The sequence below is a fragment of the Burkholderia sp. 4M9327F10 genome (assembly GCF_005503145.1).
In the GTDB taxonomy this organism is placed as follows: Bacteria; Pseudomonadota; Gammaproteobacteria; order Burkholderiales; family Burkholderiaceae; genus Paraburkholderia.
This window is the reverse complement of sequence record NZ_SCNV01000033.1, coordinates 1-82,094: the sequence shown is the minus strand read 5'-3', so window position 1 is coordinate 82,094 and position 82,094 is coordinate 1. Positions and strand designations below refer to the sequence as shown.

Sequence of the window (82,094 nt, the reverse complement as noted above, 5' to 3'; positions counted from 1 at the left end):
CTCCTTCACAACGGGGCTGGGAGGGCCGCTGCGGGCCTGCGGATCGTCGGGACTGGTCCCGGGGTCAGCGAGCTGTCGCGATGGCGCGTGCGAGCGCCCGTCCAAACTCTTTGCGGAAGTTGCGATCAACGATCTGTTGACCACGCTTCATGTAATCGAGATGCTGCGTCACTGGCAACGCATCGCCAAAACGGATCAGCAGTTTGAGCGCGCCGAGATGTTTGTCGTGCAGACTGCCGCGTCCAGCACGCCGCTTACGCTGCGCACCGGCACGTGAGATATCGAGACGCTGCCACACACCGTTGACCGGACCTTTGGCAGTGTTGACGACGCCTATATAGATGTCCTTGCGTCCGCGCATGCGAGCCATGATGCCGCGCGGCAACTGGCCATAAGCGTTGAGATCGATGTCCTTCGGGTTGAACAGCGCGGGTCCGGGCAGTTGGTGCACACCGCCGTATTCGTAGGGCAGCAGATATTGCTCTGCCTTGTCCTGCACGAATACGGTCGCCTCTGGCGCTCCCTTGCGGGCGGCCGTCATCCGGATCGATCGCAACGTGAATGGCGACGGATTCCGCAAAGTGCTGCGAAGGTTTTCGACCTCGGCCGACTGCACCTGCTTCGCGAGCGCGTTGATCGCGCTCGAAGTTGCGAACGGGATCTGGTCGCGAACGAACGTGTTCAGGCTGCGCTCGAACTGGTCGACGTTCGACTTGACCGAGATTGTTACGGTGCCGGCCATACTGCCGACTTCACCGACTCATCTGGCTCGGTGAGGAAATACGGGATCGCAGGGATCTGCAGCGGATCGCGGCCGACCGGAAACGCCTGCACCACGACATCTTCCGTTTCGTCGCCATATGTGCCTATAAGAATGCCGGCGGTCGGCCTGTGAAAGAACGGCGAGCGCACGATGACGCTTTTGCCGATCGTCGGCCGCTCCGCTGCGACTGGTGCGGGCTTCGACTTCGGTTTGTTCATCAGCTCACCTGCGAAATGGTTGCGGGGCAGGAATCGAACCTGCTGCTATCGGGTTATGAGCCCGTTGGTCTACCGGTGGCGTACACCCGCAACAGAAGTCAGTTCGGCGCTTCGGTGATATCGAAGTAGTACTGTTTGCCGAGTTCAAACTGCTCGAGCGCAGCAGGATTGTCGACGGTCATCTCGAACGAGCCGCTCGGCGTCGCCTTGGCAAAGCGCTGATCTTCAGGGATGCTCGGATCATACGAGGCGTAGAACTTGAGGGTCTTACTCGGGCCCCAGTGATTAGCCGTCACCTGCTGTAGCTGAAACTTAGCGCGTACCGTCATGGCAAACCTCGCAGCACAAATGAAAAAGCCCCGAGTCGCGATCGACTCGAGGCTTTGGGGACACTTATTCACAGTGTCAGATTGATGCGTATATTAACGTCGATTTTACGGAAGTCAACTGTTTGTCTTTCACGACCGCACGCAGTCGAGCGCGCTGAGCAGTTCATCGGCGTGCTTCCGAGCCTTTGATTCGATGCCATCGACGGCGGTGGCCACCTCGGTGACCAGTTCGGATTCGCCCGGTATGTCCGCGGCGCCGCCGCCAGCCGCGACTCTCCTACGCCTGGCTTCCTTCGATTTCTTCGGTTTCGCGGTCCCGAGAAACCAGTGCTTGATCACTTCCCAGTGCGCGTATGCGGTCCGCTCGGCGACGCCGCACTTAATTGCGAGGGCTTTGATCTCGATCTTGATGCCCGTCGCCTTCTCGACAAGTCCGCGCCGCAGTTGATAGTGCACCAGCGTTCCCGACGGAAGTATGGCCATCGCTGCCTGTTCAAGCGTGCGAATCGCGTCTGCATACTCCGGATTTGGGATGTGCCCGCAGCAGCATGCACGCCCGCATGCGCACGGCGACGAACGCGGAGCGAAGCGTGCGACAAGCACCGCCCGCTCGATATCCGTCAGTTGCTCAAGCTCGCGGCGGATCATGCCCGCCTGCGCCGCGCCGTCGTTACCGCTGAGCCCTTTGCCCGTGCGTGGTGATGGGGCAGCCATTCTATCCATTGCCGAGCGATCGCGCGTCTGTGTCGAATAGTTGAAGGCGAAGACAAGCGCATCCTGCGGCGTGCGGAAGAGCTTCTGTTCGGTATCGGTCATGTGGTTTCCTTGTATTTCGCGCATCGCGTTCCGTATCTCTTGCCTTTCCTGCAAACCATCTTTGGCAGTCCCTTGTCGTCGACGCGCTTCACGGCGTGCATGCAATCGGCGCATCGCTCGCCCCGTATCTTCTCGAGCACGGTGGCTGGGTCGTCGAACTGCCAGTCTTCAAGTTCCGCTGTCATCATTCGGAGTCGCCGGCCCGAAAAGCGCCACCGCGGCGGGATCACGGCGCACCCAAGTCCCTTTCTTCGTCTCATAGCGGCGGTGCGCACGCGCCGAGCATTTGGCTCTAAAAAACGGATCACGGCGCATGCGCCGGTAATACGCCAGCGCGCAATCTTTGGGGGCTTTCGGCGGCGGCCGCTGCGCATCCTCGCCCGGCCCCCACGTCCAGACAGCAGCCGCGTAACCGTTCTCACCGCGCGGGCGGAATTTCAAGATATGGATGTCCGCACGCTGTGTCTGGATAAATCGGCGCACGGTGGCTTTCGACACATGAGCGCGGGCAGCGAGCTCGTCCATCGTGCCGGGCTTCGCCTCGAGCAGTTGCTGGAGCCGGGCGAACGTGGTCGCCGCACCGCGCTCGGTGTTCGCGAACATGCGGCGGTCCGGCAGCTTCAGAACGGTCGCGCGGGCGCCGAGGCCGGCTTCGGTGCGCCCGGGGAATTTGTCGAGCTGCGTCTTGATGGGCGCAGGGTCCTTCCAGATCTCCGTCAGGAGAGCATCGTCTTCGGGGAGCCAACGAGCGCGCGGCATTAGATGTTCTCCCCGACTTTCCGCTCGTGTTCGCCGCTCGCGATGAACTGCGTCAGCGTCTTGCGGTTGTCCTGGATGTAGACGAGGCACCAGCGATATTCGTCGTCGATCCACTTCGAGCGCGGCCCCAGAATGCTTTTCCGGCACCGCTCCGGAATGAACGCCAAGGCCTCGATCGCGACCTCGTCCCGCACGCCATCAATTACGATCCGGCGAAGCGCGCGGACCGATGTGTGAAGCGGCACCAGATCCTCGACGGCCGAGATGCGGTTTTTGTACTTCCCGTAGAAAACGGTCACTTCCTGCGGGACCTGAACCTCCAGAACTATTTTCAAGCTGCCTCCCCGATTCCCATCTTCCGTGCGCGGATGGGCTCCCAGCGTGCAAACCCGCAGTCGAATACTGCAAATTTCTCCTCACGGCATGCAGGTCCCTGATCAAGCCATCGATGGCAGAGCATGCAGCCGGGGAGCGTGCGGTCGTTCCTTGCCTTCAGCCCCATCCCCTTGCCCGAGCCGAGACGGTTGTCGTGGCATGGCACGACGGTCGGATCAGCCCAATCGCTGCGCGCGCAAAGGACGTTCAGGTAGCAGGGTTCGCCGCGGCAGGCCGCCAAGTACTTCGAGCCCTCGGCGACCGTCGGCTTCTTCACGCGGCGCTTAGCCAGAGCCCGGTATCGCGTTGTCGTGGCGTTGGCCAAGCTGCTGAACGGCGATTTCGGCTTGCGCGAGAAGCCGGTGCGCGCCAGCGGCGTGCGACGCTCGATGGGCTTCGTGCGCTTCAGCATGCTTCGCTCCGGATCGTTTCCCCGGCGTACGGCCGCACGCGATCGACGCCAACGGGAAATTGGGGAAACGGGATGCGCCGGTTGAAACGCATCGGCACGGTGAGCTCAACCTCGCCGGTCTCGAGGCGCGGCCAACTATCCGGGGGGGTGATCCAACCGGGCAAACGAACGTAAGCGGTATAGGACGTCCGCGCCGGACGCAATCCGCGCAGCGTGACTCGGGTCTCCATGGAGTGCCAGCGAACCAGCTCGACCACCTCGCACCTGATATAGCAGCGGCGCCGCTCACTCTGCGGCACGCCGTAGACCGTGAACGCGCCGGGAATGATGAAGGTCAGCTTCACCTCGAACCCCGCTAGATGCGAGCGCTGCGCGTCAGAAACCGAACGGCGCGCCCGGCGTCACTTATCCGCTTCACTAGATGCTCGAGTTTCTTGATCGCCGGCGCGATCGAATCGTCTGAGTCCATCGCATCCTCGCTGACGACTCCAACGGCATCCATCACTGGCGACAGGCATTCGCGCAACGTTTCCAGATCGTCCTCGAGAGATGTCGCCGCTTCGTGTGCCGCGACAAGCAGCGACGTAATGTCGGCTCGGTCTTCTTCCCTTCCCTCGTTGCGTGCAGCGTCGTCCCGGTTGTCTTCGCCGCGATATCGACTGATGCGCGCTTCAGCAGTGCGCACAGCGGCGCGAATTTCTGCATTAGATTTGGCCATGTCTCTTTTCTCCGAGTGAAATGAGGGGCTCACCAGCTGCGACTGGTGAGATCTTCAGAACGCCAGCCGTGTCGGCCGACGCGGTAAATTGCGAAAAATCGAAACGGGTATTGCGCCGCGGCGACTTTCGTCTTCGCACGCGCGTCGTCAGTCCATCGCCCCTTGACCTCGCGGAACTCGAGCTCGCCGGCGGCGGTGATGACGGGGAAATCAACGGTCAGAAAGGTGTTGTCGGCGAGGCGAAGCTTGATCGCCTCGAAGCGGTACCAGAGAATCAAGCCGGCACGCAGCTCCGGGTCGAGAACCTCGGCGACGTAGGCCTGTTCCGTCTTGTTCATGTTTCCGCGGCCAAGGCGCCCCAGCGCCTGCATGCGCTCAAGCGGCGAGGCCGAGCGGGAATAATCAGCAGCATGGAGGTCGGCCATCACCTTCTCGGGCGTCTGCCCCGTCTGCGCGGCGACTGCGCGCGCAATCGGCAAAGCATCGGTGAAGCTCACCAGCTTCTTGATCGCGCCCCTCAGCGGCGACATATCCGCCGTGGCAAGCTCGTGCGCGGCGCGAGCGATCTCCTCGCGGATCCGCGCGGTACCGACGAAGCCGTCGGCGATCGCGCTCTCAGGGAACCTGACGGTGTTCTTGCTCACGGCGCTATGCCCGCAGCGTACCCGGGGACGCGAACGTCATACCCCGACAGGTCGACCATGACGGCGTGACCCGTGCTGCGCACGTTGTACCAATCGGTCTTGAGGTTCTCACCGCTCCACCGACTGAGCGCATAAGCCTCGAGGTCCGATTCCGGTCTAACGATGAGCATCCCGTCGGCGCGAATGGTCGCCTTCATGCTGGGACCTCGTCGCCGAATTTCGAAGCCACGAAGCAGCGCATCGCGGCAATAAGCGCGGTCTGACCTGTCATCGCAGGACCGTCGGTCGAGACTACGCCGGTCGGCCAGCTATCCGGACGCCACAGGGCGACCCACTCATCGCCATCAGGAATAACGGCGATGCGCTCGCGGGCGATGATCAAGCCGCCAGTACGCCAGTCGCGCGACGGCCAATACGGGAGATCGTGACCGAGCTTCGCCTTGACAGCAGCCATGACCCCGGAGTCGAGACGCGCGCCTGTAAACTCCTCGAGCTCGGCACGGCATACCCAGATATCGAGCGGGTCGCAGATCAGTTCACGGACCTTCACGTCGGTACCTCGTCGGGCACTTCCTCGCCAAACTTCGAACCGACAAAGGCACGCATTGCTGCGACCAGTGGTGTCGGCCCCGCGTAGGATTCAGACCCGCGGATCTCGGCTGTCCACACCAGCGTTGCATCCGGCTTCGGGTGAGCGTAGTAATTGAGTATGTAGATGCCTTGGCTCTCGATGAAATGGCCGCCGACTGCCCAATCGGATGAAGGTGCGTATATCCGGCTGCCCGTCCAGCCGCTTTCGCCACGGACCCCATCCGGCACAACACAATGTCTCTTCCCGTCCGTATATTCCGCAATGCGCCCGATGAATCCTTTGCCATTGTTCGCGCAGCCGACCCAGTAATCGAGCAGCGCGCCACTCAGTTCGCTTACCTTCATGCGCCTCCCTTCTTTGCGGCCCGGCGCCGCTCGTAAATCGCCTTGTTGATCTGCGTACCGCCGAAGCCATCCTTCGGACCGATGCCTTCGCCGCAGTGCGGGCATGCCGGCACCATGGTCCTCGAGCGCCACGCGCGTTCGACGCGCCGGGCAGCGATCAGGTGAACGCCCTGCTCCTGCGCCTGGTTCAATGCGTTCTGCGCGTGTGTCAGCTTCGCAATGGCGCGCCGGTAGTACTCAACGAAATGGCCGATCGCCCAGTAAGCGGAAAGCTGGACGCCGCAGTCATCGCATTTCACGATGTCGCCGTTGTCGTCGAGCGTAATGTGCATGTGGCGGCATTCGCCGACCGGCTGCACGTGGCGGTTTTTGCGGGCGACGCGCAGGGCATCGATGTCGATGACGTTGCTCATTTGTCAGTGCCGGCGTCGAATGTCACGTCAATCGAAAAATAAGAGAGCGGTCGTTGAGGGTGCCAAACAGATACCGAAGGACCCGGTGCCGCGCGATGGCTGAAAAGGCCAGCGACGGACTGTTGCAGGTAGTCGATCATTTCGGCCAGCGCCAGATCAACGCAGCTACAAGCATCGCCACTGGTGTCACGGCGATACGCCGAGGCGGCGACGCGCACCCACGAATCGCGCTCGAGCAGTGCTGTGAGTTCGATCGGCAGATCGTCGAAGGTGAGCGCGCTCATGATGCGTAGTCGTCCACGGGCATCAGTGCGTCGCCAAACGTCTTGCGTGCGAGCTGGTAGAGATCGACCTGGTTGAAGCGCTGCGCGTCGCTGAGCACGAACTCGATCGCCCGCGGCTCGCGCGAGGCCTTCGCCACCAGCACGCGGTAATAGCGCCAGTCTTCGTCAGGTCTGCGTGGACGCTGCTCCAACTCGGCACCACGCGCATCCACGCCCTCGGGCTCGCGATACCAGTCGCCATCGGTGCCGGCAGCGGTCGCGCTGGTCGACGGCGCCAGCGTCTGGTCGATGAATGTCGTCACGAAACCGGCATACGTCGGTCTGCTGTCTGTGTCGCGATCGCGGGCCGCAACCGCTGCAGCGTGTGCAGCGCGCAGCTGCTCGGCCGTCACGCCCTTGCCGATCCACGTCAGCACGTGGACGCGATCGCGGGTTCGGTCGATCGTCAGGGATTTGCCTCGCTGCCGTTCGAGATCGATCAGCAGGTCCGTGAGCTCGCCCTCGGTGTTTTCGGGTTTGCCTATTTTTTGAGCAGCAGCGGCAGCAGGATTTTCATCGGCTTCACGCGTTGCTGTTGCTGCAGTGTTAACTGCAGGGTTTACTGCAGTATTAGACTGAACGTGGTTCAGTGCCTTTGTGTCGTCAGGTTCAGTGCCTTCTGGAACGACGTTCAGTGCCTTTTCCGAAGGTACTGAACCTCCTTCAGTGCCTTCTGCACCTGAGTTATCCACAAGCTGCTGAACGTCCTTCAGTGCCTTTGACTTTCGCCCCGTTTTTGAAGGCACTGAACCAGCTTCAGTGCCTCGCGTATCCCGATCCGGCAACTCGAAACCGTCCGGCACGCGTGGGTAGTACTGGTTGCGTGCCCACTTCTGGCCACCGTAACCGTGCTTCTGCACGATCAGCCATCCGAGGCCGGCAGCGCTCTGCAGGTGCGTGACGACCGCGCGCTCGGACAGGCCTGTCTCGGCCGCGAGCAGCGCCGTCGACGGGTACGCGGGCTCGCCAGCATCGTTGACGTGGCAGGACAGCGTGAGGAGAACGTGCCGCGTGGTAGACGGCAGCGGCGAGTTAATAATGGCGTGGCGCCACGTCCATGGCTTCATGCTGCGACACCCTCGCGAACGTGCCGCGCGATACGCCGTTCGGCATGGATGCGTTGGTCCCAATAGCAGTAGTAGAAGTTTTTCATCCACTTCGCCACCACCGCCGGCGGGACTTTCTCGCGGCCCAGGAGCTTCGGCGCACGCGCCAGCACGATCTCGTATCCGTCGGTTCCACGGCGTTCCTCGTCGGAGTACTTGTCGAGCGTGACGACGCGCGGCACCACGTGCCACACGCCAGCGAGTTCCGGCACAAAGTCGGGAATGCCGAGATCCTCGGGCACCACGTAGATGAAGCGCGTCACCCAGTCGGGCATATCGCGCCACTTCGGCTTCGACAGATCTGCCCGCCAGTCGGCGCGCGAGACCTTCACCTCGAGCTCGGTACCGTAGCCGGCGGCCGTGATCATCAAGAAGTCCGCGCGGTACTCGCCGTAACGTCCGATGCGGATCGGCGCCTCGGGAATTAGCGTGTTCGCGCGGTGGTCGACGTGGCGGCGGATCGCGGCCTCAACGAGGCCGGCGTTCATTGGCAGCCGCTTCTTGGTTGCTTCAGTCATTGCGCGGCGCCACGTTGATGCGGAATGACGTGCGGCGCCCTTCCTTGAGTTGCATGACGAAGCCCATCGCCTCGAGTACCTTCAGTTGTCGGCGCACACCGCTGTCGGAGATCCGGCATTTGACCGCGAGCTCGGGCACCGTCACCCAGCATTCGCCGGTGCTCTGCACGCTCAGATGCGCGAGACGCAGCAGCACCAGCAGGCCGTGCGAATGGATATCGATGGCCGCGCCGTCGATATCCCAGGTGAGATTCGTTAAGTGGTGAGACATCAGCTCCCCTTGTGCTTGCGTACATCGATCATTGAGACCACCGAGATCGTGATGGCGAGAGCGTTAAGCGCCCAGTACTGCCAGCGGTCCGTGCCGAAGCCCATACGGTCGAGGATCGCGTCGAATGCGCCGTAAAGGATCGTGATCTGCAGCAGGTACATCAGTGACTCCAGAGCAGCGCGATCCCGAGCGAAACGGCGAAGCCAACGCTCAGTTGGCGAACGAAGCGCTGGCGCACGGGAAAGAATGCGCAGATCAGGAGCGCGCCCACGGCAGCTCGCATCACTGCGTCGATCAGGTAGTGCAAGTTCATGACCGCCCCGTCAGTGGAAAATTTTCTGTGATCCCCGCAGCCGGGCAATGCCCACCACGACGAACGCTTCCTGCAGTCGCACGTCGTTACGCATCATCCGAAATAGCTCGGACTCGGTAGCCGACTCACTGTCTCCTGCCCGGGCGTGCGCCGTGCGCAACGCCTCTTTGGTAAGCCGATCGGCCTCGGCCTCTGTCACCGCACGCTCTCCGCTGCGAAGAATTCCTCGACGAGCCGCACCGCCATGTCGCGCGCCAGCCATTGGCCGATCGCACAATTGCCGAGCTGCTCCTGCACTGCGCCCACCTTGTCGGCCGGCAACTGGCGACGCTTGCGTCCCTTCTCGTCACGCTCGTCGACCTGGAAGTACTCGGACACGTGCTGCTGCGTCAGATCACACACTGCGGCCAGGTACGTCTCGGTCATGCCTGGGTGTGTGCGGCTCTTCCACGCCAGCACGCACGCATCGCGGAAAGTTGCGCAGGCTTCGACCTGCTCGCGGGGCAGGAAACGAAGCCGCGGCATGTGCGGCGCGTCGGCCGAAGCCGGCGGATGGATAGGCCTGCCGCGCGGTCGGGCAGTGGCGCTGTGATAGTCAAATGTCATCGATACACCTCTTGCTACACCGGTCGGCGGGCAGCGAAAATTTTTTGCATGAACCTCATGCAAACCTTCGAAAACTCAGGCGCCGCCCGGCGCACAGATCCGCGCTCCGCGACAGAAATGGCGAGGGTTCACTCCCCGTTTAGAATCGGTAGTTCTCACACACACCGTTTCAAAACGAAGGGGAACCCTCATGGACGAAAACGAACAGGCACCGGCGAAACCGACGCTCGAAGAGCGAGTAGACCGCCTCGAGAAAGAACTTGCGTTAGCGGAGGGCCAGGTATTGGCAGCGCATGCTGCGCTCCGAGCGCTCATCGTTGCTTCCTCCGATCCCAGTGCCACAGCAGTCGCAGTGGCGAAAAGCGTCGAAAAAATGCTCGCACTATCGTTGAATACGACGCTCTCGGACGAGCTGCAGGATGGAATTCTTCGAGGGAAGAAGGCGATACTGCCGACTTCAAAAGATCGGGGCGCGTAGCCCGAATCTCGTCCTCGCGTTGCCTCAGCAAATCCGCCCAGTCAGCGCCAACTGTGCGAATTACCTCGCCTTCGTTCAATGCGGGGACGCGGACGCCAGGTCGCAAGTGTCGGGGCGATAGTCCGAACTCGCGAAACCCATCGATTTCTTTCTTTCGCTGCGCCAGCAACTCGCTCCAATCGGAGCCAGTTTCAGTGCGCAACGTTTCGATGCCAGCGTCGCGAGCGAGGCGCGAAGCCATCCGTTCACGAAACAGACCGATGTCTTCGCCGGGCCAAGCAAGCCAAGGCGCCCACTCCCGTAGCAGTGACGCATCACCAAGCATCGGCCTGATACGAGAGGTGCTCACAATTGACGCGGCGATACACGTCCGCTTTCTGAGACGGCCCCGAACGCGAATAAACATCGACTGGAAGCGGCGCATGTCAGGCGCCCTCCTTCGACTCGGCAGTGGGCTTCTCGGCGCCGTTGAGAATCAGGTAGACGAGCACCACGCCGACCAGGTAGATGCCCGCCAACACCGGACGACCGATTGCCGCCAGTCCGAGAACGCGCGCGGCGATAGCGGTGGGATAGAAGTAGCGAACCAGGCGCGGCGACCTGCTCTTCGGCGGCAGCTTGAATTTCGGGTGCCCGATCAGCCCGGCAACCAGCACAAAGAGAATCGCGCAAACCCACAGGTAAAAGATGAGCGCCCGGCCTGCGGTTTCGTATCCGAGCGCCAGCCAGAGGTATGCGAGCGTGCCTTCAGCCAGGACCGTGAGAAAGGTGAAAAGAGATTTCATCTACGCGCCCGCCTCGTGCGGCGCTCGAGCATCGCTCTGCGCCGCAGCGGATTCATCGGGCAACTCCGCCAACATCGCCTCGAGGCCCTTGACCAGCGAATACGCCGGCCGCTTCTTGCCGATCTTTCCGGATGCGATATCCGAAACCGTCGGCTGGCTGCAGCCGATGCGATCGGCGATGGCGCGCTGCGTGCGTCCGGCACCGAGCAGTCGGAGCACCATGCTTTGGAGGTCGGGTTCCATGTTCATGGCCAGAAATATAGCCACACCTATAACTCGCGTCAATCGGAAAAGCTATGGCGCTTTGTATAAGAATTCCGATATGACACTCGGCGAACGACTTAAGGCGGCGCGCAAGCACGCCAAACTCACTCAGGAAGCGCTCGCGAAGCGTGTTGGCATGAGTCAGCCGACGCTCTCTGACCTGGAAAACGGAAACAGCCTTGGGACCTCGTTCGTGGTCGCCCTCGCGCGGGCGACCGGCGTTCAAGCGGCATGGCTCGCAGAAGAACGCGGTCCAATGTTCGATCCGGATGACGCCCAACCGACAGCCGACCTTGACCCTTTGCACTTACCGGAGTGGATTGAGCTCGCACGGTTCTCCCCTCAGATACCATCGAATGCATCGCTTCGCGCCACGATGGAGTTTTTGTTCCACATTGACCAAGCCCACCGAGGCCGGATCCTCAGTGATACGACGCACAAGCTTGCCGTCGCCGCTCTGCAAGCCCAAGTGGCCGGCCTCTCCGAGCAGGAGCTGGCGCCGATACTCCAAATTCTCCAAAACACAATCGAAGCAAAGCGGCCAAAAAGCACCGTTAATCCCGCGATCGTCTCTGAAGCGCCCACTCCAGAATCAGAATTAGACCGGAAGGCTCGAGAGGCAATTGCGCTCGCCGTACCCGGCAACAGCGAGAGCAAACATGCCACAGCCGCACGGGGCGAAGGACAGCGGAAACGTCGTTGATCTATCGACCTTCCGCCGGCGCAAGGGCCGCGCCGAAAGCCGAAGTGAAACGCAGCCCCCATCAGGTCCAGGTTCGTCACTTCACATTGAGATATCGCCGCACGGCGATATCAGCTTTCCGCCGATCGTCGTCCAGCGACCGCACGCGCTCGCGCTGTTGAGGATGGTGCTGGCCGTCTCAGATCACCTACTCAACGTCCACGTCGGACACGCTCGCTAAACATAGGCTCACCTATGTTTGCCGCCTTCGGGCGGCTTTTTTACGCCCATATTTGAAAATATAGTTTTCCCTATTGACAGGCATTTATCGGCTAGCCTATATTTCGGTCAACGCAGCGCCACTCAATGGAGCGAACGATGTCCGACCAACAGTCAGCAACACCCACCGGCAGCACCCGGCGCGGCGCGCGCGCTGTGAAGTCGGCCTTCCGGATCATCCGTAACACGCTCGCCATCCTCGGGCTGCTGTTCGTCTATCTGCTTGTGACCGGCTATATGCAGTATCAGGACCGCGTCGCCGCCGGCGATACGTCGTGTTCGCTCACTCATTGCGTGTGATCGCCATGCGACCGGTTCCCGTCCATCTCCCCGACGAAGCGCTCGAGCCTGTGTGCCGCGCGATGGGTCTCCCATCGCCGTGCGACCTGCCTCCCGCCGTGCGCGCCGCCGTCAATGCGCAGGCCCACGCCCAGCGCGAGCCGAACCCCCGCGTGCGCCGCTCGCCGCGCGTACCCGCGCGCCCCGTCCATCAGGCATCGCTCGGTTTCGACGATCAGTGCGTCGATATCAAGCGCCGCGCCGCCAACGACCTCGACTAGGAGCGAATCGTGGCCTCTATCGAAAACATTACCGATTGGGATAGCGCGAACGCCGGAATCGCCGAAATGGACGGCCCGACGCTCATCGCCCAGCACCTCGTCCAACGCGGTGCGATTCATGCCGTCGAGCGAGCGCTCGAACTCGGGCTGTCCGAGAGCAATCTGCGCGAAATGCTCGCGAATCTCAAGACCTTCAAGGGAATCGTCGAGCTCACCGCCGCGGCTAAGGGCGTGAAGCTGATCTCGGAAGAAGAGGCCCGGTCATGAGCGTCCGCGATCTCATCCTCCTCGCGTTATTCACGCTCGGCGCTGCAGCCTATGCGGCCGTGCGCGTCGGCGCAATGTTCGACGCCGAATTCGATTCTTCCTCCCCCGCGAACGATGTACGGGATCAAACGGGGGCGCGGTCGCGGCGCGCCTCCCGTTGGGGAAAGTGACATGCGTTATTACCACGGTGGCGTTGGCCACCTGCAGAAAGGACAGTTCCTGCTGCCGCCCGTCGTTACGCTGCTGACCAAGTCGTGCAGCGAGTTCGGCGCCGCGAGCATTCACCGTCGCGATCGCGTCTATGTGACAACCGATGCGCACGCCGCCTTTATCTTTGCCGCAGGCGCGCCGGCGCGCACCGCGGCCGTCTACGAGGTCGAGCCCGAAGATCTGGCGCACGATCCGGACTGCAGCGTGATCGGCACGTCGTTCGAGTGCCTTCGCGCGAGGATCGTCCGCGTCGTTCAGGTGCTGACTCCGGACGAGCGCGAGCGCGTGATGTTCGGCCTCGCATTGGCGATCGAGGCCTGACCGTGAAGAACGTCGCCCATCCCCATATGTTTCCCGGCGTCAGTTCCGGCGCCGCGGTCGACATCGAGCCGCCCGAGGCAGTCGCCAAGGAAGCGGTGGCTACTGATGCCGATGTCGGCGGCATCGCCGCAACGCCGGCTCTGGCCACGGCATGGGCGAACAATTTTCTTCCGAAGAAGCTCACCGAGATCGAAGAGACCCGGCACGCGACTCGCGCCGATGAGGTGATCGCATACCTGCGTGCTAACGGTCCTTCGCCGGCTGCGGATCTCTGTAGAGCGCTCGGCATCACGTCCAAAGCCGGCATCACGCCTTTCATCAATCGTGCATTGAAGGAAGGCCGCATTGTGCGCGTCGACGGCAAATATACCGTCGGTGGCGAAGTGGGCACCAAGCCTGCCACCGAGCCGACGCCGGTTCCCAAAGCCATCTCCCATTTCGAGAAGGCGACAGCGATCGTCGCAATGCGCAAGCAAAGCAGGACGAAAGAAGCGGCAGCTGCCAAGCCGCCCGCCGCACCTTCGCCAGCACCAGCAGCGACGCCCGCGCCCGCGCCGGAGCCGACGCCTGTACCCGCGCCGGCGCCAGCACCAGCACCAGCTGATGTAGTCGCCACGCCCGCAAAACCCGGTCGAAAGCCGTTGCTCGTCGTGTCGATCGGCCAGCTGCAGCTACTCGCTTGGGCTGGCGGTGGCATCACGATCCAGACCGAAGACGCCTCAATCGAACTCGAGGCGATTCAGACGCGCGCGTTGTTGGTGCTCGCGGAGCTGCACAACTGATTTTGCGGTGGTCTCTCGCCGGCTGTGACCCCTGTCCGGCGAGTTTTTTTGGTGGGCGGCTTGCATAGCGCCCGTTTTTTGAGGATCCGCATGCACCGCCGCCCGCGCCCGCGCCCGCCGACCCTCTGGCAATTGCTGGTCGACCTGCAGGCAAACAGCATCTCGCTTCGGGATGCGTATCGACTCACCCGCGCGCATGTGCGCGCCGCCCAGCGTCGGCGCGTGACGCACAAAACGAAGGGATCAACGCCATGAAGAAGATTTTCCTTTTCAACGACTCGCGGCCCAGCGACCACCTCCAGTCCGTCGTGGCACTCGGCGAAGACGGTCAGCGTGTCGGCTGCATTAAGTTCGATAACTACACGATGCCGCACTTCCTGTTCGCGCTCGGTGTCGATCACGAGATGCGCGTCGAGGATCCTGACATTGTCGAGCCGCTCAACGCGACGCGAGCGAACAACCTTCGCCGTTACGACAGTGTCTATGGTCCGGGCAACTGGACACTCGTTTGGCTCGTCGCGCCCAAATCGAATGAGGAATGGCGGCACGCGCTCGACCTGTTCCGCCGACGTCAGACGCCGGCAGAGCGCTCCGGTGTCGCATTCAGCAACGAAGCACTGGCCAGCCTGCTTGGCGCGATCTTCGCGCCGGCGGTCGCTCCGCACACCACGCATTGAGCCGACGACATGAAGACGCAAACCGCCGCCCTCCCTAGCCGCCTTCCTATCGGCGTGATCAAACGATCGCCGACGAACCCGCGCAAGCGTTTTCCGGAAGCCGAGCACCTCGAGCTGACCGCCAGTGTAGAGAAGCACGATGTGCTTCAGCCATTGCTCGTTCGACCGTGGCCTAACGTTCCCGGCGATTACGAGCTCGTCGCCGGCGAGCGTCGGCACCGCGCGGCCGAGGCCGCAGGCAAAGCCGATGTGCCGGTGCTGATCAAGGATCTCACTGACGACGAAGTGCTGCATATCCAGATCATCGAGAACCTGCAGCGCAAAGACGTTCACCCCCTCGAGGAAGCCGACGGCTACAAGGCGCTTGTCGACCGCGGCCACACTGTCGAACAGATCGCTAATGAAGTCAGCCAAACGCGCACCTACGTCGCGCAGCGCCTGAAGCTCACGGCGCTGATCGAGCCGGCACGCAAGCTCTTCTTCGACGGCAAGCTGAACGCCGGCACCGCGCTCATCGTCGCCCGGCTCCCCGAGGATCTGCAGCAGAAAGCCGCGAAAGAGATCACTGCGGAGGACTGGACCGGCACGGCGATGTCCGCGAAGCGTGCTTCGGAGCACGTTCAGAAGATCTACATGCTCCGGCTGGATCAGGCGCCGTTCAAGCCGTCAGATGCCGAGCTTGTTCCCGCGGCCGGCGCGTGCGGCCCGTGCCCGAAACGCACCGGTAATCAAACCGACCTCTTCGACGACGTGAAGAGCAAGGAGATCTGCACTGACCCCGGCTGCTTCGAGAAGAAGCGTGCAGCGGCGGTCGCGCTGAAGCGCGCCGAAGCCGAAGCAACGGGCCGCACGGTTATCGCTGGGAAGGAAGCAAAGCAGGTCAAGCCCAACCAGTATGGCCAGATGACTGGCGGCTGGGTCAATCTGGACGACCATTGCTCCGACGATCCGAAGTACCGCACCTATCGCCAAATCATCGGCGCCAAGGCAGTGAAGGAAGCCGCGCTCTTCGAGGATCCACACAACAACAAGCTCGTCGATGTGATGCAGCGATCAGACCTGAAAAAGGTTCTGGCCGATAAGGGCGTCCAGGCGCGCAGCACCAGCTCGTCGAATGGCGGCGAGGCGGCTGCGAACGCAAAGAAGAAGGCTGCTGACGCTTACCGCGGCGAGCTATTCCGTCAGGTGCGCGCCAAGCAAGGTATCAAGGGGTTAAGCGACTTCGAAATGAAAATGGTCGCCCTCACGTTCTACCGGCGGCTCTGGAGTGAAAACCAGAAGCGCATCACGAAGCTGTACGAGTGGGGCGTAAAGGGGCTCACCGAAGCGGAGTTCGCTAAGAAGCTCGACGAGATCGAGAGAAACGACCCAGAGGTGCTTGCGCAGCTCGTGATGGATATCGCGCTTATCGATGAGTCGGTATCTGCGACCTACTCATCACGTGGTCCGGATTTGCTTGAGGCGACAGCCCGCGCGCGGGGTATCGATCCGGCTGCAATCAAAAAGCAGCTCGACGCGGCCGCGAAGGAAAAAGCGAAACCGAAGCCGAAGGCCGCGCCGGCGAAGAAGGCGCAGGTCAAGATCCCGGCCGAGAAGATCCCGGCTGTGAAGAAGCCGCCAGTCGCGAAGCCTGTCGCGCCCGCACCGGTAAAGGGAGTGCCGGCAAAGAAGGTCGCGGCCAAGAAGGTACCGCGCAAGTCCGCGGCGAAGCCTAAAACATCCCCGGCGCGCCTTGAACTATCGCCAGCCGCCGCGTGGCCCTTTCCCACCACCGTGGGACCCTGATCATGACTGACATCCTCGAAACGGCTCGCGCAGCCGGCCTCATGGTGCTGCTCAACGGCCGCATCGGACGTGAGGGCTACCAAAGCGTGTCCGGATCCGTCGCGGCGCTCGAGCGCTTCGTCGACGCGCTCTATCCGCCGGCCGGTACCGACGCCAATCTGATCGAACGCCTGCGCAATCGCGCAGCCCTGCAGATCGACGACAACGATGCTTTCATCATGCGCGAAGCGGCACGTGCGCTCGCGCGGCAGCACTACGTGAACCTTGCCAACGAGGCAAAGCTAGCGGCGATCACGCTTTCGAATTGAGTGGGACGGCGCGCTTTTCCTCGGGGCGCGACGTGTGTCTTGCCCGGGCTTCGGCCCGGGCCTTTTTCGAAATTCGACATCAGACATTGGAGAACGAAGTGAACGCATTTTCCGAATTGAACACGGTCATCGGCACGCTGCCCGCCATCGGCGAGCGCTTTGACGGCGGCTTCCTGAACGGCCTTTATGTGCACGGAGGTTTTCTGAAGGCGCAGATCTCCGCGCCGAAGGCCGAAGGCGGCCACCACGCTCCGACCGTCTGGCACGACAGCTATGAGCTCCTCGCGGATGCATGCGACTTCGTCGACGGCGCCGCTGGCACCAAAGCCATGGCGGCCGCCGGCAGCAAGCTCGCGCAATGGGCGATCGATCTGCGCATAGATGGCCGCGACGACTGGCATCTGCCTGCGCTCCAACAGCTCGAGCGCATTTACCGGATGGCGAAGCCGACCGACGAAAAGAACTGGCAGGGCAACTGCGGCGCAAACCCGAGCAGCTGGCCGCCCACCAACGTCTATACCGCAGACTTGCCCCCGCGCACGTCACTCGCCCTATTCCTGCCGGGTGCCTCCGAGGCATTTGAGCCTGTAGTGATGTGGTCGGCTACGCAGCACCCGGACTACCCGAGCATCGCGTACGTCCAGGACTTCGACGATGGCAGCCAGGACTGGAACCGCAAGGGCAACGAGTTCGGCGCTGTCGCCGTCCGCAGCTCAATTATTTGTCCCTTCGATTATTTCGCTGGCTAACCCGTTTCACTTTCTCACCAAGGAGCTTCATGAACACCACCATTATCAAGGCACCTCGCGTGGGTGCCTATTGGGAAGGCGAAGGCGGCCTCAACAGCGGAATTTTCACGCCGCGCGATGGCTCCGAGCCTCGGATCCTGATCGTCGATCTCGTTCAAATGCTCCAGCGCAAACGCTGGGGGAAAACGGGCAATGTCGCCGGTGCGACGAACTTGTTTGACGGCGCCGCGAACACTCGCGCCATTCTCGAAGCCGATCCGGATAACGAAATCGCGAAACACGCGACATCACTTGATATCGACGGCCATCGAGACTTTTTCTGGCCATCGATCTTCGAGCTCACCCATCTGTTCGTAACGGTGGGCGACAAGATCCTTGAGGCCCTGGACGGCTACGGTGCATGGTCGGCTACGCAGCACCCGGACCACCCGAGCAACGCGTGCGTCCAGGGCTTCGACGATGGCGGCCAGGTCTGGGGCCACAAGGACTACGAGTTCGGCGCTGTCGCCGTCCGCAGTAAATCATTGAATCATTAAGTCATTTCGCAGCATGGCCCTCCATACCACCCTGAAAATTTACAAGACGGCGCGGGAGCTCACAACGCTCACCAGTCGGCTTGTAGCCCGCATGGACCGCAACTATCGATCCGTCGATGGCGCGCGGCTCGTGGGGCACTCGCGAACGATCCTGAAGCACATCCGGCATGCGAATCAGGCAAGCGGCAACGATAAGGTTCCCCATCTCGACCTGCTTCTCGACGACCTCACGGACGTTGAGGTCGACCTGGGTGTCTGCGTTGATCTGCGCCTGATATCGACGCTGGCTTATGCCGATGCAGTCGGTCTCGCGAGTGATCTTGGAAAACAGGCTATGGGATGGAGAAACTATTCCGCACAGCAGCCCGTTTCACGGCCGTCAAGGCGACCGTGACAGAGCATCTATCTGGTCGTGCCGCTGGGCCACAAGCCCACCGACAAGCGCATAACGGAAACCACCAGCGGTGTCTGGAACGGTCCGGCGCAGTTTCCCGGCTGATCGGCGCGAGCCTTCGCCCGGGCGACGTGGATAGCACGAATGGGCGCAGCACCCGGACAACCCGAGCAACGCGTACGTCCAGAACTTCGACAATGGCAACCAGAACTGGAACCACAAGGACAACGAGTTCGGCGCTGTCGCCGTCCGCAGATCGATTCGCGGGACGATTCGATGGCCATGCTGACTTTTCTTTTCGCGAGCTCGTGCACGCCTATTTTGACTGCAGGCGGCACAAGCTCAATACCTACTCGGCACTCCTCTTCGAACATGAACGAGAGCCGAATCTCGTCGAGCTGTTTGATGAGCTCGTCAGCGGCGCATGGCGTCCGGGCCCGTCGATCTGCTTTTGCGTCGAGCGCCCGAAGATCCGAGAAGTCTGGGCCGCCAGCTTCCGCGACCGGATCGTGCATCACCTGCTTTACAACCGGATCCACGCACGATTCGAGAACGCATTCATCGCCGACTCGTGCGCCTGCATCAAGGGGCGCGGCACTCTATACGCCGCGCGCCGCCTCGAGGCGAAGATCCGTTCGGTCACCCGGAACTGGGCGTGTCCCGCCTATTACCTGAAGTGTGATCTTGCCAACTTCTTCGTCAGTATCGACAAACGGATCGTGCTCGAACTGTTGCTCGAGAGGATCCGCGAGCCATTCTGGCGCGTGTTGACGGAGCTCGTGTTGATGCATGACCCGCGCGCTGACTTTGAGTTTCGTGGCGATCGGCGGTTGATGGAACGCGTGCCGCCGCACAAGCGCCTGATGGAACAGCCCGTGGATTTCGGGCTGCCAATCGGCAACCTGCCGAGCCAGTTCGGGGCGAACGTGCTGCTCGATGTGTTCGACCAGCACGTGAAACACCAGCTCCGCGTGCGTCATTACATCCGCTACGTCGACGACTTCATTTTTCTGGACGAGTCGGCCGAGCGCCTCAACGAGATCCTCGCGGATGTGACGTCCTTCCTGCCGATGCGGCTCGGCGTGCAGCTCAATCCGAGCAAGACAATACTGCAGCCTGTCGAGCGCGGTGTGGACTTCGTCGGTCAGGTCATCAAGCCGTGGCGTCGTTCAACGCGCAAACGCACTCGTAATGAAGCGTTGCATCGCGTTGCGACTGCGCCGGCCGGCGATCTCGTCAAGCGCGCCAACTCCTATTTCGGATTGTTCGACCAGGCGACCGCCAGCCGTCGCGATCGCGCGGCACTCGCAAATGTCGTACGCGGCTGTGGGCATGCCGTAAATGCCGCCTTCACTCAAACCTACCCCCGTTCATTGGAGACCTGATCCATGAGCTTCGACTACATCAAATCGTATTACGGCGTCGACCCGAAGCGCGGCCAGCGCGTCACCGCGTTTGGCAAGCCGGGTGTCATCACGGGAGCTGATGGTCAGTACGTGAACATCCGCCTGGACGGCCAGAAGCATTCGAACCCCTACCACCCCACCGACGGCATCGACTACGCGCCGGAAGCCAAGTAACGATCATGCCCTGCACGCCCTTTCGTCTGCCCAGCGGCATCTCCGGCATCGTCTGCACCCGCGGGAGGAAGCGCGTGCATCGCTGCTCGGTTGCCGGCTGCGGCGCGCCAAGCGGCTTCCAGTGCGACCATGTAACGAAGCCGGGAAAGACATGTGATCGGCATCTCTGCGCGAAGCATGCGCACGAGATCAGCGCGGACTTTCACTGCTGCCCCGAGCATCGTCAGCCAGTGCAGACCGAACTGTTTTGATACCCAAGGTGCAGAAATGAACAACCCCATTTTGATCGGCCAAGCAGAAGAGATCGACCTCGTGCAGCCGAAGGTGCGTGCGATGCTTGAGAACGAAGGCGTTTATATCGGCGGCGATTCGAGACAGCCGAACCTCCTCGTGGTGCTCGTCTCCCAGGACGGCAAGATCTGGGACACGCGGCTCGACAACGAGCTCGCGCCCGAGCGCTTCCTCGACACACTGACGCTGCACGGCCCGTATGTTCCCCAGCCGCCCGCGTCCGCGCATGGCCTCTCTGAATCGGAGATTGCAAGCATCGCCGGCGGCTGCATGGAAACCGGCCGCTACGACCTGTTCATGACGTTGATTCAAGACGCGCTGCGGAGCAAACAGTGAAAGCCCGCGTCGTCACAGCCGACCAGGTGCTCACGCAGATTCGCGGCGGCTCGATGACGCTGGCCGAGCTCGCGAGTACCTTCTGGGTCGACGAAGGCACGGTCAAGCCCGTCATCGCCGAGTTGCTCTCGAAGAGCCGCATCGAGGTCAGCAACAACGCGAAAAAGGAAGTGCGCTACAAGGTCGCCGGTGCGAAGAAGGGGCCGAAGGAACGACTAAACACATCGGTAGCGGCCGCGCCAACGCCTCCCCCTCTGAAAGGCGAGATCAAGGGCTATACGGATGAAATGCGCCAGCGCGTTGAGCTGGCGATGCTTGGGAGAGGACGGGGATGAGCTACGAAGTATGGGGGAGCCCGACGACGGGCCTGAGCTGCCGGAGGGTTGGCTCGACGAGGACGGTGCTCAGGACCTGCGCGACGAGATCGCGCGTCTCAACGCCATCATCCACACACCGCACTCCGACGACTTCTGGAAGGCGGTCAGCATCGAGGCCGAGTTCCAGCATCAGACGCGCGGCGCCGATGACGGCGACAAGACGCCGGCCGCGTGGTTCTGGCTCGTCGGCTATCTGGCTGGCAAAGCCCTGCACGCGCACGCCGCCGGCAACACCGAGAAGGCTGAGCACCACATCATCACCACTGCGGCCGCGCTCGCCAACTGGCATCGGGCGATGTTCGGCAAGACCAACATGCGTCCGGGTATTGAGGAGCAAAAGGCATGAGCGATAACGGAAAAGGCGAATCGACCTTCCACTTATCAGGTCGACTAGCCATCGATATGACGATCGATTGCCTGCCGGATGCGCTGAAACGATGCATTAAACGCACCTTCGAGATCAGCGAATCGGCCTGCTGCAACGCCGTCAATAGGTACGTTCATCCGCGACCCCTGTGTCGTCAAGCGCATCCATTGCAGCCCCACATAAAAGCCGTCGGGCTTTCCGTCGACGCCGGACGTCATCTCGAATCCGCGATAAATGTGATTGCGTTCGTCGACCATGGTTTCCCCCTATCGGTTCTGGAGAAATCGTAGCATGAAAGCACTTTCCGTCCGCCAGCCATGGGCGTGGCTGATCGTCAACGGCCACAAGGACATCGAAAACCGCACCTGGCCGACTCGCTTTCGGGGCCGCGTGCTGATCCATGCCGGCAAGACGATGACCCGCGACGAATACGATGACGGCCTCGCGACGGCTATGCACGTCGGCTACCGCTCGTTCTTTCCCCCGCGCGAGCAGCTCGAGCGCGGGGGCATCGTCGGCGTGGCCACGATTGTCGACTGCCTTCCCCCGGGTGCCGACGCGTCGCAGTGGCACGCGCACGAACAGTTCGGTTTCCGGATGGCAGATCCGAAGCCCATCCCGTTTGTCGAGTGCAAAGGCGCCCTCGGATTCTTTGACGTGCCGGCGGCCGTAGCCGAGCAACTGCGCCAGATGCACGAACTCGGAGCAATCACATGATCGAAACCAGGTCCCTCGCCGACGCGCTGCCGGACGAAATCGGGCGCGTAACCAAGATCCTCGGCCACTACGTCGAGATTGGCCCCGCCGGCGCGCCGGGTGCACTGATGATCCGGACGTCGCTCGACCTCGCGACGCGCGCTCTCGCGCGAGGCGACGTTATCGCGATGATTCTGGCATACGAGGATCTGAAGGAATACACGGCATGACGACCGCTTACCCACTCAGTTGGCCAGCATCGATGCCGCGCGCCAGCCGTCGCGAAAAAGGGGCATTCAAGACCACGCTCGCCGGTGCTCTGAAGAACGTGCAGGATTCACTGCGCCTCTTCGGTCGTGACAGTGGCAAGCCCGTCAGCGGTGTCGTGCTGTCGTCCAACGTCACCCTGGGCGCCGACCGGCCCGCGGATCCCGGCGTGGCCGTCTGGTTCACGTGGGAAGGCGCGCAGTACTGCATCCCGGTCGACCGCTACGAGACGCCGGCAGCGAACCTGCAGGCGATTCATCACGTGCTCGAGGCGCGCCGCGTCGAGCTGCGGCACGGTACGCTCGCGCTCGTGCGCGCGACGTTCGCTGGTTTCCGGTCGCTGCCGGCGCCAGCGGCCGCTCGCAACTGGCGAGAAGTGATCGGCGTGGGGCCCGAAGTCCGCGATATGCCGGCCGTACGCATTGCCTTTAAAAAGGCCGCCAGCAAGGCCCATCCAGACAAGGGCGGCAGCGATGCAGCGATGAGCGAGCTCAACGCCGCGCTTGCGGCCGCTGAGAAGGAGTTGAACAGATGAGCGACTATCTTTCCGCCCAGGAGCTTGCAGACCTTATCGGCTGCAAACCAAACCAGCGCACCGCAATGTCCCACTGGCTCACGGACAATCATTGGCGTTTCGTCGTCGATAAAAACGGGCTGCCGAAGGTCGCTCGCGAGTATCGCGACAGGAAACTAGGTATTTCGACGGATTCAAACTCTTCTAAGTTCGATGCCACTCCGAATCTCCAAGCCTTCGCATGACGCGCAGCCGGCGACCAATGAGTCGACCGGAATCGATCGCCTATACAAGCGCTTTGGCGTCCGCAAGGTCTCGTATTGGTACAAGCATCCAGACGGTCGAAGTGAGACGCTAGGCGCTGCGCCCCGAGGCGACCGGACTGCCATATCGGCCGCGGAGCGCAGCGCTAAGCGTAAAGCGCTCGACATTCAAGCTGGAAAGATACTCGCTGGATCTGTCGCCGATATGATCGACCGCTTCCGGGAGGATATCGACACTGAGCATTTCCGCGACCAATCGAAGGACGGTTTAGCCGTCCGCAAAGGCGCGTACGATCGGCTGACGAAGTTTTTCGGGCGTATGGCGCCGATGAAGCTGGAAACCTATAACGGTTATCAGTATCTGGAAGCGAGAGCTAAGGCGGGAGCGCCTATCGGCGCCAACAAGGACATGGCCCTGATGCAGACGGTCTGCAACTACGCCATTCGTTGGGGGGTGATGAAGGCCAATCCGTTCGTTGGAATGATGCTGAACAAGGCCGATAAAGACGTCCGGACGGTCGAGCGCAGCCAGGTGGTGCGCTTCTACCTATGGTCGCTGCGGCAAGAGCAGGCGTATCGAACGATGGGTCTGGCAGCGATGTTCTGCTACCTGACCGGCTTTCGCGCCGCCGAGATCCGGCCGTTCCATATGTCCGGCATCACTGACGCCGGCGTGAAGGTAGCCAACGCCAAACGGAAGCGCGGGCAAGAAGAGACGGTGAAGTTGCGCCACTGGTCGACACGGCTGCGCGTCGTGGTCGAGCGCGCGAAACGCGACCGCAAGGTCGACAGCCTGTTCCTGTTTCCGAACCGCCGCGGCCAGCCGTATTCGAAGAGCGGGTGGGGATCTGTCTGGCAGGACGCGATGTACCACTATGTCGGCCAGTTCGACAAGGGAATCGCCCGGGAGTATGAGGCGAAGAAGATGCACGAGGCAGCGCAGCGCATTGCGAACCGCGTGAACAGCCCGATCCGCGGCGGGATGGACCTGCAGCTCACCAAACACCCTGCGTACTTCTCGATGCTCGATATCCGGCCGACGGCGATTACCGCGAAGCTCGAGCAAGGTGACGACGACGCGTACGACTTCGCCGCCCACTCCAACCCCGCCACTACTCATCGCCATTACGACCGTCGGAAAGTGAAGGCGGCTCGCGCCACCGAATAGAGCTTAGGATGAGACCGCCTCGGGCTCCGAGGCGGTCCTTCTCCCATTGCAGCCTCTCGATCTGCGATTTCAGGGTCTTGAGCGCCTCGTCGTCCTTCTTGTCCCACAACGCATACATCACGTTCAACGCATCTGCATGCGCATCGCTCATCACGAGACGCGCACGGTGCACCTCGAGTATCAGTCGCCTGACGTCCGGATCTCGGAATTCACCCCAGATCCGGCGCAACTCGTTATTCGACACCGTTTCGAAATCATCTGGAAGGAGCGCCATGGCGAAGGCCAAAATACTGTATATGCATACAGTGTATCACCGTCGCGACGCGCTCCTATTTTTCGGAACGGGTCTCTGGAGAACCGCATAAAACCGTGGGGTGAATTGGCACTTTTATTCCGAAAGCCGATTGGCGAAAGCCCGAGGCGACAATGCTTGCACGGAAATTGACGGCTGGATTGTGATTCCTGTCGTCGTGGGTTCGAGTCCCATCAGCCACCCCACTGTTTCCTTCCGCAGCAATTCCCTAAGCGCAGTGCCTCGCAGTTCCTGTTTCTTGGCTCCTTTAGCTGGAACGGGAAAGCGTATTTCTGAATTGAATTCAGACTGATCCGCTGATTTTCAGTCACTCGCCAATCCTTGTCTTCTGCTCCGTTTAACGGGCAATTGCGCCGCGTGACATGCGGGCGGTTGCAATCACGCAGTCGACGTCAGGACGCTCCATCGACATGGAGACATCCGTCCGGCTGCCTCCGTGCACAGATCCTCACCCTAGTTGTGCTGTTCATGATCGTCGTGTCCGCCACCGCCTCCGCCGTGCTCTGGCTGAGGAGCAGCGTGACCGGCCGGCGGGCCGCCATGTGGCTGCGGCGCTGCGCCATGCTCCATGGGCGGCGCCCCATGCTGTTCCTGTGGAGAACCGCCATGTACGGGCTGTGGGCCACCTTGCGCCTGCGGCGGGCCTGCATGCATCGGCTGCTGGGCAGCATGCGCCGGCGGCGGATTGCCCGGTCCCGGAGGTGGCGCGCCATGTTGTGGGGGCGGTGCGCCGCGAACCACCCGCGGTGTGCCGCCTCGCCCGGGCGGTGGTCCAGGCGGCGGTGGCGCATGATGAGCCCAGCGTGCTTCGTCGTTATACCAAGGGCGCCCGCGGTAATAGTTGCCCCAATAAGCGCCGATTGAGAAGGTCACCACCGGCAGGCCTATCACCGTTCCGTAGGTCAGGATGGGCACATTGCTACCCTGATACGGGTAGCTGAGATTACCTGCATAGACCCACCCCCGCAGATCCGGCAATACCACGTCACACCAGGTGTAGCCGCTCACGCACCCCATCACCGTGACCGGCGCACCGGCGGGCAACTGTGACACCGCAGGGTAATCGTCCGCTGGGCCGGCATACAGATTCACAGGGCTGTTGGTATAGGCCTGTGCCTGGGCGAACGCCAGACCAGGCAATGCCAACAGCCCTGTGGCGCCCACGATCAATCCACTGACAAGTCTTTTTCGCATCGTTCCTCCCGCGCGGTCAGGTTATTTTCACGTCCGGCATGCTGCGAACGCTCGCTTGAATGAGCCCTGACCAAGGGGGCAGCAAATTGTGTTCCTGATCCAAACACAATAAACTTGCACAGGACCAATCGGGTAATTTACTTAGGATTGCAATATATAAAATCCAGATCTCATCGTTATCCAGCCGACCCTACCCGAAAAAGCCGATGCGGCCTTCGATCATCCAGACCATCATCGCGCACACCATCCACGCCAAGCGGCGACACCCCCTGCCACCGCGTTAGAAACCGTAAGGCACGTAACCGCCTCTGAAACCCAATTCACACAAAGACGCCCTACACTGCCCTCTCCTCTTCCCTGAGAGGATTTTGTCTCTCACACTCTTGCGGCCCACTTCCCCTGGTGGGCCTTTTTTTATCGTACCCGCGGCAAACCTGCCGCCTGACCTACAATAGCCGGCTAAAACGTTAGGGCATGAGGATGCAACAATGCAGTCAAGAATTCGCACACTCGCGCTGAGCTTGCTCACAGCATGTTTCGCGCTCAACGCAAACGCCGAGATGACGGCCGAGCAATACAAGCAATGGGCGCACGCCGACAACAATTCGGTGTACGCCGCCTACATCACGGGCGCGCTGAACGAACTGGGTTGGGCCAACGGCGATCTGATCTCGAAGAAACGCCCACCGCTCTTCTGCCCGCCCGAAAACCTGCCGATCGGCCCCCAGACGGTCTACCCGATGCTCGACGAATTTTTCACGAATCACCCGGGGCTTTCCGATGACTTCCCGGTGGGTCTCGCCATCCTGCGCTCGCTGCAAGCGGCGTTTCCGTGTCCGAAGGGGCGTTAAGCCGCAGTTGGCCTGAATGCCCCGAAGCGGCGCGGGCAGCGCGGGCGCTTCTCGTCCGCGGCTCTTCCAGGCGGCAAGAGCCGCTCACAAGATTTTCAAGGCACAGCGAATTTTCCGATCGGATCGAGGTCTACGGAGGAACAGACCGCCTGGCGGCGCGGGCAGTGGCGGGCAGTGGCGGGCCGTCAGGCGCGAAGCACGGCCACGGGGGAGGATGGGATGAGACAGCGGAAACCTGTATCGCTCGCAGCAGCTTGCTTACTCGGTACGTTCGCAACCGCAGCCGCGCTCGCTCAGACTCCGCCCAAGGAGAACGGCGCCTCGATGGTGAAACCGCCTGACGTAGCCGGCGCCGCCAATCCGGCCAACCCGGATCATATGCCGGTCAAGCGGCCGCCCAAGTCGGTTCAGGACAAGATGATGCATGCGCCGCCGGCCAGCGCGGCCGCCGCAAAATAGCCGGGCCACGAACAGGACAGCGGCAACCCTGTCGGCATGCCGCCACGCACGCGCTGCACGGCTTCACAGGCGAGCGATCGACACCTCCGTCGACTTCACCAGCGCCACCACTTCCGAGCCGACCTTCAGGTCGAGTTCGTCGACCGAACGGGTTGTAATCACCGAAGTCACGATGCCAAACGGCGTCTCGACATCGACTTCGGACACCACCGAGCCGCGGATGATTTCCTTTACCTTGCCTTTGAACTGATTGCGTACATTGATTGCGGAAATGCTCATATCGAGTGACTCCAGTAGATCGATAAAAAACGGTCAAGCAAGGAAGGTTAGACAGCCCAACGGACTTCAGTCGGCCGGACGATACGGCTGTCGTGAGCGGAATCCACGTCGCGAGGCGCGAGTACGCCATCATCCGGCGCGGTTTTCAGCACACGCTGCAGCACATGTTCTTCGAGCGCGGCAAAACCCGCCGAAGCCCGCGCCCGAGGCCGCTCGAGCGGCACGGGCTGATCGAGCGCAATGCGCCCTTCTTCGATCAGCAAAATCCGGTCGCCCAGCGCGACTGCCTCATGCACGTCGTGCGTGACAAGCAGAGCAGTAAAGCGATGCTCGCGCCACAGGCGTTCGATTAGTGCATGCATCTCGATGCGGGTGAGCGCGTCGAGCGCCCCGAGCGGCTCGTCGAGCAGCAGCAACTGCGGCCGATGCACGAGCGCACGCGCGAGCGCCACCCGTTGACGCTGTCCGCCGGACAACTGGGCCGGCCAGTCGTTGGCCCGCTCCAGCAGCCCCACTTCGGCGAGCACCGCACGCGCATCCTCACGCGCGCCGCGAGACAGGCCGAGCATCACGTTCTGCAGCACGCTCTTCCACGGCAACAGCCGGGCATCCTGAAACATGATGCGAGTGTCGAGCGGCTGGCCTTGCGCAGTGCGTTTCTCGAGCACGCCCGAGCTCGGAGTCTCGAGCCCGGCTACAAGCCTCAGCAAGGTGGACTTGCCGCAGCCGCTGCGGCCGACGATCGCGACAAAGCTGCCGCGCTCGATCGACAGATTGAAATCGTTCAGCACCGTACGCTTGCCGTACTGCTTGGCGACACCGCGCAGTTCCACCGCGTGGTCCCCACTGCGCGGCGCCTGCCGCGCCAGCGCTCCCGAGGCATGCGCCGGCCACCCCTCAGCGGCTTCTTCCGCGTCACGGTCGAGCGTGCGGGCCTGCGCCAGTTCCGCCTCGAGATCGGCGCCTGCAACGCCACCGAAGCTCGTCGAAAATGTCGAGGCCGTCATGCTTTCGCTCCCCGTTGATAGGCCGGATGCCAGCGCAGCGTGACGCGTTCGAGCGTCTTCGCCAGCAGGTCGGCCAGTTTGCCGAGCGCGGCGTACAGCAGGATGCCGACGACCACCACGTCGGTTTGCAGGAACTCGCGGGCATTCATCGTCATATAGCCGATACCGGATTGCGCGGAGATCGTTTCCGCGACGATCAGCGTGACCCACATCAGGCCGAACGCAAAGCGCACGCCAACCAGAATCGACGGCAGCGCGCCCGGCAGGATCACATCCCAGTACAGGCGCACACCCTTTACGCCATAGCTGCGCGCCATTTCGATCAGGTTTGCATCCACCGAGCGGATGCCGTGAAAGGTATTCACATAGATCGGAAAGAAGACGCCGAGCGCGACGAGGAACACCTTCGCCTCTTCTTCAATGCCGAACCACAGGATCACGAGCGGGATCATCGCCAGTGCCGGGATATTACGGACCATCTGCACGGTCGAGTCGAGCGCCACTTCGATCGGTCTGAAGAGGCCCGTCGCGAGACCGAGCGCAAGACCGATGCTGCCGCCCACTGCAAAGCCCGAGACCGCACGCCACGTGCTGACCTTCACATCGGCCCACATCTCGCCCGACTGGATCAGCGACCATGCCGCCTTCACCACCGCGAGGGGTTCGGGCAGCACCCGCGTCGAGAGCAGGCCGCTGCGAGCCGCAAACTCCCACGCGAGCAGGATCGCGAGCGGCGCGATCCACGGCGCAAGATGTGCGCCGAGCCGCCGCCACCTGCCTTCAGTTAGATTGGATTGAGCCATGATCGCTTACTCCACTTCGTGTCCAGACATAGGGGGCCGGCACCCGGCGCATGCGGCGAGAGATGCGCTTCGCTGCACCCGCCCATGCGCGCACCGGCACGCCCGTGCCGCCATCAGCTTGCGCTGACCTTCGGCAAGTAGTTGTTGCCGACGATCTCGCCAAACGGCCCCGAGAGCGGTCCGCTCGCGCTCGTGCGCTTGCGGTTCGGCAAGAGCGGAAACACCAGTTCGGCAAAGCGGTACGACTCTTCCAGGTGCGGATAGCCGGACAAGATGAAGGTTTCGATGCCCAGCTCCGCGTACTCTTTCATGCGCTCCGCCACCTGCTCAGGACTGCCGACCAGTGCCGTTCCGGCTCCGCCACGCACGAGCCCCACCCCAGCCCAGACGTTCGGATAGACCTCGAGGTCCTGACGGCCACCGCGCTTGCCGCCATGCAACGCGGCCATGCGGCGCTGCCCTTCGGAATCCATCTTGGCAAACGACGCCTGCGCGCGAGCGATGGTCTCGTCGTCGAGCTTGCTGATCAGCTTGTCGGCGGCGGCCCATGCTTCCTCCTCGGTCTCGCGCACGATGACGTGAAAGCGGATCCCGAACTTGATCTTGCGGCCACGCGCCTCGGCGCGGGCGCGAATGTCGGCGATTTTCTTCGCAACCGCTTCAGGCGGTTCGCCCCAGGTCAGATAGGTGTCGATATGCTCGCCCGCCATCTCGTGCGCGGCCGGCGACGAACCGCCGAACCACAGCGGCGGATGCGGCTCCTGCACGGGCGGATACAGCAGCTTGCCGCCCTTCGAGCTCAGATGCTTGCCCTCGAAGTCGATCGTATCGTTGGTGTGCGCCGCGGTGAGCGTCTTGCGCCAGATGTGCAGGAATTCGTCGGTGATCTCGTAGCGGGTGTCGTGACTGACGAACACGCCGTCGCCTTCTAGTTCCGCTGCATCGCCACCCGTCACAACGTTGATCAGCAGACGCCCGCCCGAGAGCCGGTCGAAGGTCGAAGCCATGCGCGCCGCGAGTCCCGGCGAGGTGATGCCCGGGCGAATCGCGACGAGGAACTTCAGGCGCCGCGTCGCCGCAATCAGGCTCGAGGCGACCACCCAGGCATCTTCACATGAGCGGCCGGTGGGCAGCAGCACGCCCTCGTAGCCGAGCGTATCGGCGGCGACGGCGATCTGCTGAAAATAGTCGTAATCGGCTGCGCGTGCGCCTTGGGACGTACCGAGATAGCGGCTATCGCCGTGAGTCGGGATGAACCAGAACACATTCATTGACTGCTCCTGCTTGTTCGAGACTGGATAGATTGACGGGGCGAACGGCTCGGCGCGCCCACAGGGCAAACTTCACCGCACCGTGAGGCAAGGCGCCGCACGGCAAACCGGGACAGCAAGCCGTGCGGACCGCAAGCCGCGCGAATGGCGGGCGGAAAGCGGCCTAGCAGCAAAGCCGGCCGCGCACAAACGCTCCGGCGGGGAGGATGGCGTTCGGCTTCAGACAGGACATCGCAACGGCTTCCCTTGACGAAACACGCGCCTCGCCGGCGCGCGGTAAGTGGGCGACGGCGCCCGTGCCGTCTACATGAGGAAGCAGTCTATGGACCGGCCCCAGCCTTTTGAACGATTTTTTTTAGCTTAGGTTTTCCACTTTCGTGATTAGCCCGACGCTGCAGCATACGGCAGCCCACCTCGAATCAGACAGACCGTCTATATAATGACGCGTCTTTCGATAATCCGGCCCGGGTTGCATTGCGCATCATTTCGTACCTTTTTCGTACCCATTGCGCCGCCCGAGCCCTTGGTGCTGCACCGCATGCAAAAAATCATCCTGCCGTTCGTGTCCGGTTTTCTGGCCTCACTGTTCTTTCACGAATCGACACTCGCGCTGCTGCACGCCGCCGGGCTGATCGACCCGGCAGGCTTCTCGACCGCGCCGTTCCAGCCGCTCGGGCTGCCTGAATTCATTGCGAATGCGATCTGGAGCGCCGTGTGGGCGGTGTTGATGGCGTGGTTGCTGCGCGTGGCGCCCGAGCGCCGCGCACCGTGGATTCAGGCGTTCGTGTTCGGCGGCATCGCGCTCACCGCGGCGAGCGTGTTCGTGGTCGACCCGCTGCGCGGCATCTGGCCGAGCGGCAACATGCTGCCGCGGCTCGCCATGGCTTTCGCCGCCAATGCCATGTGGGGATGGGGTGCGCTCGTCTTCATGCGCGCGTTCATGGCGCCTGAAGACGAGGCTTGAGGGAACCCGGGCGGTTCCCTTCGGGGTTCTGCGCTTTAGCCCTGCAGATCGGCTAGCGGATGCTCCGCCGCCGACCAGGGGCTTTCGAACATCTTCGCGACATCGTCGACGCTGACGTCCTCAATACGCGCGAAGCGCCAGCGCGGGGCGTTGTCCTTGTCGATGATGCGGGCGCGAATGCCTTCGACCACGTCGCCGTGCGCAAAGCTCGTGCGCGTCAGATCCAGATCGCGGCGCAGACAATCCGCCATGGCGCCCTCTGCGCGCGTCACAACCTCCAGCGACACCGCCATCGACAGCGGCGAGCGCTCACGCAGCACGCCGATCGTCTGCTCCGCCCATTCGGCGGCCTCGCAGCCGGCTTTTTCCGCTTCCAGCGAAGCCAGAATCTGCCCCATATCCGGCAGCGCAAAATGCCCGTCGATAAACGAGCGCGTGCTCGCCAGCATCGAGGTATCAGGGGTCGGCGCGACCCTGTACGCCGCCGTTTCACGCTCCACACATGCCACCACATCGGCGCCGCGCTCGAACACCTCGCTGCGCAGCGTGTCGACGAGCGCGGGCAGCGCTTCGTCGTCGATATAGGCGTCGGCCAGCCCCGCATATAGCGCGTCAGCCGGGCCGATCGTCTCTCCGGTTACGGCCAGATAGCGGCCGAGGGCGCCCGGCGTGCGCGCGAGAAACCAGCCCGCGCCAACGTCGGGAAAGAGCCCGATACGCGTCTCCGGCATCGCCATGCGGGTCGAGCCGGTCACCACGCGCAGGCCGCCCGTGCGATGCGCGCCTTGCGAGATCCCCATGCCGCCGCCCATCACGACGCCGTTCGTCAAGGCAATGTAGGGCTTCGGATAAGTAAAGATGACGTGATTAAGGCGGTATTCCTCGATAAAGAAGGTATCGCGCGCCGCGTCGTCGCCGCGCTGAACCGTCTCGTACAGGAAGCGGACGTCGCCGCCCGCGCAGAACGCGCGCGGATGCGCGGTGCGCACCACCACTGCAAGTACGCCGGGATCTTCGCGCCAGGCTTCGAGCGCGGTGTGAATCGCCCGGATCATGCCGGTCGACAGTGCGTTCAATGCCTTCGGGCGCTCCAGTTCGATAAAACCGATGCGATTGGCAACGTAGGTGGTGACTTCGCCACTGACGGCGGATGCTTCGGAAGTAGACATGGCGTAGCGGTTGAAAAGGCTAGGTCGGTTGGAGGGAAGAACGTTATCACGCGCCGACGGCTTTCGGTTTCGCAGCCGGGCGGCGCGCACGCGTGGGACGGGAAGGCGCGGCGGGGCCGGTAGACGCCTCTGCAACCGGGGACGCCGGTGCGGCCTGTGCCATCGGCTCGCGCGCGCCGAACCACGCTTCCAGCGCGGCGTCGATGACGGTCTCGAGCGGTGCTGTCGGAAACACGGGACAGGTCAGATTGAGCGCGACGATACCGTGCATCGTCGCCCACAAGGCTTGCGCCCAGACCGCGCCATCCATCGACGCAGGCAGGCGCCCCGCCGCCCTCAGCTCTTCGAGCGAGCCCACCATCAGGCGCATTGCGGCGTCGCTGGACTCGTCGCCCGCCGCAGGGTTGATGAGCCGCGCGCCCTCGTTGGCGTCATCCTTCGTGGCCTGTTGCCCGTGCTGACCGGACGGGTCGTCCAGCTTCCCGCCGGCCTGCCCTTCAGCGGCGCCTGCAGCCCCGCTATCGGGCTGCTTGCCAGAACCTTTGTCCCCGTGCCCTCCGCTATAGAGCGCCGCGCTCATATAGGTCGGATCTTCCATGAAGATCAGCCGGTAGGTCTGCGGATGCGCAACGCCAAAAGCGATATAGGCACGGGCCAGCGCCTTGAGGCGTTCGGCCGGATCGGCAATCTGCGCGAGCGGCTCGAAGCTGGCGAGCAACTGCTCGTAGCCCTCCGCACAAAGCGCGCGCGCGATCTCGTCGCGGCTCTCGAAGTGCAGGTACAGCGTGGCCGGTGAATATTCGATGGCGTCGGCGATCTTGCGCATCGACAGCGCAGCAAAGCCTTCACGAATCACGATACGCCGCGCCGCATCGAGGATGCGTTCACGCAGCGCCTGCTTCTGGCGAGTCTTACGTTCGGTTATTCCCATGTGACGCATTTTCCGGTTGACAAACTGAAAAGTCAAATTAAACTGAACACCGTTTACTGAACGACGTTCATAAAGTTTCCAAAGGTCATTTACGACCGGCACCTCGCGACCGGTCACTTTTTCAAGGAGTCGTCATGGATAACGCAGGAAAAATCGGTCTGTTCGGCGCGGCCGGGGCCATCGGACAAAGCATTGCGGTCGCACTCGCGGCCGCCGGCCGCCACTATCGGGTCATCGGCCGCTCGCGCAGCGCGCTGCAAGCCGCCTTCGGGCGGGATCCGCACGCGGAAATCGCAACCTGGAATCCCGAGGAGCCGGCCTCGATCGCTGCGGCGGCGCGAGGCTTGCAGACCGCCGTGTATCTGGTCGGCGTGCCCTACGACCAGTTCGAAAAGCATCCGCCCCTGATGGAAAAAACGCTTGCGGGCTTGCGCGCGGCGGGTGTCGAACGACTGATCCTGATCGGCACCGTCTATCCCTACGGCCGCGCGCAAAGCAATCCGGTTACGGAAGCGCATCCGCGTGAGCCGCATACCTTCAAGGGCCGCATGCGGCTCGCCCAGGAAAATCTGGTGCTCGATGCGCATGGCCGCGATGGACTCTCCACGCTCGTGTTGCGCCTACCGGACTTCTACGGCCCGCGCATCGAACGCAGCTTTCTGAATGGCGTATTCGAGGGTGCGGCGCGCGGCACACGCGCCCAGATGATCGGCCCGATCGACGTGCCGCATGAATTTGTGTTCGTGCCGGATGTCGGCCCGGTGGTCGAAACGCTGACTCGCACGCCGCAGGCTTACGGCCGCTGGCTGCATCTTGCGGGCGCCGGGACGATTACCCAGCGCGAAGTAGCCACCAAAGCGTATGCGTTAGCGGGACGCGAACCCAAGCTGATGGTGGCCGGCAAGCCGATGCTGCGCGTGCTCGGACTGTTCAATCCAATCATCCGGGAAACGGTCGAGATGAATTACCTCGTGAGCGAGCCGCTCATACTCGAAGACAGCGCCCTGCAAGGTTTGATCGGGCCCATCAGGAAGACTTCCTATGAGCAAGGCATTCGCCTCGCCTTCGAGGCGGCTAGAGATGCGCTGAAGGTGGCCGCCTGAAGGTCCGATACGGCGGCAGGCTGTGCGAGTAGTTGCCTTGGTGGAGTGGCGCTTTGCTGGATACAGCCCCACCGCTTACATGCCTGCTGCGTTGCCCGGCGGAAAGTGTCCGCTCTTCAGCAACACGGGCGTGCCGTTGCTGATCTGCAAATGCTCGCGCGCCACCGCCTCAATGCGGCCGCGCCCCGCGTCGAAAGCACGCATCCAGCCTTCCCGGTCTTCGGAGCATGCGCCGAAATGGTCCTCGAGCGCTTCGACCGAGATCGCGCATGGCACGGCCTCGCCATCGACCAGCGCCGGAAATACGACAGTCAGATTGGAATCGCGGTAAGCGGGTGCGTCCGCGGGAAACCGAATTTCCATGGTCGCCTCATCAGAAGAATCCGTCGGAAAATCAGGCGCCGGCCAAAGCGGCGGCGCGGTTCGGATCTGGCGGTTATGGTACTCGCCCGAGCGGACCGCGGTCCACCTTTGAGGTCCACCTTTGACGCCGCACGTACCGCAGGTGTCCCACTTACCGCAGATGCCGCAGGCGCCCCATGTCAGACCGCGCGATGCGCCCGTAACGCGACAGGCACGTTCCGTGCGTGGGGGGCTAAACGGAACCGGCTGGGATCAGAATGCCCTGAACACGCCTGAGCGGCGCGTCCCAGCCCCTACGCCCTTGACCGCTGGAAGCAGCGACGACGGCTCACTTGCGTTGCTGTCCCGATTCGTCTAACAAGGACACACCATGAAGCAATTTGCCCAGCGCCTTCACCCGCTTGGCCACCTCCGCGCCGGCATGACAGCGTCCGCCGTTGTGCGCGGGTTCGTGCGCATCGGCGCGCTGCCCGCTGCGGCGGCCGCGTTGCTCGTGGGCGGCTTGAGCGGGTGTGCGTCGTCGAACACAACCTCGCTGATCCATCTGCCGAACGGCGAAACCGGTTTCGCGGTGAACTGCAGCGGGGCGGACGCCAGTTCGAGCTGGGCATCGTGCTACGTCCAGGCAGGCCAGGCTTGTGGCCCCACCGGTTACGACATCATCTCGAAAGACAACGACCAGGGCGGTGCAGCCGGCGGCAGCGTAACCAACGTGGTTTCAGCGAACGTGAAGAATCGCTCGATGGTCATCCGCTGCAAATAAGGCGCACAGCGTATCAGTGCGCCTGCATCTTCGAAAACAGGTTCAGCACGACCACGCCGGAAATGATGAGGCCCAGTCCAACGATGGCAGGCCAATCGGGCACCTGGCGATACAGCACGAGCGCAACGAGCGTAATCAGCACAATGCCGGCGCCGGACCAGACCGCATAGACGATGCCGACCGGAATGCTCTTGAGCGTGAGAGAAAGACAATAAAACGCTACGCCATATCCGAGCACCACAATCACGCTAGGCAACACGCGGGAGAAACCCTCGGCCGCGCGTAGCGCCGAGGTAGCAACAACTTCAGCGACGATGGCGATCGCAAGCAGCGCATAAGGAGGCACGCGCATTGGTTCAGGCCTTTGCAAGCGCGAGCTTGCTGTAGTCGTGACCGAGATGCGCGCACAGTGCTTCGACAACCAGTTCATGATCGGCTCGTTGCGGCAAGCCGGACACCGTGATCGAACCGATCACGCCCGCACCGGCGACCGTCAACGGAAAAGCACCGCCGTGCGAGGCATATTCATTGAGCGGCAAGCCGTGCTTTTCAGCGAGCGTGCTGCCTGCCTGCTGCATGCGCAAACCGATCGCATAAGAACTGCGCCGGAAATGCGCGACCACGTTCCCCTTGCGACGCGCCCAATCGGCGTTGTCAGGCGTGGCGCCAGCGAGCAGGCTGAAGAAGAGCGGCTGACCGAAGGTGCGCACGTCGATAGCAAGCGCGAGTCCGCGCGCCTTGCCGAGCTCGTGCAGATAGGCGCCGACCTGCCACGCACGGTCGGCGTCGAAATGGGGGAACACCAGCGTGTTTTCCTGAGCAAGAACCGACTGCAGATCGTGAGCGATGTCCATGGGCCGAAGAAGAACAGGAGAAGGATGCGCCTGCGCAACTCGCGGGGCATCAATGCCTATCCCTTGAGTAGCGACGCAGATGGAAAGCGGATTCTAGCGCAGCGTCGACGCGAAGCAGTTGCGATCTTGCGGCCGGATCTGTTGCGCTGCTGTTGCAACGCGTGCACGGACCATGCAGGGACACGCATATCACCAAGGGCATCAATACCGGGAACGAACAGTGCGACAGACCGTGCGACACACAGCGATCGAATACGCCCTCACCCGCATGTTGAAGTCTGTTCTTAAAAAGGTATTGCACGGGCCAGCCGTTTGGCCTATAATCTTTTCTTCGACGGACGCGGGGTGGAGCAGTCTGGCAGCTCGTCGGGCTCATAACCCGAAGGTCGTAGGTTCAAATCCTACCCCCGCAACCAAGCAGCGAATCAAAGTAGCTCACGTCGAAAATCATCAAGGGCTTGCCGGATAGGCAGGCTTTTTTGTTTGCTGCTCCTGTTCACGTCAGTCGTCTCGCAGGCCCTCTTTGAGTACCGCTTGCTAATCACTGGCACCGCGCATTAGCACCGCGCACTAGCACCCCACACTAGCGCCGCGCTCATCCGTACCCCTGATACTGCATGGCGCGCTAAAAATCCTCTACCATCGCAAACAACGCCGTCACGCCCGCCGTACTTAAAATCAGCCGGTTCCGCGAAAGCAGCGCCTCCAGCAACTGGTCCGAGAACACCGACGTTCCGAGCCCGCACAATGGAAAAATGCAGATGCCGCTCGAAAAATCCGCGGCGGTGGCTTTGCAGAAAAAGGCTCGCACAGGATGCACTCCTCTTGCTGAACCCCGCACCGGCATACGCAGGCGTTTGACATAGCGGGCCCACGACCAAGCCACCGCAATCACGTAGGAAAATCCATCAATCTGTAGTCCGAATGGAAACATGCAAATAAAAAGTCACGCTCAAACGATGTTAAATACCTTGAGCGACGCTGCGCCCGCGCCGATCACGGCGCCCACCGTATGCAGGTCAACCGAGCGATCAATCCAGCCGAAGAAAATACTGGCAGTGAGTGCTCCAACCGCAGCGCAGTTAGTGATAATCCGAAGCCGATAGAAGATGTTTTTCTTTCGCATGACGCCTTGCTCCTACTGTGTTTTCAATGCTTCAAACCGACGCGATTCAATAGCGTAGCAATCCTAACGCAAATTTCATCACGTTGCTAAGCGCTTCCGTCGAATTAGCCATTCGGCCGGGCGTGCATCCCGGCTCCGCGTCCCTCTCTGTGCCACGGCCCCGATCCGTCGCACAGGCGCCCATCTTGAAAGCTCGCCCTGGTGATAAACTCCTACCACCATTCTTCGTCCCCTTCCTATGAAATTCTGTTCTGTCTGCGGTCACCCGGTCAGCCTGAGCATCCCGCCGGGCGACAATCGCGAGCGCTTTGTCTGCGCCAGTTGCGGTACCGTGCACTATCAGAATCCGCGCAATGTGGTCGGCACAATCCCGGTCTGGGACGACAAGGTGCTCCTGTGCCGCCGCGCGATCGAACCGCGCTACGGCTACTGGACCCTGCCCGCCGGTTTCATGGAAATGGGCGAGACCACCTCCGAAGGGGCTTCCCGCGAAACCCTGGAGGAAGCCGGCGCGCGCGTCGAGGTGCAGAACCTGTTCTCGCTGCTCAACGTGCCGCACGTGCACCAGGTGCATCTGTTTTACCTCGCGCGGCTGCTCGATCTCGACCTCGACGCCGGCGAGGAAAGCCTCGAAGTGAAGCTGTTCGAGGAGCACGAGATTCCGTGGGACGACATCGCGTTTCCGACGGTCGGGCAAACCCTGCGCTTTTTCTTCGCTGACCGCCGCGCGGGCAGCTACGGTCTGCATACCGGCGACATCTTCCGCTCGCTGCGCGAAGGCTGAGCGGCACGCGCATGGTTCCCTGGCTCGGACCCGACGATCCGTTCCCTGCCGTCGAGCGCGCGCTCGGCGCGGCAAGCGGTGCGCCGGGCCTGCTCGCCGCCAGCGCCGACCTGCTGCCCTCGCGCCTGATCGACGCCTACCGGCGCGGCATCTTCCCCTGGTATTCGGACGGCCAGCCGGTGCTCTGGTGGAGTCCCGATCCACGCATGATCCTGCGCCCGGCGGAATTCAAGGTTTCCCCCTCGCTGCGCAAGACCTTGAAGAAAGTGCTGCGCGAGGACGCGTGGGAAATCCGCGTCGACCACGATTTCGCGGCCGTGATGCGCGCCTGCGCTCTGGCGCCCCGCCGCGTACAGCGCGGCACGTGGATCACCGCCGACGTCGTCGAAGCCTATTCGTCCCTGCACCGCACGGGCGATGCACACAGCATCGAAACCTGGTTCGAGGGCGAGCGTGTGGGTGGCCTGTACGGCGTGTCGTTCGGGCGGATGTTCTTCGGCGAATCGATGTTTGCCGAGGTCACCGACGCGTCGAAAATCGCGCTCGCAGCGCTGGTCGGACACTTGCGGCGCCACGGGATAGAGCTGATCGACTGCCAGCAGAATACGTCGCATCTGGCCTCGCTCGGTGGCCACGAGATCCCGCGCAAGATGTTCATTGCGCACGTCCGCTCGACCGTCGACGCCGAGCCGATCCCCTGGCGCTTCGGCAAGACGGTGCTGGAGGAACTGCTGTCGAAACCCGCGGTGGCCGGTTCGTGATACAGCGGGTCTCGCGGCGAATGGCGGCCGCTATTAGGGTTCTTTCCTTTAGAGGGGGCAGAACACAGCCTCCACTCATCCCCCACGCCCCCAATATGCCCCTTATCACCACGCCGCAGTGAACCCCAAAGCTTTTTGTGCCATCAGGCTTCACCCGAAGAAACAAATCGTGGCGCTCCGCAATATACTTGTCATTAATGCCGGGTCCGGCACGCATGACCGAAACGCCCCAGCGGGGCGCGCCGCCATTGAAACGAGTTTGAAAGACCCAAAGACGCTTCGAGAGCTGCCAACGTGACGCACCCCAACGAGCTGCCGCTTTCACCGCTTTCCGCGCTGCAATTTTATGCAACGGCGCCGTACCCCTGCAGTTATCTGGAGGGGCGCGTGGCGCGCTCGCAGGTCGCCACACCGAGCCACCTGATCAACTCCGACGTCTACACCGACCTCGTCAAGGCCGGCTTCCGGCGCTCGGGCGTGTTCACCTACCGCCCGTATTGCGACGGCTGCCGCGCCTGCGTGCCGGTGCGCGTGCCGGTCGACCAGTTTCTGCCAAACCGCACGCAACGCAAGGTATGGAAAAAGCATGGCGGCCTCGTCGCCACGGTCGCCCCGCTGCACTACGACGAAGAACACTACGCGCTCTATATGCGCTACCAGTCGGCGCGGCACGCCGGCGGCGGCATGGATCGCGACAGCCGCGACCAGTACGAACAGTTTCTGCTGCAAAGCCGGATAAACTCGCGCCTCGTCGAATTCCGCGAGCCGCTGGCGGAACACCCAGATGCCCCCGGCCTGCTGCGCATGATCAGCATGATCGACATCCTCGGCGACGGGCTTTCCTCGGTCTATACCTTCTTCGAGCCGGATCTGCCGCACAGCAGCTTCGGCACCTACAACATCTACTGGCAGATCGAACAGGCGCGCAGCCTGCGATTGCCTTACGTCTACCTCGGCTACTGGATCCGCGAGAGCCAGAAAATGGCCTATAAGGCCAATTTCCGGCCGCTGGAAGGCCTGATTGACAGCACCTGGAGAACGCTCGATCCGCACAACCTCGAGTTGCCGCCGGTCGACGCCGCCATCCAGGGCCGGCGCGGCCCGGTCCGGCTGCAGCCGCGCTGAGAACACAGGGCAAACAGTGAGGCGAACCCAAAGCGCATCGCCCGCGCCTTGACCTTGCATCCCGCCGCGCTCCCTGCCGCCTCGTTAAAGCCGGTAAAATGCCGGGTTCCCATTTTCAAGCCGACGGCTTTCGTCCCGTGTTCAGTTCCCTCTACCCGCTCGTACGCGCCCAACTCTTTCGCATGGACGCGGAAGACGCTCACCACCTGACGTTGCGCCTGCTCGGCGCAGCCGGCCGCACCGGCATCGCGGGCACGCTTGCGCCGCATGTGCCCGACGCGCCGCGCACGGTGATGGGGCTGACTTTCCGTAACCCGGTGGGACTCGCTGCCGGGCTCGACAAGGACGGCGCGTGCATCGACGGGCTGGCTGCGCTCGGCTTCGGTTTCATCGAGGTCGGCACGGTCACGCCGCGCGCCCAGCCGGGCAATCCGCGGCCGCGCATGTTCCGGCTGCCACAGGCAAACGCCGTGATCAACCGTATGGGCTTCAATAATGCCGGGGTCGACCAGTTCGTCAAGAACGTCCAGGCCGCGCGCTATCGCGGCACGCTCGGCCTGAATATCGGCAAGAACGCCGACACACCGATCGAGCGCGCCGCCGAGGATTATCTGTATTGTCTCGAACGCGTCTATCCGTTCGCAAGCTACGTGACGGTCAACATTTCCTCGCCGAACACCAAGAACCTGCGCCAGTTGCAGGGCGCGGGCGAACTCGACGCCCTGCTTGCCGCACTCAAGGACAAGCAGCAGCGCCTCGCCGACCTGCACGGCAAGCTCGTGCCGCTCGCGCTGAAGATCGCGCCGGATCTCGACGACGAGCAGATCAAGTCGATTGCCGATACCCTGCTGCGCCATCGCTTCGAAGGCGTGATCGCCACCAATACGACGCTCTCGCGCACCGCCGTCACGGGACTGCCGCACGCCGAGGAGACCGGCGGACTGTCGGGCAAGCCGGTGTTCGACGCATCCAATGAAGTGATCCGCAAGCTGCGCGCCGAAGTCGGCGAGACGGTGCCGATCATCGGCGTCGGCGGCATCTTCTCCGGTGAAGACGCGCGCGCCAAGCTCGCCGCGGGTGCGTCGCTGGTGCAGCTCTATACCGGCTTCATCTACCGTGGACCGGCGCTGGTGGCCGAGTGCGCACGGGCACTGGCGTAGACTGCGGGCGTGCCCGCCCGGCCAGGTTCAAGTCGGGACCGAGCCAGGTTATATAGGCATAAACAAACAGTATTTAAGTGCCGATAGTCTGTTTTGTTATCCTTTCCGCTGTTAAAACTGCCCTCCCCGGGCGATAAACACGAATAAAGGAAGGAACCGATGAAATTTGGCTTGCTGAAAAAAATCCTGCTGGCGGGTCTGATTGGCGCCTCGCTCACCGCCACGGCCGCCCACGCGGAGGATCTGCTCGATCAGGTCAAGCAAAGCGGCACGTTGCGCATCGGCCTCGAAGGCACGTTCCCGCCGTTCAACTCGAAGGCGCCGTCCGGTGAGCTGGTCGGTTTCGACGTGGATATCGCCAAGGCGGTCGCGGCGAAGCTCGGCGTGAAGCCGGTGTTCATCACCACGGAATGGAGCGGCATCATCGCGGGCCTGCAGGCCGGCAAGTTCGACGTGATCGTCAACCAGGTCGGCATCACGGATGCCCGCAAGCAGGTGCTCGATTTCTCGCCCGGCTACACCTTCTCGGCGGCACAACTGATCCAGCGCAAGGACGACTCGCGCCAGTTCAAGTCGCTCGAAGACCTGAAGGGCAAGAAGCTCGGCGTGGGTCTCGGCACCAACTACATGGATATGGCGAAATCGGTGCCGGGCATCGACGTCAAGACCTATCCGGGCGCGCCCGAATATCTGGCGGATCTCTCTGCCGGCCGTCTTGACGCCGCGCTCAACGACCGTCTGATGCTTGCGTATCTGCTGAAGACCTCGCCGCTGCCGCTGCGCACCGGCGCGATGGTCGGCACCGGCACGCCGTCGGGCATTCCGTTCAAGAAGGGCAATCCGAAGTTCGCCAAGGCGATCGACGACGCGATGACCCAGCTCGAAGCGGACGGCACCTTCGCGAAGATCTCCGACAAGTGGTTCGGCATCGACGTGACCAAGCCCATCGCGAACTGATCGCGCCGGCTGAAAGACCTCACGCAGACCCGACCCGCAACACAAGGCGGCATCCTCGTGATGCCGCTTTTTCTTTGCAGCGACGCGAGGCTGCACCGCTCCCGTCAAGCGCGCAGTTGCATCCTCTGCCCATGACCCGTTTATGATGTGCGCTTTGCTGCGCACAACACTCACCGCCCATGTCCACCACTTCCCTGCTCGTCCAATCGCTTCCTGTGCTCGCTCAGGGCGCTGTCCTGACGGTCAAGTTCGCGGTTCTGTCGATGATCTTCGGGCTGCTGGCGGCCAGCGTGCTCGCCGTGATGGGGATCAGCCACAACCGTGCGTTGAACTGGATCGCGCGCGTCTATGTGAGCCTCATGCGCGGCACGCCGCTGCTGGTGCAGATTTTCGTCATTTACTACGGCTTGCCGAGCCTCGGCATCTCGCTCGATCCGACGCCCGCGGGCGTGATAGCCCTGTCGGCGAACGTCGCGGCCTATCTGTCGGAGAGCATGCGCGGAGCGATCCTCGGCGTTCATAGCGGCCAGTGGCTGGCCTCCTATAGCCTGGGCCTGTCGCGGCGCCAGACCTTGCGCTACGTGATCGCGCCGCAGGCGCTGCGCATTGCCGTGCCGAGCCTGTCGAACAGCCTGATCAGCCTGATCAAGGACACCTCGCTGGTGTCGGTGATCACGGTGACCGAATTGTTGAGAAGCGCGCAGGAAGTGATTGCGTCGACCTATCAGCCGTTGCCGCTGTACCTCACGGCTGCCGCGATCTACTGGGTGCTGTGCCAGGTGCTCGAATGGGTTCAGCACTGGTACGAGCAGCGGCTTGCGCTGCCCACGCGGCATTGAGGCGCGCGGCAGCGGACATGATTCGGCGAGCGGCGTGAGCCCGCTGCCCCTGCCTAAGCCTGCGCGCCACGCAAAGCGTGCTTCACGTGTCCAGCCTACGTAGCCTGCCTGACGTGCCTGGCCTGCCGGGCGTGCTTAAACGTGCTCAGCGCGCCGCCAGCGGTGCATCGAGCCGGGCGCCGAAGCGGCTAAAGCGCGGCTCGTAGTAACGGTCCGGATCGAGCGAGAACGCGACGCGGCGCGTGCGCCCCATCAGCTCGCCACGCGGGAAAAAGCCGAAGTAGCGCGAGTCGGCACTGTTGTCGCGATTGTCGCCGAGCATCAGATACTCGCCCGGCGGCACAGTCACCGGCCCAAACGAATTGCGCGGACTCGGCGACTGCGGCGAGAGCCGCACCGTATGCACGACGCCGTCGAAACGCTCGGTCAGATAATCCCCCGGCGAGGCCGCGTCGCCCGGCAGCGGACCGAACTTGAGCGGCTGATAGTCGGCGCGTACGCCGTTCACATACAGCACGTTGTCGCGCATCGCCACGCGGTCGCCGGGCAGGCCGATCAGCCGCTTGACGATCAGCTCGTGGGCCGCCGAAGAATCGATGGTGACGATGTCGCCACGCTGTGGGTCATGCAGATGCGCAATGGCAATGTGCGTGAGCGGCACGCGCAGGTCGTAGGCCATCTTGTCGACGAGGATGCGGTCACCTTCACGGATAGTCGGCAGCATCGAGCCGCTCGGCACCACGTTCCAGTCGGCGATGGCGCTGCGGAACAGCACCATCAGCACGAGAAACGCGACAAGACTCTTGTTGTCGCGCCATAGTTTTGCAAGCATGCGCATCGCAGACAGCTCCAGCGGAAGGTAATCGAAAGCTTTGGCTACGCCGCGGCAGCGCAGCCGTGCAAATCGTACCACTGCGGCACACAGCGGGCGCCACCGCTGCCAGGCGCGCGCCCTGCGCTCCTGCGCGCCCCGCCGCTCGTCGCCTCACGCCTCTTCCATCGCCTGAACCGCCTATCCAGCCAGCGCCCGTCACTCCCCCGCGAAGCGAAGCCCCAATGCCGCACGCGCCGCATCGCTCATCGAGATCATCTGCAAGGATTTCGCATGCGGCATCACCGGGCTCTCCAGTTGCCCCGCCCGGATCAGGTCACAGAAGTGCGCAGTCTCGTAGTTCAGGCCGCCGCCTTCGAACGGCTCATGCAGTTCGACCACCCGGCCGTCGGCATAGCGCAGCGTTGCACGGACCGGGTTCCACCAGTTCTCATGGATCGTCACGTGGCCGCCGGGCGCGAGCAGGAGCGCATCGCCCTTGCCGTGCAGATCGAGCCCGCAGAACAGTTGCGCGATGCCATGCTCATGCTGGCTATTGAGGCTCGCAAAGGTATCGACGCCGGTCGGCCCGAGGCGCCCGAGTGTCTGCACCTCAAGCGGCGCGCCGAGCCAGTCGACGGCCAGAAAGATCTCATAGATGCCGATATCGAGCAGCGCCCCACCGGCATGTTCGAAGGAAAACGAAGGATGACCGGGCGGCACGTTCGCAGCCGAGCAACCGGCTCGCACAAGGCCTACAGGGCCGATCGGATCGGTGTCCAGATGCGCGCGCAACGCGCGATACAGCGGATAGAACGGCGGCTTCATCGCCTCCATGAAAAGCCGTTGCGAACGACGGGCCGCCTCCAGCACGCGTTCGAGCTGGACGGCGTTGATCGTGGCCGGCTTCTCGCACAGCACATGCAGGCCTGCTTCGAGCGCGGCGATCGCGTAGTCGGCGTGGCTGTCCTGCAGCGTGGCAATGTACAGCGCGTCGACGCCGCTTGCCAGCAGCGCCGCGAAGCTCTCGCACACCGTACCGCCGAATTCCTGAGCGAACGCTGCGGCCAGTTCGGCGCGGCGCGACCACACGGCGGACAGACGTGCCGCGGGCACGTGCGCAAGACCCTGCGCAAAACGGCGCGCAATGCGGCCTGTGCCGACGATGCCCCAGCGAATCACGCGAAGATCGGATGAGAAAACTTGTTCGAGCGCGCCCCCCGCGGGGGCGGCTTCCAGGGAATGGTTCATTGAACGTTCGAGTTCCAATGCAGTTGAGACGAAGCTGCATTGTCGCTCAGGTCGGCACACTCCCGTATGCCCGCCCGTGGCGATGCCTATGCCGTCATGCAGGGCCCCGCGCCGCCAACGCCCTCAACCATGCACCGGCCGCTCGACCGCAAACACACTGCCGATCTCTTCCGCGGTGTAGTCGATCAGTGCGAGCGAAGCCGCTTCCGCAGCCGCCGCATCGCGCCGCTCGATCGCCTCCACCACGCGCCCGTGGTTCACCACCATGGCCTCCCACGCGCCCGCCTTGGCCAGCACGATCGGATTGGCGGCCGCAAGTGCGCCGCGAATGATCGCCGCCATCTGCTGGAAGAACTGATTGCCGCTCGCCACGACGATCCGCGTGTGCAGCAGCTCATCGGCAGCCTGGTAGCCCGCCTCGTCCGGCCGGATGGAGCGGAAAGCGTCGAAGGCATCGCGAATCGCCGCGATTTCCGCCGCGCCGCCGCGCGAGGCCGCCTGAGCGCACGCCCGCGGCTCGATCAGGATGCGAAACTCGATGACGTCGCGCAGGAACATCGGATCGGGCTTCGCACGAAAGCGCCAGTTCACGACATCCTCGTCGATCATCCTCCAGTCGCGCATCGGCCTGATGCGCGTGCCGATCTTCGGCCGCACATCGAGCATATCGCGCGCAAGCAGCATCGACAGCGCTTCACGCATCACAGTTCGACTCACGTCGAACTCTTTGGACAACACGTCCTGCGGCGGCAGCACGCCGCCATACTTCTCTTCGACGATGCCCGTAACGAGCCCGTCCATGACCTTGCTGACCAGCGAACGATCCTTGTTTCCCTGTTCCATGACACTCTCCCCGAAGCGGGTGATCCCCCCGCGTAGCCTGTTAATCAAGCGGCCCTCGTGTGTCGTTTTATGTGGTTGTTTTGTTGTATTAATCGATACGTTGCTTGCTTCAATACAGATGCGCCAGTTGGGAAACGTCCTGACAGGGTTATCCCTCTGAAGAATTGTTTCGTTCATGTAACGTGCGGCCGGATGCGCGCCTGCAAGCTTGCATGACAAGCGTGCGCGAGCCCGGTGATTTGCATCGTGCGACGACGCACGCAAGCTCACCAATTGGCGTATCTGCAACGGCTTATGTCCGGCAGCGCACTCAACGCTGCGCAGGGTCCGGCGCGCCACTCGCTGCACGCGCGGTTGCAACCGCTTGAGAGCGATCGCAGCGCGCCATCGCAACCGAGGCGTAGCGGCCGCCAAAAAAGACCAGAGGGGCGTGCTCATCGAGCGAGAACACCAGCACCTCGCCGATAAACAACGTGTGATCGCCGCAGGGATGACGGTCGACCAGACGCGCGGCGAAGCGGGCCACGGCATGCTCGAGCAGGACCACATCGGGCAGGCCGTCGACCACGGCAAAGCGCGGCGCGAGTGCGCTCTGCGCATCGCCGGCGAAGTGCCGGCTGTGCGATTCCTGTTGGTCCGAAAGCACGCTCACGCCGAACAGGCTCGTCTCCATCAAGCGTTGATGCATGCGGGCGCGATGTCCAACCGAGACCACGATCAGCGGGGGCTTGAGCGAGCCGGACATGAAGGCATTGGCCGTCATCGCATGCAGGTGCTCGCCGCTGCCGCTCGAGATCACCACCACGCCGGTGGCAAAGCGCCCCAGCGCACGCCGGAAACAACGCTCGTCGAAGCCGCCAGCGGATGCAGGCAATGAGCCTTCCAAAGCGGCAGGCTCACTGACCGGAAGTACCCTCGCGTTCATCGCCAGCCTCCTCGGCGCGGCCATATTGATCGTCGAAGCGCACGATGTCGTCCTCGCCGAGATAGCCACCCGATTGCACCTCGATGATTTCGAGCGATGTCTTGCCCGGGTTCTCGAGCCGGTGCGTCACGCCGAGCGGAATGTAGGCCGATTCGTTTTCCGACAGCAGGAAGTGTTCGTCGCCGCGTGTGACGCGCGCCGTGCCGCGCACTACCACCCAGTGCTCCGCGCGATGATGATGCATCTGCAGCGACAGACGGCCGCCGGGTTGCACCACGATGCGCTTCACCTGAAACCGCTCGCCACGATCGATCGAATCGTAGAAGCCCCACGGCCGTTGCACCTTGCGATGCTCCTGGACCTCGACCCCGTGTTCCGCTTTCAGACGGCTGACAATAGCGCGCACGTCCTGCACGCTATCCTTGGCGGCGACCAGTACCGCATCCGCGGTCTCAACCACCACCACGCCGGTAACGCCGACACAGGCGACCAGCCGGCCGTCCGAGTGGGCGAAGCTGTCGGTCGAGCCTTCGAACAGCACCCGGCCGCGCGCGACGTTGCCCCGCGTATCTTTCTCTGATACCTGCCAGACGGCATCCCATGCGCCCACATCGGACCAGCCTGCAGCGAGCGGCACGACAATGCCGGGCAGACCCGCGTCGGTGGCGATCCGCTCCATCACCGCATAGTCGATCGAGTCGGACGGGCAGGCCGACAAGGCCACGCGTTCGAGATGAAGCGTGCCGTCGCCATCGGTCAAGGCGTGTTCGAATGCCGCGGCGCACGCCGTGGCGATGGCCGGATTGCACTGCTCGATCGCCTCGAGCCACACCGAGGCGCGCACGACGAAGATGCCGCTATTCCACCAGTACTCGCCCGACGCCACGTAGTGGTCGGCCAGTTCCTGGCCGGGCTTCTCGACGAACCGTTCAATGGCACGGGCGCCGTGCCGGCCCAACTCGGCACCGGTGCGGATATAGCCATAGCCGGTCTCGGCGCGCTGCGGCGGCACGCCTAGCGCGACGATTGCGCCGCCGGCCGCAAAAGCCACCGCCTCTTTTAGCGCAGACGCGAACGCGGCCTGATCCGCAATCAGATGATCGGCGGGCAAGGCGACGATGATCGGGTCGGCGCCGTCGGCCGCCGCGGCGCGCGCCGCAAGCGCCGCCACGCTCAGTGCGGGCGCGGTGTTGCGCGCCACCGGTTCGAGCAGCATGCGCACCGGCCGGCCGGTGCGCGCGAGTCGCTCGGCCGTCTGCGCACGCAGTTCCTCGTTGCACACGACGAGCGGCACCGCCTGCGTCATCGGCAGGCTGGCAGGGCCAATTAGCCCACTTGCGGCCTGGGTCTCACCGGCACGGGCCGCCCCAGCATGGGCTGCCCCACCAAACACACCGTCGAGCCGGTGCAAGGTCGCCTCGAGCAACGACTCGTCACCGGTCAAGCCGATGAGCTGCTTCGGATAGCGCTCGCGCGACAGAGGCCAAAGCCGCGTACCCGAACCACCGGCGAGAATCACAGGCTGCACGGTCAGCCTCACCGCGAGCCCATGTTCATGGTCCGGCTGGACAGCCGGATCAGCCGAAACAAAGGCGCCGACAGGCAACACAAAATCGTTCATTCACGGCTCTCCAGAGGCAGTACGGGCAAGGCGCAGGCGGGGAGATCCCGCGCGGCATGCGCAGCCCATCCCGTGGCCGGCATCCAGTTCCGAAGCCGGCATCCGGCGGCGCCTTTCCCATTGCACGTCATGGATCATTGAAACAGAGCGAGGGCCGGCGAATCTGTTCGTGGGCACACACTGCGCGCCGCGGCGGCTGTGCTTATCTGCGCCCATCCAGCGGCAACAGCTCTGCTGCGGAATGCGCCGGCATGCGCCGCGCGCGCTGCGACGACATCTTGCGCAACAGCCGCAGCACCGGTCGCTCCACCAGCAGGTGGAACACATACGCGACCAGCAGCGCGATCGCGAAAAAACCGAACGAGACAAAGATGCTGTCGGGCTTGACCGAGTGAAACAGCCACGAGACCAGCAGCACAAATACCGGCAAATGCACGACATACAGCGAGTAGCTGAACTCCCCTACCTTCTCGAAACCACGCGTCAGCAAAGAGCGGCCCACGCGCGCCTGCAGCACGAGCGGCAGGAACAGCGCAAAAGCCAGCGCCCACAACTGAAACGCGCTGTACTGGGAGTCGAACGACACGACGCAGCCGGCCGCCAGCAAGGCCGCCGCCGGCACCGCGAGACGTATCGCCGGCGCGCGCTTGCCGGCGATCTGCCACTGCGCGATCCATGCGCCGAGGTACCACGACAGCCAGTACGACGCAAACAGCGTGATGCCTCGCCGCTCGAACAGCGCATACGAAACCAGGTTCAGCACGGCGATCGAGGCCAGCGTGCGATTGCAGCCGAGCCGGCGCTGCAGCGCGAACAGCAGCGGGTACAGCGCATAGAACTGGATCTCGAGCGCCAGCGTCCACAATGCGCCGTTCGATCCAAAGGCTGGCGCAGCGATCCCTTGCAGCGCCATCAGGTTGGCGACCAGGGTGGTGAGACTCAGATCGCGCAGCCGGTCATTGTGCGGGATGAAATGCAGGCTGACGGTATCGAGCGCGAGGGTCAGCAGCAGCGCGCATAGCAGCACCGGATAGATGCGCACGAAGCGGCGCACCAGGAAGTCCGCCGCGTCCAGCCGGTAGCACGGGTCGCGCGCCAGCTTCTCCGCATGGCCACGGTGGATGCAATAGCCGCTGATCACGAAGAAGACCGGCACGCCGATCGCCCCCCACACCATTGGAATCGTCAGATAGGCCAGCACGGAATCGAGCGACAGCGCGACGTGCGGCATATCCGAGTAATGCCGGATTCCCACCCACGCAATCACGCGGCAGTGAAAATATGCGACCACCATCGCTGCGATGCCGCGCATCATCTCCACGTTGCGAATGCTGTCGTCCCGCTCGCCGTTCATTTGTCCGCCAGAATAAAGTGATGCACCGGCTTGCGGGCAATAAAGTAAAACCACCATGCGTCGCTCGTCCTGGTCTCGGCGTAGATACGCTTGCCGTCGCCGCTGCCGAACACCGCATCAATCTGGAATCCGAACGATGCCAGTTGCCGCCGCTGCTCCGGCAGTGTCGTATAGACGATCATGATGCGAAAGAAATGGGCGGCAGCAGCCTTGACCGAATAGCCCTCGTAGTCGCGGCGGCAGCGCAGATGCCGCAGGCAGTGATAGGCCGCCGGCGGAAACAGCCGCAGCATGCGCACGAGGCGCCAGCCGAGGCGCAAGGGATTGCGCGAGAAACGCGGCCGCAGTTGCCAGATGCTTTCGCGAAACGCCGGACCGTCGCGATTGTGGCTCGAGAACAGCACGAGGCCGCCGGGCCGCGTCACCCGGTACATCTGCTCCAGCACGCGCTGGCGGTCCTCGTAGCTGACACAATCGATGCCGTTCCAGCAGAACGCCGCGAGCGCGTAGTGATCCGACTCCAGCCCCGCCATGTCGCGCGCATCCATCAGCCGCAGATCGAGGCCCGGGAAGCGCTGCCGCGCCTCGTCGAGCATGCGCGGCGAATAGTCGATCCCGGTGTAGTCGGCGGAGATCCGCGTCATCAACGGCACGGTGAGTCCCGCGCCTACACCGATTTCAAGCACAGGCTGCCCGCTGCACTCGCCGGCTACCCAATCGAAGGCCGCAGCGAGCCCAAGGTCGATCCAGGTCTTTTCGATCGTGAAGTCGCGCGAGGCGATATGCGACTGCCACGCACGCTGGTAAATCCGGTGCAGTGGCGCCGGCATGGTCATTGACGCGCCTGATCGAGACCGGCAGCACACAGAGCCGATCCATCCGGCACGGCCGCGCAAACCGCCACACTGAGCGGCGCCGGATGCGGCACTTCGCCGTGCGGCGCCGGCGCCGCGACAAGGCACTCGAATAGCCACTGCTGCGCGTCGGTCATCGCCGCCTCGCGCGCCGCGCGCGTGAACAGCGCGTGATCGAGCTTCGGCAAGGTCGTGGCGCGCACCTGCGAAAAACGGCGCAGCCCGCGCAACTGCGCGCCGAACTCGATCTTCAGTTCGTCGAGCCCAAGGTCGTACTCGCCGAATACGAGCCGCACTTGCGCCCCCTTCGCATCGATGCGCTGCAAGAGACGTTTCGCCTCGTTCGGTGCAATGGAAATTCCGAGCCCTGCTTCGAGCAGATCGGCTGCGCGCACGAACAGGCTGCGGCCGAGCCGTTGCGCGAGACCGCGTATCACGCGCCATAGCGACGACTCGCCGCGCAACACCTGCAGCCACTTGGCAAGACTCATGGCCGAGCGCCGCAATACACGGTTCGATGCGAGGCCTGCGGTGCCCGGCGTACGCGCCGCGCCATCCCAGATGAACTTCTGCAGGTTCACGCCGAAGCAGCCCGCGATACGTGGATGATTCGCGCATGCATGCAGGCCGTTAAACGCGCCGCCGCACACCCCAAAGGTGACGATGCGTTCGTGTCCGCTGCTGGCCAGCCAGTCGGCGCCGGCCATCGCATCAGCACACGAGGCTTGCGAATAGATGGTGTCGAGCGTCACCGCCTGGGCGAGCGGCGTGCTGTCGCCGAGACCGCCCAGGTCCATGCGCAGCGAAGCGATCCCCTGCGCCGCGAGACGGCGCGCGAACAGCACAAAGATCCGTCCGTCACCGATATGGTGGCTCGCACCGGTATTCAGGAACAACACGGCAGGCGCCCCCTCGCAAGGGACATCGGGTTGACAGTAGATGCCGAAGTAAGCGCCGAAGACAATCGGACGTTCGACCGCGTGTTCGCTTGCGAGCCTTAAAGTGGAAGACTCGGTGGAAGACCCCGTGGACGATTCATCGGCACAAGCATCGCCATGAACTGCGGCAACAGCGCCCGCCTCAGGCGCAGGCGTCTCAGCCAGCCACTGCGTGAGCGCGGCAAAGGCCTGTACCGGCTCTTCGCTGTACAGGGCCTCGAGCAGAAACCGGTCGGCCTCGTCGAACCCTTGCTGTTCGACCTGTACCCCGTTCGCGCGGTAGTGCGCCACCAGTGCCGCGGCGCGGCTCTGATCGTTCGCCGCGAGCATCAGCACGCGGCGCGCAGGAGCGGTAGTGTCCGCACGTAGATCGACCGAGCCAAGTTGCGCAATGTCCTCGCCATGCAGGCCAAAACCGAACGCTTCGACATACGCGGCAGAATCCGCAATCGGCTCGGCGTTCATACCCGCAGGCGTGCTCAGCCAGCTCTGCCGATGCGCCCGCAATTCGCGCAGATAGTTCTTACCCGAGAGCGCCGGCGAGAGCAGCACCAGAGCGTCCACCTCACCCGAACGCTGCGCCGCGAGCGCCGCCAGCGTGCCGCCCAGGCGCAAGCCGCATAGCGACACCCGGGTCACCCCGGCCGACTGCCTCAGAAAGCGCATCGCCGCGCCGATGCTGTCGAGCCACGCCGCCACCCGGCCCGGCTCCTCTTCATCTCCGAGCGAGTCGCCGCTGCCCGGATAGTCGAAGCGCAAGACCGGCAGGCCCGCTGCCGCGAGACGTTCCGCGAGCGCTCGCCAGCCGCGGTGGGTGCAAAGCGCGTCATAGCCGAACGGATTGCACAGGACCACCCCATGTTGCCCCTCGGCTGGATGAAGCCAGCCAACACAGCCGTCGAAGACGACAGGTTTCATTTTGTGTCCTTGTGCGAGAGCGTAACCGGATCGAGGCGCCTGGGAACGAGAGTCCATGGCGCGGTCGGATCGGCGTCGCCGCAGTTCGCCTCTGCGAATGTGCGAGTACGAAATCGGGTCTGTCAGGTATTTGTCGGAATTACATCAAACGCGGCTCGGCCTATCTGTACGGCCGCCCACACTGTGCACGGCAGCCGCGTTGCACAATCGGGACCATCACCCAGCCCGTGGTTGTGCGAGCGCCTGCCCGTGCCTCACGCACACCAGCGACCCAAGAGCAGCACAGCACGAGTCCGACATGCTATTCAAAAGCAAGGGCGCTTCGTTGCCGTCGATGGACCTCAGCGCATCGTCCGCGAATGCCGAGGGCCGGCACGCGGCCGTCTCCTCCTCCGCCACGGCACGCTTGCGCGACACCGCCGCCGACTGCCCCGCGCCCGCGGCCAATGCCGCGTTCGCCGCGGGCGCTACGGGCGCCTCGATGCAACTGCCTGCGCTGCCTGCCCCCGGATACCGGCCCGACGTCGATGGCCTGCGCGCCGTCGCGGTCCTCTCGGTGCTGGGATTTCACGCGTTTCCTGCGCTCGTACCGGGCGGCTATGTGGGCGTCGATCTGTTCTTTGTGATCTCCGGCTTTCTGATCAGCTCGATCATTTTCGAAAGCCTGGAAGCAGGTCAATTCAGCTACGCCCTGTTCTACGCACGGCGTATCAAGCGGATTTTCCCGGCCCTCGCGCTGGTGCTCGGCACCTGCCTCGTGTTCGGCTGGGGCGCGCTGATGCCGACCGAGTATCAGCAACTGGGCAAGCATGTCTTCACCGGCGCCACCTTCATCGCGAACCTCGCGCTGTGGCGCGAATCCGGCTATTTCGACAACACCGCCGCCACCAAGCCGCTGCTGCATTTATGGTCGCTCGGTATCGAGGAGCAGTTTTATATTTTCTGGCCCGTGCTGGTCGGCTTCGCGTGGAAACGGCGGCTGGGCTTTCTGGCGCTCACGGGCATCATCGGTGCGGCCTCGTTTGCCGTGAACCTGCTGACGGCTCACGCCGATCCCACCGCCGCGTTTTATTCACCGTTCTCGCGTGTCTGGGAACTGATGATCGGCGGCACGCTCGCCTATCTCGTCCTCCACAAACAGCACTATCTGCCCCGGCACGGCAATCTCTGGTCAGTCGCCGGCGCCGTACTGATCGGCGCGGCGCTCCTGCTGTTCGACAAGAACGATGTATTCCCGGGCTGGCGCGCGCTGCTGCCTACGCTCGGCGCGTTTCTGATCATCGGCGCCGGGCCCCATGCATGGCTCAACCGCCATCTGCTGGGCAACCGCCTCGCCATCGCGATTGGCCTGATCAGCTACCCGCTCTATCTGTGGCACTGGCCGCTGTTGTCATTCGCCAATATCGTAGACCCCGGCATCGTCTCGAACGGAACCAAGCTAGTGTTGCTGCTGGCGAGCGTGATACTCGCCACGCTGACCTATACGTTGATCGAGCGTCCGCTGCGCCGGTGGAAAAACGACACGCTGAAAATCCCCGCCTTGTGCGCGCTACTGGCCGCCCTCGCGGGGCTCGGGGCGAGCCTGTATTACCGCGACGGTCTGCCGTCGCGCGCCGTCGCGCACAACCCCGGCATCACGCAGGCCGCGCTCGACGCTTCGATCCGTGATCGATACATTGGCGAGCCTTGCCATCTCGCGTCGCGGCAGGCCGACACTTTCTGCAAGGCCTACAACGCGAGTGCCGGCGGAGCGCCGCTGGTGGTCTGGGGCGATTCGCATGCGGGCGCCTGGCTGCCGGTGTTTGCGAAAATCGCTTACGAGCATCACCTGCGGCTGATGCTGTTCTCGCATCCCGGGTGCCCGCCTCTGCTCGCCACCCGCCGCAGCGACGGTGCGGAAAGCGGGGAATTCTGCGCGCGACTCGGGCTCGCCGAGCCGATCGTCGCCTCGATACACGAACTGAAGCCGGCGGCGGTGTTCCTCGTGGCGCGCTGGAGCCTCTATAGCGACGGCTGGATCAGCGACGGCCAATTGCAGAAGGCGACCCACTTCGTGACCACCGATGCAAGCAGCGACGCCACCCAGGCCAGCTCGCGCGCCGCGCTCGCGAGTCAGCTTCCGGCGACCGTCGCAGCGCTGCTGAAGAGTACGCCGCGCGTGGTGATCGTGCAGAATCCACCGGTCTTAAAGGGCTATTTGCTGCCGAGGGCGTATACCCACCCCGCTCTCGTCGAACCGGCCGCGGCCGAGACCCACGCGCTCGAAGCGTTCAATCGCGCCGTCGTCGCGCGCGAGGCGAACACGCCGGGCGTGAAGATCCTCGATCCGATGCGCGTGCTTTGCAACGGCCCAACCTGCCTCGCGGTGCTGAACGGCGTGCCGCTCTACGAAGACGACAACCATGTGAGCGCCCAGGGAGCCATCCTGTTCGAGCACGACATTGCCGGCCTGCTGTGACATGGAAAAGACCCTTCTCAAGAATATCGTCATCAACTTCGCAGGGCTGATCGCGCCGACCCTCGTCTCGCTCGCGACCGTGCCGGCCTACATCCACCTGCTGGGGGTGGAGCGTTACGGCGTGATCAACCTGGTGTGGGCGCTGATCGGCTATTTCAGCCTGCTCGATCTGGGCACGAGCCTCGCCACCGAAAACCAGATCGCCAAGGTGCGCGACGCCGGGGACGATTCGGTCGAGCGGATTTTCTGGGGGGCGTGCTTTCTCAATCTCGCCACCGGCATCGTGGGCGGCGTACTCGTCTATTTCGGCGCGTACTTTTACATGGCCTACGGCGTGCATATTGAGCCCGCCTTCCAGCGCGAAGTGATGGCTGCCTTGCCATGGATTGCGATTGCCGTGCCGCTTGCCAACGTCACCTGGGTATTCGCCGGCGCGATTACGGCGGTCGAGCGCTTTGCCAGCTACAACACCAACCAGACGCTCGGTACGATGCTGTTCCAGCTTCTGCCGCTCGCCGCGATCTATTGCTTCTCTGCCTCGCTCGCAGTCGTGATTCCCGCTGCGGTGTGCGCGCGCCTCATCGCCGGCGTGATGCTCGGCGTCGCGACGTTTCGCGCCCTCGGCATCAAACGGGTTCGCAAGCCCGAGCGCAAGGTCATCGGCGAGCTGTTCGGCTATGGCAAGTGGATGCTGCTGTTTTCGGGCGCCGGAGCGATTGCCGGCTCGCTCGACCGTGTGCTGGTCGGCGCGATCCTTGGGGCGCGCTTCGTGACCTACTACGCGACGCCGCAAAACCTCGTGCAACGGCTGAACATGCTGCCGAGCGCGATGCTGCGCTCGCTGTTTCCGCGCCTGTCGGCCGCCTCGCGCAACGAGGCCGATGCCCTTGCACGCGATTCGCTCGCCTTTCTCAACGGCGCGTTCACGCCCTGCATGATCGTCGCCCTGTTCGCACTCGGTCCGTTTCTCACGCTATGGCTCGGCGCACCGCTTGCCGCCGCCTCGGCGCCGGTTGGACGCGTTCTCGTGCTGGGAGTGTGGCTAGCCGGCCAGTCGGGGATTCTCGGCATCCTGATTCAGGCCCAGGCCAATCCGGCCTACGTCGCGCGGGTGAGCTGGCTGCAACTGCCGGTGTTCGTCGCCGCGCTCTGGTTCGCCACGCACGCCTTCGGCGTGGTGGGCGCCGGCGCCATCGTGGTGGCAAAAGCCTTGTTCGACTATGGTGCCTATCTCTACTTTGCGCGTGTTCACGTGCGGGTCATTCTCGGCAACATGCTCGCGCACCTGGCGTTCCTGCTGGCCGCGCTAATGCTGGCAGCCAACCTCAGCGGGCTGCCGCTGATCGTGGCTGCCGGACTCGCGCTCGCCGGCGCCAACCTGGGCTGGTCGCTATACCGGTCGCGCGCGTTGCGAGAACTGCTGCACAAGCTCTGGACGCGGGTCTCGCTGCAGGCGAACTGAGGGCGAATTGAGGGCAAACTGAGAGCCGAGCAAAGGCTAAATAAGGACTAACTGAGGCCCGCGCCGGCACACCGCGCCGGCTCGTTGCGCGGGCCTCGCCATCCGTACCAGGCGAAGCACTGTTCAGCCGAGTCCCGATACCGACAGGCTGGCTTCTCGAGCGAACGCCTCATTGTCCGCCCCGCAACGGGCCGCCGCCAACACGGCCTGCACGACCTGATCGACCGATGGCCAGCTGGAGCCGCCTTGCGCCTGCGTGCCACGCTTGCCGCGCTCCTCGCCCGGCGCAGGCTGCGACGGCGCCACGCTCATATAAGGAGGCGGATAGCCCCACACGGCATCGTGCGCGGCGGCATCGGCGAAGGTTCCGCCGAGCACGGCGACGGTCGGACGGCGAAAGGCCGCCGCCACGTGCAGCAGCATCGACGGATTGGTCAGCACCACGTCCGCCTGCTCGGTCAGCGCGAAGGTGCCGCGCAGCGAGATCTGGCCCGCCAGCGAACGAATCCTGGCCGCCGCCCCGCTCGCGGCAATCACCTCTTTGGCGCGGACCTGATCAGCCGGGCCCCCGACGATCACCACATCCAGCTGCCGCTCGACGCAGACCCGCGCCAGCTCGCCGAGCGCCGCACCGAGCGCGTTGCTCGACCAGGTCTTGACGCTGTGCCCCGCTGCACAGCCAACCAGCAGGCGCAGCGGCGGACGTTCCGGGTGCGCACCCGCGCGCCAGATCTGGCAGGCCTCGGCACGTTCCGCCGCCGTGAGGTAAAGCTGCGGACGCGCCTCGGGAAGCTCGCTTGCGCCAAGCAGTTCGGCCTGGGCGAGCGCAGCCCGTGCGACATGCACCTGCGGCGAGAAACGGATGTACTGGTCGCAGGCGCTCCAGCCGCCGCGATAGCCACGCACGCCAACCCGGTAGCGCACACGGAGCCGCATCATCAGCAACGCGCCCACGTGACTGCCCAGCACATCGATGCCCACGTCGAAGCCGCCACGCTTGCGTAACCCCTCGACCTGGGCAGCCCCCCAGATATAGCGAAACACATTGCGCCACGACTGGTCCGCCACGAACTTGTTGTTCCACGGCGCGTCGACTTCGACAATCTCGTCGACATAAGGATTGTTTTCGACAATCGCGCGCCCCCAGCTGCCAACGCCGGCGATGATCCGGCTCGCGGGAAAGCGGCGGCGCAACGCCTCGAAGATCGGCGTGGTCGTCAGCAGATCGCCGAAGTCGTTGGGGCGCAGCACCAGAATCTCATGCGGCGGTTGGCGCGCCGGATCGCGACCGGAGCGCAGCAGGCGGCCGAGCGCCCAGACCGGCACTTCAAAAATCGAACCTTTCCATCCCATGTTCTTGCTCCTGGAGAATGCGTTACGTGATCTCCTCCATGCCCCTGTGTTGTAGTCTGTCTTTCAGCGGGCGCTACGCGCCCGCCAGACGTTCGACATCCTGACGATAGGTACGAGCTGGGACAGCGCGTGGCGGCGCGCGAGATACAACGTCAGATGGCCGAAATAGATCGACACGAATGCCGCGCACCTGAGCAGGCTCGGCTCGATCACGCTATAGCGCTTGACGCCGATATAGAGGCGTGCAGCCTCGCAGTTGACCTGATAACGTGTCAGGCCGCCTGCGGCCTGCGAGGCTTTGATCGTGTGCAATACGCCGCCGCCGGGCATGGTGTCGCGGGCGCGCAACGCAGGCACCAGCTCGATCCTGTAGTCGCGCCGCAGTGCGCGCAACGTCAATTCGGCGTCTTCGCTGCCGAAGAAAATGTTTTCATCAAACATGTCGTGACCGAACAGCGCCAGCGGAAACACCGAAGCATGCAGGTTGATGCACTGCGGCTCGCCGCCTTCCATGAAATACCCTCTGAAAGACAGGCGCACCGGCCGGCATTCATAAAGGTTCGGCCCACTCGATGCGCCGCCCGTCAGGATTGCCGTGTCGCGCGGCCCCCTGCGCAGGCGCTCGACGTTCGCACGCGCCACCGCAAAAAAATCGCTGCTGACCTGGATATCGTCATCGACGAAAGAGACGTGGCTGCAGTGCGGCGCATTCGCAAGGCAGTAGCGAACCGCGTTGTTGCGGTTCGCGCAAACACCGCGGCACGGTCCGGCGAGATACACCGCGCCGGGCCGCGCCGCTACAATGGCCCGGTTCGCGGCGCGTGCTGCCGCATCGGGTGAATCGTCGCTGACCACGATCGCGGCCGGCGGAGGATCGCAGCGCAGCAGGTTGTCGAGGCAAGCCGCGAGCGCCCCGGTGCGATTCATCGTCGTCACGCAGACGGCGAACTGCGGCTGCGCTCGCGGCGATTGCTGCTCCTGTGCCTGTCGCGGCTGAAGTAGCGTGCCGTCCATCAGAGCATCCCGCGGTGCGACTCGGTGGCCCGCACCCGTGCCGGCTGCGGGCGGGGATATTCGCCAAGCGCGCGATCGTAGAGTTGCAGATACGCCTCGCACACCCGCTGCACCGAAAAATCGTCAAGGCTGTGCTGGCCGCGCGCCGCGAGATCGGCCCGCAACACGGCATCGTCAAGCAGGCGGCCGATTGCGTCTGCAAGCGCGTCGGGGTCCGCAGGCGGAACCAGCAGTGCAGCCTGCTCACCGCCAACCATCTCCGGATTGCCGTCCACCCGGGTCGCGACCACGGCACAACCCGCCTCGCGCGCTTCGCACAGCACGAGACCGCCGGCTTCCTTGTGCGAAGGCAGCACGAAGATGTCGGTCTCAGCCAGATATGCGGCGGGGTTGCCGACGAATCCCGCAAAGTGCGCGTGCCCTTGCAGCCCCAGTTCCTGCGCGAGCGCTTCCATCATGGCACGGTCAGGACCGTTGCCGACCAGGTACAACGTCGCCTGCGGAAAGCGCGGGCGCAGGCGCGCAAACGCCCGCAGCAGATCCTGAATGCCCTTGCGTTGATACATGCCGGCGACCGTGGTGATCGAAGGCCGCTGCAGGTGCGGCGAAGGCGGCAGTGGCATGCCGGCCCGACGCGGCGTGCCGACCGTGCCGTTGCGCACCACCGAAAGGCGCTCGGCCGGTACGCCGCGCAACCTCATCGACTCCGCCACCGCTTCGCTCACCGCTACCACGCGATCGGCGAAACGCATCAGCGAGGCGGTCTTCGGAAATTCGTTGTGGAGCGTCGCCACCAGCAGATAGCGGCGGCGCAGCACGCTGAAGCGCGCCAGCAGCGTGCCGGTCAACATATGAGCATGCACGACGTCGGGGTCGAAGCGTTGCACGAGCCGCCGGAATCCCAGCAGCATGGCTGGCGCGCGCCACGGATCGCGTGACTGGGCGAGGTGCACATGGCGCACGCCGTGGCGCGCCAGCAGTGTTTCGAATTCCCCCCCCGAGGACGCCACCACCACATCGTGACCGGCCTGAGCCTGCATGCAGGCCAGGTCAATCATCATGTTAACGATGCCGTTGCCAACGAGCTGAATATGATTCGCCAGATGGATGATTCTCATGGAAAGCTCAGTCCAGTCGTTAATGGTTCATAGCAAGGTAATGGCGGGGTCCCAGCCGGGCTGCAGGCGCAACGCGGACAGCCTCACCGCCGCGCCATGGCCAGCAGTCCGATAGTCGACGCTGCAGCGCAACGCGTCTGTGCGGCCGCCCGCAGTTCGAAGAGACGCACAACGCAGGCGGCCGCTCAGGCTGCGACGTAAGCAGCCGTGCGACGCTCGCCGAGTGCTTCGCGATACACATCGGCGACTTGCGCGGCGATCACCGGATAATCGAAACGCGCCTGAGCATAGGCGCGGCATTCCTGCGCATCGGGTAAGGGGCGCTCGCCGAGCAGCGCATCCACAATGCCGGTGCCAATTGCGTGAAAGCCCACCGAAGGCAGCACGAGGTGTTCCGACAATGGCGCCACCGCCTCGGGCAATCCGCCCACCGGTGTCACCAGCACTGGCGTGCCGGTGGCGAGCGACTCCGCCGTGGTGAGGCCGAAGCCTTCCAGCGCCACCGTCGGCACCACCGTCACGTCAGCGCTGCGATACCAGAGCGGCAACGCCGCATCGGTGACGAAGCCGGCGAGCTTGACGTGCTCGGTCAGGCCGCGCGCCGCGATCCTCCCACGCAACGCGGCTTCGAGCGGCCCCTTGCCGGCAATCGTCAGCAGCACATCCGGCACGGCCTGCTTGACGAGGAACATGGCGTCGATCAGATCTTCGAGCCCCATGCGCGACACCAGTCTGCGGATACAGAACAGTTGCGGCCGGTCATTGGGCAGGCCGAGCGCGGCGCGCGCCTGCTGCTTCGTCACGCCGATATCGAAGCACGCCACGTCGACACACCCAGGCACGACGCGGATCGACTCCTCGTGCACGCCATACTGCTCGTGCAGAATCCGCCCGAACGCACGTGAGAGCACGATATGGCGCGCCGCGCCGCGATACACCGCCCACTCGATCGCGCGGCGCACCGCCCGCGAGGCCCGCCGGCGTCCGTCAAGCGAGGTCTCGTCGGCCCAGGGTCCATGAAAATGGACCACCTTGGGCACCCCGGGGAACACCCCCAGCGTCGGCGCGGCATACAGCGCGAAATGGCTGGCGACGATATCGGGGGCGCGGACGCGCTTGAGCTTCTGCGAGTGCATCCGCGCATGCCACAGCCGCACACCCAGCGATTGCTGCGCACTGGCGAAGGTCTGGATCACCCCGCTCGACTCAGCGAACACCTTCGGGCTACCGGCGACGAGCCCGCGTACATCGACGCCCTGGGTCGGTAGAGACTCGATCAGCGCCATGAAGACGCGATCGAGCCCACCAGGCCGCTCGCGGAACCAGTGCATCCCGATCTGCAACGAATCGATACGCGCGCTCATGATTTGGCCGACACGGCAGCGCCGGACAGACGCGCGCCGGAACTGGCGCGCCTGCTGGCGAGGTCTTCGTAGAGCGACAGATAACGCGCCGCCATGCTCTGCCATGTGAGCGACTGCGCCAGCTCGCGCGCGGCAGCGCCCATCGCGCGCGCCTCCATGGGGTGCTGTGCAAGATGAACTATCGCCTGCGCGAGACCCGCGATGTCTTCGGGGCTATCGAGCACTACGCCACAGCGGCTATCGATCACTTCCGCGCCGCCCGCAGTCGCTACCGTCACGACAGGCAGCGCCGCCGCCAGGGCCTCGAGCATCACGAGACTCATCGCCTCATAGCGCGAAGGAAACACAAACGCATCGACAGAACGCATCAGGCGAGGCATATCCTGCACAAGGTCGAGAAAATGGACCCGCGCACCGACGCCGAGCGTCGCGGCAAGCGCCGGGTAAGGGCTGTTGCGCAAAATCCCGGCTACCGCGAGATGGACATGAGGCGGCGTCGAAACGAGCGCATGCAACACCGCATCGAGGTTCTTGCGCGATACCCGCAGATCGCCGGCAAACAGCAACATGAACGGCTCAGCCGGCAGACCGAACGCCTCACGCGTCGCCACCCCCGGCGCAAACTCGTCCGCGTCGACACCGTTATGGATCACCTGCATGGTGCCTGCATCGATGCCGAGCGCGCGCACTTCCGCGCCGACCTTCTGCGACACCGGCACCACGACGCGCGAGTGGCGAAACGCCCACTTCTCGCACAGCGCATTGAGCCGCGTATAGGCGACCTGATAAGCCGGATACCACCCGCCCGCCACGCGAAACGGATAGAAGCCGCAGCGGTACCAGCCGTCATGCACGAAGTGCACGGTGTTGACATCGGCCCTGGCCCACGCGATAAAACCGTTTACATGCACTACATCGAACTCGGCGCGGTGCGCCCTGATCCACGCACCGCTACGTAGTGCGAATATCTGATACTTGGCAAGCCGGGTGGGCAGCGCACTCTCCGCGATCTCGACAAAACGCAGACGCGGACAGGCAAGCAGATCGCGAGCCATCTCCGACGCCACGATCGTCACGTGATGGCCGGCGGCAAGCGCCGCTCGCGCCACTTCGTAATTCACCCGTCCCTGCCCGTCGTTGTTGCGGACCACATGTGTGACGATCAGCACACGCAGCGCCTCACCCCTCATGGCCGCACCCGTACCGGAACCGCAACGCCAACGGTGGCCGCAGAGGCAGCCGGCGGCAGCAAGCCGTCCCGCTTTTGCCGCGCATAACGCACGCCGATTACGGGCATCAGCACGCCGATTACAAACACCATGCCCGGCTCGCCCTGCAGGGTATTCGACATGACCATCATGGCAAAGATGGAAAGCGCGACGCCGACGCCGGAAATCGCGAAGCGGTCCTTCGACTGCGCAAGGCTCGCGATAAACGCACGCCAGATCAGTACGAACACTCCCGTGCCATACAGCAAGGTACCCGGCCACCCCATCACGATGCACACTTCGACGATGCCGCTGTCGATCGAGCCGCTGACCTGGCTCGGGTCGTCGGCGAGCTTGGCGCCGAGGCCGACTGAGCCGATTCCCTGCCCGGCAATATCGGTCAAGGCGATCGAGACGAAGTTCGTGTAGAAGACCGAGCGCGCCTGATAGCTGTTGTCCTGGTTCAGGTTTGTGATCGATTCGAGACGCGTCATCAGGCGTCCGGAGACCGCATCGATCATCGTCAACGGCATGCAGAGCCCCACCAGGCAGATCACGCCGGCAAGCAGGCGCAAACGGCTTTTTCCGTCCAGCATCGCAAGCGGATAAATGAGACCGATCACCATGCCGCCCCAGGCCGTGCGCACCGAGGTGAACATCAGCGCCGGCACGCCCACTGCAACCGAGGCGAGGCGCGTCTTGCCGCGTGCGGCCAGCGACATCAGCAGGCCGGCCATAATCGTGATGGCGAACGGACCGGCCGAGTTCATCGTGCTGGAAATACGCAGGCCGAACGGCACCGGCGTGCCCTCCGAAGTGCCCATGTTCGAGCCCACCATCCAGAACACAGTCCACGGCGGCGGTGAAATGAACTGATAGATGCCATAGGCGCCCAGCACGAACGTGCCATAGACAAAGGTCTTCAGGAGTACCCGGTGATAGACCGGATACTCCTGCCAGGTCGCGATCAGATGCACTCCCATCGAGACCGGCAGGATCCAGTTGACCAGCGTGTATGCCGCCGGCGCGAGACCGACCCGCACGAGGCCGATCACAAACCCATAGAAAATTGCGACCAGCATCAGCATGAGCGGCAACGCGCGGCGCTGGCCCAGCATGCGATGGTGCGCGAGCACCGAGAGCCCTGAAATCGCCGCGGCCAGCAGCGGCGCGAGCATCACCGGACTCTTCGGATTAAACGCGCCGTTGAAAAAATCCGCGAAACGCCGCACCTCGGGCGTCAGAAAGTAGAGCCAGCAGACGAAACCGAGGTAATGAGCGGGATAGCGCCGGTACAGATAAAAGGCGATCACGGTCGACATCACGGAGAACGAGAGCTCCAGCACCTTGCCCTGGTGCGCGACGATCAGCAACAGCGTGACCACGAACATGCCGACCGGCAGCGCCACCGGCCCAGCGAGGCGCCCCGCCGAGCGCCGCGCGCCGGCATCCCGCGCGGCGCGTGGTAACGGCAAACCCGAAGCATGGATCATTGGGAGCCCTTGATTGTGAGCCCTTAAAGCAGCTCGAATGTGCTGGCGACCGGCGCCGCACTGCGCTCGCGGCGCCAACTGCCGAACCCGCTGCGCGTACCCCGCATCTGGCAGGTCAGGCCGATGAACGGCACGCCATGTTCGAGAAACGGTCCTTCGGTCTTGCGAAAGCCGAACTGTTCATAGAAGCCGCGCAGGCTGACCGGCGCGGTCACCCGCACGAGACGCCCGGCCCAGCGCTCGGCAATCGCCTGCAGTACCCGCTCGATCAGCATTTCCGCCGTACCGTCGCCGCGCCGCGCGGGACTCGTCAGCACCTTGTCGATCACCACCTCCGGGTCCTCCAGGTCGCCTGGCTGAATCCGCGCGTACGCCATCACCGGCATCGGCCGGGACATGTCTTCCACCGCGAAAACGTGCAATGCCTGCTCGTCGTGCCCATCGGCATCGAGGCACACATGGGACTGTTCGACTATGAACACCGCACTCCGCGCACGCATGACCAGATACAGCTCGCGCGCCGTGAACTGCTCGAATTCGAGCGTTTTCCAGTTCATCAGGTTTCCCCTAGCGATTCACTCGACGGGGCATGCCCGCCGCCATGACTGCACGTTACCGCTACCGACCCTTGAATCTCCGTGCGGAAGCGCACCGACGATGCTGCGTCGCGATTAGTTAAATACGGTCAGCCGGCACCGACTGTCCGAACCTGCAGGGCTCGCAGCAACCGGCAACGCGACCGCCGCGGCCTCGACGGCGCGACGACTCCAACCAGAAGCGGCTTAGCGACATCATTCCGAGGGGGCGCCTTCCCATGAAAACAGCATTGCGACGCATTCTTTCCGAGTCCGCACGTCTCGACGTTGCGCCCGAGACCCTCGCGGATGACGCCGATCTCTACGCAGCAGGCCTCTCGTCGCTCGCAACCGTGCATCTGATGCTGGCGATCGAAGACGAATTCGACATCGAGATTCCCGACCGCATGCTCACGCGCCGGCTCTTTTCGAGCATCGATTCGCTTGCTGCCGCGGTGACCGAACTCCAACAGGCAAAGGCGGCGGCATGAACGCGCCCCTGCTGCATGACACCGTCGCGCTCGACGGTGCACGCGCTGAAACCGCCGCGGCCGCTCCTGCGACGTCCGCGCCGGCCTCGGCGCCGACGCCGTTATCCGCGGTCGAGCCGGAAGCCGGCTGGCGCGCCGCCGCCCAGCGCGTCGCCCAGATCGCCGCGCAACATGCGGACGCCGTGGATCGCGACGCACGCTTTCCCACCGAAGCCTTCGACGCGTTGCGCCGCGAACGGCTGCTCTCCGCACTGGTGCCGGCGGCCTTCGGCGGCGCCGGACTGCCGCTCGCCGATGTGGCCGCCATCTGCGAAATCCTCGCGCAAGGCTGCGCCTCGACTGCGATGGTGTATGCGATGCATCAGATCCAGGTCGCCTGCATCGAAGCGCATGGCAGCGCCTCGCCGTGGCACTGCGCGCTGCTCGCGGAGCTGGTCGACAAGCAATGGCTGCTCGCCTCCGCGACCTCGGAGGAAACGATCGGCGGCAATATGCGTACCAGCGCGTGCTCGGTCGAAATCGACGCTGAGCGTCTGCGCATCGAAAAACTGGCGCCCACCATTTCGTACGGCGCCCAGGCCGATGGCATTCTCGTCACCGCGCGGCGCACTGCCGAGTCCGCCGCAGCCGACCAGGTAATGATCGTCGCACTGCGCGACGAGACCACCCTGGAAAAACGCGGCGGCTGGGATTCGATGGGCATGCGCGGCACCTGCAGCGAAGGCTTTCGTCTCGTCGCGACGGGCCGTGCCGAACAGATCCTGCCGACGCCGTTTGCCGAGATCGCCGACCAGACCATGCTGCCGGTCTCGCACACGCTGTGGGCCGCCGTCTGGACCGGCATCGCCACCGACGCGGTGAACCGCGCCAAGGCGTTTTTCCGCGCCCAGGCGCGTGCCAAACCCGGCTCGGTGCCACCGGCAGGCTTGCGCCTGGCCGAGGCCGTGGGCCTGCTGCAGATGATGCAGGCGCGCCTTGCCATCGCGCTCGACGCCGCCCGCGCCGCGCACCACGCCAAACTGGGCGCGTGCCAGGCCGATGTGCCGCTGTCCGCGCTGCTTGGCTTCGCCTCCGACATGAACACGCTGAAGACCAGCATTTCCACCACCGCCCTGCAGGTGGTCCACGAAGTCCTGATGATCTGCGGCATGGCCGGCTACAAGAACGGCACCGAGTACAGCGTGGGGCGGCATCTGCGCGACCTGTACTCGGCCCCGCTGATGATCAACAACGACCGCATCGCGCAAAACACCGCGAGCCTGTTGCTCGCGCAGCGTCCGGGCGCACCGGGGAGAGCCTGACATGAACACGATGACCGACACCGCCGCCCTTGCCGCCGCGCAGGCAGCACAAGCCGACTCCGGGAGCAACGCCGCGCCGGGCTTTCGCGATGAACTGCTGGCGAAGGGCATCCTGATCGATACCGGCGAAAACGGCCTGTACGGCCGCAGCCAGGTGTTCGAAGACGTGGTCGAGCGCCTGAATGTGGCCATCACCCATCTGGGCGCCGACCAGCAGCCGGAAGTGCTGCGCTTTCCGCCCGCGATGCGCCGCACCGACTTCGAGGACAGCGAATACCTGAAGAGCTTTCCCAACCTCGCCGGCACGATCCATTCGTTCTGCGGCAACGACATGGGCCACCAGCGCCTGTTGCGCGCGCTCGACGATGCGATGAGCGAGCGCGACGACGAGCGCAGCGACGCATGGATGGCGCAGCAGCAACCCACCCGGGTGGTGCTGACGCCGGCCGCCTGCTACCCGATCTATCCGGTGATGGCGCGGCGCGGCCCGCTGCCCGCCGAAGGCCGCACGATCGACGTGCTGTCGTATTGCTTTCGCCACGAACCCTCGCTCGATCCGGCGCGCATGCAGATGTTCCGCCAGCGCGAATATGTGCGCCTCGGCAATGCCGAACAGGTGATGGCGTTCCGGCAGATGTGGATCGAGCGCGGCTCGGCGCTCGTGACGATGCTGCAGTTGCCGGTCGACGTCGACCTCGCCAACGACCCGTTCTTCGGCCGCGGCGGCAAGATCGTCGCGGATAGCCAGCGCGCCCAGGCACTCAAGTTCGAGTTGCTGATCCCGGTCGCCAACGCCGACGGCAAGACTGCCTGCCTGTCGTTCAACTATCACATGGATCACTTCGGCGCGATCTGGAAGATCGAATGCGCAGATGGCTCGGTCGCACATACCGGCTGCGTCGGCTTCGGCATGGAACGCATCACGCTCGCGCTGTTCCGCCATCACGGTCTCGACGTCAACGTCTGGCCGGACGACGTGCGGGCGCTGCTGTGGGGCGATACCAGGGCACGCGTCGCTCAGGGCCTCGCAGGAGGCGCCGCATGACGCCCCCGCTGACGACCTCGCTCAACGGCACCCTTCGCGCACCCGGCCCCGCCAGCCCGATGCGCTCCCACGTGCCGCATGCGCTGCACCAGGGCGACCGGGTCTGGCAGGAGACCAACTGCTACGTGGACCTGTGGATCGAACTGCTGCACGGCTTCGGGCTCGATCCGCGCGCCGCCTTCGCGTTCACCGCGACGCAGGACTTCGAGGGCGACCAGTTCACGTTCTTCAAATTCCCGCTCGAGGATCTCGAACGGCTCTACGGCACCCAGGTGCAGGAGCTGGCGATCTACGATTCGCTGGAAGAGCGGGTGCTGGCGCAAACGCTGCGCGGCCATACGGTGCTGGTCGAGGTGGACGGCTACTACCTGCCGAACACGCGCGCCACCTCGTACCGCCGCGAGCATCCGAAAACCACGGTCGGCATCGACTTTATCGATCCCGTCGCGCGGCGTCTCGGCTACTTCCACAACACCGGCTATCACGTGCTGGACGGTGAAGACTACCAGGGCGTGTTTCGCAAGCTCCCGAAGTTCACGGGGCAGGCCGATCTGCTGTTTCCCTACGTGGAGTTCGCCAAACAGGTGCGCCCGGCGCTGCAAGGCACCGCGCTCGCCGAGGCGTCGGCGGAGCTGCTATGCACCCATCTGGCCCGACGCCCGCTGCGCAATCCGATCACGCAGTGGCGCGCCGAGTTTCCGCAGCAGCTCGAGACCCTGCTTGAACGCGGCGAGGGCTTCTTCCATCTGTACTCCTTCAACCTGATGCGGCAACTGGGCGCGAACTTCGAGTTTCTCTCGAAGTACCTGGTGTGGCTGTCCGTGCAAGGCTTTGAGATTCCCGCACAGATTCCGGCCGCGGCGCAGAAGATCGCCTCGGAGTCGATGGTGATGCAGTTCCGTCTCGTGCGGGCCATGGCACGCGGGCGGCACGACCTGTGCAGCGACTGCTTCGACGTGCTGGAGCGCGCGTACGACGAGACCTTGCCGCCGCTCGCCGCGCTCGCGTTCTGATACGTCAACCAACCGGACTCCCTGTGCGCGCCTTGCCCATCAGCCCGCCTGAACGGGTGCGCGAAACGGCGGCACAGGGTGCGCTCGTGTGCGAATCCGCGTGCGAGTCCGTGTGCGCCTGCGAGTCCGCGCTCCCCGCGGCTACGGTCTGGCCGCGTCCCCTCGAGCTCGGCTGGCAATGCCTGAGCACGTCCCCGGACGCGTGCGCGTCGCCTGCCGACTGGCCCGCCGACGGCTGGCTCGCCGCTCAGGTGCCGGGAACGGTCGCCGCCGCGTGGCGGGCCGCGGGCCGGCTCGATGCGGACCATCCGCCGGCGTTTGCCTTCGACGATCACTGGTACCGGCTCACGCTCACCGGGCACGGTCCGCAACGCTTGCGTCTGCACGGTCTCGCGACCCTCTCCGAGGTGTGGCTCGACGGCGTCAAGCGGCTGGATTCGGATTCGATGTTCGTCGCCCACGATCTCGACTTCGAACTGAACGGCACGGCCACGCTCGCCCTATGCTTCCGCTCGCTCGCGCCGCTGCTCGCCGCGCGCCGCTCGCGGGCCCGCTGGCGCCCTCGCCTCGTCTCGCCGCCGGGCTTGCGCAACGTCCGCACCACCCTGCTCGGACACATGCCCGGCTGGTGCCCGCCACTCCAGGCGGTCGGGCCGTGGCGCCCGATCGAGCTGCTCGGCGACGCCCCAGCGGCCTTCGACCGGGTCGACCTCGCGAGCCGCGTGGACGGCGACGACGGCGTCGTGTCGCTGACGCTGCGTTTCCTTCACCCGCAGAGCGGCGCCGTGCCGGATGGCGCAGACGTGACTGCAACCCCGGCAACCCCAGCCACCTTGCATTGCGGCACGCTTCATTCGTCTGCTCTTGTGTGGAGCGATGCTTACACGCTCACGGGCGAGCTGCGTGTGCCACATGCCGAGCGCTGGTGGCCGCATACCCATGGCGCGCCCACACTACATTCTGTCTGCCTCGAACTGGACGGCGAACGCTTTGAACTCGGCGAGGTGGGCTTCAGAAGCATCGAGGTCGACCGCGGCGCGGACGGCGAAGGTTTCGCCTTGCGCGTGAACGGCGTGCGCGTGTTCTGCCGCGGCGCCTGCTGGACCAGCGCCGATCTCGTCACGCTCGCCGGCACCGCGCAGCAGCTCGAACACGCATTTGCCCTCGCGCGCGATGCCGGCCTGAACATGCTGCGCGTGGGCGGCACCATGGTGTACGAAGCGGATCGCTTCTATGCGCTCGCCGACCGCTACGGAATCCTTATCTGGCAGGATTTCGCTTTTGCGAATTTCGACTACCCGAACGACGCGGCGTTTATCGACTCGGTGCGCCGCGAGGCCCACCAGTTTCTCGCGCGCACCCGCCGCTTTGCCGCGCTTGCCGTGCTATGCGGCGGCAGCGAAATCGATCAGCAGGCGGCAATGCTCGGCCTGCCGCCTTCGATGCGTGCACAACCACTTTTCACGGAATGCCTGCCGGCCCTCGCCGCCGAGGAGCGGCCGGATGTTCACTATGTGAGCCATTCGCCGGGCGGCGGCGCCTGGCCGTTTTCGACCCGCACCGGCATCACCCACTATTACGGCGTCGGCGCCTATCAGCGCCCGCTCGACGACGTGCGGCGCGCCGAAGTCCGCTTCGCGGCGGAATGCCTCGCCTTCGCCAACGTACCGGACGACGCCTCGCTGCATCGCGACCTTGGTACCAGTCATGTTCACGACCCGCGCTGGAAGGCCGCCGTGCCGCGCGATCCGGGCGCCGGCTGGGACTTCGACGACGTCCGCGAACACTACCTGAGCACGCTCTACGGCGTCGATCCCGCCCGCCTGCGTTACGAAGATCCGCCGCGCTACCTGGAGCTTTCGCGCGCCGTGGTGGCCGAGCTGATGACGGACGTATTCGCCGAATGGCGCCGCGCCGGATCGCCGTGCGGCGGCGGGCTGGTCTGGCAGTTTCAGGATCTGCGCCCCGGGGCCGGCTGGGGCATCGTCGACTCGAGCGGCCGTCCCAAGAGCGCATGGCACGCCCTCGCGCAGGCATGGCGCCCGGTGCAGGTGGTCATCACCGACGAGGGCCTCAACGGCCTCGATCTGCACCTCATCAACGAGACCGCCGAAAGCTTGCCTGTGCAACTTGAACTGGTCTGTCTGCGTGACGGCGCCGTAAAGGTTGCAACAGCAACCATCGCGCTCGAACTCGCCCCGCGCAGCACCCGGCGCCTCGCCGCGGCGGACGTGCTCGGCCAGTTCTTCGATTTCACTTATGCGTATCGTTTCGGCCCGCGGGCCCACGATGTGACGATTGCCACGCTGCGCGATGCGGGCAGCGGCCAGATTCGTTCGCAGGCCTTTCATCTGCCGGAGCGGCGGGTTGCCGAACGCGGCGACACCGGTCTCAGCGCGACGCTCGAAGCCACTTGCGATGGCTGGCAACTGGTGATCGAAGCACAGCGCTTTTCGCGTTTTGTGAACGTTGCAGATCTGCACTATCGCGCGGCCGACAACTGGTTTCATCTGCCGCCCGGCGAGTCGCGCACGATCGCGTTGCTACCGATGAGCGTCGACGAAAAGCGCACTGCACCCGCCGGCGAAGTCCGCGCGATCAACCACAGCATGCCGGTCTTCTACGGCTAAACCCCACCCGCCGTTTCCCCGTCACGCGCCCAACGTCCGGCACTTCCGCCTGCTTGCCCAGGCGCTTCCTGTACGCCTCGCAAGCCGCTTTGACAGTTGTCAAAAAGCTGTTCCGTGCGCCAGCCCACCTAACCTGTTGAACACATATGAATCAAATCTGAGTCATCCCGGACACGCGCGCCAAGCGGCTATACAGCTTGCGTTTCAAACCGCAAATACCTCATCCAAAATCTCTGTCAACGGCGGTTAACCCCATCCGATCAATAACTTGCATTAATTCGCGTGGCCCGTGTGGAACGCCGGGCAGCCATGTGGCGTCGTGCAGAAATGAAACAAAAATGCATGTTTTGCCTCGTAACGCGCCATCCCATACTTCGCTGCGCCGCACCAGTGCTTGCTTTCGACCGCCTTGGCACAGTCCTCGCTAAGTGAGAAGCGCAGCACTGGCGCCGACGCCAACAACCCCTACAACCGACGGCGCAAAAAGGCCATACGGGGCCCGCACTGCTTGTCCATAGCCGCTCGCCAGGCGGCATACACAAGGGACGCAGCGACGGGTAAAAAGACCAACGAGCCGCATCAGCGGCTTCGTGCGAGGACCGATCATGTTAACGCTCCAATCCGATCTGCACGGCAATCATTTGCTCGGCGCACTGCCATCGCATGAGTGGCAAGCACTCGCCCCTCATCTCGAACTCGTCCATCTGCGCACCGAACAGCTCCTGTGCGACTCCGGACAACGCATCCATCACGTCTACTTTCCGACCACCGCGATTATCTCCATGCTGTCGACGATGGAAGACGGCAGCTCGGTCGAGATCGCCGCAGTCGGCCGCGAGGGCATGACCGGCGTGCCGGTCCTGACCGGCGGCGAAACCATGCCGAACCGCGTGCAGGTGCAAAGCGCCGGCTTCGCCTACCGCATGACCTCGCAGTGCCTGAAGCAGCAGTTCCTGCGCTCCGACCTGCTGCGCCGCCTGATGATGCTGTACATGCACGCACTGCTCACCCAGGTCGCCCAGACCGCCGCGTGCAACCGCCATCACTCGCTCAACAAGCAACTGTGCCGGTGGCTGCTGATCGAAGTGGACCGGGTCGCCTCGAACGAGCTGACCGTCACGCAGCAACTGATCGCCGACATGCTCGGGGTGCGCCGCGAGGGCATCACGGAAGCGGCCGGCAAGCTGCACGACGAAGGCCTGATCCATCACAGCCGCGGCCACATCAAGGTGCTTGACCGCGAGGGTCTGGAAGCGCGTGCATGCGAGTGCTACGGCCTCGTCAAGCGTGAATTCGACCGCTTGCTGCCGCGGCTGCATCAGGCCGAAGCCGTTAGCTGAACCACGCCGGCCTCCAGGGTACTGACACCATGCTGCGGAATATTGCGCGCTGCCTCGACGCGTTGTTCGTGATTGCGGGCGCCCTGCTCGCTCACTGGATGCGCTTCGACACCGCAAGCGCACTCGCGGATACCGAGCGGCTCCTGATCGCGTTCAACTGCGTGCTGGTGCTGCTGCTGTTCCCGGTCTTCGGCATCTACGAGACCTGGCGCGGCAAGTCGCTGCCCGAGATGCTCGCTCGCGTCTGCGCAGGCTGGTTCTTCGTGGTGGTGACAGGCCTGCTGCTGGTGTTCACGCTGCACCGCATGGATGCGATGTCGCGCCTGTGGTTTGGCTATTCGACGCTGATCTCCGGCGTGCTGATCGTCGCCACCAAACTCGCCGCCCATCTGCTGCTGCGCCTCGCGCGGCGGCGCGGCCTGAACTACCGCAGCGTCGCCGTGGTCGGCTCGCCCGGCTTCGCACGCATGCTGCTCGCGCATCTCGAACAGGTGCCGCAAGCCGGCTTCAAGCCGGTGTGCGTGTTCGACACGACCCAGTTCGAGCCGGGCGAAGACGGCGAGCCGCATGAGGCCGGTGAGCGCATGAGCCGCCTGCCGGTACTGAACGATCTGAACGCGTTCGCCGCCAAGGTGCGCGCCGAGCAGATCAACGAAGTGTGGCTCGCGCTGCCGCTCTCGGAAGAGCGCACCATCTACCGCTTCACACGCACGTTCCAGCACGATTTCGTCAACCTGCGCTTCATACCGGATACGCGCAGCATGACCCTGTTCGGCCATTCGCTGGTCGACATCATGGGTCTCACGACCATCAACCTGACCGGCACGCCGATCTCGCCACCCCAGATGTGGCCAAAGCTGGTGTTCGACCGCCTGTTCGCACTCGCAGCGCTGCTGGCGCTGACGCCGCTATTTGTGGCGATCGCCATCGCCATCAAGGCGACCACGCGCGGGCCCGTGTTCTTCGCGCAAAAGCGCAAGGGCATCGACGGACACACCTTCAACATCTACAAGTTTCGCTCGATGACCGTGCATGCGGAACACGGCGGCCAGCTCACCCAGGCGACCCAGGGCGATGCGCGGGTGACGAAGATCGGCGCCTTCCTGCGCCGCACGAGTCTCGACGAGCTGCCGCAGTTCTACAACGTGCTGATGGGGCAAATGTCGGTGGTGGGACCGCGCCCGCATGCGCTCGAGCACGACGATCTCTACAAGGATCTGGTGTACGGCTACATGCACCGCTACCGCATCAAGCCGGGCATTACCGGCTGGGCCCAGGTGAACGGCTACCGCGGCGCTACACACAAGGTCGAAAAGATGGAGGCGCGCGTCAAGTTCGACCTCTTCTATATCCACAACTGGTCGTTCTGGTTCGACATCAAGATCGTGTTGATCACCTTGGTGAAAGGCTTTGTCGGCCGCAACGCATATTGAGTCCTACGGGAGTGCTACGGTGAATGGGGCGCAACGCCTGTCCGTAATCGTGCCGACCTATCGCCGGCCGGCCGACCTCGCGCGCTGCCTCGCGGCGCTCGAGGCGCAGTTGCGCCCGGCCGACGAAGTGATCGTCGTCGCGCGTGCCGACGATGCCGCGACCCAGGCCTTGCTGCGCGAGCGGCTGCGGCGTCCCGGCAGCGACGCGCTGCGCGTCGCGCTGGTTGGCGAGCCAGGCGTGGTGGCGGCGTACAACCGCGGCCTGCAGGCCGCCGGGGGCGAGCTGATCGGTTTCACCGACGACGATGCGGCGCCGCACCCCGACTGGACCCGGCGCCTCGTCGACGGCTTCGAGCGGCATCCCGAGGCCGGCGGCATCGGCGGGCGCGACATCGTGCATGAGAAAGGCACGGTGCTTGCCGGCGCGATGCGCCGTGTCGGCCTCGTGCGCTGGTATGGGCGCGCCATCGGCAATCATCACATCGGCTGCGGCGAGCCGCGTCCGGTGCATGTCCTGAAGGGCGTCAACATGGCCTTCAGGCGCACGGCAGTCGAAGGGCTGCGCTTTGACGAAAGACTGCGCGGGACCGGTGCGCAGGTGCATTGCGAAATGCAGTTCAGCCTCGATGTGAGGCAGCGCGCATGGGAACTGATCTACGACCCGTCGATCCTCGTCGAGCACTATCCGGCGCCGCGCAGCGACGAAGATCAGCGTTTCATTTTCAACCATGCCGCCTTCTATAACGCGTCGTTCAATTTGCGGCTCATCATGCGCGATCACCTGTCCCTGCCGGGGCGGTGCGCGTTCGTCGTCTATGCAACGCTGATCGGTACGCGCGCGGATCCGGGGCTGGCCCGCGCGCTGACCCTCGCCATCGGGGGAGCCGGACCGGCGCTCGCCTTGCGCAAATGGTGGATCGGCATACGCGCGCTGCGCGGAGCCTGGCAAGAAGCAAAACGCTAGGCGCGCTACAGCGCAACATGTAACGCGAGGGACCATAACCATGATATCCAGAACGATTTTGACGGGGTTGGCTGCACTGTCGTTGGGTCTGTGTTCGGCGTGTTCGTTTACGCCGGGCGCGTTCCTCGACAACAGCAATCTGCAGGATCCCCAGGTGGCGCAAAAGCCGACTCCCGCCGATATGGTGCAGGTGCAACCGATCGACGCGGGCTACTTCAGCCACGTCTCGCTGCAGACTACCCCGGCAGCGGCTTGCCCGCTCACCTGCCTGTCGCCCCAGACGCGCACGCAGTACGAATACCGGATCGGCCCGGGTGACCAGTTGCAAGTGATCGTCTGGGACCATCCTGAGCTCACCTCCCAGGGCGGCAGTGCCGCCGGCGGCGTGCCGCCCTTGCCCACGCTGCCAAGCGCGGGCGCGGGTGCGGCCGCGGGCGGCTCATCGCTTGCCGCCACGCCTTCGACCAGCCCAGCCGCCACCGGCGGCGGCGAGCCCGGCGGCCTGACGCTGCGCGTGGCCGCCAACGGCACCGTATTTTTCCCGCGGGTCGGCCGCATCAAGGTGGCCGGCCTGACCGCCCAGCAGGTGCAGGAGCGGCTCACCGCGGGGCTCGCCAAAACGATCCGCGGCCCTCAGCTCGACGTGCGCGTGACCGGCTTCAACAGCAAGCAGGTCCAGGTGCTCGGCGATGTGCGCACGCCTCAGGCGCAGGCCATCACCGACGTGCCGCTGACGATCATCGACGCGCTCAACCGCGCCGGCGGCGCCCCCCAGGACGCCGATCTGCAGAACGTCGGCATCACCCGCGACGGCAAGCGCTATCAGATCGACGTGGCGTCCATCCTCGACGACGGCAACGTCAGGCAAAACGTGGTGCTGCAGGACGGCGACATCATCGATGTGCCTGACCGCACCAATAGCCGCGTATTCGTGCTCGGCGAAATCTCGAAGCCGTCGATCGTGCCCATGAACCGCGGCAAGCTCACGCTCGCCGATGCGCTCACGAGCGCCGGCAGCATCGACAGCCATACGGCGAACCCGCACGTCATCTATGTGATTCGCGGCGTCAATCCCGAGCCGGGACCGAACGGCACGGTAAAGACCGCACTGTCGAAGCCCGACGTGTTCCGCCTCGACATGACGCAGGTGGACGCGTTGATGCTGATGACGCAGTTCCAGTTGCAGCCGCGCGACGTGATCTATGTGCAGATCGCCAACTCCGCGCGCTTTAACCGCCTGCTCGACCTGATCACACCATCGCTGCAAACGCTGTTCTTCACCAAGCAACTTGCACCTTAACGCCGGCTAGCGAGAGACCAATAACATGAGTACCTATGACATGCCTGAATTCTCGCCTGCGCCCGGCAACGACGAAGACGAGGTAATGCGCGATCTGTTGCGCATGGTGATCGAACAGATCTGGTGGGTGGTGGGCATCGCGGGCGGCGTGTTTCTCGCCGCCGTGATCTATGCCCACACCGCCACGCGGATCTACTCGGCCGACGCGTTGCTGCAGGTGGAATCGACGTCGCCGAACTCCTCCAGCGTGGCGGCGCTCAGTTCGCTTTCGGCTGCGGGCAACAGCCTGCATACCGATGCCGAAATCGAAATTATGAAGAGCCGCGCGGTGGTCGAGCCGGTGGTCGAGCAGTTCAAGCTGAACTTCAGCGCCGGGCCCAACGTGATGCCGTATCTCGGCAAACTGTCGGCGCTGTTCGCGCATCCTGGACGCCCGCTGCCGGCATGGTTCGGCATGCGTTCGTATGCATGGGGCGGCGAGCAGTTCAACGTCGATTCGGTGAACGTGCCGAAATCGCTCGAAGGCGTCACCCTCACCCTGCGCGCGCTCGGCGACGGCCGCTACGAGCTGCTCGATCCGCAGCAGCAGGTGCTGCTCACCGGCACCGCCGGCAAGCTCGCCGAAGACAACGGCGTGTCGTTGAAGGTCACGCAACTGGTGGCGCGGCCCGGCACCGAGTTCTTCGTGACGCGCGCCAACCAGCTGGATGCCGTCATGAGCCTTGCCGGCGGCCTGCAGGTCGCCGAAAAAGGCCGCGACACCGGCGTCGTGCAACTGTCGTACATGGGCGTCGATCCGAAGTTCATCACCGCGATCACCAATGCCGTGGCGGACTCGTATCTGCGCCAGCGCACTGAGCGGGCCCAGGAGGAAGCCAGCAAGATGCTGACCTTCCTCAACGGCGAGCTGCCGCACCTGCGCGCCGAACTGAAAAGCGCCGAAACGGCGCTCTCCGAGTATCAGGAACGCGTCGGTTCGTTCCAGCCGACCCAGGAATCCTCCGTGTTCCTGCAAGGCGGGCTGGAGTACGAAAAGCAGATCGCCGGACTGCGCATTGCGCGCGCCCAGTTGCTGCAGCGCTTCACGCTGGATAGCCCCGAGGTGCAGTCGGTCGACTCGCAACTGGCCGCCCTCACCGCAGAAAAGGCCCGTTTCGAAGACCGTTTCAAGACCCTGCCGGGCTCGGAACGCGAAGCCGTTTCGCTGCAACGCGATGCCAAGGTTGCCGAAGAGATCTATGTGGCGCTGCTCAACAAGACCCAGGAGCTGTCGATTACCCGGGCCGGCACGATCGGGAACGTGCATATCGTCGACAAGGCGCTGGTGCCCGCCGATCCGATGAGCCCGAAAGTACCGCTGATCGTTTCCGCGGGCGCGGTGCTGGGCATCATCGCAGGCGTCGGATTTGCCTTCTGCCGGCGCACCTTCTTCGCCGGCGTGGCCGATCCGGACATGGTCGAACGGCGCTTCCGCCTGCCGATCTTCGGCTCCATCCCGATCAGTGCGGAACAATGGCGCGGCGATCAACTGATCGCCAGCAGCCGCCGGCCGGCGCTGCCGAACGGCACGCGTACAGCCAACCTGCGCTCGCCGTCGCTGATGCCCGCGCTGCCCTCGGGTCTCGCGCGCCTGATCCGCTCGCGTGCCGCCCGCTCCGCCGCGCCGGTCACGGCCCAGGAGCCGGCAGCGCCGGTAATGCCGATGCCGCACGGCGCCCACGTGGCGCGCCGCTCCCTGCTTGCCAAGACGCATCCGTTCGACCGCTCGGTGGAGGGGCTGCGCGGCCTGCGCGCCACGCTGCAGTTCGGCCTGATCGAAGCCAGCAACCGCATCGTCGCCTTCACGAGTCCGGCCCCGGCCGACGGCAAGAGCTTTCTGTGCGCGAATCTCGCCGCGCTGTTCGCGGAGTCGGGCAAGCGCGTGCTGCTGATCGACGCCGACTTGCGCCGCGGCCGCCTCGCGCAGTATTTCGGACGCTCGCCCAATGGCGGGTTGACCGAATTGCTGACCGGCCAGGTAGACCTGAAAATGGCGGCGCGCGAGACCGGCGTCAACGGGCTGCACTTCATCGCGGCCGGCGCCTATCCGCCGAACCCGTCCGAGATCCTCACCTCGAGCCGCTTCGCCGAAATACTGCAGCGCTTCTCGGAGCAGTTCGATCTGGTGATCGTCGACACGCCGCCGCTGCTCGCGGTTGCCGATGCCGCGATCATCGCCAACCTCGCCGGTGCAACCGTGCTGGTGATGCGCGCCGGGGCGCATACGGAGCGCCACATTGGCGCCGCGCTAAAGAAGCTGCATCGGGCGCGCGCCCATGTGATCGGCGGCGTGATGAACGCCATGCAGGTGAAGCGTAACGGCCGCTACGGCACGTATGACTACGCTTACGCGTATTCGTACACGTCGGGCGATCCGGGTGCGGATCACCACGTTTGAGGATGGCTTGCGGGCGGGCTGGCAGCTTACGGGACGCGCGGTTTCAGCAGGGTCAGCGCGAGAGTCAGCGTGGCTGCCGCCAGGCCGACGATCTGCCAGGTGTTCGACGCCCCCGAAAGAGCCGGGAACGCGACACCGGCCGCCCGCATGGCGCCGATCAGCAGCGGAATCCACGAGATGCACAGGCCGGTCAGTACGATCAGTCCGGCGCGCACCGGGATGGTTTGGAGAAAGATAAAAAAGCACACGAGGGCCGGGAAAAAATCGTATTCCTTCATGCGCGGATTGGCGAGCGTCAACACCATGTAGAGCAGGAAGAACGCCGCCCCCGATGCGCGCTGCACGCGGGCCTTTCTGACGAACAGCAACATGGCCAGCCCGAGCAGCAGCGCGGAGGCGATCACGTGCAATGCGAGCGCGAGCCAGTGGTTGTGAACGATACGCATGAAGGTCGCGAAGAACGAATAACCGTAATCGCTCTTGCCGAGCGCCTCCTCGTTGAGCGCCGCCATGAAGGCCGCGTAACGCTGCGGATCGGCATGCGCAAGCAGCAGCCATATCATGGCGAATAGCGCCAGCCCGGCGGCTGCCCTCACCCACTCCACGCGCTTGCCGTCGGCGAGCAGCGGCGGGATCAACAGATACAGCAGGAAATACGGCTTGATGAGCGCAAGCACCAGCACGAGCGCAACCAGTGCGTAGCTCGCGAGCCGGCCACCCTTGCGTTGTCCCATCAGGAATGCCGCAATCAGCGTGAGATGCATGAAGGTCGTGAGATTGCCGGACAGGACCGCCGTGACACCGACCCCGCCGAACACCGCGGCGGCCAGCAGCGACGACACACCGCGCCACACTCCAGCCGAACCGGACGCGTGCATGGCCTGGGGCGGCATCCACTGCGCGTTGGTGCGCAGCCAGAGCAGGACTTCGCGGCAAAACCAGCCGAAGCTGAGCAGATACAGCACCACTAGCGCAAACCGCAGGGAGACGAGCCGGTTCAGCCAGGCGAGCGCGTCGAGCACCAGAGGATGGTAGACGAACGGCAGGCCGGCATCGCCGCGGTATGGGTCGAGGCCTTGCCTCAGATCGCGTAGCGCCCGCTCATAGACCGACAGGTCCCAGAAGAAATCGTGACTCGCCACGCTGACGAGATAAACGAGCAGCATGACGGCGCAAACGCCGGTTATCAGGCGTGGCCCGGCTGCCCAGCGGCGATTGGGGATGTTCAATGCGCACCTCTACGTTTAGCGAAACCGGAGCACGGCGCGACGTGCGGGGATCGCATTGGCGGACCTCAAGGGCCGGTAGTCAGATCCAGCGCGGCTTGACTGTGTGTCTTGGGCGCGGCCTGACGCGCCGGTACCGGTGCGCTCGCCGGCGCCAGCGCCCGCGACACATAAGCTGCGAGTCCTCCGCAAACCAGCAGTGCTGCGCTGACATCCACCATGCTCAGTGCGCGAATTTCGTCGCCGTAACCGAACAGCAGATAGAGCGGAATATTGATCGCACACACAATCAGCGCATGCTGCCGTGCGGCCGGCGGCAAGGCGGGCCAGCCGGCTCGCACCACCACGAACGCCAGAAACAGCAGCAGGATATTGAAGCCCTTCGGCAAGAGGATTCCGTAGGTGTATTCGCCGCGCAGGTAGTTACGCGGATCGGCCAGGAAGCGCAGGTTGTCCCAAAGGTGGAACTGCGCGAGATCGCCGGGGTTGCCGGCATAGTGAAGCTTGGTCGCAAAGTTGACCGCAGCCGCAAGCGCCATGCACACGCCGAGATACGCGATCGCCCGCGATCGTGCTACGCGCGCTGCCACGAACGGATACAGCGCGAGCAGATAAAACAGGAAAGACTCCTTGTTGAGGGTAGCGGCGAGCGTGAGCGGAATCAGCCACAGCAGCCGCCCGCGCACAGCGACCCAGACGGCGAGCGTCATGAAGCACAGTTCGGGAAAATCCCAGAAGTTGCCCGCCGGCACTGCGAGCGCGAACACGAGCGGCGCGAGCGTCGCCGCCACTTCATTGCCGACCAGTTGCAGGCAAAGCAGGCGCAGCATCAGCATGGCGCCCAGCAACGCCATGAACACCATGCCGTACACCAGGTAATAGCGCAGCGCGTATTGCGGCCTGGCGGCGTCGGTGGCCCGCGCAAAGGTATTGGCGAGCCAGTTGTGCTTCGGATAGTCCTCTTGCAGATGACCGATGAAACGCGCCTTGACGCTGTCCGGGAGTGCGCGGTCGAGGAGATTGGCGGCCGTGGGCAGCAACTGGCGGTAGACGTAAGGACGATCCGCTGTGCCGTCCAGCATCAGGATCATGGCGTCGTTGGTCGAGTCGTCGCGTAGCGCGTACTTCGCAAAGAAGCCGCAAAACGACGCACTGGCGACCAGCGTGTAGACGCACAGGAGTACGATCCAGCGCGTCGTGGCACGCGGCAATCCAGGCAAGCTCATCATGGTCTCCGTGCGGCACAAAGGTGTGGCCGCCTCAGCGCATGCTAGGCGAAGCAGACCCGCCGCATCGTTCGATGCCGAACACTGGCCCATGTGGCGGTCATCGGGCCATATGGGCTGAGATCGGTTGATCCTGGTTGATCCGGGTTAGCACCCGCAGTTGCCGCTCACCGGGCGTGTCAGCGGACGCTGCCGGCAATGGCCTGTTTCATCCGCTCGAGATAGGCGTCGACGCAGAAGTGCTGTTCGACATCGATCAGCGCGGCGCTGGCGAGTTGTTGTGCAAGCGCGGGCGTGGTCCGCAACATATCGATGGCCTCGGTAAGCGCCTCGACATTGCCGGGCGGCACCAGCCAGCCGTTCTTGCGATGCCGGACGATTTCCTTCACCCCGCCGGCCGCGGCGGCGATCACCGGCCGGCCCGCGGCCATCCCTTCGATGATCACCCGCCCGAACGGCTCCGGCTCGGTCGACGTATGCAGAATCACGTCCACCGCCTTCATCCACGCCGGCATGTCGTCGCGAAAGCCGGCGAACTGCAGCCGCTCGCCGACGCCAAGACGCGCGGCCTGCTCGCGCAGCGACTCGGCATACGC

The 82,094-nt window shown here is 63.9% G+C and carries 103 protein-coding genes and 1 tRNA gene; 48 read left to right on the top strand and 56 right to left on the bottom strand.

Annotated elements, in window-relative coordinates:
* Window positions 1-64: 64 nt before the first annotated feature.
* From FFS45_RS25980 to FFS45_RS25880, 22 genes are all read right to left on the bottom strand, one after another.
* Window positions 65-742 (bottom strand): hypothetical protein, encoded by a 678-nt coding sequence (locus tag FFS45_RS25980; protein WP_137957497.1) that lies wholly within the window; start codon window positions 740-742, stop codon window positions 65-67.
* Complete coding sequence (locus FFS45_RS25975; RefSeq protein WP_137957496.1) at window positions 727-981, bottom strand: hypothetical protein; 255 nt, start codon at window positions 979-981, stop codon at window positions 727-729. The genes FFS45_RS25980 and FFS45_RS25975 overlap by 16 nt, the downstream gene beginning before the upstream one ends.
* 98 nt (window positions 982-1,079) lie before the next feature.
* A complete protein-coding gene (locus tag FFS45_RS25965) occupies window positions 1,080-1,310 on the bottom strand; it encodes a hypothetical protein (RefSeq protein WP_137957495.1) in 231 nt (76 codons plus the stop codon).
* Window positions 1,311-1,439: 129 nt separating this feature from the next.
* Complete coding sequence (locus FFS45_RS25960) at window positions 1,440-2,240, bottom strand: hypothetical protein (RefSeq protein ID WP_171029756.1); 801 nt, start codon at window positions 2,238-2,240, stop codon at window positions 1,440-1,442.
* 54 nt (window positions 2,241-2,294) lie between these two features.
* On the bottom strand, window positions 2,295-2,885 hold the full coding sequence (locus tag FFS45_RS25955; protein WP_137957493.1) for a hypothetical protein: 591 nt from the start codon (window positions 2,883-2,885) through the stop codon (window positions 2,295-2,297).
* On the bottom strand, window positions 2,885-3,220 hold the full coding sequence (locus tag FFS45_RS25950) for a hypothetical protein (protein ID WP_137957492.1): 336 nt from the start codon (window positions 3,218-3,220) through the stop codon (window positions 2,885-2,887). Before FFS45_RS25950 ends, FFS45_RS25955 begins: the two co-directional genes overlap by 1 nt.
* Entirely contained in the window at window positions 3,217-3,669 is a 453-nt protein-coding gene (locus FFS45_RS25945) for a hypothetical protein (RefSeq protein WP_137957504.1), read from the bottom strand. Before FFS45_RS25945 ends, FFS45_RS25950 begins: the two co-directional genes overlap by 4 nt.
* A complete protein-coding gene (locus FFS45_RS25940; RefSeq protein WP_137957491.1) occupies window positions 3,666-4,016 on the bottom strand; it encodes a hypothetical protein in 351 nt (116 codons plus the stop codon). Before FFS45_RS25940 ends, FFS45_RS25945 begins: the two co-directional genes overlap by 4 nt.
* 11 nt (window positions 4,017-4,027) lie before the next feature.
* Entirely contained in the window at window positions 4,028-4,390 is a 363-nt protein-coding gene (locus tag FFS45_RS25935; RefSeq protein WP_137957490.1) for a hypothetical protein, read from the bottom strand.
* Window positions 4,391-4,419: 29 nt separating this feature from the next.
* Window positions 4,420-5,034: a hypothetical protein gene (locus FFS45_RS42460; RefSeq protein WP_249362927.1), complete on the bottom strand. Its 615-nt coding sequence runs from the start codon at window positions 5,032-5,034 to the stop codon at window positions 4,420-4,422.
* A complete protein-coding gene (locus tag FFS45_RS25925) occupies window positions 5,031-5,231 on the bottom strand; it encodes a hypothetical protein (protein ID WP_137957489.1) in 201 nt (66 codons plus the stop codon). The genes FFS45_RS42460 and FFS45_RS25925 overlap by 4 nt, the downstream gene beginning before the upstream one ends.
* The gene (locus FFS45_RS25920) at window positions 5,228-5,584 is read right to left on the bottom strand and encodes a phage protein NinX family protein (RefSeq protein ID WP_137957488.1); all 357 of its coding nucleotides are present in this window, start codon (window positions 5,582-5,584) and stop codon (window positions 5,228-5,230) included. Before FFS45_RS25920 ends, FFS45_RS25925 begins: the two co-directional genes overlap by 4 nt.
* A complete protein-coding gene (locus FFS45_RS25915; RefSeq protein WP_137957487.1) occupies window positions 5,581-5,970 on the bottom strand; it encodes a phage protein NinX family protein in 390 nt (129 codons plus the stop codon). Before FFS45_RS25915 ends, FFS45_RS25920 begins: the two co-directional genes overlap by 4 nt.
* The gene (locus FFS45_RS25910; RefSeq protein ID WP_137957486.1) at window positions 5,967-6,383 is read right to left on the bottom strand and encodes a hypothetical protein; all 417 of its coding nucleotides are present in this window, start codon (window positions 6,381-6,383) and stop codon (window positions 5,967-5,969) included. Before FFS45_RS25910 ends, FFS45_RS25915 begins: the two co-directional genes overlap by 4 nt.
* On the bottom strand, window positions 6,380-6,667 hold the full coding sequence (locus FFS45_RS25905) for a hypothetical protein (protein ID WP_137957485.1): 288 nt from the start codon (window positions 6,665-6,667) through the stop codon (window positions 6,380-6,382). Before FFS45_RS25905 ends, FFS45_RS25910 begins: the two co-directional genes overlap by 4 nt.
* Window positions 6,664-7,773 (bottom strand): helix-turn-helix domain-containing protein, encoded by a 1,110-nt coding sequence (locus FFS45_RS25900; RefSeq protein WP_137957484.1) that lies wholly within the window; start codon window positions 7,771-7,773, stop codon window positions 6,664-6,666. The genes FFS45_RS25905 and FFS45_RS25900 overlap by 4 nt, the downstream gene beginning before the upstream one ends.
* Window positions 7,770-8,330, bottom strand: a complete 561-nt coding sequence (locus tag FFS45_RS25895; protein WP_137957483.1) for an MmcB family DNA repair protein — start codon at window positions 8,328-8,330, stop codon at window positions 7,770-7,772. The genes FFS45_RS25900 and FFS45_RS25895 overlap by 4 nt, the downstream gene beginning before the upstream one ends.
* The gene (locus FFS45_RS25890; protein WP_137957482.1) at window positions 8,323-8,601 is read right to left on the bottom strand and encodes a winged helix-turn-helix domain-containing protein; all 279 of its coding nucleotides are present in this window, start codon (window positions 8,599-8,601) and stop codon (window positions 8,323-8,325) included. The genes FFS45_RS25895 and FFS45_RS25890 overlap by 8 nt, the downstream gene beginning before the upstream one ends.
* Window positions 8,601-8,762: a hypothetical protein gene (locus FFS45_RS41875; protein WP_171029755.1), complete on the bottom strand. Its 162-nt coding sequence runs from the start codon at window positions 8,760-8,762 to the stop codon at window positions 8,601-8,603. Before FFS45_RS41875 ends, FFS45_RS25890 begins: the two co-directional genes overlap by 1 nt.
* A complete protein-coding gene (locus FFS45_RS41870; protein WP_171029754.1) occupies window positions 8,762-8,914 on the bottom strand; it encodes a hypothetical protein in 153 nt (50 codons plus the stop codon). The genes FFS45_RS41875 and FFS45_RS41870 overlap by 1 nt, the downstream gene beginning before the upstream one ends.
* Window positions 8,915-8,924: 10 nt before the next feature.
* The gene (locus FFS45_RS25885) at window positions 8,925-9,113 is read right to left on the bottom strand and encodes a hypothetical protein (protein ID WP_137957481.1); all 189 of its coding nucleotides are present in this window, start codon (window positions 9,111-9,113) and stop codon (window positions 8,925-8,927) included.
* A complete protein-coding gene (locus FFS45_RS25880) occupies window positions 9,110-9,520 on the bottom strand; it encodes an XRE family transcriptional regulator (protein ID WP_137957480.1) in 411 nt (136 codons plus the stop codon). The genes FFS45_RS25885 and FFS45_RS25880 overlap by 4 nt, the downstream gene beginning before the upstream one ends.
* A 190-nt stretch (window positions 9,521-9,710) precedes the next feature.
* Here FFS45_RS25880 and FFS45_RS25875 point away from each other — a divergent pair, with 190 nt between their 5' ends.
* Window positions 9,711-9,998 carry a hypothetical protein gene (locus FFS45_RS25875; RefSeq protein WP_137957479.1) on the top strand — a complete coding sequence of 96 codons (288 nt, stop codon included), beginning with the start codon at window positions 9,711-9,713 and terminating at the stop codon, window positions 9,996-9,998.
* 425 nt (window positions 9,999-10,423) lie between these two features.
* On the opposite strand, the gene FFS45_RS25870 is transcribed toward FFS45_RS25875, so the two are convergent.
* Together FFS45_RS25870 and FFS45_RS25865 are read right to left on the bottom strand one after the other, a co-directional pair.
* A complete protein-coding gene (locus FFS45_RS25870; protein ID WP_137957478.1) occupies window positions 10,424-10,783 on the bottom strand; it encodes a hypothetical protein in 360 nt (119 codons plus the stop codon).
* Complete coding sequence (locus tag FFS45_RS25865; RefSeq protein ID WP_171029753.1) at window positions 10,784-11,026, bottom strand: helix-turn-helix domain-containing protein; 243 nt, start codon at window positions 11,024-11,026, stop codon at window positions 10,784-10,786. It abuts the gene before it with no gap.
* On the opposite strand from FFS45_RS25865, the gene FFS45_RS25860 reads away from it, so the two are divergent.
* The 18 genes from FFS45_RS25860 (at window position 11,025) to FFS45_RS25775 (ending at window position 21,527) form a co-directional block, all read left to right on the top strand.
* On the top strand, window positions 11,025-11,750 hold the full coding sequence (locus FFS45_RS25860; protein ID WP_212745759.1) for a helix-turn-helix transcriptional regulator: 726 nt from the start codon (window positions 11,025-11,027) through the stop codon (window positions 11,748-11,750). The genes FFS45_RS25865 and FFS45_RS25860 overlap by 2 nt on opposite strands.
* Before the next feature lie 357 nt (window positions 11,751-12,107).
* The gene (locus FFS45_RS25855) at window positions 12,108-12,308 is read left to right on the top strand and encodes a hypothetical protein (protein WP_137957476.1); all 201 of its coding nucleotides are present in this window, start codon (window positions 12,108-12,110) and stop codon (window positions 12,306-12,308) included.
* On the top strand, window positions 12,284-12,568 hold the full coding sequence (locus FFS45_RS25850; protein ID WP_171029752.1) for a hypothetical protein: 285 nt from the start codon (window positions 12,284-12,286) through the stop codon (window positions 12,566-12,568). Before FFS45_RS25855 ends, FFS45_RS25850 begins: the two co-directional genes overlap by 25 nt.
* A gap of 9 nt (window positions 12,569-12,577) precedes the next feature.
* A complete protein-coding gene (locus FFS45_RS25845; protein ID WP_137957474.1) occupies window positions 12,578-12,835 on the top strand; it encodes a hypothetical protein in 258 nt (85 codons plus the stop codon).
* On the top strand, window positions 12,832-13,005 hold the full coding sequence (locus tag FFS45_RS41865) for a hypothetical protein (protein ID WP_171029751.1): 174 nt from the start codon (window positions 12,832-12,834) through the stop codon (window positions 13,003-13,005). The genes FFS45_RS25845 and FFS45_RS41865 overlap by 4 nt, the downstream gene beginning before the upstream one ends.
* A 1-nt stretch (window position 13,006) precedes the next feature.
* The gene (locus FFS45_RS42155) at window positions 13,007-13,366 is read left to right on the top strand and encodes a hypothetical protein (protein WP_212745758.1); all 360 of its coding nucleotides are present in this window, start codon (window positions 13,007-13,009) and stop codon (window positions 13,364-13,366) included.
* A 2-nt stretch (window positions 13,367-13,368) separates the two neighbouring features.
* Complete coding sequence (locus FFS45_RS42150) at window positions 13,369-14,148, top strand: hypothetical protein (RefSeq protein ID WP_137957473.1); 780 nt, start codon at window positions 13,369-13,371, stop codon at window positions 14,146-14,148.
* A 251-nt stretch (window positions 14,149-14,399) separates the two neighbouring features.
* A complete protein-coding gene (locus FFS45_RS25830; RefSeq protein WP_137957472.1) occupies window positions 14,400-14,825 on the top strand; it encodes a hypothetical protein in 426 nt (141 codons plus the stop codon).
* A gap of 9 nt (window positions 14,826-14,834) precedes the next feature.
* Window positions 14,835-16,610, top strand: coding sequence for a ParB/RepB/Spo0J family partition protein (locus FFS45_RS25825; protein ID WP_137957471.1), 1,776 nt, complete (start codon window positions 14,835-14,837; stop codon window positions 16,608-16,610).
* A gap of 2 nt (window positions 16,611-16,612) precedes the next feature.
* Complete coding sequence (locus FFS45_RS25820) at window positions 16,613-16,918, top strand: hypothetical protein (protein WP_137957470.1); 306 nt, start codon at window positions 16,613-16,615, stop codon at window positions 16,916-16,918.
* Between the two features lie 98 nt (window positions 16,919-17,016).
* A complete protein-coding gene (locus tag FFS45_RS25815) occupies window positions 17,017-17,667 on the top strand; it encodes a DUF1566 domain-containing protein (protein ID WP_137957469.1) in 651 nt (216 codons plus the stop codon).
* A 29-nt stretch (window positions 17,668-17,696) separates the two neighbouring features.
* Window positions 17,697-18,203 (top strand): hypothetical protein, encoded by a 507-nt coding sequence (locus FFS45_RS25810; RefSeq protein WP_137957468.1) that lies wholly within the window; start codon window positions 17,697-17,699, stop codon window positions 18,201-18,203.
* Window positions 18,204-18,216: 13 nt separating this feature from the next.
* On the top strand, window positions 18,217-18,597 hold the full coding sequence (locus FFS45_RS25805; RefSeq protein ID WP_137957467.1) for a four helix bundle protein: 381 nt from the start codon (window positions 18,217-18,219) through the stop codon (window positions 18,595-18,597).
* A 197-nt stretch (window positions 18,598-18,794) separates the two neighbouring features.
* Window positions 18,795-19,982 carry an RNA-directed DNA polymerase gene (locus FFS45_RS25800; protein ID WP_137957466.1) on the top strand — a complete coding sequence of 396 codons (1,188 nt, stop codon included), beginning with the start codon at window positions 18,795-18,797 and terminating at the stop codon, window positions 19,980-19,982.
* 3 nt (window positions 19,983-19,985) lie between these two features.
* Window positions 19,986-20,177, top strand: a complete 192-nt coding sequence (locus FFS45_RS25795; protein WP_137957465.1) for a hypothetical protein — start codon at window positions 19,986-19,988, stop codon at window positions 20,175-20,177.
* A 267-nt stretch (window positions 20,178-20,444) separates the two neighbouring features.
* Window positions 20,445-20,804, top strand: coding sequence for a hypothetical protein (locus tag FFS45_RS25785; RefSeq protein WP_137957463.1), 360 nt, complete (start codon window positions 20,445-20,447; stop codon window positions 20,802-20,804).
* On the top strand, window positions 20,801-21,139 hold the full coding sequence (locus FFS45_RS25780) for a hypothetical protein (RefSeq protein ID WP_137957462.1): 339 nt from the start codon (window positions 20,801-20,803) through the stop codon (window positions 21,137-21,139). Before FFS45_RS25785 ends, FFS45_RS25780 begins: the two co-directional genes overlap by 4 nt.
* 10 nt (window positions 21,140-21,149) lie before the next feature.
* Window positions 21,150-21,527: a hypothetical protein gene (locus tag FFS45_RS25775; RefSeq protein ID WP_137957461.1), complete on the top strand. Its 378-nt coding sequence runs from the start codon at window positions 21,150-21,152 to the stop codon at window positions 21,525-21,527.
* A 44-nt stretch (window positions 21,528-21,571) separates the two neighbouring features.
* Here the strand turns inward: FFS45_RS25775 and FFS45_RS25770 are convergent, their stop codons facing one another.
* Entirely contained in the window at window positions 21,572-21,805 is a 234-nt protein-coding gene (locus FFS45_RS25770; protein WP_137957460.1) for a hypothetical protein, read from the bottom strand.
* 34 nt (window positions 21,806-21,839) lie between these two features.
* On the opposite strand from FFS45_RS25770, the gene FFS45_RS25765 reads away from it, so the two are divergent.
* From FFS45_RS25765 to FFS45_RS25745, 5 genes are all read left to right on the top strand, one after another.
* On the top strand, window positions 21,840-22,265 hold the full coding sequence (locus tag FFS45_RS25765; RefSeq protein WP_137957459.1) for an ASCH domain-containing protein: 426 nt from the start codon (window positions 21,840-21,842) through the stop codon (window positions 22,263-22,265).
* Complete coding sequence (locus FFS45_RS25760) at window positions 22,262-22,474, top strand: hypothetical protein (protein WP_137957458.1); 213 nt, start codon at window positions 22,262-22,264, stop codon at window positions 22,472-22,474. The genes FFS45_RS25765 and FFS45_RS25760 overlap by 4 nt, the downstream gene beginning before the upstream one ends.
* Before the next feature lie 32 nt (window positions 22,475-22,506).
* Window positions 22,507-23,046: a hypothetical protein gene (locus tag FFS45_RS25755; protein ID WP_212745757.1), complete on the top strand. Its 540-nt coding sequence runs from the start codon at window positions 22,507-22,509 to the stop codon at window positions 23,044-23,046.
* Entirely contained in the window at window positions 23,043-23,270 is a 228-nt protein-coding gene (locus FFS45_RS25750; protein WP_137957456.1) for a DUF4224 domain-containing protein, read from the top strand. Before FFS45_RS25755 ends, FFS45_RS25750 begins: the two co-directional genes overlap by 4 nt.
* A 223-nt stretch (window positions 23,271-23,493) precedes the next feature.
* Entirely contained in the window at window positions 23,494-24,456 is a 963-nt protein-coding gene (locus tag FFS45_RS25745) for a tyrosine-type recombinase/integrase (RefSeq protein WP_137957455.1), read from the top strand.
* On the opposite strand, the gene FFS45_RS25740 is transcribed toward FFS45_RS25745, so the two are convergent.
* Both FFS45_RS25740 and FFS45_RS25735 read right to left on the bottom strand, forming a co-directional pair.
* Window positions 24,401-24,730: a hypothetical protein gene (locus FFS45_RS25740; RefSeq protein WP_137957454.1), complete on the bottom strand. Its 330-nt coding sequence runs from the start codon at window positions 24,728-24,730 to the stop codon at window positions 24,401-24,403. The genes FFS45_RS25745 and FFS45_RS25740 overlap by 56 nt on opposite strands.
* A gap of 492 nt (window positions 24,731-25,222) precedes the next feature.
* A complete protein-coding gene (locus FFS45_RS25735; protein ID WP_137957453.1) occupies window positions 25,223-25,963 on the bottom strand; it encodes an SH3 domain-containing protein in 741 nt (246 codons plus the stop codon).
* A gap of 488 nt (window positions 25,964-26,451) precedes the next feature.
* On the opposite strand from FFS45_RS25735, the gene FFS45_RS25730 reads away from it, so the two are divergent.
* Both FFS45_RS25730 and FFS45_RS25725 read left to right on the top strand, forming a co-directional pair.
* Window positions 26,452-26,814, top strand: a complete 363-nt coding sequence (locus tag FFS45_RS25730; RefSeq protein ID WP_137957452.1) for a hypothetical protein — start codon at window positions 26,452-26,454, stop codon at window positions 26,812-26,814.
* 219 nt (window positions 26,815-27,033) lie between these two features.
* Entirely contained in the window at window positions 27,034-27,273 is a 240-nt protein-coding gene (locus FFS45_RS25725; protein ID WP_137957451.1) for a hypothetical protein, read from the top strand.
* A gap of 63 nt (window positions 27,274-27,336) precedes the next feature.
* Here the strand turns inward: FFS45_RS25725 and FFS45_RS25720 are convergent, their stop codons facing one another.
* From FFS45_RS25720 to ssuD, 4 genes are all read right to left on the bottom strand, one after another.
* Window positions 27,337-27,552, bottom strand: coding sequence for a molybdopterin-binding protein (locus FFS45_RS25720; RefSeq protein ID WP_115782798.1), 216 nt, complete (start codon window positions 27,550-27,552; stop codon window positions 27,337-27,339).
* A 47-nt stretch (window positions 27,553-27,599) separates the two neighbouring features.
* Entirely contained in the window at window positions 27,600-28,559 is a 960-nt protein-coding gene (locus tag FFS45_RS25715; protein ID WP_137957450.1) for an ATP-binding cassette domain-containing protein, read from the bottom strand.
* Window positions 28,556-29,362, bottom strand: coding sequence for an aliphatic sulfonate ABC transporter permease SsuC (gene ssuC / locus FFS45_RS25710; protein ID WP_249362926.1), 807 nt, complete (start codon window positions 29,360-29,362; stop codon window positions 28,556-28,558). Before ssuC ends, FFS45_RS25715 begins: the two co-directional genes overlap by 4 nt.
* 113 nt (window positions 29,363-29,475) lie before the next feature.
* A complete protein-coding gene (gene ssuD / locus FFS45_RS25705; RefSeq protein ID WP_137957449.1) occupies window positions 29,476-30,633 on the bottom strand; it encodes an FMNH2-dependent alkanesulfonate monooxygenase in 1,158 nt (385 codons plus the stop codon).
* A gap of 538 nt (window positions 30,634-31,171) precedes the next feature.
* Here ssuD and FFS45_RS25700 point away from each other — a divergent pair.
* A complete protein-coding gene (locus FFS45_RS25700) occupies window positions 31,172-31,597 on the top strand; it encodes a hypothetical protein (protein ID WP_137957448.1) in 426 nt (141 codons plus the stop codon).
* Between the two features lie 35 nt (window positions 31,598-31,632).
* Here the strand turns inward: FFS45_RS25700 and FFS45_RS25695 are convergent, their stop codons facing one another.
* Window positions 31,633-32,766, bottom strand: coding sequence for an enoyl-CoA hydratase/isomerase family protein (locus FFS45_RS25695; protein WP_137957447.1), 1,134 nt, complete (start codon window positions 32,764-32,766; stop codon window positions 31,633-31,635).
* A 46-nt stretch (window positions 32,767-32,812) separates the two neighbouring features.
* Complete coding sequence (locus FFS45_RS25690) at window positions 32,813-33,697, bottom strand: TetR/AcrR family transcriptional regulator (RefSeq protein ID WP_137957446.1); 885 nt, start codon at window positions 33,695-33,697, stop codon at window positions 32,813-32,815.
* A 134-nt stretch (window positions 33,698-33,831) separates the two neighbouring features.
* Here FFS45_RS25690 and FFS45_RS25685 point away from each other — a divergent pair, with 134 nt between their 5' ends.
* Entirely contained in the window at window positions 33,832-34,800 is a 969-nt protein-coding gene (locus tag FFS45_RS25685) for an NAD-dependent epimerase/dehydratase family protein (protein ID WP_137957445.1), read from the top strand.
* A gap of 75 nt (window positions 34,801-34,875) precedes the next feature.
* Here FFS45_RS25685 and FFS45_RS25680 read toward each other — a convergent pair whose 3' ends face one another.
* Window positions 34,876-35,163: a DUF1488 domain-containing protein gene (locus FFS45_RS25680; RefSeq protein ID WP_137957444.1), complete on the bottom strand. Its 288-nt coding sequence runs from the start codon at window positions 35,161-35,163 to the stop codon at window positions 34,876-34,878.
* Between the two features lie 421 nt (window positions 35,164-35,584).
* Between FFS45_RS25680 and FFS45_RS25675 the strand changes: the two genes are divergently transcribed.
* Entirely contained in the window at window positions 35,585-35,926 is a 342-nt protein-coding gene (locus FFS45_RS25675) for a hypothetical protein (RefSeq protein ID WP_137957500.1), read from the top strand.
* A gap of 13 nt (window positions 35,927-35,939) precedes the next feature.
* On the opposite strand, the gene FFS45_RS25670 is transcribed toward FFS45_RS25675, so the two are convergent.
* The gene (locus tag FFS45_RS25670; RefSeq protein WP_137957443.1) at window positions 35,940-36,278 is read right to left on the bottom strand and encodes a multidrug efflux SMR transporter; all 339 of its coding nucleotides are present in this window, start codon (window positions 36,276-36,278) and stop codon (window positions 35,940-35,942) included.
* A 4-nt stretch (window positions 36,279-36,282) separates the two neighbouring features.
* Window positions 36,283-36,780, bottom strand: coding sequence for a heme-degrading domain-containing protein (locus FFS45_RS25665; protein WP_137957442.1), 498 nt, complete (start codon window positions 36,778-36,780; stop codon window positions 36,283-36,285).
* Window positions 36,781-37,119: 339 nt separating this feature from the next.
* Between FFS45_RS25665 and FFS45_RS25660 the strand changes: the two genes are divergently transcribed.
* Window positions 37,120-37,196 (top strand) — tRNA-Met (locus tag FFS45_RS25660).
* 209 nt (window positions 37,197-37,405) lie between these two features.
* On the opposite strand, the gene FFS45_RS25655 is transcribed toward FFS45_RS25660, so the two are convergent.
* Both FFS45_RS25655 and FFS45_RS41855 read right to left on the bottom strand, forming a co-directional pair.
* Complete coding sequence (locus FFS45_RS25655; protein ID WP_137957441.1) at window positions 37,406-37,714, bottom strand: hypothetical protein; 309 nt, start codon at window positions 37,712-37,714, stop codon at window positions 37,406-37,408.
* 18 nt (window positions 37,715-37,732) lie between these two features.
* Window positions 37,733-37,906 (bottom strand): hypothetical protein, encoded by a 174-nt coding sequence (locus tag FFS45_RS41855; RefSeq protein ID WP_171029750.1) that lies wholly within the window; start codon window positions 37,904-37,906, stop codon window positions 37,733-37,735.
* A gap of 238 nt (window positions 37,907-38,144) precedes the next feature.
* Between FFS45_RS41855 and FFS45_RS25650 the strand changes: the two genes are divergently transcribed.
* From FFS45_RS25650 to FFS45_RS25625, 6 genes are all read left to right on the top strand, one after another.
* On the top strand, window positions 38,145-38,690 hold the full coding sequence (locus FFS45_RS25650) for an NUDIX hydrolase (RefSeq protein ID WP_137957440.1): 546 nt from the start codon (window positions 38,145-38,147) through the stop codon (window positions 38,688-38,690).
* An 11-nt stretch (window positions 38,691-38,701) separates the two neighbouring features.
* Window positions 38,702-39,451 (top strand): leucyl/phenylalanyl-tRNA--protein transferase, encoded by a 750-nt coding sequence (aat, locus tag FFS45_RS25645; protein WP_137957439.1) that lies wholly within the window; start codon window positions 38,702-38,704, stop codon window positions 39,449-39,451.
* A 294-nt stretch (window positions 39,452-39,745) separates the two neighbouring features.
* The gene (locus tag FFS45_RS25640) at window positions 39,746-40,576 is read left to right on the top strand and encodes an arginyltransferase (RefSeq protein WP_137957438.1); all 831 of its coding nucleotides are present in this window, start codon (window positions 39,746-39,748) and stop codon (window positions 40,574-40,576) included.
* A 137-nt stretch (window positions 40,577-40,713) separates the two neighbouring features.
* Window positions 40,714-41,736 (top strand): quinone-dependent dihydroorotate dehydrogenase, encoded by a 1,023-nt coding sequence (locus tag FFS45_RS25635; protein WP_137957437.1) that lies wholly within the window; start codon window positions 40,714-40,716, stop codon window positions 41,734-41,736.
* A 159-nt stretch (window positions 41,737-41,895) separates the two neighbouring features.
* Window positions 41,896-42,693, top strand: coding sequence for a cystine ABC transporter substrate-binding protein (locus FFS45_RS25630; protein WP_137957436.1), 798 nt, complete (start codon window positions 41,896-41,898; stop codon window positions 42,691-42,693).
* A 179-nt stretch (window positions 42,694-42,872) separates the two neighbouring features.
* Window positions 42,873-43,532: an amino acid ABC transporter permease gene (locus tag FFS45_RS25625; RefSeq protein WP_137957435.1), complete on the top strand. Its 660-nt coding sequence runs from the start codon at window positions 42,873-42,875 to the stop codon at window positions 43,530-43,532.
* A 145-nt stretch (window positions 43,533-43,677) separates the two neighbouring features.
* On the opposite strand, the gene lepB is transcribed toward FFS45_RS25625, so the two are convergent.
* The 8 genes from lepB to FFS45_RS25585 all read right to left on the bottom strand — a co-directional run bounded on the left by lepB (window position 43,678) and on the right by FFS45_RS25585 (window position 53,047).
* The gene (gene lepB / locus FFS45_RS25620) at window positions 43,678-44,370 is read right to left on the bottom strand and encodes a signal peptidase I (RefSeq protein WP_137957434.1); all 693 of its coding nucleotides are present in this window, start codon (window positions 44,368-44,370) and stop codon (window positions 43,678-43,680) included.
* A gap of 192 nt (window positions 44,371-44,562) precedes the next feature.
* The gene (locus tag FFS45_RS25615) at window positions 44,563-45,594 is read right to left on the bottom strand and encodes a Gfo/Idh/MocA family oxidoreductase (protein ID WP_137957433.1); all 1,032 of its coding nucleotides are present in this window, start codon (window positions 45,592-45,594) and stop codon (window positions 44,563-44,565) included.
* 123 nt (window positions 45,595-45,717) lie between these two features.
* Window positions 45,718-46,437 (bottom strand): FCD domain-containing protein, encoded by a 720-nt coding sequence (locus tag FFS45_RS25610; RefSeq protein ID WP_137957432.1) that lies wholly within the window; start codon window positions 46,435-46,437, stop codon window positions 45,718-45,720.
* Between the two features lie 310 nt (window positions 46,438-46,747).
* Window positions 46,748-47,362: a flavin reductase family protein gene (locus FFS45_RS25605; protein WP_137957431.1), complete on the bottom strand. Its 615-nt coding sequence runs from the start codon at window positions 47,360-47,362 to the stop codon at window positions 46,748-46,750.
* On the bottom strand, window positions 47,334-48,983 hold the full coding sequence (locus FFS45_RS25600) for a mannose-1-phosphate guanylyltransferase/mannose-6-phosphate isomerase (protein WP_137957430.1): 1,650 nt from the start codon (window positions 48,981-48,983) through the stop codon (window positions 47,334-47,336). The genes FFS45_RS25605 and FFS45_RS25600 overlap by 29 nt, the downstream gene beginning before the upstream one ends.
* Window positions 48,984-49,185: 202 nt before the next feature.
* Entirely contained in the window at window positions 49,186-50,337 is a 1,152-nt protein-coding gene (locus FFS45_RS25595) for an acyltransferase (RefSeq protein WP_171029749.1), read from the bottom strand.
* Window positions 50,334-51,173, bottom strand: coding sequence for a class I SAM-dependent methyltransferase (locus FFS45_RS25590; RefSeq protein ID WP_137957428.1), 840 nt, complete (start codon window positions 51,171-51,173; stop codon window positions 50,334-50,336). The genes FFS45_RS25595 and FFS45_RS25590 overlap by 4 nt, the downstream gene beginning before the upstream one ends.
* Window positions 51,170-53,047 carry an alpha/beta hydrolase gene (locus FFS45_RS25585; protein WP_171029748.1) on the bottom strand — a complete coding sequence of 626 codons (1,878 nt, stop codon included), beginning with the start codon at window positions 53,045-53,047 and terminating at the stop codon, window positions 51,170-51,172. The genes FFS45_RS25590 and FFS45_RS25585 overlap by 4 nt, the downstream gene beginning before the upstream one ends.
* Window positions 53,048-53,345: 298 nt before the next feature.
* On the opposite strand from FFS45_RS25585, the gene FFS45_RS25580 reads away from it, so the two are divergent.
* Together FFS45_RS25580 and FFS45_RS25575 are read left to right on the top strand one after the other, a co-directional pair.
* Window positions 53,346-55,505 carry an acyltransferase family protein gene (locus FFS45_RS25580; protein ID WP_249362925.1) on the top strand — a complete coding sequence of 720 codons (2,160 nt, stop codon included), beginning with the start codon at window positions 53,346-53,348 and terminating at the stop codon, window positions 55,503-55,505.
* A gap of 1 nt (window position 55,506) precedes the next feature.
* Window positions 55,507-56,967 (top strand): oligosaccharide flippase family protein, encoded by a 1,461-nt coding sequence (locus FFS45_RS25575; RefSeq protein ID WP_137957426.1) that lies wholly within the window; start codon window positions 55,507-55,509, stop codon window positions 56,965-56,967.
* Between the two features lie 123 nt (window positions 56,968-57,090).
* On the opposite strand, the gene FFS45_RS25570 is transcribed toward FFS45_RS25575, so the two are convergent.
* The 7 genes from FFS45_RS25570 to FFS45_RS25540 all read right to left on the bottom strand — a co-directional run bounded on the left by FFS45_RS25570 (window position 57,091) and on the right by FFS45_RS25540 (window position 65,074).
* Window positions 57,091-58,320 (bottom strand): glycosyltransferase family 9 protein, encoded by a 1,230-nt coding sequence (locus FFS45_RS25570; RefSeq protein ID WP_137957425.1) that lies wholly within the window; start codon window positions 58,318-58,320, stop codon window positions 57,091-57,093.
* A 63-nt stretch (window positions 58,321-58,383) separates the two neighbouring features.
* Entirely contained in the window at window positions 58,384-59,334 is a 951-nt protein-coding gene (locus FFS45_RS25565; protein WP_137957424.1) for a glycosyltransferase, read from the bottom strand.
* Window positions 59,334-60,452 carry a glycosyltransferase family 4 protein gene (locus FFS45_RS25560; RefSeq protein WP_137957423.1) on the bottom strand — a complete coding sequence of 373 codons (1,119 nt, stop codon included), beginning with the start codon at window positions 60,450-60,452 and terminating at the stop codon, window positions 59,334-59,336. Before FFS45_RS25560 ends, FFS45_RS25565 begins: the two co-directional genes overlap by 1 nt.
* Window positions 60,453-60,637: 185 nt before the next feature.
* Complete coding sequence (locus FFS45_RS25555; RefSeq protein ID WP_137957422.1) at window positions 60,638-61,816, bottom strand: glycosyltransferase family 4 protein; 1,179 nt, start codon at window positions 61,814-61,816, stop codon at window positions 60,638-60,640.
* Window positions 61,813-62,991, bottom strand: coding sequence for a glycosyltransferase family 4 protein (locus FFS45_RS25550; RefSeq protein WP_137957498.1), 1,179 nt, complete (start codon window positions 62,989-62,991; stop codon window positions 61,813-61,815). Before FFS45_RS25550 ends, FFS45_RS25555 begins: the two co-directional genes overlap by 4 nt.
* Before the next feature lie 11 nt (window positions 62,992-63,002).
* Complete coding sequence (locus tag FFS45_RS25545) at window positions 63,003-64,517, bottom strand: hypothetical protein (RefSeq protein WP_137957421.1); 1,515 nt, start codon at window positions 64,515-64,517, stop codon at window positions 63,003-63,005.
* Between the two features lie 23 nt (window positions 64,518-64,540).
* A complete protein-coding gene (locus tag FFS45_RS25540) occupies window positions 64,541-65,074 on the bottom strand; it encodes a GNAT family N-acetyltransferase (protein WP_137957420.1) in 534 nt (177 codons plus the stop codon).
* A gap of 257 nt (window positions 65,075-65,331) precedes the next feature.
* Between FFS45_RS25540 and FFS45_RS25535 the strand changes: the two genes are divergently transcribed.
* The 10 genes from FFS45_RS25535 to FFS45_RS25490 all read left to right on the top strand — a co-directional run bounded on the left by FFS45_RS25535 (window position 65,332) and on the right by FFS45_RS25490 (window position 79,046).
* Complete coding sequence (locus FFS45_RS25535) at window positions 65,332-65,583, top strand: acyl carrier protein (protein WP_137957419.1); 252 nt, start codon at window positions 65,332-65,334, stop codon at window positions 65,581-65,583.
* The gene (locus tag FFS45_RS25530; protein ID WP_137957418.1) at window positions 65,580-66,884 is read left to right on the top strand and encodes an acyl-CoA dehydrogenase family protein; all 1,305 of its coding nucleotides are present in this window, start codon (window positions 65,580-65,582) and stop codon (window positions 66,882-66,884) included. The genes FFS45_RS25535 and FFS45_RS25530 overlap by 4 nt, the downstream gene beginning before the upstream one ends.
* Before the next feature lies 1 nt (window position 66,885).
* Window positions 66,886-67,929, top strand: coding sequence for an amino acid--[acyl-carrier-protein] ligase (locus FFS45_RS25525; protein ID WP_137957417.1), 1,044 nt, complete (start codon window positions 66,886-66,888; stop codon window positions 67,927-67,929).
* A gap of 59 nt (window positions 67,930-67,988) precedes the next feature.
* Window positions 67,989-68,942, top strand: a complete 954-nt coding sequence (locus tag FFS45_RS25520) for a DUF1839 family protein (protein WP_249362929.1) — start codon at window positions 67,989-67,991, stop codon at window positions 68,940-68,942.
* A gap of 86 nt (window positions 68,943-69,028) precedes the next feature.
* Window positions 69,029-71,572: a glycoside hydrolase family 2 protein gene (locus tag FFS45_RS25515; RefSeq protein ID WP_249362928.1), complete on the top strand. Its 2,544-nt coding sequence runs from the start codon at window positions 69,029-69,031 to the stop codon at window positions 71,570-71,572.
* A 605-nt stretch (window positions 71,573-72,177) separates the two neighbouring features.
* Window positions 72,178-72,912 carry a Crp/Fnr family transcriptional regulator gene (locus FFS45_RS25510; protein WP_137957414.1) on the top strand — a complete coding sequence of 245 codons (735 nt, stop codon included), beginning with the start codon at window positions 72,178-72,180 and terminating at the stop codon, window positions 72,910-72,912.
* 29 nt (window positions 72,913-72,941) lie between these two features.
* Window positions 72,942-74,345: an undecaprenyl-phosphate glucose phosphotransferase gene (locus tag FFS45_RS25505; protein ID WP_137957413.1), complete on the top strand. Its 1,404-nt coding sequence runs from the start codon at window positions 72,942-72,944 to the stop codon at window positions 74,343-74,345.
* Window positions 74,346-74,364: 19 nt separating this feature from the next.
* Complete coding sequence (locus tag FFS45_RS25500; RefSeq protein WP_137957412.1) at window positions 74,365-75,309, top strand: glycosyltransferase family 2 protein; 945 nt, start codon at window positions 74,365-74,367, stop codon at window positions 75,307-75,309.
* Between the two features lie 40 nt (window positions 75,310-75,349).
* Window positions 75,350-76,609, top strand: a complete 1,260-nt coding sequence (locus tag FFS45_RS25495) for a polysaccharide biosynthesis/export family protein (RefSeq protein ID WP_137957411.1) — start codon at window positions 75,350-75,352, stop codon at window positions 76,607-76,609.
* A 25-nt stretch (window positions 76,610-76,634) separates the two neighbouring features.
* Window positions 76,635-79,046: a polysaccharide biosynthesis tyrosine autokinase gene (locus tag FFS45_RS25490; RefSeq protein WP_137957410.1), complete on the top strand. Its 2,412-nt coding sequence runs from the start codon at window positions 76,635-76,637 to the stop codon at window positions 79,044-79,046.
* Between the two features lie 26 nt (window positions 79,047-79,072).
* Here the strand turns inward: FFS45_RS25490 and FFS45_RS25485 are convergent, their stop codons facing one another.
* The 3 genes from FFS45_RS25485 to FFS45_RS25475 form a co-directional block, all read right to left on the bottom strand.
* Window positions 79,073-80,275, bottom strand: coding sequence for a hypothetical protein (locus FFS45_RS25485; protein ID WP_137957409.1), 1,203 nt, complete (start codon window positions 80,273-80,275; stop codon window positions 79,073-79,075).
* Between the two features lie 65 nt (window positions 80,276-80,340).
* Window positions 80,341-81,501, bottom strand: a complete 1,161-nt coding sequence (locus tag FFS45_RS25480; RefSeq protein WP_137957408.1) for a hypothetical protein — start codon at window positions 81,499-81,501, stop codon at window positions 80,341-80,343.
* Window positions 81,502-81,677: 176 nt separating this feature from the next.
* The coding region (locus tag FFS45_RS25475) for a glycosyltransferase (RefSeq protein ID WP_137957407.1) at window positions 81,678-82,094 on the bottom strand (417 nt) is incomplete at its 5' end.

Excerpts from the sequence above, each read along its gene's own strand:
- FFS45_RS25980 (WP_137957497.1), bottom strand. The coding sequence starts at position 742 with ATGGCCGGCACCGTAACAATCTCGGTCAAGTCGAACGTCGACCAGTTC.
- FFS45_RS25975 (WP_137957496.1), bottom strand. The coding sequence starts at position 981 with ATGAACAAACCGAAGTCGAAGCCCGCACCAGTCGCAGCGGAGCGGCCG.
- FFS45_RS25965 (WP_137957495.1), bottom strand. The coding sequence starts at position 1,310 with ATGACGGTACGCGCTAAGTTTCAGCTACAGCAGGTGACGGCTAATCAC.
- FFS45_RS25960 (WP_171029756.1), bottom strand. The coding sequence starts at position 2,240 with ATGCGCCGATTGCATGCACGCCGTGAAGCGCGTCGACGACAAGGGACT.
- FFS45_RS25955 (WP_137957493.1), bottom strand. The coding sequence starts at position 2,885 with ATGCCGCGCGCTCGTTGGCTCCCCGAAGACGATGCTCTCCTGACGGAG.
- FFS45_RS25935 (WP_137957490.1), bottom strand. The coding sequence starts at position 4,390 with ATGGCCAAATCTAATGCAGAAATTCGCGCCGCTGTGCGCACTGCTGAA.
- FFS45_RS25925 (WP_137957489.1), bottom strand. The coding sequence starts at position 5,231 with ATGAAGGCGACCATTCGCGCCGACGGGATGCTCATCGTTAGACCGGAA.
- FFS45_RS25915 (WP_137957487.1), bottom strand. The coding sequence starts at position 5,970 with ATGAAGGTAAGCGAACTGAGTGGCGCGCTGCTCGATTACTGGGTCGGC.
- FFS45_RS25910 (WP_137957486.1), bottom strand. The coding sequence starts at position 6,383 with ATGAGCAACGTCATCGACATCGATGCCCTGCGCGTCGCCCGCAAAAAC.
- FFS45_RS25905 (WP_137957485.1), bottom strand. The coding sequence starts at position 6,667 with ATGAGCGCGCTCACCTTCGACGATCTGCCGATCGAACTCACAGCACTG.
- FFS45_RS25900 (WP_137957484.1), bottom strand. The coding sequence starts at position 7,773 with ATGAAGCCATGGACGTGGCGCCACGCCATTATTAACTCGCCGCTGCCG.
- FFS45_RS25895 (WP_137957483.1), bottom strand. The coding sequence starts at position 8,330 with ATGACTGAAGCAACCAAGAAGCGGCTGCCAATGAACGCCGGCCTCGTT.
- FFS45_RS25890 (WP_137957482.1), bottom strand. The coding sequence starts at position 8,601 with ATGTCTCACCACTTAACGAATCTCACCTGGGATATCGACGGCGCGGCC.
- FFS45_RS41875 (WP_171029755.1), bottom strand. The coding sequence starts at position 8,762 with ATGTACCTGCTGCAGATCACGATCCTTTACGGCGCATTCGACGCGATC.
- FFS45_RS41870 (WP_171029754.1), bottom strand. The coding sequence starts at position 8,914 with ATGAACTTGCACTACCTGATCGACGCAGTGATGCGAGCTGCCGTGGGC.
- FFS45_RS25880 (WP_137957480.1), bottom strand. The coding sequence starts at position 9,520 with ATGACATTTGACTATCACAGCGCCACTGCCCGACCGCGCGGCAGGCCT.
- FFS45_RS25875 (WP_137957479.1), top strand. The coding sequence starts at position 9,711 with ATGGACGAAAACGAACAGGCACCGGCGAAACCGACGCTCGAAGAGCGA.
- FFS45_RS25870 (WP_137957478.1), bottom strand. The coding sequence starts at position 10,783 with ATGAAATCTCTTTTCACCTTTCTCACGGTCCTGGCTGAAGGCACGCTC.
- FFS45_RS25860 (WP_212745759.1), top strand. The coding sequence starts at position 11,025 with ATGTTCATGGCCAGAAATATAGCCACACCTATAACTCGCGTCAATCGG.
- FFS45_RS25865 (WP_171029753.1), bottom strand. The coding sequence starts at position 11,026 with ATGGAACCCGACCTCCAAAGCATGGTGCTCCGACTGCTCGGTGCCGGA.
- FFS45_RS25855 (WP_137957476.1), top strand. The coding sequence starts at position 12,108 with ATGTCCGACCAACAGTCAGCAACACCCACCGGCAGCACCCGGCGCGGC.
- FFS45_RS41865 (WP_171029751.1), top strand. The coding sequence starts at position 12,832 with ATGAGCGTCCGCGATCTCATCCTCCTCGCGTTATTCACGCTCGGCGCT.
- FFS45_RS42155 (WP_212745758.1), top strand. The coding sequence starts at position 13,007 with ATGCGTTATTACCACGGTGGCGTTGGCCACCTGCAGAAAGGACAGTTC.
- FFS45_RS25830 (WP_137957472.1), top strand. The coding sequence starts at position 14,400 with ATGAAGAAGATTTTCCTTTTCAACGACTCGCGGCCCAGCGACCACCTC.
- FFS45_RS25825 (WP_137957471.1), top strand. The coding sequence starts at position 14,835 with ATGAAGACGCAAACCGCCGCCCTCCCTAGCCGCCTTCCTATCGGCGTG.
- FFS45_RS25820 (WP_137957470.1), top strand. The coding sequence starts at position 16,613 with ATGACTGACATCCTCGAAACGGCTCGCGCAGCCGGCCTCATGGTGCTG.
- FFS45_RS25810 (WP_137957468.1), top strand. The coding sequence starts at position 17,697 with ATGAACACCACCATTATCAAGGCACCTCGCGTGGGTGCCTATTGGGAA.
- FFS45_RS25805 (WP_137957467.1), top strand. The coding sequence starts at position 18,217 with ATGGCCCTCCATACCACCCTGAAAATTTACAAGACGGCGCGGGAGCTC.
- FFS45_RS25800 (WP_137957466.1), top strand. The coding sequence starts at position 18,795 with ATGGCAACCAGAACTGGAACCACAAGGACAACGAGTTCGGCGCTGTCG.
- FFS45_RS25795 (WP_137957465.1), top strand. The coding sequence starts at position 19,986 with ATGAGCTTCGACTACATCAAATCGTATTACGGCGTCGACCCGAAGCGC.
- FFS45_RS25785 (WP_137957463.1), top strand. The coding sequence starts at position 20,445 with ATGAACAACCCCATTTTGATCGGCCAAGCAGAAGAGATCGACCTCGTG.
- FFS45_RS25775 (WP_137957461.1), top strand. The coding sequence starts at position 21,150 with ATGGGGGAGCCCGACGACGGGCCTGAGCTGCCGGAGGGTTGGCTCGAC.
- FFS45_RS25770 (WP_137957460.1), bottom strand. The coding sequence starts at position 21,805 with ATGGTCGACGAACGCAATCACATTTATCGCGGATTCGAGATGACGTCC.
- FFS45_RS25765 (WP_137957459.1), top strand. The coding sequence starts at position 21,840 with ATGAAAGCACTTTCCGTCCGCCAGCCATGGGCGTGGCTGATCGTCAAC.
- FFS45_RS25760 (WP_137957458.1), top strand. The coding sequence starts at position 22,262 with ATGATCGAAACCAGGTCCCTCGCCGACGCGCTGCCGGACGAAATCGGG.
- FFS45_RS25755 (WP_212745757.1), top strand. The coding sequence starts at position 22,507 with ATGCCGCGCGCCAGCCGTCGCGAAAAAGGGGCATTCAAGACCACGCTC.
- FFS45_RS25750 (WP_137957456.1), top strand. The coding sequence starts at position 23,043 with ATGAGCGACTATCTTTCCGCCCAGGAGCTTGCAGACCTTATCGGCTGC.
- FFS45_RS25745 (WP_137957455.1), top strand. The coding sequence starts at position 23,494 with ATGATCGACCGCTTCCGGGAGGATATCGACACTGAGCATTTCCGCGAC.
- FFS45_RS25740 (WP_137957454.1), bottom strand. The coding sequence starts at position 24,730 with ATGGCGCTCCTTCCAGATGATTTCGAAACGGTGTCGAATAACGAGTTG.
- FFS45_RS25735 (WP_137957453.1), bottom strand. The coding sequence starts at position 25,963 with ATGCGAAAAAGACTTGTCAGTGGATTGATCGTGGGCGCCACAGGGCTG.
- FFS45_RS25730 (WP_137957452.1), top strand. The coding sequence starts at position 26,452 with ATGCAGTCAAGAATTCGCACACTCGCGCTGAGCTTGCTCACAGCATGT.
- FFS45_RS25725 (WP_137957451.1), top strand. The coding sequence starts at position 27,034 with ATGAGACAGCGGAAACCTGTATCGCTCGCAGCAGCTTGCTTACTCGGT.
- FFS45_RS25720 (WP_115782798.1), bottom strand. The coding sequence starts at position 27,552 with ATGAGCATTTCCGCAATCAATGTACGCAATCAGTTCAAAGGCAAGGTA.
- FFS45_RS25715 (WP_137957450.1), bottom strand. The coding sequence starts at position 28,559 with ATGACGGCCTCGACATTTTCGACGAGCTTCGGTGGCGTTGCAGGCGCC.
- ssuC (WP_249362926.1), bottom strand. The coding sequence starts at position 29,362 with ATGGCTCAATCCAATCTAACTGAAGGCAGGTGGCGGCGGCTCGGCGCA.
- ssuD (WP_137957449.1), bottom strand. The coding sequence starts at position 30,633 with ATGAATGTGTTCTGGTTCATCCCGACTCACGGCGATAGCCGCTATCTC.
- FFS45_RS25700 (WP_137957448.1), top strand. The coding sequence starts at position 31,172 with ATGCAAAAAATCATCCTGCCGTTCGTGTCCGGTTTTCTGGCCTCACTG.
- FFS45_RS25695 (WP_137957447.1), bottom strand. The coding sequence starts at position 32,766 with ATGTCTACTTCCGAAGCATCCGCCGTCAGTGGCGAAGTCACCACCTAC.
- FFS45_RS25690 (WP_137957446.1), bottom strand. The coding sequence starts at position 33,697 with ATGGGAATAACCGAACGTAAGACTCGCCAGAAGCAGGCGCTGCGTGAA.
- FFS45_RS25685 (WP_137957445.1), top strand. The coding sequence starts at position 33,832 with ATGGATAACGCAGGAAAAATCGGTCTGTTCGGCGCGGCCGGGGCCATC.
- FFS45_RS25680 (WP_137957444.1), bottom strand. The coding sequence starts at position 35,163 with ATGGAAATTCGGTTTCCCGCGGACGCACCCGCTTACCGCGATTCCAAT.
- FFS45_RS25675 (WP_137957500.1), top strand. The coding sequence starts at position 35,585 with ATGACAGCGTCCGCCGTTGTGCGCGGGTTCGTGCGCATCGGCGCGCTG.
- FFS45_RS25670 (WP_137957443.1), bottom strand. The coding sequence starts at position 36,278 with ATGCGCGTGCCTCCTTATGCGCTGCTTGCGATCGCCATCGTCGCTGAA.
- FFS45_RS25665 (WP_137957442.1), bottom strand. The coding sequence starts at position 36,780 with ATGGACATCGCTCACGATCTGCAGTCGGTTCTTGCTCAGGAAAACACG.
- FFS45_RS25655 (WP_137957441.1), bottom strand. The coding sequence starts at position 37,714 with ATGTTTCCATTCGGACTACAGATTGATGGATTTTCCTACGTGATTGCG.
- FFS45_RS41855 (WP_171029750.1), bottom strand. The coding sequence starts at position 37,906 with ATGCGAAAGAAAAACATCTTCTATCGGCTTCGGATTATCACTAACTGC.
- FFS45_RS25650 (WP_137957440.1), top strand. The coding sequence starts at position 38,145 with ATGAAATTCTGTTCTGTCTGCGGTCACCCGGTCAGCCTGAGCATCCCG.
- aat (WP_137957439.1), top strand. The coding sequence starts at position 38,702 with ATGGTTCCCTGGCTCGGACCCGACGATCCGTTCCCTGCCGTCGAGCGC.
- FFS45_RS25630 (WP_137957436.1), top strand. The coding sequence starts at position 41,896 with ATGAAATTTGGCTTGCTGAAAAAAATCCTGCTGGCGGGTCTGATTGGC.
- FFS45_RS25625 (WP_137957435.1), top strand. The coding sequence starts at position 42,873 with ATGTCCACCACTTCCCTGCTCGTCCAATCGCTTCCTGTGCTCGCTCAG.
- lepB (WP_137957434.1), bottom strand. The coding sequence starts at position 44,370 with ATGCGCATGCTTGCAAAACTATGGCGCGACAACAAGAGTCTTGTCGCG.
- FFS45_RS25615 (WP_137957433.1), bottom strand. The coding sequence starts at position 45,594 with ATGAACCATTCCCTGGAAGCCGCCCCCGCGGGGGGCGCGCTCGAACAA.
- FFS45_RS25610 (WP_137957432.1), bottom strand. The coding sequence starts at position 46,437 with ATGGAACAGGGAAACAAGGATCGTTCGCTGGTCAGCAAGGTCATGGAC.
- FFS45_RS25605 (WP_137957431.1), bottom strand. The coding sequence starts at position 47,362 with ATGAACGCGAGGGTACTTCCGGTCAGTGAGCCTGCCGCTTTGGAAGGC.
- FFS45_RS25600 (WP_137957430.1), bottom strand. The coding sequence starts at position 48,983 with ATGAACGATTTTGTGTTGCCTGTCGGCGCCTTTGTTTCGGCTGATCCG.
- FFS45_RS25595 (WP_171029749.1), bottom strand. The coding sequence starts at position 50,337 with ATGAACGGCGAGCGGGACGACAGCATTCGCAACGTGGAGATGATGCGC.
- FFS45_RS25590 (WP_137957428.1), bottom strand. The coding sequence starts at position 51,173 with ATGACCATGCCGGCGCCACTGCACCGGATTTACCAGCGTGCGTGGCAG.
- FFS45_RS25585 (WP_171029748.1), bottom strand. The coding sequence starts at position 53,047 with ATGAAACCTGTCGTCTTCGACGGCTGTGTTGGCTGGCTTCATCCAGCC.
- FFS45_RS25580 (WP_249362925.1), top strand. The coding sequence starts at position 53,346 with ATGCTATTCAAAAGCAAGGGCGCTTCGTTGCCGTCGATGGACCTCAGC.
- FFS45_RS25575 (WP_137957426.1), top strand. The coding sequence starts at position 55,507 with ATGGAAAAGACCCTTCTCAAGAATATCGTCATCAACTTCGCAGGGCTG.
- FFS45_RS25570 (WP_137957425.1), bottom strand. The coding sequence starts at position 58,320 with ATGGGATGGAAAGGTTCGATTTTTGAAGTGCCGGTCTGGGCGCTCGGC.
- FFS45_RS25565 (WP_137957424.1), bottom strand. The coding sequence starts at position 59,334 with ATGGACGGCACGCTACTTCAGCCGCGACAGGCACAGGAGCAGCAATCG.
- FFS45_RS25560 (WP_137957423.1), bottom strand. The coding sequence starts at position 60,452 with ATGAGAATCATCCATCTGGCGAATCATATTCAGCTCGTTGGCAACGGC.
- FFS45_RS25555 (WP_137957422.1), bottom strand. The coding sequence starts at position 61,816 with ATGAGCGCGCGTATCGATTCGTTGCAGATCGGGATGCACTGGTTCCGC.
- FFS45_RS25545 (WP_137957421.1), bottom strand. The coding sequence starts at position 64,517 with ATGATCCATGCTTCGGGTTTGCCGTTACCACGCGCCGCGCGGGATGCC.
- FFS45_RS25540 (WP_137957420.1), bottom strand. The coding sequence starts at position 65,074 with ATGAACTGGAAAACGCTCGAATTCGAGCAGTTCACGGCGCGCGAGCTG.
- FFS45_RS25535 (WP_137957419.1), top strand. The coding sequence starts at position 65,332 with ATGAAAACAGCATTGCGACGCATTCTTTCCGAGTCCGCACGTCTCGAC.
- FFS45_RS25530 (WP_137957418.1), top strand. The coding sequence starts at position 65,580 with ATGAACGCGCCCCTGCTGCATGACACCGTCGCGCTCGACGGTGCACGC.
- FFS45_RS25525 (WP_137957417.1), top strand. The coding sequence starts at position 66,886 with ATGAACACGATGACCGACACCGCCGCCCTTGCCGCCGCGCAGGCAGCA.
- FFS45_RS25520 (WP_249362929.1), top strand. The coding sequence starts at position 67,989 with ATGCGCTCCCACGTGCCGCATGCGCTGCACCAGGGCGACCGGGTCTGG.
- FFS45_RS25510 (WP_137957414.1), top strand. The coding sequence starts at position 72,178 with ATGTTAACGCTCCAATCCGATCTGCACGGCAATCATTTGCTCGGCGCA.
- FFS45_RS25505 (WP_137957413.1), top strand. The coding sequence starts at position 72,942 with ATGCTGCGGAATATTGCGCGCTGCCTCGACGCGTTGTTCGTGATTGCG.
- FFS45_RS25495 (WP_137957411.1), top strand. The coding sequence starts at position 75,350 with ATGATATCCAGAACGATTTTGACGGGGTTGGCTGCACTGTCGTTGGGT.
- FFS45_RS25490 (WP_137957410.1), top strand. The coding sequence starts at position 76,635 with ATGAGTACCTATGACATGCCTGAATTCTCGCCTGCGCCCGGCAACGAC.
- FFS45_RS25480 (WP_137957408.1), bottom strand. The coding sequence starts at position 81,501 with ATGATGAGCTTGCCTGGATTGCCGCGTGCCACGACGCGCTGGATCGTA.